Source organism: Marivita sp. S0852, from assembly GCF_046591575.1.
Classification (GTDB): Bacteria; Pseudomonadota; Alphaproteobacteria; order Rhodobacterales; family Rhodobacteraceae; genus Marivita.
Window position 1 is genome coordinate 1 of sequence record NZ_JBIQWA010000010.1, and the last position, 115343, is coordinate 115343.

Sequence of the window (115343 nt, forward strand, 5' to 3'; positions counted from 1 at the left end):
GCTTACCATCCGCCCGGCGCGGCAACCTTGCCAGAAACTCGCTTGTAGCTCCCATCGAGAAACTCCCTTCAAACCAAAGAAAGCTCTGAATCGCAGATCACGCGCTATGCCGTAAGTGTGCGGCGGAAACACCGGTTACTGTTCAAGATCATCAGGACCTAAAATATCCCTTTGCCCACCTTCAGGACAATCTTGCTGTTTGCGCAGCAATCTTCACAAGAGGCACCTTTGAGGTTGGCCCCTGTTTTCTACCGAGCCTCGCCCTCGATGTTTTTGCAAACGATGTCCGCAGAGTTTACCTCTCAGCCACCCTTCAATCAAAAACCGACTTTATTCGTGCATTTGGGCGCCTCCCAGGAGCGACTGTGGAACCTGCGAATGACGCGGGGAACGGCGAACGGCTCATATTGTCGGGCGAGAAGATTTCGGGTGGGTTCGACAAGGAGTTTGTCAAAAAGGTATCGGACGATGAAAAAATTGTCATAGCCGTCCCAGACTATCATTCAGCGGAAACCTGGAAGGAAATTTCGGAGGCACCAGATAAAGACAACTTTTCCGAGGCTCTGTCTGACTTCCGTGAGCAAGACAATGGTGCTTTTGTACTGGTATCCCGCGTAGACGGCATCGACCTGCCACATGACACCTGCCGCTTCATGCTCATTGAGGATATCCCATCGTCAAGCTCATTGATTGAGCGGTATCAGTGGGAATACCTGCGCATGAGCAAGGTCCAATCCGTCAGAGCTGCAAACCGCGTTGCGCAACTCTTTGGACGTATAAATCGTGGAAGAAATGACTACGGCGTGTTCTTGCTTGGAGGGCGTGAGATTAATATCTGGATGAAGAAAGACCGAAACGTCGCTCTTCTTCCACCGCTACTTCAAAAGCAGATTCTGGTCGGGCGCACGGTGCAGGATGGGCTGGATATCGACACCCCCGATAAGGCTCGTGAGGCTATGTCACGTGTTCTAAACCGCGATCCAGGTTGGATCGAGTACTATGAGCGTGAAGTGAAGCTTGGTCAGTTAGACGAGGACGAAGTTCGTAAGTCTCAAGAGGCTGAAGAGTACATGATTGATGCAGCCAAGATTGAGGCAAAATTCGCGGCCGCTCTCTGGAATGGTGATTATGCACGCGCTCGGCAATTCCTTGCGAGCAGTGTTGATCAGACCGCGAAGAATGACACGCCCCTTGGCGGGTGGCACGGTGTCTGGCTGGGTGGAGCTTATGATCTTGAGGGTGATACCGCCAGTGCAGATGCGGCGTACCGACTCGCTCGAACGCGCATCGGTCCCGCTATAACCATTCCCACTACCGCACCACTGGCGGCGAATGACGCTGGGCCGGAGCTCAACGCGTTTGGTGAATCTTTACGCTTATACCTCGGGCACACGAATGCAGCGAAAGTTGATGCTGAAATCACGAAGCTTCGGGAGGGACTTGATCTGATTTTAGGGGGGTCAACGAACCAGTCTGAAGCAAGCGTCCGTCTTCTGGGCGAAGTGCTTGGCTTCAACTCAGTTCGGCCCGACAACGATTTCCAGACCGGTCCGGACGTTCTTTGGGTTGACGAGGCGAATAAGCAAATTCTCGGGTTCGAGCTCAAGACTGACAAGGACGACCCTGCGACATATTTCAAAAAGGATGTCTCACAAGGCCATGACCATATTAGCTGGATGAAGACTACGTATCCAGACAGCGACTATCTGGGTCTTGTATTTGTTGGGCCAGATGGGATCGTAGATCCCCAGGCCAATCCTGTTGAATCTATGGGTTTATGTATCACCGATAATTTGTACGCTATGCGCGACCAACTCCTGGCGTTAATCGACGATCTATTGGGGCTCACGCCGTTGGAGCGAATCCCTGCCATTCAAGCTGAATCGGCAGACGCTCGGTGGAGTTTGGTTCAATTGCGGGATGCGATCTGGTCGAAGGCTATGACCGAAATGCCAAAAAATTAAATTCTTAGCTTTTTTGCGCACCCTTGCGGGCCGGGCTCTCGTGAACCGAGCCTGTAGTCTCGCCCAGTCGGCTTCGATCCCTTGCGCGTAAAGTGATGCCAGCCTTTGGGCTGGCTTTTTTGTTTCTGATTTAGGGGTCTGCGACCCCTTCCTCCGTCAAGACCAAGCCTTCGCTGTAGCTGCGGCGCAGCCAGCGGTGTCCCCATCCTTCCGCGCTTTGCTTGTGCAGGACGGGTGATCCCCCTCCGCCGTCTGCGGTCCTGACGGTCTCCCCCCGCTCATTGGCGCGGGCCTAGTCCGGTTGCATGCGCAACCGACTAAGCAAAAAGGAGAAAAGACCAATGAAAACGGATATCTATCAGCGCGTCACAGACAAAATCATCACAGACCTTGAGAACGGCGTTCTTGCCTGGATCAAGCCATGGTCAGCCGACAATATGGAAGGCCGGATCGTGAAGCCGCTACGCCATAACGGCGAAGCCTATAGCGGGATCAATATTCTCATGCTGTGGGGCGCGGCGTTCGAGCAGGGCTTTGTTTCACCGACATGGATGACGTTCAAGCAAGCCAAACAGCTTGGCGCGAATGTCAGAAAGGGCGAGCGCGGCAATGCTGTCGTTTATGCCAACACGATCACCCGCACCGAAGAGCAGGAAGACGGCAGCGAAGCGATCCGCGAAATCCCTTTTATGAAGGCCTACACGGTTTTTAATGTGGAGCAGATCGAGGGACTGCCCAAAAGCTACTACGAAAAACCAGAAGCTGTGATCGACCCCGAAAAGCGGATCGCACATGCTGAAACCTTCTTTGCGAAAACAGGGGCAGAGCTTCGTCACGGCGGAAACCGCGCTTTTTACAGCGGCGGACGGGACTTTGTGCAAATGCCGTTTTTTGAGAGCTTCAAAAGCCCCGAAAGCTACTATGCGACGCTAGCGCACGAGATCACACACTGGACGAATCATGCTTCGCGCCTTGATCGCGATTTTGGCCGCAAGCAATGGGGCGATGAAGGCTATGCAAGGGAAGAACTGGTCGCCGAGCTTGGTGCAGCGTTTCTTTGTGCTGATCTTGGATTGACGCCTGAACCGTCAGCCGATCATGCAGCCTATATTCAAAGCTGGCTGCGCGTTCTGAAGAACGATAAACGGGCGATTTTCAGCGCCGCTGCCTACGCCCAGAAAGCGGCCGATTACATCCACGGCCTGCAAGCAGACCTTGAAGTTGCCGCATAATCGGCGGCTTCCTATGTTTTTGACCAAGCCAAGCGAACGAGGAGACGGCGACATGGACATCTTATATTTCAGCTTCGGCGTTCACCTCGTGCGGCTGTTCGTTGATGACGAGAGCCTGCCGGAGCGGTGCGAAGCCTTCAATTTCCAAGCGAATCGCTTCACTTTGCGCGAGGACCTGGAGCTTGGTGTTTTCCACTCGCATGATGCCATCTCGCTCAGCAAAGATGACTTTGACGAGCGGCTTCAAGCAAAACGCGCTGCATATCAAAACGAAAAACAAATGCGGATTTTGGCTGGCTCGTGAGCCAGCCGAAAGAGCTTAGAGCGTCGGTCCCCGGCGCTTGAGCTCGTTTTCGATGCTTGCCATCGCAGCCAAGGCGTCACGCTGGTCTTGCGTATCACGTTCCGCGCCCGTGAAGGCGATAAACGCTTCTTTACGCAGGCCATAGAGATTTGCGGTGCTGAGCTTTGCCGCTTCGGATTGTGTGATCGGTTTCATGTGAACCTCCTTTTTCTATCGGAGACCCCGAACCATTCAGGGCCTTTCGGCCCTCGCACTCATCATCATCGGCCAATGAAGGCTTGATGGGTCGGCGGTTTGGAAGAAAGAGGGAACGGTCACAAACCCGACAATCCGAAGCTGCATCTGCACAACATCTCACTCGGCTGCAAAGTTTTATCGCCCCATGCGCCGCTGAGGTGTATGCGGCGACTTCGGGTCGTGATCAGAATTGTTGGAACGCGCGATTGTCTGGCTTTGCTCGTGATGATCCATCTCGGCATAACGGGCGACATCCTTACGAAGGCGCATAAGCTCATCTCGCGCGGCTTGGCGCTGCACTTCGATCTCGCGCTGTAATGTTTGGCGATCCTCGATCTGGCGTAGGGTCAGCGCATCTTTCTCCGCACGATCACGCTGCACGCCCGCAAGGGCTTCCGCTTCATTCTGCGCTCTAATCTTGCCATAGCGCCCTGTCAGGCGATGCCATACGCCTTTGATCCCTTTGGGAAGACGGGCAGCCCTCGCTTGCGTTTCAGCTTGCCAGCGCGCTTTTTGCGTATCGGCCAAAGCTTCGCGCTCGGCGCGCTGTTTGCCAACAAGTTCCGCTTTCTTGAAGTCGAGCGCGGCCACCTGCTTCCTGGCTTCCCGCTCAGCATCTTTGATGAAGACTTCGAGCTTATTCGTCATGCGCGCGGCGAGTTCCTCGCGCACATCATCGACAGATTTGAGATCGGACGGATCGCCAAGTTTGGCAGCCACGTCTTTGGTCTTCACGCCTGCATAGCGAGAGACGGCACAGACTTCACCCCGATAATCGACAGCGACAAAACCGCGCCGATCCCCCTTGGCAAGCTGGAAGCCTCGCTCGCCAAGTGCCTGGGCAAAGGCTTCGCGATTATCCGAGGCTTCCCATGCCTTTTGAAAGACTGCTTTTAGCTCTTTCGGATCGAGCCCGGCACGGCGAGCCTGTTGCCATTCCGCACGGGTGAAAGCGAGCGGGTCGCGCAGCCGTTTATCTTCAAGCCCGCGCGGCAGTTCCCAGCCATTTTCGATGAACAGATCACGCGACACATCGCGTAGCTTCGTTTTGAAGTGCGAGAGATTGATCGCCCGCATTTGCTCAGAGTCGATTCGCGACCACACTGCATGGGCATGGCGGCGACCATCCTTTTCATGAAAGACAATCGCGCGCGGCTGACCCGTTAGGCCGAGCGCTTGCTCGACCTTTTCAATCGCGATGTCGAAAGCATCTGTTCCGACTTGCTCAGTCTGCGGCGGGTTGAGGCTGATCGAAAACATATAGTTCTCGCAGCGCGTGCCTTGCGCGACAGCGTGCGCTTCCAAAAACGCGCCCGAGAGATCATCGGCGACGAAACCCCTAAGATCATGCAGTTCGACATGATCATTGTCGGCCATCGTCATGAGATAGCGGGCAAGCTGCGGTGCGTTTCCGCGTTCTTTGGCTTTGAGGATCATGGCCCGCCCTCTGGCGTGAGCCCAAGTGCTTTGAGCAAATCCGCCCTGATCTGCGCTATACCTTCACATGCTTCGACAAGTTCCGCTTCGGTTTCAGGCGTCACAGGCAATGAGCCCGTGTTCACAGCTTTGGCGAGCTGGTTGAGATTGGAAGATAGGCGCGAATTGCCGAGCGCGCCCATGACGCGCCCGAGGGCTTCTTTGTCCTCGACAGGTCGTTTGCCAGAGGCCTTGCGCGGTGAAGCCTCTTCACCGAATAAGCACTCGCGAATATAGGCTGAAAGCGATAAATCGCCCGCCTCAGCTTCGAGACGTGCGCGTTCTTCATGCGTCAATCGCAGCGAAAAAGGCGGCGGATATTTCTTTTCCGCGACAACCTCTTCGGCAGCTATCTTATTGAAATCAAATCTTGAAGTCCGGTCCATCGTCGCACCTCAGAGCATCTTGCTCTAATGATGCGAGATGGCGCTCCCATTCCTCTAAAGTCTCGAAAACCGTGTTCGAACGATTATCGAGCAGGTGCGCCATTTCTCAAAAGTCCTGGCACGGTTGCCACTGCGCCGCAGGCTTCTGCATGACAGTTTTGGCAGCAAAAGGCGACGTAGGGTCATCAGCCTTTCAACTAAATTTTCGAAGACGGCATGAACATTTACGTTGACTCATCGCACCGCAAATCCGTTCCTATACAAAAATTAAACGCGGCCGCTTTGGGCGGTTGAGGGAAGGAACACTGCATGGTTTTCAGAAACCTCGCTTTGGCGAGTACACTACTGACGAGCGTCACCGGATTTGCCGCCGCCGGTGAGTTACGGTTTGACGATGTTTATATCATCGGGGATTCGCTAAGTGACGCGGGCACATATTCGCAAACGGTGCAAATCGGGGGCATGGGGGCGTTGCCGGCGATCAACTACAAGTTTCTGACAAATGCACCCGATGGCACGGCGCTGACCTATGGAGAGGTTCTGGGACAGAAGCTTGGGCTGACGCTTGGGCCGAACCTCTATTCCGGCGTTCCGCTGGCCGGTGTGCCGGAACAGGCGCTGGGCGGGACAATTTACGCAGAGGGCGGATCGCGGATCACCGATCCCAACGGCATCGGTTTTAACACGGGGCAGGGGATCACCACGCGATCTTTGGCCGAACAGGTGGACCGGATGCTGGCGGACCGCCCGACGCTGGGCGAAAATGATCTTGTCATTCTTTGGGGCGGCGCAAATGACGTGTTCTCGCAGGCCGGTGCTGTTTCGGCGGGGCTGGTTTCGCCGCAGGCCGCATCGGCGAACATGGTGCAGGCCGCAACCGAGCTTGTTGATCTTGTCGATCGCGTAAAAGGGGCCGGGGCAGAGTCGGTGATTGTGGTGACAATCCCCGATATCGGAACCACGCCCTTTGGCCTTGCCTCCGGGCCTGCGGGGGCAGGGTTGCAAACCGCGCTTACCGACAGCTTTAACAACACCTTGCTGGCCTCCATCGGAGACAGGGCGGTCATTGTCGATTCGCAAAAGCTCTTGGGCCGCATTCAGGCTGATCCGGTCAAATACGGGTTCACTGCGCCCAATGCTGCGATTGTCCCGGCCTGCCCGGACAGTGCGCTGGGGTGTTTGCAGGGCGTCAATGCCAGTGCGGATAGTGAACAGCGCGTGTTTGCCGACGGGGTCCATCCAACCACAGCCGGGCATGAATTGTTCGGCCAGGCGGCCTTTGCCGGGCTCCAGGCCGCGACCCAGACCGGGGCCATCCCACTGGCCACCATGACGGCGTTGCGGCAGCACGGATTGTCGATTGAAAACCGCATGAACCCAACCGTGATGCGCACAACCGATGAAAACGGTGCGGCGCGGGTGCGCGATGTTGGGGATGTTGATGTCTATGCCAGCCTTGATTTCGGGGCATTCGAAGCAGATGCACAGCAGGTCACACCGGGCATTGACGGGTCAACGCGGGTTCTGAAAGCCGGGGCCGATATCGTTCTATCTCCAACCGCCACGATCGGTGCGGGCCTTAGCCTGGATTACGGAGAGGTTGATTTTGACAATGACGCCGGGGGCTTTGACAGCGATGTGATCGTCGGGGTTGTGTTCGGCCAGGCCGCCATCACGTCGAATGTCTATGTCAACGCGGCGTTCGGCGGTGGGCGTATCCATGTGGATGAGATCACCCGCAGTTTTGCTTTGGGCCCCGCGACAGAGCGGTACACCGCTGACACCAAAGGGGATTATCGGTTTGCCCGGATCGGCGGCGGTGGGCTGTTCACGCTGAACGATCAGGTGCGTCTGAACCCGTTTGCGCATTATACGTGGGAACGTGTGTCTTTGGACGGGTTCACCGAATCCGATGGCGCGGCAAGCCTGTCGTTTGGCAAGACCGAGCTTGAGTCCAGCCGGATCACGGCAGGGCTGTCTGCGCATTTCACTCCGGCAGATATGGATGGCTGGGTGTTCAACCTGCGTGGCTCGATCGAGCATGATTTCAATGACGATCCTCTGAAGGTCTCTCTTGGTCCGAATCCCGATACATTGGGCACAGTGACCGCGCCGCGCCCTGATCAGACCTGGGGCTATATTTCGGGATCTGTGCTCAAGGACTTTGGAAACGGCAGGTTTCTGAGCGTGACCGGGGCAAGCTCTGTCGGTCTTGACGGATCGCGTGGTCTGATTGGGTCAGTCAGCTATAAAATGACGTTTTAGGGCAAATCGGGTCACTCCGAAATCGGGCGCATCACGTAACGTATTGGACCCTATGAAATCAGGCCGTGTTATGTGGTGCGGATGCTCCGAATTCTGTTCTTGTCCCTGGATGCGGAAATTGTGATGTCAAAACAAAAAGGGCCGCCGGTTTGGCAGCCCTTTTTCGTTCAGTGCGTAAAGTTGGAGCCTACCGCCCCCAAGACCGGACCGGTCCACAATCCATATGGACAAAGTTTGATCCGCTGTAGCGTCCAACGCCGCCTGCCTTGCAGGCCGCTGCTGCGCGGGCCATCTGATTGACCGAGCGGGAATTCAGCCGCAGATCAGCCGCTTGCGCTTTGAGGTGCAGCGAATTTTTCGCCACACCTGATCCCCGGCGCCGCAACATGGCATTGGTTTTCGGGCTGCGATACCCACTAAGAAGCATGTACGGTTCTGTCGCATCCATCAGATTATGGGCCGCCGCCATGATGTCTACGGTGCGCAGATCAACGGATTTGACATCGTTAGTGCGCCAGTCGCGCATGAAATGGTTCACCTCGCGCACGGCGTCCTTGATATATTTACCTTCGATCCAGTAGATCATGTCGATCCGTTCACCGGTCCGACCCGACTGCATTCTGATCCGTCGGATATCGCCCCCGCCGCGCAGAAAGCCTGCTGCGTTCGAATATGTGGGTGCCGCGGACACCAGGGTTGCTGCAAATGCAGTCAAGATTCCGCGACGCGTCATGCCGCCAGATGCGATGTCAGTCATTGAGAAATGCCTGTCCCGTTTTCACTTTGTCAAGATGTTCACGCCGTTCCGCGAACCTGCCGAATACCTGATATTGGCGTGACTATGACACAACACGAATCTCAAAAAAACCTAAACTTCCCCGAAAATTTATGATTCAAGTTTTTTCGGCAAAAACCTGCTTAAATGGCCAAGGTGTGTTAAAGTTACTCTATAGGCGTTTTTGCCGATGCAGCATTGCCGCAAAGTGATGGCAAAAATGCAGGAAAACCATTTTGTGAATAGACAGCGCATCCGCAGATCAAGACGATAGGAAACAAAGACGCTGCTAAGGCGTTGATATAGTGTGATTACAGGAGAGTTTTTGATGATCTATCGGACGGTTTTACGCAGCGCGGCAGTTGTTGCACTTGTGGCGGCCACGCAGATCGCACCGCAGCCCGCCCAGGCCGTCCAGATAACGGCCTTTCAACAGGCTGTCGCCGAAAACGTGTCTCGGGATGATCAAATCGCCGCGTTTTACCGTGAACGCGGGTTCTCGCCGATATGGACCGGGCCGACTCAGGCGGATTTTGATCGTCGCACTGCGCTTTTGGATGCGCTGAGCCGGGCAAGCCATCACGGCCTTCCTTCAGATCGTTACAATGTTCAAACAATTCTCGCCCAAATGGCGGCGGCCCGGGCGGGATATGACCGTGGCGCGCTGGAGGTGTCGCTGACAGAACTGTATCTGGCCTATGCGCGGGATCTACAGACTGGGGTCATCGACACTCCGAAACGCATTCACCGTGAAATCGTGCGCACAATCCCGTTGCGCGACACGTCTTATTACCTGAATGGGATCGTGTCAGACGCGCCGCAGGCCTTTCTTGCATCGCTGGCTCCGCAATCGCATGAATATGCCCGCTTGATGAAAGCGAAAATGCGGCTTGAACATAAAATTGCGCATGGCGGTTGGGGCCAAACGGTGCCAAGCCAAAAACTGGAACCGGGAAACACGGGTGACGGGGTCGTTGCATTGCGCGACCGGTTGATTGCCATGGGCTATCTGGAACGCACCGTGACGGCCCGCTACGACGCGGCGATCACCGCCGCGGTGCGCGACTTTCAGGAAATGCATGGTCTGACGGCAGATGGTGTGGCCGGTGCCAGCACGCTGCAGGAAATCAACAAGACCCCACAAGAGCGGTTGAAATCCGTCATCGTCGCGATGGAGCGTGAGCGGTGGATCAACCGGCCCGACGGTCTGGGGGATCGGCACATTCTGGTCAATCTGACGGATTTCAAAGCGCGCATCTTTGACCAGGGCAAACTCACATTTGAGACGCGCTCTGTGATCGGCCACCAAGAACTGGATCGCCAGACCCCTGAATTTTCCGACGAGATGGATCACATGGTGATCAATCCAAGCTGGTTTGTCCCACGCTCGATCATCGTGCGGGAATACCTGCCCAAGTTGCGCGCCAACCCGCGCGCCGTGTCCCATCTTGAGATTACCGACAGCCGCGGTCGGGTGGTCAGCCGCAACCGCAGTTTTGCAGGCTACACCAACCGCAGTTTCCCGTTTTCAATGCGCCAGCGGCCCGGTCCCCGGAACGCTTTGGGGACGGTGAAATTCATGTTCCCGAACAAATACAATATTTACCTGCATGACACGCCGTCAAAATCCCTGTTCGACCGCGAGGTCCGCACATTTAGCCATGGGTGCGTCCGTCTGAGCGATCCTCATGATTTCGCCTATGCGCTTTTGGCGCGGCAAACCGACGATCCGCAGGGCTTTTTCAAAAGCCGCCTGCGCACTGGTAAAGAGACGCGTGTCAATCTGGATCAACCTGTTCCGGTGCATCTGATCTACCGAACCGCGTTCACTACGCCCAAGGGGCAGGTGCAGTATCGTCGCGATATTTATGATCGCGATGCAGGTATCTGGAACGCCCTGACCGCAGCAGGGGTGGAGATCGGCGGTATTCAAAGCTAAACCTGCGGCCAACCAGGCCGGAGGCGTTGATGCCCTTTACCATTGCAGAGATCGCGCACGCCCTTGGCATTCGTGCCGAAGGCGATGTCAATTTGCGGATTCACGCGGTTGCAGAGCCGGCACAGGCCGCTGACACGGACCTGGCGCTGGCGATGAAACCTGAATTTGCCGAACAGCTGGATCAGGGAACTGCCCGCGCCGCAATGCTGTGGGACACGGCTGATTGGCAGGCGCTTGGTCTGTCTGCCGCCCTTTTGGCCCCACGGCCGCGCTATGCGATGTCTGGTCTTTCGGCCATGATGGATGACGGGGCGCGCTATCCGACCGGCATCCACGGAACGGCCATTGTTGATCCTTCGGCGGTGATCCAGAACAATGTAACCATCGGTCCGTTCACCGTGATCAGCGCCGGGGCCGTGATCGGGCAGGGATCAACACTTGGCGCACATGTCTTTGTCGGCGACGGCGCGCAGATCGGGGCAAATGCCCTTGTCCATCCGGGCGTGCGCATTGGCCACGATGTCCGTATCGGCACCAATTTTATTGCGCATTTTAACGCCACTGTTGGCGCGGACGGGTTTTCCTTTGTCACCCCAGAGCCGTCGAGCATCGAAAATGTGCGCGACACACTGGGCGACCGGGGCGATGCCGCCGCCCAAAGCTATGCGCGGATACATTCGCTGGGCGGTGTCACCATCGGCGATAATGTCGAGCTTGGGTCCAACACTTGTGTTGATCGCGGCACCGTGCGGGACACCCGGATCGGTTCGGGCTGCAAGTTCGACAATCTTGCGCAGGTGGGTCACAATGTGGTCATCGGCACGGATTGCCTGATCTGTGCGCAAGTGGGCATCGCCGGTTCAAGCCGTATCGGCAACAATGTGGTTCTGGGTGGCCAGACCGGTGTCAGCGACAACCTGTTCATCGGCGACAATGTCATTACCGGCGGGGCCACCAAGGTGCTGTCCAATGTCCCGGCGGGGCGGGTGATGCTGGGATATCCGGCGATGAAAATGGATGCGCAGCTTGATCTTTACAAACAGCTGCGCCGCCTGCCGCGTCTGATTGCCGATGTGGCGGCACTCAAAAAATCCGTTTCAAAAACCGACGGGAGCCACTAAGTCACGCCGCAAGGAACTCGGAAATCGGGATGTGTGAAATGAGCGTGCAAGAGCGGGTCATCCGCATCATCGCAGAACAGGCCATGATAGAGCCGTCCGATGTGGCCACAACGGACACAATGGACGATTTGGGCATCGACAGCATGGGGCTTGTTGAATGTATCTTCGCGCTTGAGGAAGAGTTTGACATCGATGTGCCGTATAATGCCAACGAACCCCAGAAAAGCACCTTTGACATCACGTCGGTCGCCACCGTGGTGACAGGTGTCGAACACCTCATCGCGGAGCAAAAGGGCTGACGCATGAAGCGCGTGGTCATCACCGGGGCCGGATCGGTCAACGCGCTGGGCCTCAACGTGCCAGACACATTGGAAGCGATGCGCGAAGGCCGTTGCGGCATCGGGCCGCTGGCCTTTCGGGATGTAGAACGATTGGCCATCCAGATCGGGGCGCAGGTTCACGACTTTCACGGCGAGACTTTTTTCAACCGTCAGCAGCTGTCCCTGTATGACCGATTTACCCAGTTCACCCTGATCGCCGCACGCGAAGCGTTGGCGCAGGCCGGGCTTGAGTTCTCGGGCGATCTGGCCGCGCGGTCCGGGGTGGTGTTGGGCAATTCGGGTGGCGGCATGACCACGCTCGATGAAAATTACCGCAGCGTTTACGAGGACGGCAAAAACCGGGTGCATCCGTTTGTCGTGCCCAAACTGATGAACAACGCCGCCGCCAGCCATGTGTCGATGGAGTTCAACCTCAAGGGTCCAAGTTTCACCGTCTCGACCGCCTGCGCGTCGTCGAACCACGCGATGAGCCAGGCGTTTCAGATGGTCCATGGCGGGCTGGCCCCGGTGATGATCACCGGCGGATCGGAATCCATGCTGTGCTTTGGCGGCGTCAAGGCATGGGAAGGGCTGCGCGTCATGTCCAAGGACGCCTGCCGCCCGTTCAGCGCCAATCGCAACGGCATGGTGCAGGGCGAAGGGGCGGGAGTGTTTGTGTTCGAGGATTTCGATCACGCCCGCGCGCGCGGTGCTGATATTCTGGCCGAAGTCGTTGGCTTTGCCATGACCTCGGACGCGTCAGACATCGTGATGCCTTCGAAAAACGGTGCGGCACGGGCCATCGCAGGTGCCTTGTCAGACGCCAAACTCAACCCCGAAGACGTCGGCTATATCAACGCCCATGGCACCGGAACGGCCGCCAATGACAAGACCGAATGCGCCGCTGTCGCGGATGTGTTTGGCGCGCATGCCGACACGCTGATGATGTCCTCGACGAAATCCATGCACGGCCATTGTATCGGCGGCACCGGGGCGATCGAGCTTTTGGCCTGCATCATGGCGCTCCGCGATGGGGTGATCGCACCGACCATCGGTTATGAAGATCCCGACCCGGAATGCGCGCTTGATGTGGTGCCCAACGTGGCGCGCGAGGCGTCGGTCGACGTGGCGCTGTCAAACGCCTTTGCCTTCGGTGGCCTGAACGCGGTTCTGGCGCTGCGCCGGATATAGGGTTTCCCCTGCGCGCAGATCTGCTGAGTGCAGATCATGCGCGGATGCCGCATTTTGCAGCTTGGCTTTATATTTGGGCATCTGCCGGGTATCGTGGTCAGCCATATGGGGCGCGTATCGACATCCAGCCAATAAAACGGGGGCCAGCAGTATGACGACACTCCTTATTCTTGGGGCCACAGCAGGTATCGGAAAGCTTGCCTGCGAGGAGGCCCTATCGCGTGGCCACACCGTGCGCGCCTTCGGTCGCAGTGCGGAGACACTTCCCGCGCAGCCACAGCTTGAGCCTTGGGTTGGCGATGCTTTGAACGCTGAAGATGTGGCCGGGGCATTGGAAGGTGTTGATGCGGTGATCTATGCCTTGGGCATCAAGGAAAGCCCCGCGATGCTTTGGCAACAGGTCACCCTGTTTTCCGAGACAACCCGCATCCTGATTGATCAAATGCAGGAAAAAGGCGTCACGCGCTTGGTCGCCGTCACCGGGTTTGGCGCAGGGCGCAGCAAGGCCGCGCTGAGCAAGATCGAACAACTGGGACATCGCGCCATTCTGGGCAAACCATATGCCGACAAAGATCGTCAGGAGGACATGATCCTGAACAGCAATCTGGATTGGACAATCGTGCGTCCGGTTATTTTGACAAACAATCCAAAAACCGAAAAGTATCACGTTCTTAGGGACATAGGCCAGTGGCGGAACGGGCTGATCTCGCGGGCGGATGTCGCGCATTATCTGATCGACGCTGCGACATCGGACACAGATATCGGCCACGATGTGGTTCTGGCACGATAGATTTGATGAACACACCTTATCTGATCCACACAAGTTCGCTTGTGCTGACAAAAACCGCGGACGGGCTGATTGACCCCAAACTTGTGCTGGCGTGGTTGTTAAATGCAATCGGTGCGCCGGGATATATCATCGGTCTGTTGGTGCCGGTGCGCGAATCCGGCTCATTGCTTCCGCAACTGCTGTTGGCGCAGCGCATTGAAGCGCGCAGTCAGCGAAAATGGTTCTGGGTTTTCGGATCTGCCCTTCAGGGGATCGCCGCCATCAGCATCGCCGCTGCAGCCTATTTTCTAAGCGGAGCCTTGGCGGGATGGCTGGTTTTGCTTTGTCTGGCTGTGCTGGCCGTCGCGCGGGCGGCCTGTTCGGCCAGTTTCAAGGACATTCTTGCCAGAACGGTCGAAAAAGGAAATCGCGGCAAGGTGTCCGGGACAGCAAGCACATTTGCCGCCATCGTCGTGTTCGCATTTGCGCTTTTGCTGAGCTTTGGCATTTGGCCACGCGAACCGGGGGCGATTTCATTGGCGGTTTTTCTTGCGGGCATATTGTGGATCGTGGCCGCTGCGCTGTTTGCGCGACTGGCTGAACCCGATGCAAAGACCCACGAGGACAAGGACCAATCCTTGACCGATCTGGTCGATCCGCTTTGGGATGATAAAGAGCTTCAGATCTACATTGCGACGCGCGGTTTGCTCATATCGACAGCACTGGCACCGCCATTTCTTGTCATGCTTGGTAACCTTAGCGGTGCTCAGCTTGGCAATCTGGGTTTTCTGATCATCGCCTCGTCGCTGGCGTCGATTGTGTCCTCCTATATCTGGGGCGCGCTGTCTGACCGGTCGAGCCGCAAGACACTGGTCTTCGCAAGCGCGGCGGCTGCGCTGACCTATTTTATAGCCGCCGGTGGCGGGGTGTTGGGGTGGGTGTCCGACAGCTCTCTTTTGATCCCGGTTCTGATCTTTATGGCGCAGATTGCTTACGAGGGCGCGCGCGCCGGTCGCAAGACCCACCTGACGGATATGGATGCCGAAGGCCGCACTGCGGTCTATACCGCGCTGTCCAATACGGTGATCGGTGTCATGCTGGCCGCCGGAGGCGTGCTTGGGTTTCTCGCCGATGCCTTCGGGGCCAGCTTTGTGCTGGGGCTGTTGGGCCTGTTCAGCGGCTTTGCCATGATCACCGCGTTGCAATTGTCCGAAGTCCAACAAGAGTGAAAGCGCCTTGGCCCTCTTTGCCGTTTGCAACGGATCGTGCCTGACCCATCAACGCACGCATGATTTCCGCCGCGTTAACCCGGTTAGCGCCATATCCCTTCCCACGATGCGCATCGAGCGGGAAGGGTCACTCCCATGCCGCGATACGACAGGACGACACTTCTCTGAACCGCCCGCAACGGCGATCCATGAGAGACCGGTCTTAAAGGCCCATTGGGCACAGGAACCCCGGATCGGGGATGAAAAGAGAAGGGTCACGCCTAAGAGGCGGCGCCGCTTTCCTGATACTGAAATCTGCCCCGGAACACTTCGGGACTTACATGAAATAACACCGCGCTTCTTTCACAAGCGTGGCACCCCCCCCCCCGTATGGCAGCCATTGCACTTTTGGCCGCTGCGTGGCCATGTGCGACCATGGAGTTTGCACCACGTATCACCCGCCTTCCCGTGGCCTTTGATCCCGAACAGGGACAGGACGCCGTGTCTTTCACACCTTGGGCCACAACCGATATTGCGAAATTGATTGTCGGAAGCGCGGGGTGTAGCCCGTATCTCAAATCACTGATCGAAAAAGAAAACGACTGGCTGCAGGGCGCGCTGGATGCGCCGGAACGGGCGCTGTTGGATGTCTTTGACATGGTGCGCGACACCGCTCCGGATGTGTTGCCGTCAAAGCTGCGACAGGCCAAGCGGCGTGTGGCGCTGCTGACCGGGCTTGCGGATGTCGCGGGGGTGTGGCCGCTTGAAACCGTCACGCAAGCGCTGACCGATTTTGCCGACCTCTCGGTCCATCTGGCGCTGCGCGCCACGGTCGGGGCCGAAATCAGACGCGGCAAACTGCCAGGGCAAACGGCAGAGGACGCAGAAATCGCAGGCGGCATGGTGGCTCTCGCCATGGGCAAGATGGGCGCGGGCGAGTTGAATTACAGCTCTGATGTTGATCTGATTTGTCTGTTTGACGAAACCCGCTTTGATCCGGGCGAATATCACGACGCCCGCGCGAGTTTTGTCCGCGCCACACGCAAAATGTGCGCCATGCTCAGCGATTTGACAGGCGAAGGTTATGTGTTCCGCACCGATCTGCGCTTGCGTCCCGATCCGTCTGTGACCCCGGTCTGTATCGCCATGGAAACCGCAGAGCGCTATTACGAAAGTGTCGGCCGGACCTGGGAACGCGCGGCCTATATCAAGGCGCGGCCCGCGGCCGGGGATCTGGCAGCAGGGGAGGCGTTCTTGAAAACGCTGACGCCGTTCGTCTGGCGCAAACATCTGGACTTTGCCGCCATTCAGGATGCCCATGACATGGTCGAACGAATCCGCGAACACAAAGGGTTCGGCGGCTCCATCACGCTGTCCGGTCACAACATGAAGCTGGGGCGCGGTGGCATTCGCGAGATCGAGTTTTTCACCCAGACCCGCCAGATCATTGCCGGTGGCCGCGATCCGGATCTGCGGCTGCGCGCAACGGTGCCGGGTTTGGCGGTACTGGCCGAAAAAGGGTGGATACCGCCCGACGTCGCGGAAAAGCTGACCGATCATTACCGCGCTCACCGGGAAGTCGAACACCGGGTGCAAATGATCCGCGATGCGCAGACCCATGACCTGCCGCAATCCGATGCCGGGTTTGACCGGCTTGCCGCCTTTATGGGAACCGACCGCGCGAGTTTGCAAGCACAGCTGCGCACCCGTCTGGACGAGGTCCACACCCTGACCGAAGGCTTTTTTGGCGGGGACCGGGACACTCCGCAAACCCAGGCCATTCCCGAAGAGCTGGCCAAGTCGGAAATTGTCAGCCGGTGGCGCACCTATCCGGCGCTGCGCTCGGCGCGGGGCAGTGGGATTTTCCAACGCCTGCGCCCGGTGATCCTGAGCGGTCTTGCCAAAACATCCGATCCGCAAAACGCGTTGTTGGCCTTTGACGGGTTTCTCAGTGGCCTGCCCGCCGGTGTGCAGCTGTTTTCGTTGTTTGATGCCAATCCGCATCTGATTGATCTGCTGATCGACATTGTCGGCGTCTCGCCGGATCTGGCGAAATACCTGTCGCGCAATGCATCGGTGTTCGACGCGGTGATCGGAGGCGATTTCTTTTCGGACTGGCCCGGCCAAGAGACGCTGTGTGACATGCTGAGCGATGTATTGTCGCGCGAGCCCGATTATGAAAACAAGCTCAACACCGCACGGCGCTGGGGCAAGGAATGGCATTTCCGGATTGGTGTCCATCTGCTACGGGGGCTGATCAATGCAGAAGAGGCCGGCACGCAATATGCCGATCTGGCGGATGCCACCCTGATCGCTTTGTCACCCGTCGTTCATCAGGAATTCGCCCGCAAACACGGGCCCGCTCCGGGGCGCGGGGCGGTGGTTGTGGGCATGGGAAGCCTTGGGTCGCGCAGGTTGCACGCGCGGTCCGATCTTGATCTGATCGCCATCTATGATCCGGGCGATGCGGATATGTCGGACGGGCGCAGGCCGCTGGCCCCGCGGCCGTATTATGCGCGTTTGACCCAGGCGCTGATCACCGCAATGACCGTTCCCATGGCTGAGGGGCGCGTCTACGAGGTGGACATGCGCCTGCGCCCCTCGGGAAATCAGGGGCCGGTGGCCACCAGCCTGACCTCGTTCCGCAATTACCAGATGACGGATGCATGGATCTGGGAACATCTGGCCCTGACCCGGGGGCGTGTCGTCGCCGGGCCCGAGCCTCTGGCGCAGGATGTGCGTCAGGTTCAATCCGATGTCATGGCCATGCCGCGCGATCGCGACGTGGTCCTCAAAGAAGTTGCCATCATGCGCAATCGCATCGCCGCCGCCAAAGGCGAGGGCGGCCCGTGGGATGCCAAGCTGGGGCAGGGCCGTTTGCAGGATATCGAGCTGTTTGCCCAAGCCGCGGCCCTGCTTGCCGGGCAACCGCTTGGCGCTGTGTCCGATGCGCTCTCAGCAGGTGCGAAATGCGGCCTCGTCAGCGCCGACGCGGCGGCGGCCCTGACCGACACCTATCGTTTATGCTGGTCTTTGCAGATCGGATCTCGTCTGATCTCCGAGGCGACGGTGGCTCCGGATCGCGACGATTCTGCTGGAACCGGCTTTCTGTGCCGGATCACCAAGACAGCCAATCTGTCGGAACTGCGCAAGACGCTGGACACACAAACGCGCCGTGCGGCGGACATTATCAACGCCGCCCTGCCGAGTGTCGAAGAGGAGGCCTGAGCCATGAAAAAAGGCGATGCAACCGACCCCAAAGGGTTGATAGCCGACGCGTTCAAGATTGACGGGATCACCTACGAGGAATGCCGCTCGATCTTTCTGGATTGGGCTTTGGCTGTCCCGATTGACACCGACAGCAAAGCGCTGATCACAGAGCTGCTTGCGCGGCACACCGACACCGGCCATCCGATGCATCAGGTTCTGGGCGAAGGTCTGGCTGTCAGCAAACCGCCAAAGCGGCGTGGGGGATGGAAAGCCCGACGCAGCTAGGCGGGCACCCAATTTTGCAAAAAAGCTGAATGCGGCCGCACAAAAGGCCGGGCACGAACAAGGCCACCCAAAGGTGGCCCAGATCACAAAGAACCGTCAGTCGGTTTAGCCGTTCGACGCCGCCGGGGCAGGTGATGCGGCGGCCACGGGTTTGGTCTTGCCGCCATTCAGTGGATCATCCTGACGCTGGACCGACCCTTCGAAATGCGCGCCGGATTCGATGGCGATTGTCTTGTGGATGATGTCGCCCTCGACGCGTGCGGTGGCGGTCAGGCGCACTTTCAAGCCACGCACACGGCCAACGACACGACCATTCACCACAACATCATCGGCAATCACCTCGCCTTTGACGGTGGCTGTCTCGCCCACGGTCAACAGGTGCGCGCGGATGTCGCCTTCGACGGTGCCTTCGACATTGATGTCGCCGGTTGTCTTGAGATTGCCAGTGATGTGCAGGTCACTCGACAGAACAGAGGCGGCAGGCTTTGCTTTGGGGGCAGAGGCCTTGAATTCGCTAGGAGCCGGGCGGGACGATTCAGGCATCGCAGGTTTCGGCGCGCTGGCGTCGTCGGCCTTGGGACCGGGCTCGTTGATTTTGCTTTTAGAAAACATCGTTTGCAGCCTTGATATAGATCATGGGGTTAACGGGCTTGCCGCCGACACGAACTTCATAGTGCAGGTGCGTACCGGTTGAGCGTCCAGTATTCCCCATAGCAGAGATGCGATCCCCGCGCGAGACCCGTTGGCCCTTCTTCACATAGATTTTCGAGTTATGCGCATAGCGCGTTTCGATGCCAAATTCATGCTGTATCTTGACGAGCCTACCATATCCTGACTGCCAGCCCGCAAAGGTCACAACACCGTCCGCCGTTGCATAGATCGGCGTGCCGTGCGCGGCGGCGAAATCGGTTCCGGCATGCAGGCGACCCCAGCGATATCCAAAGCCGGATGTGAAGCGAAACGAATCTTTCAGCGGCATCGCAAACGGCGCTTTTTCAGCCGCGATGCGATACAGGTTCAACCGGTCCATCTGGTTCAGGATGCGGTTGGCGCGCAGCACATCTTCGGACGGGTCTTCGCCACGAGTGGAAAAGCTCAGCGGTGTCAGCGGGCCGCCTTGTCCGGAATAACCACGGCGCACCTGGTTCAGAATATTGTCAGGGTCCATCCCCGCCGCTTCAAACATCTTGTCCAAAGGCTTGACCGACACGGTCATGGCATCTTCAAGCTGGCGGAAAATGGTGTCGTTCTTTTCCGCCATCAATTTGATTTCCGTGGCCATTTCGTCGGCCCGGATCAGCGCGTCCTGTGCGTCTGCGACCACCTGGTCGCGCTCTTTCGCGGTGCGGCTTAGGGCGTTGGACAGGAAATCCAACGTGGTGGTATCCACCGCCCCCGCAGAAGCAAGCTGTGTGCCGCCGTTGTCGATTTCGTTGCGCAAGGCGACCAGTTCGGTGCGCACCTCTTCGCGGGCGCGGATTGCATCGCGCAGTTTGAGCTGCACCGCCTCAAGGCCGGTTTCCATTTCAAGGCTGCGCGTCTCGGCGTCGAGCAATTTTGACTGCATCACCGACACCTGTTGCAGCGCAGAGTTGAACCGCTCTTGTGCCGCGACCGCCTCTGCGGCGCGGGTGTCGCGTTCTTCGGACAGGATGTTCAGCCGCAGCTGATAGGTTTCCAGATCCCGCCGCGCCTGTTCACGGAAATTGCCTGACCCGATGGAGTCCATCAGCAAAATCGCTGTTGCAATAATGCTCCACGCCAAAACCAAAGATGCGCCGCCGAATGCCAGGGCCTGGGTGCCGGATTTCAATCGGATAAAGCGTGTGTCGGTGTCAGATCGAAGGAAAAGGCGCCGTTCCGGAAAAAACCGTTCAAGTATGCCATGCAGTTTGATCGCGAGTCGCGTGCGCACCTGTATGCTCCCTCATCCGTCCCTTTTGCGCGCTGCTCTGCCCCGACCCAAGCGCGCATCGGTTACGGCTCTAGCGACACATTCAGAAATTGGCAACATTTTTGGACCAATGATTCCAAACAGCGGGCGATGCGTTGCCGAATTGGCAAGATTTCGCCTATCTGTCTGAGGGTTAGGCATGGTGCTGACGGTTGACGTATCGTCAAATGCAGGAAAAAGCGTCAGCCAGTTTCGGTTAATGGCCAGTAAAAATCTGGCGGCAACCCGGCTTCGGCGCGTTTCTCCTCGTTGAAGGGCGGCTTCAGCGGGCCTTTGAAATAAGTGCGCACCAGGCTGTGAAATGCGTCTTTCGGGTCCATCTCGTGGCGGCCGCACAGAAAGTGAAACCACTTGGACCCATAGGCCACATGGCCGACCTCTTCGCTGTAGATGGTTTCAAGCGCGGCAACAGCACTGGTGGCGTTTGCCTTGCGGAAAATGTCGATCATGCCGGGTGTCACGTCCAGCCCGCGCGCCTCAAGAACCATCGGCACAACGGCAAGACGGCCCATGAAATCATCAACCGTGTCTTCGGCGGCCCGCCACATGCCGGCATGGGCCGGCAACGCGCCGTAATGGCTATCCAATTCTTCAAGACAGTCGCACATCAGGTTGAAATGTTTGGATTCTTCATCAGCCGCCTTGACCCAGTCATCGTAAAACCCGATCGGCATTTTAACATGGGCAAAGCGCGGAATGATGTCCCAATGCAGGTCCACCGCGTTCAATTCGATATGCGCCACCGCGTGCAGCAAGGCGATCCGGCCTTGCGGGCTGCCCGGTTTGCGCTTTGGCACGTCACGCGGGTTCAGCAATTCGGGCGCATCGGGCCGCGAGGGCCGCAAAGGTGCGTCGGCGCGGCCGATCTCGATGGGCGCACCGGCCTGACGCGCGGCGAACCAGTCTTTGGCATATGCGCGCGATTTGGCTGTTTTCGCGCGCCCGTCCGCGGTGGTCAGAACATCCACCGCCATATCACAAAGCGTTGTCATGCCCCCGTCCTGTCAGGAGATGCGCCCCTTGCCAAGCCGCTTTCTTTGCGGGTGCGGTAAAAACCGGGACAGCGACCAAACTGCCTAGAGCGACCTGGCGGCCTCCAGCACCTCTTCGGCGTGACCGGGCACTTTGACCTTGCGCCAGGCTTTGGCGATCTGCCCGTCGCTGTTGATCAAAAAGGTGGACCTCTCGATCCCCATGAATGTCTTGCCGTACATGGATTTTTCTTTCCACACGCCGAAATCCTCGGAAGCTGTGCCGTGTTCGTCTGACAACAAAGGCACGGTCAGCGATTTCTTGGCCATGAATTTTTCATGACTGGCCAGACTGTCTTTCGAGATGCCAAACACCTTGACGCCCAGTTCGGCAAACTGGTCTTGCAGCGCTGTAAACGCCTCGTTTTCCTTGGTGCATCCGGATGTGTCGTCGCGCGGATAGAAGAACAGAACAACCGGCGCGCCGCGCAGGTCTTGCAATGTGATTTCGTCCTGATCCGCGCCTTGCACGGGCAGGGTAAAGTTTGGGGCCAATTCCAATGTGTCGCTCATGACGTAATCCTTTTAGAAGGGGGTTAGCGGGATGGCAAATGTGATGTCATCCAGAAGGATAAGTCAGAGGGATGTCGCTTCCAGTGGCAGAACCGGAAACGCACATAAAAAATCTTGACACACCGCGACGGCGGCGGCGTGGACGGTGGGTGCTGACCATAACGCTGGCGCTGATCCTGAGCGTTTTTGGCACCGGATGGGCGCTTGTCGGCAAAAGCCTGTCTGCTCCGGACTGGGTGCGTGACACGGTTGAGCTGCGCCTGACCGAAGCGTTGCCGGGGTTCCGGGTGTTGTTCGGGGATGTGCAGCTGCGGTTCGAAGCGGACGGGCGCACGCGCCTTGAGCTGCTCGATGTCGATGTGCAAACAGCCGACGGAGTGCCTGTTGCAGTGTTGTCTGACGTGGAAATCGGACTGGCGCTGCGCGATCTGGTGCGTCGCAACATCGTTTTGCGCGAACTGAGCATCAGCGGCGCGTTTGTGACCATCACACGCAATCCCGCAGGAGAGCTGGGTCTGGCGCTGGGAGATGTGTTTGCGCTGGACGGCAATACGCCCGACGTGCCGACTGTTGTCGCCGGGATTGACCGGCTGCTGTCGGACCCGCGCCTGTCCCGCCTGCAAAGTGTCGAGGCCAACGCGCTGACGCTGCGGTTTGAAGATGCGCGCGCGCGGCGCGGCTGGACGGTGGACGGTGGCCGCTTGCGCGTCACACGCAGCAACCGCGTTTTGCGCCTGTCCGGCGATTTTGCGCTGCTTGGCGGCGGGGCCACTGCCACGCGTTTGCAGGTCGATGCGTCGTCTACCATCGGCGACACCTCGGTCCGGTTTGGTGTGTCTCTTGATGATATGCCATCGCAGGACATCGCCACGCAGGGGCCCGCGCTGGCCTGGCTGGGGGCGTTGAAAGCGCCGATTTCGGGGGCGCTGCGGGCGACCATGCGGTCGGACGGATCGCTTGGGGCGATGAATGCCACCCTACAGATTGATGCAGGTGTCGTGCAGCCCGGCACCGACACGCCCCCCATTCCATTTGACGCGGCGCGCAGCTATTTCACTTTTGATCCGGACCGCGCGCAGATCGTTTTTACCGAACTGTCTTTCGACAGCGCGCTGGGCCGAGCCGTGGCCGAGGGGCGCGCGACGTTGCGGGGATTGCGCAATGGCATCCCGTCCGAGATGCTGGGACAGGTGCGTTTTACCACGCTGGAGGCGGCACCTGACACGGTGTTGGAACAGCCAATTGCGCTGGACCGCGCCGAGGTGGATTTTCGGCTGCGGCTTGATCCGTTCGAGGTTGATCTGGGCCGGGTCTGGATTGATGACAGCCAGGTCCCGGTGCGGCTGTCAGGAAAGGTATCGGCCAGTGATGCGGCCTGGGCCTATGCGCTGGATGGAACGGTGGGCAAACTGACGCCGGACAGTTTGTTGCGCATCTGGCCGCTGTCGTTGGCCCCCAGAACCCGCAAATGGGTGGTGGACAACATTCAGGGCGGCGAAATCCAGCAGGGGCAATTTGCGCTGCGCTCGCAAGAGGGCGCGCGACCGATCGTGTATCTGAATGCCGATTTCAGCGACGCAAAGGTGCGTTACACCCGCACGCTTCCGGTGGTCGAAAACGGCGCGGGCACATTGACACTGGATCGCAACCGCTTTGCGGTCCGCGCTCAGGAGGGCCAGATCACGCCCCCGCAGGGTGGTCCGATTGATGTCGCAGGCAGCAGTTTCGTGATCCCCAACACCCGCCAGCGCCCCGCCGATGGTCAGGTGCGCGTCGCCGGGGAGGGCCGGATCGAAGCCCTGTTGTCCTATCTCGACAGCCCGCGAGTTGAAATCATGCAAAAGGCCGGACGGCCGGTGGACATCCTGTCCGGGCGGGTCCGGTTCGATGGCACGTTGAACCTGCCCTTGCGCAGGGGCCTGAGACTGCCGGACATGTCGCTGTCCTTTGCCGGGCGCGCCTCTGCGGTGGCCAGTGATGTGATCGTTCCAAATCGGACGCTTACGGCGCGGGCGCTTGACGTGTCGGTCAGCAATGATGCGCTTGTGGTTTCGGGCACCGCCGAGGTGTCGGGGGTGCCATTTGACGGGACATGGACGCTTCCGATGCCGCAGCCCGGCCAACCGGTGACGGGCAGTGTGCTGGAGGGGCAGGTCACATTGTCCGACAGCGCCGCGCGGGCTTTTGGGGTTGCCTTGCCAGACGGGGCTGTCACCGGGCGCGGGCCGGGTCAATTGCGGGTCGATCTGCGGCGTGGCCAACCGCCGGAATTTGAACTGACCTCTGGGCTCAATGGGCTTGGCCTGTCGCTGGTCCCGATAGGCTGGACCTTGCCGCGGGCCGCCTCCGGGGCGCTGCGGGTGGCCGGGCGTCTGGGGCAGCCGGTGCAGGTTGACGCGCTCAGCCTTGATGCGCCCGGCCTTGAGGCGCGTGGATCGGTGCGGCTGACCGACACTGGAACGTTGGCGGCGATTGAATTGGACCGTGTGCAGGTCGGGGGGTGGCTGGATGCGCCGGTCACGCTGACGGGGCGCGGGCCGGGGGTGCCGCCTGCGGTGCGCATCACCGGCGGGCGCATTGACCTGCGCTCCGCCCCGTTCGGACGCGGGCGGGGGCGCGGCGGCGCGGCTGGGGTGGTGCCTCTGTCTCTGAGCCTCGATCAGTTGCAGGTGTCCAACAGCATCCGCCTGACCGGGTTTCGCGGCGAGTTGCAATCCGCCAACGGCCTGTCCGGCGATTTCACCGCCACTGTGAATGACGGCCCTCCGATCATCGGCGAAGCGGTCCCACAAGGCGGACGCACCGCCTTTCGCATCCGATCCGACAATGCCGGACGGGTGTTTCGCCAAGCCGGTATTCTCAAGACTGTCGCCGGGGGTGATCTGTCGCTTGCGCTGGTTCCGGTTTCCGGCCAGCCGGGCAGTTATGACGGCGCGCTGGATGTGACCAACACCCGCCTGCGCGACGCGCCGGGCATTGCGTCGCTGTTGGACGCGATCAGCATTGTTGGTCTGCTGGACCAGCTGGAAGGTCCGGGCATCCTGTTTACCGAAGTCGAGGCGCGGTTCCGCTTGACACCGGATCAGCTTGTCCTGACCCGATCCAGCGCGACGGGGCCGTCGATGGGGATTTCCATGGATGGGCGCTATGATCTGTCCTCCAGCACGCTGGACCTGCAAGGCGTGCTGTCGCCGATCTTTTTCCTGAACGGGTTGGGCAGTATCTTTACCCGCAAGGGCGAGGGGTTGATCGGGTTCAATTTCACCCTGACCGGTCCGGCCGATAACCCGCAGGTCGGGGTGAATCCGCTATCTGCCCTGACACCCGGCATGTTCCGCGAGATTTTCCGCAGACCGCCCCCGGCACCGGGCGAATAGCGCGCTGCCGGTGAACAAAACCAGTGACTGCTTTTGTTGCGCCCCCGATTTCGGTATGGGCTGCCGCGAAGAGGGGCAACGGATATGGACATATGAAACTCAGCGATTTTGACTTTGACCTGCCGGAAGACCTGATCGCCACGCGGCCTGCCTCGCCCCGGTCATCGGCGCGGTTGCTGCATGCCGAAGCCGGCGGGATTGTCGACCGGATCGTCACGGCGCTGCCGGACATTCTGCGCCCGACAGACCGTCTGGTTCTGAACGACACCAAAGTCATTCCGGCGCGGTTGTTCGGGACCCGTAAGCGGCAGGGTGCGGATGGGCTGTCCGAGGCCAAAATCGAAGTGACGCTGCTTGAACCAAACCCCGCCGGAACCTGGGGCGCTTTGGTCAAGCCGTTGAAAAAGGTGAAAGACGGCGAAACCATCGGATTTTCCGATGAGCTGTCAGCGATTTTGGTCGGGCGTGTCGATGGGCAGGCTGAGCTGCGGTTCAATCTGACCGGTGACGACTTTGACGCGGCTCTGGCGCGCGCCGGGGCGATGCCGCTGCCACCCTATATCGCCGCCAAGCGACCGGCCGATGAAAAGGACAAACACGACTACCAGACCATCTGGGCGCGCAACGCCGGAGCGGTGGCAGCCCCGACCGCGTCGCTGCATTTCGACGAGGCGCTGGTGGCCGCGTTGACCGCGCGAGGGGTTGGCACGAGCTTTGTCACGCTGCATGTCGGCGCGGGCACCTTTCTTCCGGTCAAGGTGGAAGACGTCACCACCCACAAGATGCATGCGGAATGGGGGCGGGTATCGGAACAGGCCGCACAGGAGATTTCGGACACCAAAGCCGCCGGGGGCCGCATCATACCCGTGGGCACCACCGCGCTGCGCCTGATCGAAAGCGCGACCAGGGGCGGACAGATCGCGGCATGGGAAGGCGATACCGACATCTTTATTTATCCGGGGTTCAAATTTCAGGTCACGGACGGGTTGATGACCAATTTCCATCTGCCGAAATCCACCTTGATGATGCTGGTGTCGGCACTTATGGGGCAAGAGCGCGTCAAAGAAATCTACGCGCATGCCATCAAGGCCCGATACCGGTTCTTTTCGTATGGCGACAGTTCGTTGCTCATTCCGTGAGCACGCTTTGGTACTCATTCCGTGAGCACGCTTTGGTACTCATTCCCTGAGCACGCCTTGGTGCTCATTCCCGGAGCAGGATGCGGCACGACACCTGACGAGGACAAATAAAGTCGCGCATGAGACGGTCCAAGTCGTTTTGCGCACTTGCAGACACCCACAGCTGTGCCAAGTGGCGCGCAGGACCAGCAGGAAAGGCATGGGCAAATGTTGAGCGTGATCAAATCGTCGTGGCCGCTGCTTTTGGGCATGCTGCTTTTGATGCTGGGCAATGGCTTGCAAGGCTCGCTTTTGGGGGTGCGCGGATCGACGCTTGGCTTTTCCGCGTTCCAGATGTCGATCGTGATGTCGGCCTATTTTGCGGGCTTTCTGTTTGCGTCCCGCGTCACACCGGCGATGATCCGCCGGGTCGGGCATGTGCGGGTCTTTGCGGCGCTGGGGTCGCTGGTGTCGGCGGCGCTGTTGTTGTTTCCGACGATCCAGGACCCGATTGTCTGGGTGCTGGGCCGGATGATCATCGGATTTTGCTTTTGCGGCGTCTATGTCACCGCGGAAAGCTGGCTCAACAATTCCTCGACCAATGAAAACCGTGGGCAGGCGCTGTCGGCCTATATGATGGTGCAGATGACCGGCATCATCATCGCGCAGGGCTTGCTGGTTGTGCCGGACCCGTCCGGATATCTGTTGTTTGTGATCCCGTCGGTGCTGGTGTCCATCTCTTTTGCGCCGATCTTGCTGTCGATCTCTCCGACGCCGGCATTTGAAAGCACCAAACCCATGAGCCTGCGTGAATTGTTCACCGTCTCGCCTTTGGGCTTTGTTGGCATGTTCATGATGGGCAGCGTCTTTGCCGCCCAGTTCGGCATGGCGGCGGTGTATGCCACCGAGGCCGGCTTGAGCATCACACAGGTTCCGTTTTTCACAGCGGCCTTCTATGTCGGGGCCTTATTGTTCCAGTACCCGATTGGCTGGATCTCGGACCGCACCGACCGGCGTGTGCTGATTGCGCTGTCGGCGGCGATTGCCGGTGCCGGTTCCATCGGCGGGATGCTGTTCGGTGGCAATTTCTATGTGCTTCTGGCGTCGGCTTTCCTGATCGGCGGGCTGTCCAACCCGCTGTATTCGTTGCTGATTGCCTATACGAACGACTTTCTTGAATACGAAGACATGGCGTCGGCGTCGGCGGGGTTGTTGTTTGTGAACGGCGTGGGCGCAATCACCGGTCCTTTGTTGATTGGCTATGCGATTCAGGTCGTTGGCCCGCCGGGGTTCTTTCTGTTTCTCGCCTTTATTCTGCTGATGATGGCAGGCTATGCGGTCTATCGTATGACACAGCGTCCATCGCCGTCGGTCGAAGACACCAGCGCGTATCAGTCGATGATGCCGACAGTGTCGCCCGTGACGGTCGAGATCGCATCGGAATGGGCGATTGAAACCGCCGAGGCCGAAGCCGAAGCCGAAGCACAGGCCGCAGAAGAGGCGGATCAATCAGAGCAGAGGTCATACGGAACCTGATTGTCGCAACCGGACAACGGTCTTCAGATGTGTCACGGCTGACATGAAAAGTGACTGTCTGCTCTATCTATTCTTGGCTACCGTTCCTAAGTGATTGGAAGGCCAACTGCAAAAGCGGGAGTAGATCATGGTCACGCCGGACGAGGTATTGAGTTTTTGGCTGGATGAGACCGGCCCGGATGGATGGTACAAGGCGTCAGATGATCTGGATCAGACGATCCGCGATCGCTTTGAACCAGCGTGGGACGCGGCCATGCAAGGCCACCATGCGACATGGTTGGCCGGGGCCAAACGATCTTTGGCCTATATCATTTTGCTGGACCAGTTTCCCCGCAACATGTTCCGAGGCTCTGGCAAAGCGTTTGCGTCGGACCGTTTTCCCCTGGCGGCCGCAAAGCAGGCCATTGCCAAGAACTGGGATCTGAAAATCGAGGAGCCGGCCCGCCAGTTCTTTTATCTGCCGCTGATGCATTCGGAAAACCTGTGTGATCAGGATCGGTGCGTGCGGTTGCTGCTGGAGCGGATGCCGCAAGAGGGGGACAGCAATCTGTTGCATGCCCGTGCGCATCGCGAGGTGATCCGCAAATTCGGGCGCTTTCCCTATCGCAACGACGCCTTGTCGCGCCATTCCACACCAACAGAACGCGCCTATCTGGAGAGCGGCGGATATGGCACCACCGTCGAGGAGCTGAAACAGGCGGGCTAGACGCTTGGGTTTGATTTGCGCGCGCGCGGTATGATCCCGTGCTGACGGGCTTGGATGCCGGGCCATTGGCTGTGGCGGTGTGATGGCCGATGTGATGGCTGGTGCATCGGCCGTTGAAGGGCCGCAACGAACGGCCCGTATCGTGCCGTTGCCAGGGTCTATTTCGACGCTGCGTAGATTTTGTCAATGTTGTTGCCCAGGGCCGCGTTAAACTCGGCATCCGACATCTGATGTGTCAGACCTTCGGCCAAAGCGCGCGAGAAGCTGGCGATCATGTTTTTGTTGCGCATGAGCCGTGCGCAGGCGTCATCGGTGCTGTAGCCCCCCGACAGTGCCACAACGCGCAAGACGTTCTTGTGATCGGCAAGGTCAAGGTACAGGCCATCCTCGGACGGGATGGTCAGTTTGAGCATCACTTTAAGATCGTCGTCCAACCCATTAATATGGTTCAGAAGTTCCTCATGCAGAATATCCTCTGCCTCGGCTTTGGTCGGGCTGTTGATGTCCACCTCTGGTTCGATGATCGGAACAAGCCCCGCGGCGCATACGGTCTTGGCGACTTCGAATTGTTGCGCAACAACTGCCTTGATGCCGGTCGCGTCGGCTTCGTGAATGACGGACCGTTCCTTGGTGCCGAACACGCCCATGGATTTGGCGTCGGCCAAAAGCGCCTCAAGCCCCGGCATCGGCTTCATAATCTGCACACCATTGGCTTTGTCCTCAAGCCCCTTGTCGATCTTGAGGAACGGCACAACGCCGCGCTGCTCCCATAGATAGGTGGGTACGGCTTTGCCGTCGACCGTGTCGCGCATCGTGCGTTCAAACAGGATCGCGCCCAGCACCTTGTCCGAGGTGAAATCAGGGGCCGTCATGATGCGGCAGCGCATCTGGTGGATCAGGCTGAACATGTCTTCGTCGGTGCTGTAGGCGTCTTCGGAAATACCGTAGAGTTTCAGCGCCTTGGGGGTGGACCCGCCGCTTTGATCAAGCGCTGCGATAAAGCCTGCGCCGGTTGCGATGCGCTGTGCCATGGCGGTGTCTGTCATGTGAGATCCCCAGGTTTGATCATGTGTGTTGCGCGTGTCCTAGAACAGTGAGACACAAAAAGATAGTGGGATGTCAGTCGGTTAGCGCTAACGCGGAACGGCGTGCAGCCAGATGCCGTCTTTTGCGCGCACCGTCAGATGCGCAACCGGCTGCGGGGGTTTTTCCGGGATCGGGCTGAGCGAGATCCTGCGCAGCAGCATCGACAGCAAAAGCGGACCTTCGGCCATCGCAAACCCGGCACCGGGGCAGACACGCGGTCCGGTGCTGAACGGCATATAGGCGTCGCGAACCGACTGGCGGTTTTCCGGCCTCTGCCAACGCGCCGGATCAAAAGCGTCAGGGCTGTCCCACAACCGCGTGTGCCGGTGCAGATGCCACGGGCTCAGAGCCAGTTGCGCGGCTTTCGGGATGGCGCGTTTGCGAAACGTCTCGGGCCGGGTGGTTTCGCGCACCATCATCGGCACAGGCGGATAAAGCCGCAGCGTTTCGCGAAACACGTCACGGCTGAGGGTCAGGCTTTTGACCTGTGACGCGTGGGTCAGATCGACGGCTTCGGTGGCAATGGCGGTTTGCCATGTCGGATCAGCGGCGCACAGATACAGCGCCCAGGCCAGCGCACTGGCGCTGGTTTCATGACCGGCCAGAAAGAAGATCGCGACCTGATCGACCATGTCGTCCACGCTAAAGGTTTCGCCGGTCTGCGGGTCGGGTGTGGTCATGATGCGGGTGGCCAGATCGTCTGGCGCGGTGCCTTTGGTGATGGCCTGCATTCGCCGGGTGGTCAGGTCGGTGATCAGGCTGCGGATACGGCGGGCTGCGGCTTTGGTTTCGGATCGGTGAAAGCGTGGCACCCATTGCGGCAGGGGCACAAAGGCGGCAAGGTTGAGGATGGGTTGCGCGCGCTGATAGCGGCGGAATTCGTGGAACACTTCGGCGGCGATCTTATCGTCAATGGGGATGGAAAAGAGCGTGCGGAAGATCACGTCAGCGGCGGCGCGGCTGGTGATCTCCTCGATCTCGATCTGTTGGCCGGTGCCGATCATATCCAGCACGCGCGCCACCATCGCGCCACCTGCGTCCCACATGGCGGGCAGGCTGTGGGACAGGCGACCGCGTTCGAAGGCTGGGTCGATGATGCGGCGCTGCTTTTCCCATGTCGCGCCATTGGTCAGGAACACCGAGTTGCCGAGCAGCGGGCGCAGCCCTTCACCGATGCGGTTGGATTTGGGGAAATCCCGGGGCCGTTCGGTCAGGATCGTGCGCAGCAGGGCGGGGTCATTGGCCAGATAGGACCGGAAGAATGGCGTGCGGAATTCAGCCATCCACGCGTGATACAGGCGTTCGGGTTGGGCCGACAGGATATCGCGCCGGAACAGGCGCATATAGCGCCAGAGCGACACCCGGTCAGGGCGCGGCGTGGGCTTGGGTGGGATCACGGCCGGGTTGAGGTGTATTTGGACACCGGCACGTCGATCCGGCTTTTGGAGGGCGGGCGGGTCGCGTAGCGGGTGCCAAGCGTCAGTGGGCCTGCGGTGATCTGAAAGTAATCATAATCAAGCGGGTTCTGAAACGCGCAGAGATACTGGAAATGCAGTCGGAAATACTTGCGTCGCAGCTTTTGCCACTGTGCCTCGCCCATGCTGCGTGAAAACTGTGCGGAAAAGACCAGCGGCCATTGTTTGTCGCGGGTGGCAACGCCGGATGTGCTGACCGGGTCGCACAGCGCAAAGGAACACCCATCGCCAGGGGCGGTGACGTCGATCCAGACGATCTCATCGCGTTCCGACAGGAATTGAAGGTCAGCGCGCAATTGGTGCGCATCCGGCAGAAAAGATACCATAGGGATCACCTGCCCAAGGCTGAGGAGAGACAGTGCGGTCGGCGGCTCTTTGAGGTCGCGCAGGATATCGGCCAGAATGGATACGGCCAGATGTGCGCCGGACGAATGGCCGACCACCAGCACCTCGTCATAATCCTGCTGCAAGGCCGAAGCGATGGTTGCGCGAAAGGCGTCCAACCTGTCTTGCAACTGGGGTGGTGTTGCGCCTTTGTGGCTGGCCGAGAAGGCAAAATCGTTCATCAGATAATACGCGTAAATCCTGCGGTCCTGGGCCTTGAACCAGCGCAGGATCACCACGACACTTGCAAAGAACGGCCCCCAATAGAGCAGTGCCATCCCCCAGCGCAGGACGGCACCGTCCCCGATTAGTCCAAGCGCAAGGGCGCGGAACCCGGCACTCAGTGCCCAGCCCAGCAGATGTGCGGCAAGCAGGGCGACACTCAATTGCAAGATCAAAACGCCAATCGGATACAGCGCGGCGGCCAACGGGCCTTTGGGCAGAACCGCAAGACGCCGCAGCGTGCCCGACGCGATATAGATCCAGCTTGTGCGAAGCAGCTGCCAATAGGTTCCGGGAATGGTGGTCGACATCGTGGATTGGACGATATCGGACCAGACCAGCACTTCGAAATCGGCGTGAACGCGCGTGTCGTCAATCAGCCCCGAGGCCTGCCAGCCGTAGCTGTCCTCTTGCGCATCCGGTGGATTTCCCGAAACACGCAGCCCGTAGCCCGAGATTTCGGCCTGTTGCGCGCCTTCCTTGCGATACAATTCGCGGTATCGGCGCGGCGGGAAAGGGTCATAGCCGGGAATATAGAACACCTTGCGGCGGCGCACTTGGGGGGACGAGGCAGGCATGGGCGAACCGCTATGTTGTTTGCGACAGTTTAGCAATCGCACGAAAATGCGCCATATGTTTGGTGAAGGGCCGGAACCCACGCGCGTGTCCCGGGTTTACATCGAAACCGGAAAGGGAATTCATGATCGACATTATCAACATCATCACCGCTGTGCTGACCATCGCGCTGGGCGGGTTCGGTTTATTGGTACCGCGTTACACGGCCGAGGTGCTGGATCTCAAAACCGGCGACACCACCATGGGTCTGTCCGAATTGCGGGCCTCGGCGGGGGGGATGTTTGTTGCTGTCGGCGGCTGGTGTCTTTGGTCGGGCGAGCCATGGGCATATTTCATGATGGGCATGGTGTATCTGGGTGCTGGCATCGGGCGCGCGGTTGCGCTGGTGATGGACGCGCCACCTTTTCCGAAAGCGCATCTGTATTTCGTTTTCGAAGCGGTGTTTGCGATCTGGCTGATCTGGGCCAATGCGCACGCGCTGGGCTAGGAGAGGTCCAGGTCGATTGTCGCTTGGGCGCACGCGGCAGGCGCATCTTTTGGTGGTAATTCTGTGACGTTTTTCGGGCATTGACGTGGCGGAATTTGTTTCCGGCGCGTTCTATGATATCCACACCCTGTGACCGCGCGGCAAGATGCGGGATGTGTGAGGTCAGGTTGTGGGCAATTATTCCATCTGGGTGCTGGGAGAGTCGGCAGTATCGCTGACCGGCGGTGTCACGCTTGATGGTATCACCCAAGGCGATGGCAGCCACCTTGTCGGCGAATTCATGACCTTCACCAGCCGTGACTTCGAGGAAGTTCAGGTGCGGGACAATGGGCCTGACACAACCTTTGACGACAATGACAGCAGTCAAAGGCTGAACGGCGCGCAGACGTTGTTCGGCACGAGTTACAGAAATGGAACCCGGATCGAGGCCGAGTACGAATTTGTCCTGCGCGACGATGCAACCGGGATCGAATACCGTGCGCTTGCCGTCAATTTCAACAATTCAAGCCCCTCTTATGCCACCAATGAAGCGGTTGCATTTGTAGATACCGTACCGCCGTTTAACACGTCTTTGCGTGTTATCAGCGCGCGGGAAGGGCCGGGCGGCAATGGCACGCCTTCGGTGGAGGCAAGCGACATTGTCCCGGTGTGTTTCTGTCGTGGGTCGCGGATCGAAACGCGGCACGGATTGCGGCCAGTCGAGGCGTTGCGCGCTGGGGATGCTGTGCGCCGACAAGACGGGACATTTGCGACACTGCGCCAGGTTTTTCACACCGGGCTGTGCGCCGATGCGCTGGCGCGGAATGCCAAGCTGCGGCCTGTGCGGATCATGGCGGGTGCGCTGGCCAACGGCTTGCCATTGCGTGATTTGCTGGTGTCACGGCAGCACCGGATGCTGATCTCGTCGAAAATTGCCGAACGGATGTTTGGCCATCGCGATGTTCTGGTCCCGGCGATCAAGCTGACCGCGTTGCCGGGGATATTCGAGGACGTTCCGGTCCGCGCAGTGGATTATTACCATTTGCTGTTCGATGCGCATGAAGTGATCCTTGCCGAAGGCGCACCAACCGAAAGCCTGTTCACCGGACCCGAGGCGCTCAAAGCGGTCAGCGCAGAGGCGCGGCGTGAAATCCTCAGCCTTTTTCCGGGTTTGCGCGACACCGACACAGGGCCAGAGCCGGCACGTTATATTCCGCCGGGGCGGTTGCAAAAGCAACTGATCCACCGCCACGCGAAAAACCACAAACCGCTCTTGATGTCGCCCTCGGGCCGCGCAGGCTGAACGGGGCGATGCGGTCCTTGAGGTCAGAGCTTGGAAAAGACGTACAATCGAGTCTTGAAATATGGATCAGGACACACGATATAGGTCATGTCTTCGCAAGAAGACTATGGACATAAACGCGCGTTCAATAAGCGGCTCGGACCCGGGGGCGGTACCCGGCGGCTCCACCAAACACCCTGTCATTTGCAGGATCATGGGGCCGAAATAGGATCGACGAACGTCTAAACACGTTAGCTTTGTCCCGGTGAGATACCACCGTTATCGGTTCGCATAGTATAGTTGCAAATGACAACAATGCTCCGGTCGCAATGGCTGCGTAAGCAGTCGGAGTTACCGAAAATTAAGCCCTGACGCCTAGCAGCATCAGGCGGGGTTCGCAGGCACCTGGCAACAGAAGCCTGCATTTTCGTTTTCAGTGTTTGCTTATTGATCCGCGTCCAACTTGCGTCGGTCGCCTGGGCCGGGATTGCATTCCTGATCGGTGCCGGGGATGTAGAACTTGCCGTCGGGCGACGGGTCTGTTCCGCCATCGCAGCCGGGCAGGCCGTCCTGGCCGTCTGTGCCATGCTGACCGCCCGTGCCGCCCTTGCCCCCGCTGGCATTGTTGCAGTTGCCGTTTACGACGCAGGGCACAAGCGGGTCGTCGGTGCTGGCCAAGACCGGTGTGTGCGGTCCAAAAGCCGTCAGCAACAGGATCGCGTAAAGCCGTTTCATCTGTCGTGTCCTCGGATGGGTGTTGGTCGGACCGGGACACGACAACAGGGCAGAACGGGTGGCAAACGGGTTTTGGCGCGACACGGGGTCTAGGCAAAAGCCTGCCGGATCGCGTTATGGCTTGGGCAACAATTGTCCTGCGGACTGGATGACAGCGACACCAGCCCGCCGGTCCGGCCCTTAGCGTGAGGGAAAATGCGGCCTGTCGGGATTGTCGTATTCCGCAAGGTAATCAAGGATCGCGTCGCGGTCTTCCGGTTCCAGTTCGACCATGCCCATTTCCTCGACCATCTAGACAAGCACCTACGAGTTGCTGAACGGCGATGTGTACAAGTTCGAATCCGATGGGGGCGACAATTACGATCATCGCCTCTTCTCACCAGACCTGACACCGTCGGCTGCGGTTGATCCCGGTGATGTGGCACAGGGGCCGGGGTCCAACTACGACTATCTCTGATCGGGTGATCCGCCCATGTTGCATCGCGTTTGAGGCGGTGCCATATGTGCCCCGTTTCGGCGCGCTTGACCAAGGCGAGAGAACGGGCCTTACTGCGTTGATGTTCTGGCGCGTAATTCTTGCATGTCTTTGGCTGGCCCAACCGGTGCAGGCGTGCCGAACGGCGTTGATCCTTGCGATGGATGTGTCCAACTCGGTTGATCCGGGGGAGTTCAGGGTGCAGGTGGATGGGCTGGCGGCGGCGCTGCGCGATCCGGAAATTGCCGAGATCCTGGTGCGTGATCGGGTGGCGCTGAGCGTCATTCAGTGGTCCGGCGTGGATGCGCAGGATGTGAGCCTTGACTGGACGCAAATGCTAAGCCGCAGCCATGTGCAGCTGTTTGCGAATGCGGTCCAACGCCTTCCGCGCGCCTTTGTCATGTCAAACACCGCCCCGGCAGACGCGTTGAGCGTGGCGTTGCGTCACTTTGAAACCGGGCCGGACTGTGCCCGGCGGGTGATTGATATGTCAGGCGACGGCACGCCCAATGCGGGTGGCGAAATCGGGAGGGTCCGACGCTCTGCCGAACGGGCGGGGGTGACTGTGAACGGGCTGGCCATCGAAAGCTTGGGGCGTGCGATCACCAATTTTTACACGCGCAACGTGATCACCTCTGACGGGTTTGTCGAAACCGCCCGCGGGCATCGCGACTTTGCCCGCGCGATCCGGACCAAAATCCTGCGCGAAATCAGCGCGGCGCTGGGATAACGGTTTTTCGCCAATTGGCAACATTTTGGGGGTGCCGTGGTCTTTTGTTTTCCGATTTATGCAATATGATCAGAACTGACTCGGGGGTTATGGCATGACGACTGGCATCAACTACGGAAATCTGATGCATCAGGCGATGCGGGGACTGATCCGCAATGTGCTTGAGGAAGTTCATCAAAACGGACTGCCCGGAGAGCATCATTTTTTCATAACCTTTGACACCGGCCATCCGGATGTGGAAATCGCCGATTGGTTGTCAGACCGGTATCCTGGCGAGATGACCGTGGTGATGCAGCATTGGTATGACAATCTGGATGTCGGGGAAGACGGCTTTGCCGTGACTTTGAATTTTGGCGACGCGCCAGAGCGGCTTTATATCCCGTATGATGCGATCCTGACCTTTGTTGACCCCTCGGTCGAATTCGGGCTGCGCTTTGAAAGTGCGGACGAGCCGTCCCACGAGGACACCGCACTGGTGCCCGCGCCGCGACCGGTGTCAGAGGTGGTAGAGACAACGATCCCGCCAGTGGTCAAAAAGAGCGACACATCGGATGCGGACGCTCCCAAAAAAGACACCCCCAAGAAAGACGCGGACGTGGTCAGTCTGGACACATTTCGCAAGTAAGACCTGCGCCAGTTTGACAATTGCCTCTGTCTTGTGATGCCGTTAAACGGCATGCAACCGTATACCGCAGGAGGCCCGCATGGCGCAGACCCGTACAGAATCCGACAGCTTTGGCCCTTTGGAGGTCCCCGCAGACAAGTATTGGGGCGCGCAGACGCAGCGGTCGATCATGAACTTCCCCATTGGCTGGGAAAAGCAACCGGTGGCGATTGTCCGGGCTTTGGGCGTGATCAAGAAAGCCTGTGCGATGGCGAACAAAGCGTCAGGCGATCTGGACGCGCGACTGGCCGATGCGATCATTCAGGCGGCGGGCGAGGTGATCGAGGGCAAGTTCGACGACAACTTCCCGCTGGTCGTGTGGCAAACCGGGTCGGGCACGCAGTCGAACATGAATTCGAACGAGGTGATTGCGAACCGGGCGATTGAGATTCTGGGGGGCGAGATCGGATCGAAAGACCCGGTTCACCCGAACGATCACTGCAACATGGGGCAGTCGTCAAACGATACCTTCCCCACCGCGATGCATATCGCGACGGCGATGATGGTGCGGGATGTGCTGATGCCGGGGCTGGAAAAGCTGGCGGCGGGGCTTGAGCAGAAATCCGATGAGTTCAAGGACATTATCAAAATTGGCCGAACACACACGCAGGACGCCACGCCTTTGACCTTGGGGCAGGAGTTCTCGGGTTACGCGCATCAAATCCGTATGGGGCTCGCGCGCGTTGAGGCGTGTTTGCCGGGGATTTACGAGCTGGCGCAGGGTGGCACCGCTGTGGGCACCGGGCTGAACACCAAGCAGGGCTGGGGCGAGACGGTAGCGGCCAACATGGCCGAGATCACGGGATTGCCGTTTGTCACCGCGCCCAACAAGTTCGAGGCGCTGGCGGCGCATGATGCGATGGTGTTCATGTCGGGCGCTTTGGCGACGGTCGCCGGGTCGTGCTACAAGATTGCCAATGACATCCGGTTCCTTGGCTCCGGTCCGCGCTCGGGCCTTGGGGAGTTGATCCTGCCCGAAAATGAGCCGGGATCGTCGATCATGCCGGGCAAGGTGAACCCGACACAGGCCGAGGCGCTGACGCAGGTGGCGGCGCATGTGATGGGGAACGATGCAGCGATCAAATTCGCGGGTTCGCAGGGTCATTTTGAGTTGAACGTCTACAACCCGATGATGAGTTATAACCTGCTGCAATCCATCCAGCTTTTGGGCGACGCGGCGGACAGCTTTACCGAGCGGATGCTGCTGGGGATCGAGGCGAACGCGCCGCGCATCGACAAGCTGATGAAAGAGTCGCTGATGCTGGTCACAGCGCTTGCGCCGACGATTGGCTATGACAACGCGACAACGGTGGCGAAGACGGCGCATAAGAACGGCACGACGCTGAAGGAAGAAGCGATTGCGCTGGGCTTTGTCGACGCCGAGACCTTCGACCGCGTGGTGCGGCCGGAGCAGATGATCGGGCCGAAGGGGTAAGCTGTTTCGAAACAGTTTGGGACGCGATTTCGAAATCGCGTGACAAGGCCCTTCGAAGGGCCTTGTTTGCGTCGGCGCAGGCAGTATCCTTTGGCTATGAACACCGTCACCAATCTCAACCAGTTTCGCAAAGCCAAGGCGCGCAGGGACAAGCGCGCCAAGGCGGATGAGAACGCGGTGAAGTTTGGACGGACCAAGGCGCAGAAAGACGTTGAGGCGGCGCGTGCGGCCAAAGCCAAGCGGGATCTCGACGGCAAATCCAGATCATGAGCGGACGGCCGGTCAAACGGTCGCTTACCTTGAGGGGGCATCGCACCAGCGTGTCGCTGGAAGATGTGTTCTGGCAGGCGTTCCGCGATATTGCGACGGATCAGGGCAAGCCGATCAATGCGCTGGCGGCCGAAATTGACGAACGCCGGGGGATGGATGTGGGTCTTGCTTCGGCGATCCGGGTGTTTGTGCTGGAGCATTACCAGCGTCGTGTCACGCCCGCCGATTGATTGCCACTGTGCCCATGATCAGATCCGTAAGACCCTGACCGCGTTCGGTCAGAAACATCATCGCAATCGAAATCAGCTGGAGCGGGAAAACCGACATTGATACCGTATAGCCCAGCGTGTGAACAAAGGCCTGCGAGAAATCGAAATGTTCGCCGCGTCGGTCTCGGAATTCGATGGCCATGACGCGCATGCCCCAAGTGGCGGACCCGCCGGTGATTGTGGCCACGCGGTAGACAAAGCCGGTCAGGAAGAACAGAAAGGGCAGAAAGAAGAGGCCGATAAACGCAGTCATGATGACAACCGGCACCACCAGAACCAGGATCAGCGCCGCGTCGATCGCCCACGCGAGGCCACGTTTGATCGTGACCGAGTCGTAAAACTCGGGCTGGACCATCGGGTCGGGCAGGTTGGGGGCAGGATGGGTCGCGTACATGGGTGACGGCTCTTTCAGGGATATCGGTGTATAAAGTGGCCCCGATCCGGGACCACAAGGGGATAGGCCAAAGTTTAGGCGTCTTCGCTTTCGCGTGTGTCCTTGGCGGCCTTGGCGCGTTCGTCCATGAACTGGTCGAATTCGGACTTGTCCTTGGCTTCGCGCAGCCGTTCGAGGAAGGCCTCAAAATTCTCCTGCTCTTCTTCGAGGCGGCGCAGCGTTTCGTTTTTATACGCGTCGAAGGCCGTGTTGCCCGAAGACCGCATTGCGGTGAACTTGGATGCCATGCGGCGGGTGTTGCAGGATGTGTTGAACATGCGTTTGCTCCAGATCATATAGGCGAGAAGGGCCAGCCCGACGGGCCAGAAGAAGATCAGGCCAAGAACCATGGCGGCGATCCACGCGCCTTTGCCTTTGGCGTCCAGCCAGCGTTCGGCGCGGGAAAACCAACCCATGCGGGCCGGAAGAGAAGCGGGGGCTGCAATGGTGGTCATGTGTAACTCCGTTGGTTTGCGTGATGTGAATGCTTTTCACATTAAACAAATCGGGATTTACGAGCGATTTTACAAGAAAAAATGTGAATGTTTTTTACATTTACTTTTATTTTGATATTTTATCAGGGGCTTATGCGTATAGTTTTCTATCAAATTGATGCTGATTTGCGGCAAAACAGGGCGTGAAAAGCCCGTTGTGCCCCGTATTGTCGCCCCTGTTTGCCGGTAAGGGCCGTCCTGTCCCGACACAAAAGCGACAATTGCCCATTGTGTCATGGGGGGCTCTCGCCTTATGTTGGTGAAAGCGCAAATCGCGATGCGATGTCTGCGCCAAGAGTTTCGCTGTTCTGTGTGTCGGCAAAGTGCCCTGATCGCAGAATACGCTGATGCGGCCGAAAGGCCTTCTACATAAGCCTGATTGTTCTCGAACACCAGGTTCGCAACGGATGCAGCCGGTTCGCGGTATGCGTCGGAGAAGAAACGCGATGACACGCGCGCAGGACATGAGGCTAGAGCAACGGGGCATTTCACCCCGGCCAGCCGCTGCGCCCATACTCGCCATGACAAGACACCGCTTATCCCGCCTTGATCCTCCGGATTGCAGGCGGCGAAGGTCGTGCAAACGGACTTTATGCCTAAGAAAATGCTTATCGATGCCACCCACGCGGAAGAAACCCGCGTTGTGGTGGTTGATGGAAACAAGGTCGAGGAATTCGATTTTGAATCCGAAAACAAGCGCCAGCTTGCTGGCAACATCTATCTCGCAAAAGTAACACGGGTCGAGCCGTCGCTTCAGGCGGCGTTTGTTGATTACGGTGGCAACCGCCACGGGTTTCTTGCGTTTTCGGAAATTCATCCGGATTATTATCAGATCCCGGTCGCGGATCGCGAAGCGCTTTTGGAAGAAGAGCGCGCCTATGCCGAATCTCAGGCCAAACGGGATGATGAGGAAGACGCCTCCAAGCCGCGCCGTGGGCGGGGTCGGGGACGGTCCAAGGCGGCCAAGGCCGATAGCGAGGATGCCGTCGCAACCAAAGAGGTTTCGGAAGAGATCTCTGGGATGGAAACCATTGATCTGACCGATGATGCGCGTGACACCGAAGGGTTGTCACCGATGGAGACCGTGGCCGAAACGCCGGTTGAAGAGCCAGAAGATACATCGGCTGCTGACGCAAGCGATCAGTCGTCGGATAACACAGACGACGCGCAGACGGATCTGTCCGACAGCGACGAAACTGGCGGCGATGAGACTCACAGTGACGAAACTGACGGGGACGATGACGACGACGATTCAAAGGCACAGCCTGCGGATCGTGACGAGACCATCGAATCTGTTGCAGATGATGACACACAGGACGAAATCCGCCCGCGCCGCAAGCCACGCCCCAAGCGGTATAAAATCCAGGAAGTGATCAAGGTGCGCCAGATCCTTCTGGTGCAGGTCGTCAAGGAAGAGCGGGGCAACAAGGGTGCGGCGCTGACCACCTATCTGTCGCTGGCCGGACGCTACTGCGTGCTGATGCCCAACACCGCGCGGGGCGGTGGCATTTCCCGCAAGATCACCAACGCGCCGGACCGCAAGAAACTCAAAGAGATCGCCAACGAGATTGACGTGCCGCAGGGTGCGGGGCTGATCATTCGGACGGCGGGGGCCAAGCGCACCAAGACCGAGATCAAGCGCGACTACGAGTATCTGCAGCGGCTGTGGGAGCAGATCCGCGAATTGACGCTCAAGTCGATCGCGCCAGCCAAGATTTACGAGGAAGGCGACCTGATCAAACGGTCGATCCGTGATCTGTACAACCGCGAGATTGACGAAGTGCTGGTCGAGGGTGAGCGCGGCTATCGCATCGCCAAGGACTTCATGAAAATGATCATGCCGTCCCACGCGAAAAACGTGAAGCATTACGTCGATCCGATGCCCTTGTTCGCGCGGCATCAGGTCGAAAGCTACCTGTCGGGTATGTTCAACCCGACGGTGCAGTTGAAGTCTGGCGGCTACATCGTGATCGGCGTGACCGAGGCGTTGGTGGCCATCGACGTGAACTCGGGTCGGGCGACGAAAGAGGGCTCTATTGAAGAGACCGCTTTGAAGACCAACCTTGAAGCCGCCGAAGAGGTGGCGCGCCAGTTGCGCTTGCGGGACCTTGCGGGCCTCATTGTGATTGATTTCATCGACATGGACGAGCGTAAGAACAACGCTGCCGTTGAAAAGCGCATCAAGGACAAGCTCAAGAATGATCGTGCGCGCATCCAGGTGGGGCGCATTTCCGGCTTTGGCCTGATGGAGATGAGCCGCCAGCGTCTGCGCCCCGGCATGATCGAGGCGACGACGCAGCCATGCCCAAGCTGTCATGGCACGGGTCTGATCCGGTCGGATGACAATATGGCGCTGCAGGTGCTGCGCCAGATCGAGGAAGAGGGCGTGCGCCGCCGTTCACGCGAGGTGTTGATCACCTGCCCGGTGTCGATTGCCAATTACCTGATGAACCAAAAGCGCGAACATGTGGCCCAGATCGAGGCGCGCTATGGTCTGTCTGTGCGCATTGAGGGCGATGTGCATATGGTCAGCCCTGATTTTTCCATGGAGAAGTTCAAGACCGCCACTCGCGCCGTGCCCGAAGCCGGGGCACCGGTGGTGTCGGTGGATACCTCGATCATGGATCAGATCGACGAGGATGCAGCATCCGAGGATGACGATCAGACCGATGCGGTCTCTGAAACCTCTGATGAGGAGGATGACAAGCCCAAGAAGCGCCGCCGCAGGTCGCGCCGTGGCGGGCGGAACCGGAATCGCAATCGGGATCGTCAGGACGATGAGGAGAATGGCTCCGATAGCGGCGATGATGGGGACCAGTCCGACGATAAAACGCCCGACGACGCCGATACAGACGCGCCGGTGCCAGCGGCTGCCGATACTGAGGCCCGGGTAGAGGAGGCGACACCTCCCGCAGCGGAAGCCCAAGCCGAGGAGGCCCCGGTCAAGCCCAAGCGCACCCGGACCCGGACCCGCAAACCCAAAGTGGATGCGGAAGCTGCCGAAGACACCGCCGCGCAGGCAGAGCCAGCAGAGGCTGCCCCTGTCGAGGCCGGTGAAGAGGCTCCCGCGCCCAAAAAGACGCGGACGCGAAAGGCCCCAGCGCGTAAGAAGGCTGCGGCTGGTGACGAGGCGCCTGCTGTGGCAGATGCAGAGGACGCGCCCAAGAAACCGACACGGTCGCGCACACGCAAGAAAGCCGTGCCCGCCGCCGAGGCGGAGGCCGAGGTTGCATCAGACACGGCAGAGAAAAAGCCGGTCAAGCGCACCCGCACCCGTAAAGCCGCCAAACCCGAGGCGGACACGCCTGCCGCGGCTGCGGTGGCTGTCGAAGATGCGCCAACTGCGGTCAAGGATGCGCCAGCGTCCGAGACGGCAAACGCGGTGCCGGTTCCAGAGGCGGCAGAGGTGGCGGTTGCCACACCTGTGGCGGCCGAGCCGGACGCGGCACCGAAAGACACGGCGGCAAAAGAGACAGCGCCCGCTGAGGCGAGTGAACAATCGGATGACGAGCCCAAAAAGAAACGCCGGGGGTGGTGGTCTCTGGGTCGCTGATCCGACATTCCAACCAACAACAGAACGCCCCGTGATCATCGCGGGGCGTTTTACGTTCCGGCTTTCTGAATGACCCACACCATATCGGCACCGTCTTGCTGACTGCTGACAAGCGTGTGCCCGGCCTCATTGCAGAAATGCGGCACGTCCACGATGGCGGCGGGATCATCGGTGCGAATCTGCAGAACATCACCTGCGGACAACGCCATCAGACGTTTGCGCGCTTTGAGGACGGGCAGGGGACATAACAGTCCAGTGGCATCAAGCTCTTGTGTCATATGCACCGATTTAGGCGGCGCGCCGTCGTCTGTCCACCGGGGCAGCACAATCATGTGACTGTCCGTCGCGTGACAGGATCGGCGGGTTGGCATATGTCGTGAGTATGTTGGAATTTCAAATCATCGACGCCGCTTTGTTTCCGGCCATGAGCATTGCCCTTCTGGCGGGGGCGTTGTCGTTCCTGAGCCCTTGTGTTCTGCCCATCGTGCCGCCGTATCTGGCCTATATGTCGGGCGTGAGCGTCAGCGATATGGAGCAGGGCGGATCAGGGCGCAGGCAGGCCGTTATTGCGGCACTGTTTTTTGTGCTGGGACTGTCGACGATTTTTATCCTGCTGGGATTCACCGCCTCGGCCTTTGGGGCGTTTTTTCTGAATTATCAGACCCAACTGGCGCAGGCCTCGGGTGTGGTGGTGATCATTTTCGGCCTGCATTTTCTGGGTGTGTTCCGGATTCCGTTTCTGGATCAGGAAAAGCGGCTTGAGACCGGCGAACAGGGCGGGTCGGCCTTTGGGGCCTATGTGCTGGGGCTGGCCTTTGCCTTTGGCTGGACACCGTGCATTGGCCCGCAGCTTGGGGCGATCCTGTCGCTGGCCGCGTCCGAGGCGTCGGTCACGCGTGGCACGGTGCTTTTGGCGGTCTATGCGGCGGGTCTGGGCATTCCGTTTCTGCTGGCGGCAATGTTCATGACGCGGGCATTGGGGCTGATGAACCGGATCAAAAAGCATATGCGCAAGATTGAACTGGCGATGGGCGGTTTGCTGGTTGTTGTGGGCCTCGCGCTGGTTACGGGTGCGTTCACCAGCTTTGCGTTCTGGTTGCTTGAGACATTCCCGGGACTGGCGCTGCTGGGGTAGCGGCCTGATTTTTCAATTGTCAGAAGCCGGATTGGCTGACATTGATCGGGGTGGGACAGGTTCAGAAAGACATCCAGATGCAAGGCACGTTTCGCACCATCGGCTGGCTGACATTCTTTGCGGCAATCCTTGGGGCCTGGGTGTTTTTATACATGATGGCGGTCGGCATGGATCTCGACATCCTTGGCCGCCCCGGTCCGATGGGCGAAACGATGCGTGCGATGGACCCGCGCATGGACATGTATATGCCCATGGCAGAATTCGGGCCGCTGTTTGCGATGTGGGCGATCATGATGGCGGCGATGATGTTGCCTACCATGGTGCCGACCTTGCGCGCCTATGAAGACTTGATGGTCAGTGCCAATGGCACACGGATCGGCTGGTGGGGGGTGCTGCTGGGCTACGGCGTGGTCTGGGTGGCGTTCGCGGCCCTGATCACAGCGGTGCAGCTGGCACTGCTGTTCGGAAGTGTCGTGGATATGCTGGGCATCGCGCGCAGCGTTGTCGTGCAGGGCGGGCTGCTGATTGCGGTTGGCGCGTTTCAGTTCACCAAGGTCAAAGAGGTCTGCCACGGCGTTTGCCACAGTCCGATGAGCTATTTCCTCACACGCTGGAAAACCGGGTTTGACGGCGGGCTGCGTATGGGGCTGGGGCTGGGCGCGTTTTGCGTCGGCTGCTGCTGGGGCTTTATGGCGCTGGGCTTTGTCGGCGGGGTGATGAACCTGGCCTGGATGGGGTTGGCGACGCTGTTCATGGTGGTCGAGAAACTGCCTCAGATCGGGCATTATACAACAAAACCAATGGGCGTTGCCCTGATCATTGCGGGTCTTGCGGTGATTGGCTGGCCCATGATGACGGGAGGATAAGATGGCGGTCAAAAAACGCCCCGATGCAGACCGGTTGCCGGTCAGCCAGAGAATCGACCAGAGGATGGACAGCCCCAAACGGCGGCGCATGACGCCGACAGAATGGGCGATCAAGGGGGAATTGTTCCTGAACTGTTCGTGCACCGTGTTCTGCCCCTGTGTGGTCAGCCTTGGCGCACATCCCCCGACCGAGGGGCATTGCTACGCCTGGATGGCGATTGCCATCGACGAGGGGCATTACGAGGGCGAAGACCTGTCGGGGCTGAACGTGGGCCTGATGGTCGACATTCCGGGCCGCATGGCCGAGGGCGGCTGGAAGGTGGCCGCGTATGTCGACGAGCGCGCCAGTGGCAAAGCCTATAACGGGTTGTTGCAGATCTTCAGCGGTGCTGCTGGTGGGACAACGGGTTTGTTTACCATGCTGGTGAGCGATATCGTGGGGGCCGAGCGCGAGAAAGTCGAGATTGTGCGCGACGGCAAGAAGCGGGGGCTGTATATCGGGCGCAAGATCCAGGGCGAGATCGAGATGATCGATGGCGCATCGCCCGATCATCCGGTGATGATCACCAATTCGAAATACTGGATGGGGCCCGACATCATTGCTGCGCGCGGCGTGAAATCGAAAGTGCGCGATTATGGCCGCATCTGGGATTTTGGGGGCAAATCCGCCGAGATCTGCCCGATTGATTGGTCAGGCCCCAGATAACATGCGCGTTTTCCGCGAATACTGCCTGACCTTCGCGCGGTATAATGCCGGGCAGAACACGCAATTGCGCGCGGGCTTTGCGGCGGAGCCGGAGGCAAAATTGCGTCAGGCGCGCAGAGGGTTTTTCGGGTCGGTATTCAAGACCGCGAACCATTTGCTTTGGGGTGATATGCTGCGGATGTCGCGTTTTGACGGTGGACGCGCAGGCCCCCGAGATGGATCGTTCGGGGACGGGTTATGGTTGTGACGCGCGTGAGTGACGTACCGGTGTGGTCCGTGTGTGCTTAGACAGGGCGCGGACCGGGGTGGTTTGAACATTGACCCGAATGTGACACGATCTGAGATGGCGGGAGCGAGAGGCCAGCCTCTCGCGCTCTCCGAGGTATTTTTGGCAAGAGGAAGGAGCGAGGCGTGTTCAAGGCATTGGTTGTTCGCAAGGACGAAGACAGTGGCAAGACCTCGGCGGCGGTTGAGGAGATCGGATTGGACGATCTGCCCGACGGGGAGGTGACCGTGGCAGTCGAGCATTCGACGGTGAATTACAAAGACGGGTTGTGCATCGGGCCGGGAGGCGGATTGGTGCGCAAATATCCGCACGTGCCGGGCATTGATTTTGCCGGCACAGTCGAGGCGTCGGAGGATGACCGCTATGCCCCCGGTGACAAGGTTGTGCTGACCGGCTGGCGCGTCGGTGAGGCGCATTGGGGGGGCTACAGTCAGACGGCGCGGGTCAAGGCCGATTGGCTGGTGCCCCTGCCAGAGGGGCTTGATACACGGGCTGCGATGGCGGTGGGCACGGCGGGCTTTACCGCGATGCTGGCGGTGATGGCGCTTGAGGATCATGGCATCAAGGACGGGCCGGTTCTGGTGACCGGGGCAGCCGGGGGTGTCGGGTCTGTGGCGACGGCGATTTTGGCCAATCTGGGGCATGAGGTCGCTGCTGTGACCGGACGCCCGGAACAGGCGGAGTATCTGACATCGCTCGGGGCCACCCGGATCGTGCCGCGGGACGAGATCAACGAGACGGTCAAACGTCCGCTGGAGGGGGAAACCTGGGCCGGGTGTGTGGATGCGGTCGGGGGTGCGATGCTGGCTCGGGTGTTGGGGCAGATGAAATACGGCGCATCGGTGGCGGCGGTTGGTCTGGCGGGCGGGGCCAATTTGCCGGCTTCGGTCATTCCGTTTTTGTTGCGGGGGGTGAACCTTTTGGGCATCGACAGCGTCATGCAGCCCTATGACAACCGGGTGCGTGCATGGCAGCGGATTGCCCGGGATCTGCCGATGGACAAGCTGGAGGCGATGGTGACACCCGCCACGCTGGAGGATCTGCCCCGGCTGGGGGCAGAGATCCTCAAGGGACAGGTCAAGGGTCGTGTGGTGGTGGATCTGCGCGGGTAGCTGGTTTTGGGAAATGGTCTGAAAACGACATCGCCCTCTGAAAACACCTGACATTTCTTTAGGTAAATGTCGATTTTGCGAAGTTGGATGTGTCGCAAACGGCACATGATGCGCCGCCCCGGCTTGTGTCGGGGCGGCGCTTCTGTTTAGTGTGATGGCACTAGCCAGACAGATGCAGGGCTCCGGTGACATGGGGGCTTGTCGATAGCGCGGGACACACCCGTGTGCGGTGGTGCGGATGACATAATCCGGCATCGTCGCGGGCATCACGGCGTAAAAGGAGGGACAGAGTGTTCACACGTATCATGGTGCCGGTCGATCTGGCACATTTGGAACCGTTGGACCGGGCGCTGCGCTGCGCGGCGGATCTGGCCAAGCATTACGGGGCTGTCATCGTCTATGTCGGTGTTGGTGCGGCCACACCGGGATCGGTTGCGCATAATCCGCAAGAGTTTGCGCAGAAGATGTCGGAGTTTGCCGAAGCGCAGGCAGAGGTGCATGGCGTGTCGACCGAAGGCGTGGCGATGACCAGCCCCGATCCGACCACAGACCTTGACCCCACATTGCTCAAGGCTGTTGATCAGGTTGGCGCGGATCTAGTGGTGATGGCCAGCCATATTCCCAATCTGACGGATTATTTCTGGCCCTCCAACGGAGGTACGATTGCGGCAAAGGCCAAGATTTCTGTGATGGTCGTGCGGTAAGGCACGGCTGTCCGGGCACAACAGGATTTCAGACAAGAGGAGGCCGTTTATGGCCGATACATCAGTAAACGAAGGATTGCCCGAACCCGAAGGGGTGTCAGAGGTGATCGAGACCGATTACGAGATCGGTCAGGACAATTATGAAGGCAAGATCGGGCCGTTCCGCGTGGACATTCACAATCCGGTTTTTGTGGTCTCGGCGGTGATGATCGTGGTCTTTGTGGCCATTGCGCTGATCTTTCCCGAGGGCGCGCGCGACTCGTTTCTGGCGATGCGTAACTATATCAAAAGCCAGTTTGACTGGTTCTTTTTGATGTCGGCCAATCTGTTTGTGATCTTTGCACTGGTTTTGATCGTGACGCCCTGGGGGTCGGTCCGGTTGGGCGGCACCGAGGCGACGCCGGATTATTCATACCCGGCGTGGTTTGCGATGCTGTTTGCAGCCGGCATGGGCATTGGCCTGATGTTTTTTGGCGTGCTTGAGCCGGTTTATTACTTTGGCACACCTTGGGGCGATCAGCCTTTGGGGGGTGAGCTTGGCATTGTGGACGGTGTGGTCATGGATGCCGCGCAGGTTGAAGCGGCGCGTCAGATGGCGATGGCCGCGACGATCTTTCACTGGGGTCTGCATCCGTGGGCCATTTATGCGATCGTGGCTTTGGCGCTGGCTTTGTTCAGCTATAACAAGGGCCTGCCGCTGACGCTTCGGTCGGCGTTCTATCCGCTTTTGGGTGAGCGCGTCTGGGGCTTCTGGGGCAATGCGATCGACACAATTGCCGCCTTTGCCACGCTGTTTGGCCTTGCCACATCGCTGGGCTTTGGGGCTACACAGGTGGCGTCGGGTCTGACAGAGGTATTCGGGTCGGGCAGCGCAGAGGATGGCACGCGCAATTTCCTGGGCTTCTTGTGGGGCAATGCGGATGGCAGCAATGACAGTTCCATGTTGCTGGTGCTGATCATCGCCTTCATCACGGCGATTGCGCTTGTGTCGGTGATGCGTGGTCTTGATGGCGGGGTGAAGGTTCTGTCCGAGATCAACATGGGATTGGCCGGTTTGTTGCTGGCCTTTGTGTTCCTTGCTGGGCCAACGCTGGCGATCCTGGGCGACTTTGTCGGGGGCCTGGGCAGCTATGCCCGCGAGATTGTGCCGCTGTCGAACCCGTTTGGGCGCGAAGACACTGGTTTCTTGCATGGCTGGACCACGTTCTACTGGGCCTGGTGGATCAGCTGGTCGCCTTTTGTTGGCATGTTCATCGCCCGTGTCAGCCGGGGCCGCACGGTGCGCGAGTTCGTGACCTGCGTGTTGCTGATCCCGTCGTTGGTCTGCGTGTTCTGGATGGCGACCTTCGGTGGTACGGCGATCAGTCAGGTGGTTGCTGGCGCAACTGACAGTGGCGTGTTCCAGAACGTCATCGCATCCTACAAGCCCGAGATTTCGCTTTTTGCGATGCTGGGTGAATTGCCGCTGGCGTCGATCACTTCGGTTCTTGCGGTGGTGCTGGTCATCATCTTCTTTGTCACCTCGTCGGATTCCGGCAGCCTTGTGATCGACACGATCACGGCAGGCGGCAAGGTGGATGCGCCTGTGTCGCAGCGGATCTTCTGGTGCATCTTTGAAGGTGCCGTGGCGGCTGTGTTGCTGCTGGGGGCTGCTGGCACGGCGGGTCTGGACAGTTTGCAGGCGATGGTGATTTCCACGGGGCTGTTCTTTACGGCGGTGCTGTTGGTCATGTGCTATGCGATTTTGCGCGGGCTGATGTCTGAACGCAGCGCGTAACGCCAGGTTCATCTGTTGCAAAGCCCCGGGCCATTGGTCCGGGGCTTTTTTGTTGCGGTGCTTGACCTTGCTGGCGCGTGCGGGTTTGGTCGCGGCCAAAGTGAAAGGGGCAACCATGCTAGACATTGATTTCGTGCGCGCGCAGTTTCCGGCTTTTTCCGAGCCGTCTTTGCAGGGGCAGGCATTTTTCGAAAATGCCGGTGGGTCGTTTACCTGTGCGCCCGTCATCGACCGGCTGACACGGTTCTACCGCGAGCGGAAGGTTCAGCCCTATGGGCCTTATGAGGCGTCGCGACTGGCGGGCGCAGAGATGGACGAGGCCCGCACGCGGATGGCGGCGCTGTTGGGGGTGGACACGGACGAGGTGAGTTTCGGGCCATCAACCACACAGAACACCTATGTGCTGGCGCAGGCGTTCCGGCAGTTCATGCGCCCCGGCGAGGCGATTATTGTGACCAATCAGGATCACGAGGCCAACACCGGGCCATGGCGGCGTTTGGCGGATGACGGCTTTGAGGTGCGCGAATGGTGCGTTGATCCCGAGACCGGGCATCTGGACCCGGCGGATCTAGAAAACCTGTTGGACGAAAATGTGCGATTGGTCTGTTTTCCGCATTGTTCCAATGTCGTGGGGGAAATCAACCCGGTGCTGGACATCACCGCCCTGTGCCATGCGGCGGGTGCCTTCGTCTGTGTCGACGGGGTGAGTTATGCACCGCATGGATTTGCGAATGTGGGTCAGATGGGGCCGGATATCTATCTGTTCTCAAGCTATAAAACCTATGGTCCGCATCAGGGCATCATGGTGATCCGGCGGGCGTTGGGGAATTTGTTGCCCAATCAGGGGCATTATTTCAACGCAGGAAGCTTGTATAAACGGTTCACGCCTGCGGGTCCGGATCATGCGCAGGTCGCGGCCTGTGCCGGGATGGCCGATTATATGGACGCGCTGGGGGCGCATCACGGGGTTGAGGCCGGGGGCGTGCATGATCTGATGCGGGATCACGAGGTAAGTGTCTTGCAGCCGCTTCTGGATGCGGTGAAGGATCGCAATTCCGTGCGCCTGATCGGGCCGTCCGACGCAGCGGTCCGCGCGCCGACGGTGGCGCTGGCGTTGACCCGTCCGGCTGCAGAGGTGGCGGCTGAGATGGCACAGCGCGGCATCATGTGCGGCGGCGGTGATTTCTATGCTGTCCGCGCGCTTGAGGCGATGGGCGTCGATATGGACAAGGGTGTGCTGCGGTTGAGTTTTGTGCATTACACGTCCGAAGATGAGATCACGAAGCTGTTGGAGGCTTTGGACGCGGTGCTTTAGGGGGCTCTGCCCCCGCGCCTTTGGCGCTCCCCCGAGATATTTTTGAAACAGAGACGCCATCGGGGTGTTTGACCTTTGCCAGTATCCCGTTAGGTCGCGGTCAAACATAGGAATGGGGACGGGCAGCATGGCTGAGACAACACTGGTGTGGATACGGCGGGATTTGCGCATGAGCGATCACGCCGCTCTGGACGCGGCGGTGGCGCGCGGAGGACCTGTGATCCCGGTTTTTCTGCGGGATGATACGGTTGACGATCTGGGGGTCGCTCCGAAATGGCGGCTGGGGCTTGGGTTGGAACATTATGCCAAGGCGCTGGAGGATAAAGGCAGTCGTCTGATCTTGCGGGCGGGTGATGCGCGGGTGGTGATCCCGGCGCTGGTTGAGGAAACCGGGGCCACCGCAGTCTATTGGCAACGCGCCTATGACCCGGCGTCTGTCGCGCGCGATACAGATGTGAAAGCGGCGTTGAAAGAGGCCGGGGTTGAGGCGCAGAGCTTTGCCGGGCATGTGATGTTTGAGCCTTGGACCGTGGAAACCAAGCAGGGCGGGTTTTACAAGGTCTATACGCCGTTCTGGAAATCGGTGCGCGGCAATGATGTGCCCGAAGCTTTGGCGGCCCCTGCATCCATCCCTGCGCCTGCGAACTGGCCGGACAGCGACAGCTCGTCGGATTGGGCGCTTGGGGCGGCGATGGATCGGGGGGCCGATGTGGTGCGGCCCTTTGTTCAATTGGGAGAGGTGGCGGCCCAGGCGCGGCTGGGGGCGTTTGTTGCATCGAAGGTTGCGGATTATGACACGACCCGCGATTTGCCTGCGGTCGATGGGACGTCCTGTCTTTCGGAAAACCTGGCCTTGGGAGAGATCAGCCCGGCGCAGTGTTGGCATGCGGGCCAGCGTGCGATGGAGGAGGGCAAGGCCGGGGCGGAGACGTTCCTCAAGGAACTGGTCTGGCGCGAGTTTGCCTATCATCTGATGTGGCACACGCCGCGCATTCTGGACGACAACTGGCGCGAGGACTGGGCTGCGTTCCCGTGGAACGAGGATGAACGCAAAGCCGAGGTCAAGGCCTGGAAACAGGGGCGCACCGGGATCAGATTTGTCGATGCGGCCATGCGCGAGATGTATGTGACCGGACGCATGCACAACCGGGGGCGCATGATTGTTGCATCCTATCTGTGCAAACATCTGATGTGCCACTGGAAAATAGGGCTAAAATGGTTTGAAGACTGTTTGATCGACTGGGACCCTGCGTCAAATGCCATGGGCTGGCAGTGGTCAGCCGGGTCGGGCCCGGATGCGACGCCCTATTTCAGGGTGTTCAACCCGGTCACGCAGCTGGATAAATTCGACAAGGACCGTGCCTATGTGGGCCGCTGGATCGCCGAAGGCTATCAGACCCCGCATGAGGATGCGTTGGCCTATTTCGAGGCCATCCCCAGATCCTGGGGCATGTCTGCCGATGCGGATTACCCGGCACCTATCGTGTCAGCCGAGGATGGTCGTGCCCGGGCGTTGGAGGCCTATGAGACCCGGGATTTCTGATGGCGCATGTCGGGCCATTTCCAGAGGTGTCGGCGCAGCAAGATGTGTGATTTCCGCACCTTATCTGTGATCACCTCTTGCCTTCGGCGTCCTGACGCTAGGTTGCGTTAACACTTGCCTGAGCATGTTTGCTCTTGATAGGTGTCACGCCAACCAGACAGCGGAAGCTCTGCATGATCCTGACGACACTCGACGACCAATCCGATTTGCCGCGCTATTTTGCGCAAATGTTTGCGATGGCGCACAAGCTTCGGAAGGGGCGTGTGGATTTCATTTTACCCGATGGCCGCCATTTCCGGGCCGAAGGTGCCGAACCGGGGCCGGTGGCCGAGGTGCATGTTCACAATACGGATCTGTTCGCGCGGCTGATCCGTGATGGGGATCTGGGGTTCAGTGATGCCTATCTTGAAGGATGGTGGAGCACACCGGACCTGCAGGCCTTTATGGATTTCGTGCATGGTGACAATAACGAAGTCTATGACGGGTTTCCGGGGATGAACCTGGTGCGCTGGTACGAACAGCTGCGGTTCTGGTTGCAGTCCAATACCAAACGTCAGGCGAAAAAGAACATCAGCTACCATTACGATTTGGGCAATGAGTTTTACGCATTGTGGCTGGATGACACGATGACCTATTCCTCTGCGTTGTTCGAAACCGGACAGGAAAGCACCGAGAAGGCGCAGATCGCTAAATATGCCAGCATGGTGGACCAGATGGGGGCCCAGCCCGGTGATCATGTGCTGGAAATTGGCTGTGGATGGGGCGGTTTCGCGGAATACGCCGCCCGGGAACGCGGGCTTCAGGTGACGGGTCTGACCATCAGCCAGGAGCAATACAATTACGCCGTGGACCGGATTGCCAAGGCAGGCTTGTCGGATCGTGTGACGTTTAAGCTGCAGGATTACCGCGACGAAACCGGCCAATATGACGGCATTGCGTCGATTGAAATGTTCGAAGCGGTGGGGCAGAAATACTGGCCGACCTATTTCACCTCGGTCAAAAATTGCCTGAAACCGGGTAAGAACGCGACGCTTCAGATTATCACCGTCGAAGATGCGCGCTGGGAAATTTACAACCGGGGCGTTGATTTCATTCAGAAATATATCTTCCCGGGTGGAATGCTTCCCAGTCCTTCTGTGCTTAGGGCCGAGATCGAACGCGCCGGTTTAAGTGTTGCGCGCTCTGTCGAATTTGGCGAAAGCTATAGCCAGACCCTGCGTCGGTGGCATGAAACCTTTAACGAAAAATGGGATCAGGTGGCCAAGCTTGGGTTTGACGACCGGTTCCGGCGGATGTGGAATTTTTACCTGACCTCTTGCGCGTCGACATTTCATAGCGGAAACTGCGATGTAACGCAGATAACCATTACGAGACCCGCCTGACATGCCCACGGCCGCCAAAACGATCGCAGCGTTGTGTTTGGCGGCTTTGGGATATGTGTCGTCGGAATTGGTGAAAACGCTTCTTCCTGAAATCACGAATTTCGGCAATTTTTCGATCTTCAACGCAGCTTTGGGTGGTGTTGTGGGCTGGTTCGTCGTGGGCAGCCGCGCCGGACGTGGAACGCGGGATGCTGTTGGTAACGGCATAACGGGGGTTGCGGCGCTGATCTTTTGGGCGTTGTTCCTGCATGCCTGTTACGAAATGTTCCAATTGTCGATGAAGCGGCGTTACGATGGTCCGGTCGAGGCCTTTGCGGCGATCTTCGAGATTGGCATTGAATACGGCACAGTTCTGGTCAACCCGATGATGCTGGTTTTGTTTTTGATTGGGGCTTTGGTGACCGGGTATTTAACGGAATTTGTATCCCGGCGCTGGAAATAGCGCGTTTTGGCTGCGTTTTTTTTCTATGGAACGCTGTGTCATGCGCCATTGCTTGCCGCAGTTCTGGGGCTGCCCGAGGCGGACCTGAAACCGCGTTTGGCGGCGGCAACATTGCCGGATCACCGCGTGTCTTGGGTCAAGAACGAAGCGTATCCAATGATCGAACACTGCCCCGGAGAGCAGGCTGTTGGGGTTTTGTTGTCAGATGTCAGCCCGGATGAAGAAGCGCGGCTAAGCTATTATGAAGGCGCGTTTTCCTATCGTCTGGAAGACGTGAAGGTTGCGGCGTTCGGAACCTCCGTCAAAGCGGTCTGTTATTTCCCGGTCACATCTGGGCAGACACGTGGTGCGCCGTGGGTGTTGCAGGACTGGGCCACCGTCTGGGGCGACATGGCCGAGGGCTCGGCGCGCGATGTCATGGCACGGCGCGCGCGCTATGATGCTGACACCGTTGGCGCATTGTTTCCGTTCTTGATGGCGCGTCACTGGGCGCGAAAAATGGCGCGGCACACTCCGCCTGCGAACACCCTTCGGCACGCGCCCGGGCCAGACGACGTTACCATGCATGCGCGTTTGCCGGGCTATCGGGGATTTTTTGATCTGGCGGAGTTTCGGCTTGATCACAAGCGGTTTGATGGCAGCCGCAGTCCCGAGGTGGTGCGCGAAGCCTTTTTGGCCTTCGATGCCGCGCTGGTGTTGCCCTATGATCCGGTTCTGGATCAGGTGTTGTTGATCGAGCAGCTTCGCTATGGCCCGCTTTTGCGCGACGATCCGAACCCGTGGGTGTTCGAGCCGATCGCCGGTCTGGTTGATGCCGGTGAAGACCCCGCCGATACCGCTCGTCGCGAGGCGGTGGAAGAGGCGGGACTGGAACTGGGACCGCTAGAGCTGATGACACGGGTCTATGCATCGCCAGGCTACTCGACCGAGTTTTTCCATTGTTATCTGTCTGTTTGTGACTTGTCCGGTGTCACGTCATCGGTTGGCGGGCTGTTGTCCGAGCATGAGGATATTCGCAGTCATGTGCTGTCATTTGACGGGGCCATGGACCTGATCAAAACCGGTGAAATCAATGCTGGACCGTTGGTGATGATGCTGTACTGGCTTATGGCACATCGCGCCGGTTTGCGGGCGGATGCTTGAGTTTCGCGCCTGTGACCCCTACACCCAAGGGCAACCAAAGTGATGAGGGTACAATGCGTTTCGCAGGCGAACTGGCCGAGGCTGTCGGCAACACTCCGTTGATCAAACTTCGCAAGGCCAGCGCGCTGACCGGGTGTACCATTCTGGGCAAGGCCGAGTTTATGAATCCGGGCCAGTCGGTAAAGGATCGCGCCGCGCTTTACATGATCAAAGATGCGGTAGAGGCGGGGCAGCTGAAACCCGGAGGCACCATTGTCGAAGGGACCGCAGGCAACACCGGCATCGGGCTTGCCTTGGTTGGGGCGTCCATGGGGTTCAAGACAATTATCGTCATCCCAGAGACGCAAAGCCAGGAAAAGAAAGACATGTTGCGGCTTGCCGGGGCAGAGCTGGTGGAAGTGCCGGCTGTGCCGTACCGCAACCCGAACAATTACGTGCGGTATTCCGGGCGGCTTGCCGCAGAGATCGCCAGGACCGCCCCGAATGGCGCGATCTGGGCAAATCAGTTCGACAATGTTGCCAATCGGCGCGCGCATGTGGAAACCACGGCACCGGAAATTTGGGAACAGACCGACGGCAAGGTAGATGGATTTGTCTGCGCTGTGGGCTCAGGCGGAACGCTTGCCGGTGTGGCACAGGTTTTACAGCCCAAAGGCGTCAAGATCGGCATTGCCGATCCATTGGGCTCTGCGCTGTATTCGTTCTATACGACGGGCGAATTTGCAGCGACCGGTGGGTCCATCACCGAAGGGATCGGTCAGGGGCGCATCACGGCCAACCTCGAAGGGTTCACACCGGATTTCACCTATCAGATCCCGGACGACGAAGCCTTGCCCCTTGTCTTTGATCTTTTGGCGGATGAAGGGTTGTGCCTTGGCGGATCGTCCGGCGTGAATCTGGCGGGCGCGATACGGTTGGCCAAAGACCTTGGGCCGGGCCATACAATCGTGACCATTCTATGTGACTACGGCACGCGCTATCAGTCCAAGCTGTTCAATCCCGCCTTCCTGCGGGACAAAGACTTGCCTGTGCCAGACTGGCTCGAAGCGCAGGCCAGCGCAGTTCCGGACGTTTTTGAGGACGCATGAAACCACTCTTCGCAGCTTTCCGGGCAGCGATCGTAGTCTTGCTGTGTGCCACGTCGTTGGTTTTGGCACAGGAAGAGCCCATCGATTTCGAAATCTGGGAGCAGATTGCCGAGCGCGCCGAGACCGCCATTGATGCCGAATCCGTCTCAACTAGCGCGCTTGAAACCTTGCGCGCCTCGGTGTCGGATTACCGCGACCGGCTGCTGCAGCGGCAAAATGCAAGTGACCCGCGTCTGGCGACGCTGCAGTCGCAGTTGGATGCCCTGGGGCCGGCACCCGAAGACGGCAGCGAACCCGATCAGCTGGCGGACAGACGGGCGCAGCTCAATGCGCGAATTGCCGAACTGAAAGCCCCTTTGCGCCGCGCAGAAGAGGCGTATAGCCGCGCAGACGGGCTGATCAAGGAAATTGACGAAATCATCCGGGCGCGCCAGACCGACACCCTGCTGAGGCGAGGCGTTGCCCCGGTTGATCCGCGTTTATGGCAGGATGCGTTTGCCGAACTGTTAGACCCTTTTAATGCGGTGGCGTCCGAGATCTCGGACAATTTGCAGAGCCAAACGCGCCGCACGGTGTTTTTCGACAATCTCCCGGCATTTCTTCTGACGGTTGCTGTCGCTATATTGCTGGTCTTGCGCGCACCCAAATGGATCGACCTGCTGGGCGAATGGCTGCGCCACAAAACACGTCGCGGCACAGGAGTCTGGAGCACGTTGCTGTCGCTTGCACGGCTGGCACTGCCTGTCGCCGGGGTCACGTTGTTGGCCTATGCGGGCGATCTGAGCGGGCTGTTGGGGCCGCAGGGGACGCAATTGTCCTTTTTGCTGCCCTGGGTCGTTCTGGCCGTTCTGTTCACACGGTGGCTTGCGACGCAGACATTTTCCGACGATGACGATGTGCGGACCATTCTGTTGCCGAAATCCGACCGCAAAACGGCACGCTACTACTGCAACTTTCTGGCGATTTTTCTTGGCCTGAGCGTGTTCTTCGTCAGCCTTGCCTCTGTTGGGCAATTGTCCGAAGAAGCGCTGGCGGTCCTGAGTTTCCCGCTTCATCTGGTTTGCGGACTGATCCTGTTTCGGCTTGGCCAGATCCTGCGCAGGACAGGCCCAAGCAGCGACGCGGGCGACGGCGATGACGCCCCGCCCGAGGGGCTGACCTTTCCATCGCGACTGTCACGCCTTGTTGGGCAGGCGGCTATGCTGGTCGGGATCATCGGGCCGATCCTGTCGGCTGTCGGCTATCTGAACCTGGCCGAAGCGATCATCTACCCCACGATCCTGTCGATCGGATTGTTTGCCTTCCTGTTTATCGTCCAGCGGCTGATGCGGGATATGTTCCATCTTGTGACCGGACAGGCGCTGGATGAAAACCAAAGCCTGCTTCCAGTGCTGTTCGGTCTTGTGCTGTCGCTGATCGCGCTGCCCTTGCTTGCGCTGATCTGGGGCGCGCGTGTGACCGACCTGACGGAACTGTGGGCGCGGTTCCAGGCCGGGTTTACCTTTGGCGAGACACGCATTTCCCCAACCGATTTCCTGACCTTCGCGGCGGTCTTTGCGATAGGCTACGTGCTCACACGGCTGTTGCAGGGGGGCTTGCGGGGATCGGTCCTGCCAAAGACCCGGATTGATCAGGGCGGGCGCACGGCGATTGTGTCGGGCATCGGATATCTGGGTATTTTCCTGTCGGTGATCATCGCCGTCACTGCGGCCGGAATTGACTTGACCGCGCTTGCGTTTGTGGCCGGTGCGCTGTCGGTTGGTATCGGTTTCGGCCTGCAGAACATTGTCCAGAATTTCGTATCCGGCATTATCCTGTTGATCGAACGCCCCATATCCGAAGGCGACTGGATCGAGGTTAACGGCCAACACGGCACCGTGCGCGACATCTCGGTGCGTTCGACCCGGATTGAAACCTTTGACCGCACGGATGTGATCGTGCCCAATGCCGATCTGGTGTCGAATTCGGTCACCAATTACACAAGAGGCAACGTGCTGGGCCGGCTTGTTGTGGAGGTGGGCGTGGCATATGGCACCGATACCCGCCGGGTCGAAGACATCTTGTATAAAATCGCCCGCAACCACGAGATGGTTCTGATGAACCCAGCGCCGTTTGTGCATTTCAAGGGCTTTGGTGCGGATTCGCTGGATTTCGATGTGCGTATGATCCTGCCGGATGTCACGAAAATCCTTGCGGTGCGGACCGAGATCAACCACCAGATTGCTGAGACATTCGCAAAAGAAGGCATTGAAATTCCCTTTGCTCAGCGGGATGTCTGGTTGCGCAACCCAGAAACACTGGCAAGCGCGGACACCCCAAAAGCAGACGCCGCACCAAAGTCAGACCCCGAGGAGGCCCCGACGTGATGGACAGCCCTGACCCTACTGATCCGATCTATCGGTCCGACCCGTATGCCCGCGATGTGTCGGCCAAGGTGGTATCGCACACCGACGAAGGCGGCATCGTTCTGGACAAATCGAATTTCTATCCAACCGGCGGCGGACAGCCCGGCGACAGTGGCTGGATCGATTGGGACGGGCATTCGCTCGCCATTGCCACCACGGTCAAAGGCGACACCGGGGCCAGTGTTCTTGTCCCGGCCGAGCCCGCGCAGGTGCCTCCGATCGGGGCCCATGTGATGCAGCGGCTCGATTGGGAACGGCGTCACAAACACATGCGTGTGCACACCGCGCTTCACTTACTGTCGGTGGTGATTCCGTTGCCGGTGACAGGCGGGTCGATCGGGGCAGGGCGCGGACGGCTGGATTTCATGATGCCAGAGCCACCTGAAAACCGCGACGCATTGGAAGCGGAACTGAACCGTCTCATCGATCAGGATCTCGTGGTCAGCGAACGCTGGATCACTGATGACGACCTGGATGCAAACCCGTCTTTGGTCAAAACCATGTCGGTGCAACCGCCGCGCGGCAATGGTCGCATTCGGTTGGTTCAAATCGGCGAGGATGCGGCCCCGACTGATCTGCAACCCTGTGGCGGAACCCATGTTGCCCGCACCGGAGAAATTGGCCGTGTGCTGTTTGGAAAGATTGAAAACAAGGGCAAGCAGAATCGCCGCGTGAACATCGCTTTGGAAATCTGATGCTGCGGCTATTGTTGCTTGCAACAGGCCTGTTTGTGAGCGCGATTGGGGTGGTCTTGCTGATCAGACCGGACAGCTACATCGCGCTCTATGTGCTCAGCTATGATCCCGGCATGACCTTTGCCGCGCGCAGATTGGCACCCGCGATCATCGGCCTAGGTGGCGTCCTTTTGCTGGCCCGAACTCTGCCCAAGGGGCGGTTTCTGTCCGGCCTTTGCCTGATTTGCGGCTGTGCCTTTCTGGGTGTCGCGGCCACGGGTGTGCATGCCTGGCTCACCGACCTTGCAAAACCCGCCATCCTTGTTGCCGCCGGCATCGAAGGCACAATCGCCGCCGCCTTCCTCACCGCAGCCGCCCAGATGCGCACAGACTGACATCATATCGGATTTTCCTTTACAATCGCTCTTGCATCCCCCCGGTGCTTTCTCATAAACAGCCCTCGGACAGGTGGCCGAGTGGTCGAAGGCGCGCGCCTGGAAAGTGCGTAGGCGGGAGACCGTCTCGAGGGTTCGAATCCCTTCCTGTCCGCCATTATGCTGACTGCACGCGGTCAGTGAGTTCGAGAAATTTCAATGATATCAGCTTTGGACGCGCTCTAGGAAGCAAAGGCTGAACGGTGCGGTCGGAGCCATGGATTGTGGAGGCGGCTGATTTGTGTGTCGCGGCATGCAAGGCATTAATATTTCAGACATCACCAAGCCGACTGGAACGGAGTCTTGCTGAGCCCAGACAATCGAGTGTGGCAACGTCGTGAACGGGGCCAAGCGCGTGGCGCGGATGTCATTGGCTATGGCGTGATCCGCTTGGTCAGTGATTGCCTAGCGCGGAGTATGGCAATTGGGCGATAGATTGGCGGCGCACTGGCAGTAACTGGGGGCAAATGCGCTCTTTGAGCCGGATTGAAAACATGTAAGGAACCGCCTCTGGATTTTCCTGACAAAATCTGTCAGAAAAGAAAAAGAACTGAACGCCCCGCGGTCTTATCGATTCGACGCAGCCACCGGTTTCGACCTTGAAACCCGCCTGTGAAAGGATCGCAACATGTCAAAAGTGCCGTCAGGTTCGTGCAGTCATCGCCCCCTTCGTCCAAAGGACTTCCACGTCAGCGTGGTGGGTCTGGACCATACTGAGTTTCAGTTGCTCCAGATCGCGCGGTGGTTTTTCACCAGTTATTCAACACCGGGAACGGCCTGGGTGCGCGCTTTTGTCGAGGCAGAGGATTTTTTCGGGCGAAAAGACGGGCCGCGGTTTGCGTACAGCCTTCTTTGCGTGCTTCAGGTGATGCGTCGAACCAGAAAATCGACGTTCCAGTACAGCAATCCAGCGTGTCCCAATTGCGCTGTTATTCTGACAGAGGTGGAGCGCCGGTTGTTCCTATCGCTGTCAGAACTCAGGCAGGGGCGCATGGGGCGTGCGCAAACAGAGTTGATGATGCTGTGTGAAGGCAATGGGCTGGAGGACATCCTGATCGAATTGCAGGCTTTGGTTGATATTCTGCCGGCGCGCGACATGCGACATGTCCCTGGCAAAAGCCGGGAAGGTCTGGTGCGGTATGTCTGACATCTATCGAAATCTGATTGCTATTGATGATGTGGCGCAGCGGTACGGGTGCGGGCTGAAAGCCGGTCTGCGTGCGGCGATGGAAGCTGAAGTGCGGTTTCCCACCAAATCCGCAGGGTCGATCCCAAAGCTGCCCGGCGATGCAGAGCTTGGCGAAAATGTCACCCGGTTTGCGGCACCGGAAATCATTGCAGGAAAGGTCACAGGATGACGATCGACGATCTGAATGACCCGGTGGACCGGGCGTTGTTACCGATCCTGCGACACGCCGTTTACGCGTTCACCTGTCCTGAACGTTGCGCGTGGCGGTCGGCCTATATGATCGCTGCAGAACGCTGGGGCGAGCCGCGCGGACTGGCGCTGGCACATGCCACGATTGATCTTGTGTCCGCTGTGTTGAGCAAAGACATCACCCTTGAAATACAAGATCCGCTTGATGTGCAGCAGAGATCCGAGGTGACCGAACAGGAGCACCAGATTTTGCTAATGGTGCGCTTTATGCGGCAGCAGGACAAGGCAAACGCGCGCAACGTTATGATGCAATTGTGCGATGGGCACATTTACGCGGCGGTGGTACGCGCGGCTTTGGCACTGGCGTCCCGGCTGGATCATACGGGACCAAATCATACTGGGCCAAATTATACTGGACCTGATCAAATAAGGTCGGTGCGAAACGCGAATGCCCCGCGCCTCAGCGCGGTCAGCTAGGCAGAGCGGCGGCAAGGTTGGACGCGATCTTCAGATGCGCCGGGGCTCTTACTGCGCTGCAATCGACTGGATGGTCTTGAAGCCCTCGAACCGGGGGCTGCCCTCGTGCAGCTTGGCGGTGTCGCGCGCTCCGGCATGGGCGGCGCGGAACTGTTCGCTTTTCGTCCAGGCTTTGAACGCGTCTTCGCTGGCCCAGACTGTGTGCGAGGCATAGAGGATTTTCCCGTCTTCTTCCGGACCTTTGAGCATGTGGAATTCGACAAAACCCTCCATCTCATGCAAATGGCTTTCGCGCCCCAGCCACAGGGCCTCGAATTCAGCGGCGTTGGCGCGTGTGACGGTAAATCGGTTCATTGCGATAAACATTCGGAACTCCGTAGATTGGGTTATTCGGCAGCGGCGCGGGCCGCATGAGGCAAAAGAAAGGGCAGGTTGCCCGGCGGTGGACAGGATACACGCAGATCGCAGCGATACGCGCGGCTGAGTGTTGCATTGGTCATGACGCGTGCGGGATGGCCGACGGCAAGAATTGATCCGTCCGACATAAGCACGATTTTGTCGGCGAACATAGATGTCAGGTTTAAGTCATGCATCACGGCCACCACACCTCCGCCTGCATCGGCAAAATCGCGGGCGATTTTCATCACTTGTAACTGATGCGCAATGTCGAGACTTGCGACAGGTTCGTCAAGAAACAGCCATCGCGGGTCATCGTCGGGCTTGGCGTCGGGGATCTGTGCCAGAACGCGGGCCAGGTGGACGCGCTGCTGTTCGCCGCCTGACAATTCGTGATACGGGCGGTTGGTATAGCCTGCCAGATCGACCTTATCGAGTGCGGCAAGCGCGATGTGATCCTGATCGCCCGCTTCGCCGGTATGAAGCCCAATGCGCACGACCTCGATTACGGTGAACGGAAAAGCGAGTGTGGAGGATTGCGGCAGTACCCCGCGCAGGCGGGCGGCTTGCCATGGCTCAAGCCGTTTCAGGCTATGCCCGTTCAACGTGATACTGCCCTCATAGGCGACATCGCCGGTCGCCGCGCGCAGGGTTGTGGTCTTGCCCGAGCCATTGGGCCCGACGATACAGGTCACCGCACCGGGCAAGGCGCTCAGACTGACGTTTTTCAGCACATGTGCAGCGCCAAAATGCACGTTCAGATCGTTTATCAGCAACATCGTCTAAAACCCCATCGCGCTGCGGTTGCGCAGAAGTATCCAAAGAAACACCGGCGCGCCAAGGACAGCGGTGACAATGCCAATCGGCATCTCAGCCGGAGCAATGACGACCCGGGCAATCACATCCGCCAGCAACAAAAGCGACGCCCCGAGGAGCGCGGAATTGATCAGCAGGGCGCGGTGATCCGGGCCGGTCGCGATGCGCAGCACATGGGGCACGACGATGCCGATAAAACCGATCCCTCCTGAGACGGCCACGGCGGCCCCTGTTGCCATCGCGACAGAAAGAATGGCGCGGTTCTTCATGCGCTGAACGGGTATACCGATATGCGCGGCGGTCGCTTCGCCCAAAGCCAGACCGTTCAGCCCGCGTGCCAGCGCGCAGGCGGCCAACACCGACACGGCGATCAGCGGGCCGGCCACCATGATTTTGGTCCAGCTTGCCCCGGCAATGGACCCAAGTCCCCAAAAGGTCAGATCCCTGAGCTGTCGATCATCGGCGGCATAGACCAAAAGCCCGGACACTGCCCCCGCCAAAGCGCCAAGCGCGATCCCGGCCAGCAACATGGTTGCAACGGAAGTGACACCGCCGCGCGTGGCGACGCGGTAAAGCAGCATGGTCGATGCCCAACCCCCAAAGAAGGCCGCAAGCGGCACAAGGTACGGGCCAAGAACCGGTGCAAGCCCAAAGGGCAACAGCCCGCCAATCACGATGGCCGCCACAGCCCCAAGCCCTGCGCCAGCGCTCACGCCGATGATGCCCGGATCGGCAAGGGGATTGCGGAAAAGCCCCTGCATCACAGCACCCGATACCGCCAGCGCCGCACCAACCAGAATGCCCATGGCCAGTCTTGGCAGGCGAATGTCAAACAGAACCACCGACGCCATGGCTTCGGGCGCTTCACCGCGCAACAGCGCGCGGGCCATGTCCCAGGGGGTGATGCCGGTCGCGCCAACCGTAAGACTAAGAAGCGACACGACGATCAGGAACAACAACAGCACCACATGCATGCGCCGCGCAAAGCCAAGACGGTCCAATGGCGCGGCATGTGCGGTATCGGAAAGGGCGACCATGGATCAACTTTCCCGCAATGCGGCGGACAGTTTGCGCACCGCCTCAGCGGTTCTTGGGCCAAAGCCCAGCAACAGCAATCCGTTCATCTTGATCACCGCGCGGGCCTCTGCGGCGGGTGTTGTTGCAATGGCGGGCAGATCAAGAAGATCGTCGGTGGCCATGCCGAAATCGCCGTCTCGATCCATCATCAAGATTGCATCCGGCGCAGCCGCGATCACCGCCTCATCCGAAATCTGCTTGTAGCCTTCGAAATCGGTGATGGCATTTGTGCCACCTGCCATTTTGATGACGCCATCCGCTTCGGTTCCGGTTCCCGACGCCATGATGCGTCCGCCTTCGGTGCTTAGAATAAACATCACCCGCTTGCCGGAGCCGCCATTTGCCTGTGCCGCCGTTTCCGCAGCCGCAAGCGCCGCCGAGGTTTCAGAGATCAACGCATCCGCGCGGTCTTTTACATCCAAAGCGTCCCCGACGATGCGGATCTTGTTCAGAATTCCCTGTGCCGAAAAGTCATCGGGTACGACCACCATCTCAACCGACGCATCCCGAAGCACGTCAATGGCTTCGGGGGGGCCGGCACCGTCTTCCGCTATGATCAGCTTGGGGTTCACGGCAAGCACGCCTTCGGGCGACAGCGCACGGATGTATCCGACATCCGGCAGCGCCTCGGTTTCGGGTGGCCAGCTGGAGGTTGTGTCGCGCCCCACCAGGCGGTGTTGCTGATCCAGCGCGTAGATGATTTCCGTAACCGAACCGCCAATCGACAGCACATCGGCCTCTGGGGAGCTGGCGGTGGCGTGGTTCTGGATGCTGACGGACCATGCAAAGGCGGCCCCCAACATCGCAATGAACATGGACATATAGATTGTAAACCCGTCCGAACATGCCTGTCTGCTCATGCCGCCACCCCTGTCACACTGTCGAGCGTTTCCACGATCCGGCCCCAGGCCGGGCGACTGTCCCGGCCATCTTTGCCAAGACCGAAGACCTGAAGGATCAGCCCGCCGTCGGCATCAAACGCTTCGACCGAAATGGCCGGACCGCGCTGCGTGGGTTTGTCGACGGCCCACACTTCGGCAATCTTGTCGCGCCGCAAATGCAGATTAAAGCGCGGGTCCATGACATTTTGCCAGGGGCCCATCGGTTTCAGCGTTTCAATCGGGCCAGTGTGGATCTGGATGCAGCCGCGATTGCCCACGAAAAGCATGATCTCGATTCCGGAGGCCTGCACCTTGTGCAGCATCTGATCCACGGCCGTGGTCGCCAATTGTCGGACAAAGGGTGCGCCCGCGATGCGATATGCGCCAAGCCGGTTCATCTTGAGCTTGGAACACAGCCGCAGGAATTGATGTGTATCGGTTAACCGTGCCCATTCCTTGCGCAGAATATCCGTCTTGTCCGGTGCCGATTTTGCGGCCTCAACAGGTTTGCGCTGGCCAATCTCGGGCAGGGGGGCCTGATCGGGAATGGCCAATTCTCGGGCAATCGTGTCCCACGCGTTGAGGTCTGAGCCGTCGCGCAAAAACACCTTGTGGATCGCGTCACCGGCGGCGTCAAAAATCTGAATCGAGCGACGCGTGCCTGCGTCGGAGGGTTTTTCGACCATAAGCGCGTGGACCCAATGCGACGGAAAGATGCGCAGGTCGATGTCTTCGGTCAGGACCATGGCGGCATGTTGGCCGGGGTGATACGCATCATAAATTCCGACCTTTTCGTGAACCGCCGCGTCCACGCGGGTCAGGGCCATCACCTCGCCCAATTGCATCGCGGCGGGCATGGTTTTATCCGGATGCGCGTCGATGCGGGTCACGCCTTGGCCGACATGTGCGCAGGCCAGCTGAAATTCGGAAATGCCAAGTTTCGCGGCAAGATCCCGTTCACGCAATTTGGGCCATTCGGCCTGAGCGTTCTGAATATCCTCGATCGAAAGGGGGGTATGTTCAGCCATATGCCGAGCCTCATCACTGGATTGAGTTTGCTTGGCTAGACCACAGGTAACACAGGTGGACATGGCTGAATCAAATACGCGCAGCGCGTATCAATTATTCTTGACTGTTATTATCAGAAATAGTACCGCCTGCAAGCAAGAGTTACAGGCGTCTTCGAAAAATACGCCTATTCCGCCCCGCGAGCGTTTGGCCAGCAAGGTGAATTCTGCCAAATTCCAAAGGGGATCTCATGTCCAAAACACTGCTTCGCAGCACAACGGCGCTTGTGCTTGTCAGCCTGTTGCCTGTTCAGGCCGTCGCACAAGAGGAGGACGGCTTTCTTGGTACGCTCTTTCTGACGTTTGGCAAACGGGATTTGCAAGTCGGCACACCGGTGACATCCACCGTGGTCGACGACGCCGAAATCGCAGACCGTCAGGCCGGCACCATCGCGCAATTGATCGACACGGTGCCGGGTGTGTCGCTGGTGAACGGGTCCACGCCGCAAGGATCGGGCATCAATATCCGTGGCTGGGGCGCGAACACGACCTTTGGCAACGATCAAAAGATCGCGGTTGTTGTTGATGGCGCGCGCGTCGGTTCGGAAGAATTATACCGTATGGGCACGCAATTGTTCACCGATCCGCTGCTTTACCGCGAGGTCGAGGTGTTCCGTGGCACGATCGGCAGTTTTGAATACGGCTCCGGCATTGTCGGCGGCGTTGTTCGGCTGGAAACCAAAGACGCGTCCGACTTCACCAACGGCGAGGTCGGGTTTCGTTTTGCGCAGACACTGGAAGGCACGTCCAACGGCAATGGGGTGGCAAGCTCCAGTATTCTTGCGTGGCAGCCGACAGAACGGGCCGAGTTTCTGGCCAATTACACGATCCGTCGCGGCGATGATCTTGAAAACGGTGATGGAGACGAGATCGGCAACAGCTCCGTAGACATGCCGTCCTGGTTGGCCAAAGGAAAATTCACCTTTGGGCAGGACAATGACCAGTCGCTCACCTTGTCCGTCACGAGTTCGGTCAATGACGAATCCGATGTGCCGCAAAACGAATTTGCCAGCGTGTCCGACCTGTTTGGCCGCGTGGACCGGGTGCGCGATACGCAGCAGGCGTCCTTGCGCTATAACTGGAACCCTGCGGGAAATGACCTGATCGACCTGTCCGTCGACCTGACCTATTCAGAAGAGGATATCGAACAGGATTATATCGAAGGCTCGTCGCCATTTGAAAATGATCCCGGCTTTGGTGGGCAAATCCGCGCGCTTGCGAATGCGGATCACAACTATACAGAGACGGCTTTGAACGTCAAAAACCGGTCTTTGTTCACGACAGGCGCAATTGACCATAACCTTCTGGTCGGCACCGAAGTGCGCTTGCGCGAACGCGCCGAAAACGAGCTGAACAATGCCGCAAGCGCGTTTGGCGGCACGGACCGGCGCTTTGCGGTTTATGCGATCAACGAAATGACAACCGGTCCGTGGACGATCATGCCAGCGCTGCGCTACGAGCAGTCAAACATCGAAAGCGACACCTTCGGCGATTTCGACAATGACGCCTGGATGGGGGGCCTGGCGCTGGCCTATGAATTGAACAACGGTGTGTCGATCTTTGGCAGCTACGCATATACCGAAGGTTTGCCACCGATTGATGACGTCAGCAGCCTTGTGCGTGCCAACCTGAATGAAAAGTCTGAAACCTATGAAATCGGCGTTGGCTATGGTGGGGACGGGGTGTTCGCTGCGGGTGATAATTTCTCGATCCGGGCGAACCTGTATCACACCACCACCTGGGACATCACGTCCTACACGGTTCCGGGGTCGGTGATCGACAATCTGGACAACGTCGAAACCAACGGGCTTGAGCTTGAGGCATCATATGGTTTGGAAGACGGGTTTTACCTGGATCTGAACGCGAATATCGCGGATGGGCGCGAGGTCTATCCGGGTGGCGACGACGCAGTCTGGCGAAACACGCCTGCGGACACAGCCCGCCTGACCGTTGGCAAACGCTGGGGTGAACAGCTTGATTTAAGTTGGGAATTGCTGGTCGCGGGGGACGCCGAGGATAATACAGGCGAAACCTTTGATGGGTACAATGTCAGCAACATTCGCGCGACCTATGTCCCGCAATCCGGTGCATTCGCGGATTTCGAGGTGCGTGTCGGGGTCGAGAATGTGTTTGACACGAATTACCGCCCCTACCTGTCCAGCAAGGATCAACCAGGCCGGAACTTTAAGCTGACGCTGACCAAGGTTTTCTGATCCGCCTGTCATTTGCGGTGGTCTCAGGTCTGAATTCACTCATATCTGGGGCCAGCACTGTGCCGCCTCCCTGGCCCTCATCAGGGGGGCGGTGGATTATCCGCCCTGAACGACAAAGGTATAGGTGCGGCGTGCCCCCTGCGGTGGGCGCGGAAACGGCCCCGCGCGTCTGACAATCTGTAGTGCGGCGCGATCAAATCGGCTGTTGCCCGAGCTGCTGGCGATTGAAACTGACGCCACATCGCCACTTGCCGTGATGGAAAACTGGACGCGTGCGGTGCCGCGTCCATTTGGGCGGCGCACCCGTGACAGCTTGCTCCAGACTTGGCCTGGATAGTTGCTGGCTGCGGCATTGCCTTCGGACTGTGCTGTGCCTTGCGCGGTGCCCTGGCGTGCGGCTGTTGCGGTGCGCGTGCCGGTGCTGGACCCCTTGGTGGCGTTGCGGTTGGCGTTCCCGCGGGACGTGGTCTGTTGTTTCGGCTTTGGGGCCGCTTTCGGGGTATGCGCCGTTTCAAACGCCTTGGTCCGTCGCTGCGGGCGTTTCGACGCCAGCGGCGCTGCGGTGATCTCTTCTTCTGCCGTCAGCGTTTCGATCTGGTGCGGTGTGTCAGGGGCTGACGGTTGCGGTGCCGCTTCGGGAGACGTTGGTTGCAGGGCGGTCGATTGCGTCAGCATGGCGGTGGCACGCAAGGCTGCAATCGCTTCGACCTGCGGCTTTGGCAGAAGGGCAGCACCCGTTTGTTGCGCGGGCTGGGGTGGCGCGGGTTGCGGTGCCATTGGCGCTGGGCGCGCATGTGTCGTTTGTTGATGCTCGACGCGGTCGGTCTTTGTGGGGCTGGTCTGGGACACCGGCGTCGGTTCAGCTGGGTCCGTGGCGTCTTGCGTGATGGTGGCCGCGCTGAGCGTACCCACGGCCATATCTGCAAACCCGGTTCCGATCTTGACCTCCGCGCTGCCGCGTTGTGCTTCGACGCGGATGTCTTCCGGGGCAGAGACAGCCAAAACAAACGCCCCATGAGCAGCCAAGGCTGTGCTGGCGGCAAGGATTTTCCAGACCGGTGAACGAGGGATCATTCAAGCGCCCTTTCGGTTACAATATGCACTGACTCCGCCCCTGCGATGCGCAGGCTGCGGGCCACGCGGATCAGTTCGGCGGCATCCAGATTCTGGTCGGGAACAATGCGGGCCACGCCATCGGTGGCGTTGCTCCAATACGCCTCTGGATCAGCAATGCTTTGGCCGCGATAACTCAGCCGTCCGTCCCGATGCACAACCAGCGCATCAGGCGGTGCGCGCCCGTCCAAATCGGCTGTGCGCACAAGGGTCAGATCGCCTTCAATCGGCTGCGTCAGCGTGCCTGCGACCATGAAGAACACCAGCATCAGAAACACGATGTTGATCAGCGCGATGGTTGGCTCTCGTTTGCTGCTGGGGCGGATGCGTTTCATGAGCTTTCCAATATGGTCACACTGACGCCCGACACATCGCGGAGTTTGACCAGAACATCTGTCAGCCGCTGCGCTGTGACACCCGGTTGCAGTGCGATCAGCAAAGGCGTTGTGTCCTCTGTCTTGTCCCTCCGGAGTTCAGAAAGCCGCGTGGCAAGGTCTGGCAAAAGAACGGGCGTCCCATTCAGCCGCACCGCATCCGGGCCAAGCTGCGCAAAGATCGGCGCGTTGTCGGCCACAGCGGTACCGCCGCTGCCCGAGGTCAGGTCCACCTCGGCAAAGCGCGTGAAGGTGGAGGTCAGCATAAAGAACAGCAAAAGCAGGAAGATCACGTCAATCAACGAGGTCATCGAAAGCCGCTTACGCCGGGACAAATGTCGCATCCAAGACCTCGTCTGTTTGCGTCTGTGAATGGCTGGTTGGGCCGCTGATCGTCGCAATCGCGCGTCCGGCAAAGACGCGCTCCGCATCCATACGCGCCTCGAACCAGGTCAGCACCGCAGCGGTTGGCATGGCCACGATCAACCCCGCCGCCGTCGTCAGCAATGCAACCCAGATCCCTCCGGCCAGAATGGACGGGTCCACTTGCGCCCCGGCCTCCTGCAATGCCTGAAAGGCAGAAATCATGCCCAGAACTGTGCCGAAAAGACCCAGAAGAGGGGCCAGTTGTGCCACCGTGTCCAAAAGTTTGAAGCCGCGCTCCAGCCGAAGAAACAACGTCTCTGCCTCTGCTTCCATACGGGCCGTGTCCGCGCGGTGATGCAGACCCAACGCCACGACCGGCTTAAGGTAGCTCGTCGACTGACCCAACGACGCGTGCGCATCCGAGATGCGCCCCGCGTCCCAGCTCTCAATTGCCGCGCGCAGCGCCGCGTGCCGTCCGACACCGGCTGCCCGGAATTGCCAGATTTTGTAAAGAATGACCGCCATCGTCAGCACCGAGACCGCCATCAGGATCAGGACAACCGGACCGCCAAGCGCGGCCATCCGGCCAATCGCATCTATCGTTGCGTCGATCATCCCGACACCTCTGTCGCGATGCGACTGGTTAGGCTAAGCTGCCCCGCGCACATCGCAGGTGTGACGCCGGTGCCGGTGCATTGCGATGCGCCGTTGAAGATGATCCGGGACAGACCATCGCAGTCCAGATTTGGCACGACGAACTGGCGCACCCGGGGGCGGGCGGAGGGCAAGGTGCCAAAATCAAAAAGTGTGAGCCGGTCCACCTGTCCTTCGCCGTTGAACAGGACCGCTTCGAATACCACGGTTTCGATGTCTGTTGCATGGCCATTCTGCACAAGAAAGCTCAGGACACAGGCGTCATTCTGTGCTTGCGCGGCGTTCAGCTCTATCGTCAGTTTCCCGGCGGCGTCTTCATCCGCCACACTGTGCGCGGCAACGGACGCAAACAGTAAGAAGGCTGTCGCAAATGATTTTGGGTTTCGCATGATATCTCCGCTGACTTTCATCAACGTGCTGTCTGGCTGAGATCACTTGCGACCGGCTGGATGACACGACTTGTCTGTACCTTTTCATATAGAAAAATCCTGACAAAAACACCCTGATATTTACTTTTGCCCGAAACGCCGCTGAAATTGCGATAAGCTGCGGCAAACCCCTTGGACTGACGTCCTCACCAGGATCGGCGGCACATCGCGATTGGCCGGTGGAATCTTCGGACTTTCGTGAATTTGCATGCGCCCGAGATTGGGGCAGTTGTCAATCCAAAGACTCTGGCTATGATCGCGCGCTAATAAAATGGGAGGAATGATATGTTTAAGCAAACTCTAGTGGCCGCAGCGTGTCTGTCGGTATTTGGCGGTGCGGTGCTGGCGCAAGAGAAGATGCGGATTTCGCTTCAGCTTCCGCTGACCAGCCATCTTGGTGAAAATCTTGTGCTGTTCGAGAAGGAAGTCGAAGAACGCACCGGCGGCGCGATTGATGTCGAGATCTACGACAGCGCCACACTTTACAAAGATAGTGAAGTGCCTGCGGCGGTTGGGGCTGGCTCGATCGAGGCCGGTGTGGCCTCTCTGACGCGCTATGTCGGTGATGCGCCGGCGGTCGATGTGTTTTACATGCCGTTCCTCTTTAACACCGAAGACAAGGTGCGCGCGGCGGTTGCCGAAGGCGCGCCTGTCCGCACAGCGCTAGAGGCCGAGATCGCCAAGACGGGCGGTCAGGTTCTTTACTGGCAGGCCTATGGCGGTGCGATTCTGCTATCTCAGGACGACCCGATCCGTACCCCTGCCGACCTTGAAGGCAAGAAAGTGCGGGTCTTCGGCAAAACGCTGGGCGACTTTGTGTCGGCCGCAGGTGGCGCTCCGACGCTGATCTCGGGGTCCGAGCAATACCTTGCCTATCAGCGGGGGACAGTGGACGTTGGCATGACAGGGGTGTCCGGTGTGAAATCGCGTAAGCTGTGGGAGGTCATGGACACCATCACCCGCACCAATCACGCCAATATCGAATTTGTCGTCGTGGTCAACACGGACTGGTGGGATGGTCTGGATGCGGAAACGCAGGGCCATATCCGGGACGCGGCCAATGTGGCGCAGGATGATGTACGCGACCGCATGAGCCAGATCGAAGCCGACGCCTATGCCGCCGCCGAAGAAAACGGAATGACAATCGTCGATCTGACCGAAGAAGAGCTCACCGCGTGGCAAGCCGTCGCACAGCCTGTCTATGACAGCTATATCGAGGCCACAGGCGAGACGGGCGAGGCGATCCTTGAATCGCTTGGCGTGCAGTCCGGCTCGTAAATTCTGACGTAACTCTTTGGAAGCGGGCGGCCATTTTGGCCGTCCGTTTGATGTGCTCATGTCCCTGATAAGCCGTATTTCCTGGCTGGCCTGCATGATTGGTGCAGTGCTGATGGCCGCGACCGGTGCGATGCTGACCTACGAGGTCATCGCGCGGTATTTTTTCGTCAAACCGACCATATGGGCGGCCGAACTCAGTCAGCTTTGCCTGATATGGGGGTGCTTGCTTGCGATGGCGCATTTGCTGACGCTGCGGCGTCACATCACGGTGAATGCCGTAACATCGCTGCTGCCCGAGGCTGGGCAACGCGTCTGCGCGTATCTGTCCCTGATCGTAGTGATCGTGTTTTCGGCCATTGTTGCCTTCTGGGGCTTTGATATTTTCCTCAACAGTTTCGAACGGGGCCGCACAACCGGGTCGATCCTGAACTTGCCGATCTGGATTTCAGAGGCATCCGTGCCCATCGGTTTCGGGCTTCTTGCGCTGCAAGGCGTGGTCGAGCTGGCGCGTCTGAAAGACGCCGACAGCGCCAGCTTGGGAGCGACCCACGAATGACGATTATCCTGATTCTTGTCACGCTTTTTGTTGTCCTGTTGCTGGGCGTTCCGGTGGCGTTTGCGCTGGGTGGAATGGGGCTTGGCATGCTTATGTTGGGCGGGTTTTCCCCGCTGATGGCACCGCAATCTATCCTGTCCACGCTGAACGGGTTTATCCTTTTGGCGGTTCCGCTGTTTTTGCTGATGTCGAACCTGCTGCTGAAAGGCGGGGTCGGGCGTGATCTGTTTGCCGCCGTTCAGGCCTGGGTGGGCCATTGGCCTGGCGGACTTGCCGTGGCGACCATCATCAGCTGTGCACTGTTTGCCGCGATCTCGGGCTCGTCTGTGGCAACCGCAGCCACCATCGGTACCGTGGCCATTCCCGAGATGATCAATCGCGGATATGAGAAACGTTTTGTCTATGGTTTGCTCGCGGCAGGTGGAACGCTGGGCATTCTGATCCCGCCATCGATTCCGATGATCGTCTATGGCTTTGTCACCGAACAATCGGTGATTGCCCTGTTCCTTGCCGGGATCGGGCCGGGCCTGTTGCTTGTTACGCTGTTTATCGTTTTTGCCATGCTGCATGCCAAACTTTCCGGCAATTTCGAAAACGTGCCCAAGGCCACCCGACAAGAGCGTATCGACGCGTCAAAACGTGCGCTGCCGTCGGTGGCGCTCGCGGCGTTGGTGATTGTCGGTCTTTACTCCGGCGCGTTCACACCGACCGAGGCGGCGGCGGTCGGCTCTGCCGCGGCACTGTTCATCGTGGCGTTCTGGCTTCGCACCCTGACATGGGCCACACTTTGGGAGGCGGTGCGCGAATCTGCCATCACCACCGCCGCGATCCTGCTGATCGTCGCCGGGGCCAAGGTGTTCGGTAAGGCCATCGCCCTTTACCGTATCCCGCAGGACATTTCGGCGTTTCTTGCGCAAACGATCGATGGGCCGATCATGTTTATCATCGTGGTGTCTTTGGTTCTGCTCCTGATGGGGCTGGTGTTCGAGGCGTTGTCGATGATCCTGATCATGACACCGGTGCTGTTGCCGGCCGCGTTGGGGCTTGGTTTTGATCCGATCTGGTTCGGGATCTACATGGTGATCATGGTCGAATGCGCGCTGATCACGCCGCCGGTTGGGTTGAACCTCTACGTGATCCAATCCGTCGCCCGCACATCGCTGGCCAATGTGGCGCGGGGGGTCTGGCCGTTTCTTGCCTTGATGATTGTCACGGTCGGCATCCTGTACGCCTTTCCTGATCTTGCCCTTTATATCCCGTTCAAATGGTGACGTTATGAACCACGCCAAAACACTGCGCGACCTGCTGGCGCAAGACACCTGCCACATCATGCCTTGCTGTTTTGACGCGCTGTCGGCCAAACTGATTCAGCAGGAAGGCTATGACCTGACGTTCATGTCCGGCTTTGCCGCCTCTGCCAGTCGGATCGGCGCGCCGGATCTTGGATTGATGAGCTATGCCGAGGTTGTGGATCAGGCCCGCAACATCGCCGACGCAATCTCTATCCCGCTGATCGCGGATGGCGACACCGGGTATGGGAACGCGATGAACGTGCGGCGGACGGTGGCCGGGTTTGCAAAGGCTGGGTGCGCGTCAGTGATGATCGAGGATCAGCTTGCACCCAAACGCTGCGGCCACACGCCCGGCAAAGCGGTGGTGTCGCGGGATGAAGCCTTCGACCGCATCCGCGCAGCGGTGGATGAGCGCGAGGCCCTGCGCGCTCGGGGTGGCGATATCCTGATCCTTGCCCGCACCGATGCGCGCCATGACCACGGGCTTGGCGAAGCGATTGACCGCGCGGCGATGTTTGCCGAACTGGGCGCGGACATCCTGTTTGTCGAAGCGCCAAAAACCGAAGCCGAAATGCGAGACGTCTGCGCCAATCTGCCGGGGCCCAAAATGGCCAATATCGTCGAAGGCGGGGCCACACCGGATTTACCCAATGCCGCTTTGCACGACATCGGCTATTCCCTCGCCGCCTATCCATTGTCGCTGATGGCGTCGGCCATGCAGGCGATGGTCACGACATTGCGCGCAATGCGCGATGATGCGCGTCCCAACCAGATGGATTTCACCGACCTGCGCGCGCGCATTGGATTTAACGACTATTACGAAACGTCAGACCAATACGCCTCGTCCAAGCGCGATTGATCTGTGACCCGCTTACTGGCAGCCTCCGGCCGCCCATTGGCGCAGGTTTCGTTTTAGCGCCCCGTCGAAAGGATGCGCTTTTTCAAGCGATTTCTGGCCGCTCAAAGTCAGGTAATTGTTGGACTGCTCGCACAGACGTTCCCGGTTCCATTCGTGGCAGCTTGCGCAGGTGGCGTTTGCCCACAAAGCCTCTGGCAAATCTGGGATGGGCGGAAATTGCGGTGACAAATCGAACAGATCTGAAATCGCAAACCCGTCAATCGGAGAGCCGGGTGCCTGAAGGGGGCCATTGAAGGTCACGACGGTCGGAGCGGCCGCGCGTTCCTGAATGGCCGCGATTTCGACCTCTGGCGCGGGCTCTGTCACGCCGTCTCCGACTGGGTCGGTGCCGGTATTGGTGGCCAGCGCGGTGATTTCCTGTTTTGCGAATTCGGCAAAGGTTCCGTTCGGAAACGCGTCAAGATAGCCTTGGTATGCGGCAATGGTTGGATTGGCTTGTGCTGCCTCGAACATCTGCTGTTCCTGATCAGACGGGCCTGCGGTGACCGCAGCTGGGGCCTGCGGTTCGGGTGAGGTCAGTTCTTCCTCGATCACGGTGGCCAGCAATTCGCGGGCGTCGTTGACATGAACACTGTTGGGATAGCCGCGCAGGAACAGCATGATCTGAACCGGATCGCGCGTCGCCTGAACCGAATTCCACAGCTGCCGCGCGGCCAGTGCCTCTGGGTCTTCTGTTGGTGCGTCAACGAAGCGGAAATCACTGGTCAGCGAGGACGTGTCCCACGGCGTTTGCTGGCCAGCGGTCTTTTCCAGAACCGACACGCGCACCTGTTTAAACATTTGTTCAACCGCCAGACCCGGTTTGACCATTTCCTGCACCAAAGCCTGTGTGAACGGGCTGTTCTGGCCGGTGCCGTCCAAAGCCACGGCTCCGGGCGCGGTGGCATAGGACAGGAAGGTTCCGGTGGGGGCCTTCATTTCCGCAAGGCCCGGGTCGTTGAATTCCGGGATGTCGGCAAACGGGTTGTTGCGGCAGGCGTCGAGAATGACGAAATTCGTGCGATTGCGCGCCGAAGCCATCTGGCGCAACACAGACTGCGCCTCGACGCTTTCCAGATCAAGATCCGCAGCATCGCCCAGTGAAACATCGACCGGCAGCAAATAGTTGTTGCCAAAGCTTTGGACACCGTGACCGGCATAGTAAAACAGCCCGGTTGTGTCGGGGCCTTTTTCCCGCAGGCTGCGCCCAAACTGCGACAGCGCGCGGTTCATGTCGCTTTGTGTCGCGTCGATCAGAAGCGTCACCTCGAAGTCGATGCTTTGCAGCGTTTGCGCAATGAGTTCGGCATCGCGTACCGGATTGTCCAGCGGCGACACCGTGTCATAGTTCGAATTGCCGATCACCAGCGCGACCCGATCCTGGGCATGTGCCAATGTCACCGAAGCGATCCATAAGAGTGTAATGAAAAAGACGTTTGTTAAAAAAGAGTTGGTCTGCGTTTTGAACGTACCCGGCACTGAAGGCTCCTGCTTTGCTCTGACAACGGGCGTGGGCCTGTTGGTTCGCACACTAAAATATGTTTCTAGAATTAATATTTTTATCGCTTTTCGTAGGCAGTTATGCAAGTTTTCTGTTATTATCTTCTAATCTGAATTTTCGCGCGCTGAGGCGCTGTTTGATGTATTTTAACCCGAGAGGTGACAATGAAAACTGCAGTTATTCATCTTTTTCTCCTTTGTGCTTTTTTCCTGTTTTCCACACACACACCGGTATCCGCGCAAAGTGCTGACCCGTTCGAGTATGGCTGGAATTTGGATGCGGACGCGTCTGAATTGCGGTTTTTGTCGGTCAAAAAGTCAAAAATTGCTGAATCCAGCTCCTTTGCAACCTTGTCTGGCGTCATAACCGAGGACGGGCAGGCCCAGGTCCGGGTTTTGCTGGATTCCGTCGACACCAAAGTCGATCTGCGCAATGTGCGGATGCGGTTTTTGTTTTTTGAGACGTTTCAATATCCCGAGGCGATCATCACGGCCCAGCTTGATCCGGCGGTATTGACCGATCTTCACCTCACACGCCGCAAGGAAATGGATCTTGCCTACACCTTTACCCTGCGGGGCGTGACGCTGGAAAAGACAACCGATGTGGCCGTTACACTCATCGACAATGACAGGGTGGTTGTGTCGTCGATCACGCCTTTGGCCTTCACACTCGAAGAGCTGGATCTCGAAGAGGGCCGCATGAAGCTGCAGGAAGCCGCGAATGTCGACATCACGCCGGTGGGAGTGGTCAGTTTCAACTTTGTCTTCGACCGCGCGCAGCCGGGCACGCCTCCGGATCTGCCCGAAGCCCAGTTGTTGCCGGCCTCAGTTGCGTTGGAAACCCAGGGCGAGATGTCCGAAGAGGCATGTCGCGGACGCTTTGAAATTCTGTCCCGCACAGGCAATATCTTTTTCGCATCCGGCAGTGCCCGACTGGACGACAAAAGCCTTCCTTTGCTGGAAAACATTTATGATATCGTCAATCGCTGCCCCGGTTTCAGCCTCGAAATCGCCGGTCACACGGATTCCATCGGCAGCATTCAGCAAAATCAGACGATCAGCGAACGCCGCGCCGCCTCTGTACGCAGCTGGCTTAGCGATAAGGGAATTTCACAAGACCGCTTGCGCGCCGTCGGTTACGGAGAGACCCGTCCGATCGTTGACAATGACACCGCGGAAAACCGGGCGCGCAATCGCCGGATTGAATTTACCGCGTTGAATTGACCCCCGTATTGCAGATGAGAGGGTATCCCGGATCGGGGTGCCCTTTTTTAGCTGTCGAACGGGTCGTCCAGAACACCGATCAACGGCATCAGGAATTCGCCGGTGTTGGGGTTAAGCGCGCTGTCGTAAAAGCTGTCAATCGCGGCAACTGCGGTGTTGATACTGCTTTGAGAGCCGTCAAACAGCGCCATTGCTGATGACGCATTGCCCACATCGGACATCCCCTTGTGAACGGCGAAATAGGCCCCCAAATCGGTCTTGTTTTCAAGATAGGCCCGGTCTGCGAGTTGTTGATCGACAAAAGCCTGACCCTCTTCGGGTTTCAGGTCTGACTTGGCGCCGCGCAGCACGTCCAGAATAAACTGATCCCGTGTCACGCTGCCTGTATCCAGCGCATTGACCCAGAACTCAAAGCCGGTCTGATCCGGTGTGCGGCCAAGCACATTGTTGTAGACGGTTTCGGCAAACACGGCAGACGATGTGCCGTTCGGATAGGCTGCCTGTGTTTCGATTTGGCCGACGAATTCGGTTGCGATCTGTTCAAGCGGGATATTGTTGGCAAACGCCGTGCCCCAGAAATACAAACCAACCGCGTCTGGCGCGCGATTGAAATAGGCGATGTAAAGTTCGATAAAACTTTCGAAATCCGCCGCATTCAAACCAGCAGGTCCGCCGAAAATCTCAAGATTGAAGGGACCGCCATCATTGAAATTTGTGTCGAATTGCAGAAATTCGATATTGGCCAAGGTGTCGGTCCCGTTCTCTGCGCCACGGCGATCTGCAAGCGTTGTGGCATCGGGGCTCAGCGTCAGGGTGTAGGACGCTTGCGATCCGGAATACAGCGCCGTGTCGGTGCCGCCGCCCCCGTTCACAAGGTCATTGCCCCGGCCTCCCGACAATAGGTCGTTGCCGCTTTCTCCAATCAGGGTGTCATTTCCGCCCAGCCCGACAAGACTGTCGTTATCGGCCCCGCCATTGATGAATTCCGGGGTGTCGCCACCGCGCACGTAATCATCGCGTGCGCCGGTGAAAATACGGCTGGCATCAGGTGCGCCGCCATTTGGATTGATCCGCGCGGTTGCCCCCTCCAGACTGTCGACGATGATGATATTGGCGTCATCCATCGAATAGTTGGGCCATTGGGAAATCACCTCGGATACGGGAACCGGGCTTTGCGAGTAGTCGACACTGAACAATAGCAGCCCGGTCAAGGAATAGACCTGCATGGACTCAACGGTGCCGGACAGGCCATTGACCGTATTCGGGCTGTTCTTGTCGAACGTCCCCTTCAGTTCCACACTCAGGTTTTCACCTGTCACACCTTCGATGAACAAGGCGTTAGTGCCGGTGGCGATGACCAGTTCGCTGTTGCCGTTGTTCAAAGAAAAACGCCCAGGCTGTTCGGACAGGACATTGGCCCGCGTGTGAATATAGGCGGCCCCGTTCGGGATATCGTCACTGTCAGTCAGGTCTGTCAAAAGCCGTTGCGCGGACAGGGCGCGGTCCGACGCGGCGGTGTCCGTCTCGTCCGGGCGGTGTGATGAGACGCGCGACAGCGCATCGCCCAACAGGCTAAAGGGATCAGCCTCCGCATAGGACACCTGATATCCCAGATCCTGCATCGCCCCGATGGTCAGCGCACTGATCGGATTGTCAGGTCTGTTCGGATTGCCCGGCCCGGCCTCCGGTCTGCGCAGCTCGATCCGTGGTGTCATCAGTTCCTGGTTGAAGATGTCTTCACTCCAGTATTCGGCGGCCAGAGCACCGTCTTCGCCCGCTTCAAGCGCATTGACGCCGTTCAGGTCGTCAGACAGGTCTTGCAATTCGCGCAACGCGTTCACGCCGGTATAGGCTGCCACGCCATCTATATCGCGGACCAGCCCACGTTCTTCCCACAGTGATCCGAACCCAAGCGCGCGGCCGATCGGGTTCATCAGGAATTCATCCAGATTCAATAGCGTGCCCACCGCGTCGGAATTGACGACAATCCGCGAATAGGTTGGCAGCGCGCTCAGGTCATCGCGCTGATCCAGCACGCTTGATATCGCCAGGATTTCCTGCGTCACGCCTTCAAAAGACAGCTCGATATCCTGCACAGAGACTTCGATCAGAACGTCATCGACAAAGCCGTAACCCTCGACAAAGCCATAATCCAGATCGCCGGTGATGATCTCTTCCCAGCGCTCCGCGGCGTCTTCGAAGGCGCGGATATAGCTGTCCGGAACCTCGTCCGAGGTGAATTCAAACGTGATGTCAAACGCACCGTCATCCAAAGGACCAAGGTCGTTCAATTCAAGACGATATTGGCCTGTGGTGTCACTAAAGCCCCCCGCAGACAGATAGAATGTTCCGGAGGTGTCGGTCACAAATTGCAGCGCGCTGCTGGTTGCGTCGCCCCCGTCATCGTTGAGCGTGTTCTGGATCAAGACACCATTGCTGTCATAGACGCCGCGAAAGAACGGATCGGCCAAGGCGTTGGCCCCTTCTATGGGGACCAGTTCTATTTCATAAAGACGGTTTGCGGCCAGATTGACTTCGAACCAGTCTTCGTCCTGCACAAAATCAATTCGGCCATTTGCGGTGCCGCCCGGTGTGATCGACCCGGTTGTGTCGATATCGGCGGCAAAATCATCCCGCACGCCGATGCTGTCGATGGCAAGTGTATAAGTTCCGGTCCCGCCAAAGGCATCCTGAACACCGATGAAAAACTCGCCGTCGCTTTGCGGTGTGAAAAAGGATGTGCTGTCATCTCCGACAATCTGAGTGTTCAGCGTCTGCACCGATGAAATCGGAGACCCGCCCAGATCTGCGGAGGTGAAAACCCCGACCAAATCGGGATCGACCAATGTGCCATTGTTTGACTCGCGGCCAAGGATGTTGATCTCGTAGGTCGCGTTAGCCGAAAGCGATACACGAAAACCGTCAATGTCACCGACCGTTTCGATGTTGCCGGTCGCGCGGCCACCGACCGAGACATTGCCCAAACCCTCCGAAATGCCGGGCAGGAAATCGTCAACGAACCCGGCAGAGTCGACATTCAGCGTGTACCCCCCGATATTGAGATCGCGTGCTCCGGCCACTTCGATCTGATAGGTGCCGTCACTGTCGACAACAAACCCTTCGATCAGCGCATTGGTGCCCACGCCGCTGTTATTGTCGGCGCTGTTGGGCAGAGGTTGCCCGGCGGCGTTGAAAACGCCGATGATCTCCGGATTGCCAAGCGAGCCGCCATCGGTGTCGATACCTTCGAGGGAAATGTCATAGAAAACGCCTGCTTGCAGGTCGATATCGAACCGATCCCGGTCGCCTTCGGATTCAATGCTGCCGGTTGCCGGGCTGTTGACGACCGCGGTGCCAAACTCTTCTGCAAAGACGCCCGGCAAAAAATCATCCGCTTGGCCCAACGCGTCCAGTATCACGGTGTAGGCCCCCGTCCCAAAAGGGGTGTGGCTGCCGATTTCGACCTCGTAAAGCCCGCTGACGGTGACAGCGAATGGGCCGACAAGCGCGTTGCGACCGATGCCACCGTCATTATCGGTTGTGTCGGCAAGCAAGACATTCGCGCTGTTGAAAACACCGAAAATTTCCGGATCGGCCAGCGTTCCGCTGCTGCTGGACGCGGTGTCGGCCCGGATGGAATAAAGCTGCCCGGCCTCCAATTCGACAACAAACCGATCCCGGTCGCCTTGTCGTTCGATATTGCCGTTTTGCGGCAGGTCTGCTGTCAGGCTGCCCAATTCGGTTGCGGTGTCGCCGGGCAGAAAGTCATCCGACAGCGCGCCAAACGTGATCTCCTGTTCCGCTTCGGTCAGGGCACCGCGGCTGTCGACAACCGTAAAGCGGAGGATGACGGATTGGCCCGGCGTCGCGGTTGACGCGGTGATCGAAAGATCGCCGTTTGCCAGGATCTCGCCGCTGATCGGAGGGCCGTCGAAGGTGAACGGGACAACGGTAAATTCCTCACCGCTGCCATCGGCGAAGATTTCAAGCACGTTGGTGACGATTTCCGGTTCGACAAAGGTGTAATCCGTTATCGGAAGTGGGTCTCCCTCGGGCGCAGAGTTGATGGTGATCTCAGACGTGAAGTCAATCTCGCGGCGCTCTATGGCCCCCACAACCGAACCGCCCAGCACGTTTGTGATCAAATTGCCGTCCGAGCCGAACCCTGTCGGGACGATCCAGTCGATCGCGCCGGTTATTGAAACTGAAAACGTCTCGTCATCCTCCACGATGTCATCGTTCAGAATACGAATATTCAGGCTTTGCGGATCGCCAAATGTGTAGTCGACCTCAAAGTCCTCACCCTCGATGGCATTCTCGGTTATGACCGAAACCGTAATGTCCCGGGACGCAATCAATTCATCCGGTGACCCGGTGCCGGGGTAGGGGGCGGAAATCGACGTTGGTTCAAGCAGATCAATGCTGAACGTGATCTCATCACCTTCGTTCAGGGTCTCTTCTTCGACAATCGGCGGGTTGAGAGGGCCAAGGTCAAGATATTCGATCTGGTAAAACCCGGTTTCAAAACCGTCCGCAGATTGCACGCTGAAATAATGTGTGCCGGAATAGGACGCGGTATAAACCGCCTGCGCACTCGGCCCCTGTCCGCTGTTGTCGTCGCCTGAGCCGACCTGAAACAGCCCGCTATCGTCATATACGCCCACAAACTCGGGGTCGGCCAGGCTTCCGCCGCCAGCTACAATTTCGGGTCGAACGTCAATCCGGTATTGCGTGTCGGCAACCAGTGTGACCGCGAACCAGTCTTCGTCCTCTGAAAATTCAATTCGGCCGATGGATGCAACCCCATTCAGCAGGTTGCCATAGACTGCATTGGGGCCAATGAAATCGTCAAAATCGTCCATGTTGGGTCCAGTTTCTTTGTTGGTAACGGGCCATTTTGGCCGCGACTTTGGTTTTATAAGGGGCCGCTTTTGGCATCCTGTGCGTCAAAAACGGGGTCAGATTAAAAATGCGGCATCGCGAAAATCGCGCCGGGAATGTTCTAAAGACGGGTCGCTGACATATGTCCAAATTGTGGAGTGCGGATTGACGTTATGTCAAGAAATGTCTGGTCCCGCGCATCTGAAAACCGGGTGTTGAACGACAGGATCGCAAAAAAATGAATGATTAGTTTGCCGATTTTGCCTAAGGTATGGATCACCACCCCAGCATTTCTGGAGTACCAAGCAACATGTCATTTATAGGCCGCCCGTTTTTTCTTTCGTTGATTTTGACCTGGGCCATACCTGTCGCCGTCGTAGCCAGCCCTGAACGTGTGGCGATGGTGATCGGGATGGCAGAGTACGAAGCGATCACGCCGTTGACCAACACGCGCAACGATGCCGAGGATCTGGCCGAGACGCTTGAGGGCATCGGGTTTGACGTGACCTTGGGGATTGATCTGAACGAAGCAGAGCTTCGGGCGATGATGAAGGATTTTTCGTTCCGGTCTGAAACGGCGGACCTTGCGCTGATCTATTTCGCCGGTCACGGGATCGAGGTTCAGGGAGAGAATTTTCTCATCCCGGTCGATGCACGCCCAAGATCGAACCTGGATGTTCAACGACAGTCCGTGTCGCTGAAAGAGCTTCTGGACGTGGTCGAACGGGCGCGTGTCATGCGGATCGTCATTCTTGACAGCTGTCGCGACAATCCGCTGGGCGGGGCGATTGATACCGAACAGGTGTTGCAAACCGCGCAACAGACGACCGATCAACCAACGCGCGGGGTCGGCGGGTTGGCCCCGGCGAACCCGGATCGCGGCACGCTCGTGGCGTTTGCCGCCAAGGACGGGCAGGTGGCGCTGGATGGCACCCGTGGAAACAGCCCCTATGCGCGGGCGCTGATGCAGAAGATGGCCAAACCGGGGCTTGAGATCAGCCTGATGTTTCGACAGGTGCGCGATGCGGTGCTGCAGGAAACCGCCAATTTGCAGGAACCCTACACCTACGGGTCTTTGACGGGTCAGCCGTTTTACCTCAACCCTGACCAAGACGGGCAGCCGAATGTCTCGGGTGACGAGCCGTCAAAGACGTGGTCGAAACTGCGCCCCGATCAGGAATCGCAATTGATGGCGCTGGCGGATCTTGGCGACACACGGTCAATGATCGGTCTGGCCTATATCCGGCTGAACCCCGAAGATCAGCGCTTTGATCCGGCTCAGGCCGTCGCATTCCTGCAACGCGCGGCCGAGAAGGGGTCGCCCGAGGCCCAGATGGAGCTGGCCAAGCTTTATGAGCAAGGCATCGGGGTCGAGGTTGACGAAGCACGGGCGCTGGAATTGTACCGCGCCGCAGCAGAGCAGGATCTCGCGGATGCAATCAATGACCTTGGGTTTTTGCACTATCAAGGCGGTCTCGGCCTACGGCCCAATCCGACACGCGCGCTAGAGCTGTTCGAGCGCGCCGCTGACCTGCGCCACCCAGAGGCGCAATTCAACTTTGCCGCGTTGATTGACGATGGTTTGATTGCAGACAAAGGGCCGAAGGACGCCGCAGCCTATCTTTACGCAGCCCTGCGCAGTGGCAGTCAGGACGTGCTGAACCTGCTTCTGGAACGGCCTACGATGTTCGCCGAAGAAACCCGCCGCGAGCTTCAGGCTCAATTGCAGCAGTTCGATTTCTACGATGGCTCGATTGACGGCGATATCGGCCCCGGCACCAAACGGGGCATCCGCGCGGCCTACGGTCTGGAATAGCGAACGCCGCGCCTGACAGATCGGGTCTATGGGGCCCGCAGCGGTTCTAGCTGGACCGCAATAACACTTTGTTTGATCCAACAGCGGCAGCGATACGCTGGTAATGGATGGCCCGCGTCGCGTCCGAGCTGGCCGAGCGCAACAGCACCGTTTCCGCCTCTTGCAGGATGTTGCTGGCCTGTCGATTCACCTGTGCAACAGCATCGGACCGGATCGCGGCAATGGGCGGGGTGGACGCGGATGGGCCGCTTTCGTTGGACAGCCGCGCGCGCAGCGGGGGCTTTTGCCGGTCGATATTGCGGCGGGTCAGCTGATCCAGCTCTCTTGCCGCTTTAAGAATGACCTCTCTGGCCTCTGCATAATCCCCGTTGCCGGGGATCTCGTTGGCAAGTTCCCGATAGGTCGCCGCAAAACAGCCGATGCGGTACTCGTCATCCATAAATTCACAGATCGTCTCGTTTCGGTCCATTTGAAAGAGGATCATCGCCGTTGTGGCTTCGGTGGCTTGCACAGGGGGGCCGGATGGGACGGGCGAGGTGAACGAGCCGCCTTCACCGCCGTCCCGGCTTTGCCCGCCTCCGCCGATATCATCCCCGCCGACCTGTGCGATCTTGGGATAGATCAACTCAAGGACCGGGCGCGGCTGGACTGTGTCAGGCAGGCCAAGTTGCGATTGCGTCGATGCCAGCATCGGCGTGGACAAAAGGCTCAGCACAACGGGCGCTCCGATCAGGCGGATGGTGTTTTTTTTGAAATCCATAATTTTGGCGCTTTCTATCTGTATGTTTGATCACACACCAAAGCTTGGGGCATAGCCGTGCTTCGGAGTGTCTGAAATGACTTGGTCTTTACACTGTGATGCTATGGCGGGGCCGGGATCAAAGCAAGTTTGCTGTCTGAAGCGACCGGTTTGGCGCAGGTTGGGCCGCATCGCCGCAATGCCCTCTCGCTTTATTTTTCCGAGGTGGTCACAAAGAAATACACCCATTCGCCTTTGAAATCCGCATGGTCTGCGCGGGCGTCGCTTACCTTTTGTCTGAGCCAGTCAAGATAGGCCCCGGCCGGTTCGATCAGCGGTCGCACACCGTCATACAAGCGAACAGAAGACGCAAATGCGACGGCGATTTCCTGACCATAGGGTGGGCCGATCCGGATGAACACTCCCGGTTCACCAACGGCCAGCGGTCGCTCGGAACCGATGCGCAGCGCAGCCTTTGCCGCCGTGCGGGTCAGTGGTGTGAAATTATTTGGCACCAGATGAAGCACGTTTCCGTCCGCATCAAAATAATCGACATAGACATAGGCATCGTAATCCGCGCCCTGTAGATCAAGCACAAGCGGTTGCCCCGCGACATAGCGAAACTCGATGGCATGGGTGCCCTGTCCGATCAGCAGTGGATTGGTGATCTGATCGGTGGATTGCGGCAGACCGACACGCGCGATCCCGGACAAGGCCCCGCATTGCGGTCTGGGCAGGATCAGAAGCTCTTCACGGACCGGAATATCCGTTCCCATCTGGTCCTGCATTGCCGCCAACACCGTGCCGCGCAAGGCTGCGTCCGGCACATGCCCGGAAAGGACCAACGCGTTGGCCTCGGGATCAAATCTGGCCTGCACCCGCGAACAGGGAAGTGTGTTCAGAATGCCAGACAGGCCGTCGCGCAGTTCGGCGGCGGACCCGGTTGGATCGTCAGGCTGCATAAAGCTTTGAAAGGCGCGCAACGACACCGGATCAACGGGTCCGTCACCAGCGCCGGGAAAGGCAAGAGACGCCGTGGCGCGGGTTTGTGGCGGATCAAGCGACAGCAGGTTTTGTGCTGCGGCCTCATCGGGGTGGATCGTCGGGCTGTCCGGTTGCACCGCCGCGGTCACTGTGTCGGGGGCGGCAATGGCGGGCGCGGGGTCTTGTCGAAGGTCAAGCGTCTGCGCTGGTGGCCGGTCAATACTGACTGCCGCGACCGATATGGGCACTGCGCTGAGCGACGATGCGACCTCAGCTGACAGGCGGGCTGACGCAAGCGGCGGCGCTGATACATCCGAGGCCGTAGCCACCACAGACACCGGTGCGACCAAAGATGCCGCCTGTCGGGGCGCTTGCAAGTCCGGGCGTGCAGGCTGCATCGGGGCCGCCAGGGTTTGCGCTTTGGCCACATCCACCATGCGTTCGGTCACACGCGTGGATGGGGTGTCGATGCGCGTTGCGCGCGATGTCGGTATAACGCTTGGACTGGTTCGCGCACCCGAGGCTGGTCTGTCCGGCGCGGCCTCTTCGGTGGGCGGGGTTTCTTGTGCCCGGCTGCGCGGCACCTGATAGGTCGAAAGCTGCAGCTCGGTCTGTGGTGTCGGCTGGTCCGGCATGTCATCCGGGTGCAGCATCCACATCAACACCCCGGCCGCCACCAGATGCACCGCAACGGACGTCACGCTGGCCAGGCTCCATATGGCCGGTGTGGTCTTCATGGCACCGGGGCAGAGGGTTCAGGCGTGACCACAAGCACAACATCCCGTGCGCCCAAATCCTCGAACTGCGTCACCAATGGCAGCACATGCCGCAGTTCAGTGGCCCTGTGGGCATTGATCCGCACCAAAAGCTCCGGGTCTGACGCCAAAAGCTCTTGAACCCGTCGCGCGATGTCATCCCGGCCAAGGGTCGCGCCGTCTAGCGCCAGCTGCCCGGCCCGGGATACTGAAACCGTCACACCGCCTGATGGCATGTCCGCCCCGGTGCCCGCCATTGGTGGTGTGACCTCGAACGGAGCGGTTGCGTCCATCCGACCGATCAGCATGAAAAACACCAAAAGAAAGAACACCACGTCAATAAGCGCGATGATGGTTTCAGGCGGATGTTTTGCCGGAGCGCGGGTCAGTTTCATTCAAGCGCCTCCAACCGCACCACGCGCAGGTTCCGCGCGCCTGCGTGCGTGATGCTGTCCATTACCGAAATCAGCGCCTGCATATCGGCCGCCGCCGAAGGCAGAACAAGCACGGCCAGCATCGGGTCGGCGGACAGACGATCAGCGATCAAATGCGCCAAATCCGGCGTTGAATAGGGCTGCCCGCGAATGGTGGGCACGCCGTCTGATCCCAGTCGGATCATCATCGTCGCCCCCGCATTGCTCTCTGACGCATCCGTCGGTGGCGGTGTGTCGTCACCGGTTGCAATTGCGGGGATCATATCAAGGTTCAAATAGGTGGATGTCACCATGAAAAAGACCAGCAAAATCAACATCACGTCGATCATCGGCACAAGCGAGATCATCGCTTTGGCCGGTTTTGGCCGCGATAGCGTGACGGTGCGTGTGTCGGTCATTCACGGCTCCCGCTTTTGTGGCACGTCCAGTGCCAGCAAAAGCTGCGCGACGGCCCCCTCGATCAGTTGCGCGCCCCGTTCGGCGCGCGATGACAGAAGCGACGCGCCGACAGCTGCCGGAATGGCGACCAACAGCCCCGCTGCGGTTGTCAACAAGGCTTGCCAGATCCCGCCCGCCAGAACCGACGCGTTCGCGGCACCTTGGGCCAGTTCAAGTTCCTGAAAAGACTGGATCATGCCCAAAACGGTTCCCAGCAATCCAAGCAAGGGTGAAATCATGGCGATCAGTTCCAGAACCCGGATCTTGCTGGTCATCTGCGTCAACTCTTCATTGCCGCGACGCAGCAGTTCGGTCATCAGCGGCGCACCGGAATACCCTTTGGCCGTCGCCTCTATCGCATAGGCCAACACACGGTCCGCCGGGGCAGAGCCGGTTTTGGCTTTGGCTTCGGCCCCGGTCAAATCACCCGCTTCGACACGCGCCAATGCCGCATTGCGAAGGTCTGTTCCCGATGTGACCGGGCGCAATTGCAGCACTTTCATCACGATCAGGGCCAGCGACAAAAGCGAAAGGCCCAGCAGCAAACCTATGATCGGTCCACCGGTGCCCATGGTGTCCAGCATCGCACCCATGGCTATTTGACCAAGCCCGCGTCGGTTTTGCTGTCCAGCTCGATAAACTCGAAACAATCTGCCTCGGTTTCGTTCTGGGGTTTGCACACCGGCATGTCGTGCAGAACGATTTCCGAGATATCCCCACATGCCAGATCGGGGATCGCAAACAGTTTGAGCGTCGTGCGCTGTACGGGCAGGGGGGCCGCATCGATCGACAGCAAACGGTCGATCACGCCGTTTGCATCAAGCACGGCAAGGCTCATTTCAAAACCCTCAAAGCTTTTACCGGTCTGATTTCGGAATAGAAAATACGCCTGACAGCCGCCGGCATCCGCAGCTTCGAATTTGTTCAACTCAACGCCAAGCATGCCGGATGTCTCCGTCCCTTGGGATGCCCCTTGGGATGCCGAAAACATCAACGCTGCAGCACCAAAAGCGCATGAAAAGTGCTTCATAAAACCTCCCTGTTCTAACTCTGTCAGCCGCAGATCCTCCGGGTGCGGGGGCCGCTTTTGCGATGCTGACCGCGTCACAGCAAAAGACGGTTGAGAGGCAAAACTGCCATCGACACAGGCAGCGCGGTTCGGGATCTCAATGTGCTTTTCTGTAATGCCACCCAGCAAACGCCAGTTCGTCACATCGGTCAAGACTGTGTGTCCGGGCCGCCGGATTGACCGGATCGGTCTTGTAAAGATCAAGGTTTGTGTTGACCGGATTTGTGTGTGACGCTGACGGCCACGACGGTTGGCAGGCAAACGAAAGGCCCCGCGATGCAACATGAGTTGACCGATCCGGGTGCGATCAGTCTGCAATATGACGTCTTGCGGCACCGCTTCATTGCCGAAGTAAGCAAGATCGTGGTCGAGTTGGGCAAAGTCTCGGGTCGGAATGTCCCGTTGGTGCAGGCCACCTGTCTGAACATCGACACTCTGGTGCGCGAGTATCAGGTGTTTCTTGCGCAGATGACTGCGGTCCGTGTTCAGCACGAGGCACAATGTGCCGATCACTCAGAGGTCATCGCGGTGCGCCGCATCTGGGGAGAGGTGACAGCGCGGACCGGGCTGTTCAGAAACGAGCTGAACCGTTGGCCCGAGTATCGCGCGTTGGTGACGGATCAGCTGAAGCCCAAACGCCAGAAACTTTATACGCCGGATGACAAGCTGCCGAAAATCGCGCAGTCGCAGATCCTGGCAAGTGATGACATCTTTGATCGTCTGCACGCGGTGCTGAACCCGGCACCGCAATCGGACGCGGCCAAGGCGCATGCGTGTTTTGCCGATGTCGCGCTGCCCAACAGCGATTTTCATCGCCATTTGCATGCCGCTTACCGTCTGGTGTTGTCCCAGCGCCGGTCAGGGCCCATTCGGTTTCTGGACGTGGGATGCGGCGGGGGGCTCAAGGTGTTCTCGGCGTTGCGATATTTCGACGAAGCGCATGGGTTTGATTATGATCCTGCCTTTGTGGCCTTTGGCGAACGCCTGTTGGAAAAAGAGGGCGCGTCACAGGCCACTGTCTTTGAACAGGATGCGCTGACATTTGACCGCTACGATGCGTTCGATGTGATCTACTTTTACCGACCGATTTCAGACGATGACCTGTTGTTCGAAATGGAAAAACGCATCAATGCGCTGGCCCGGCCGGGCACGGTTTTGATCGCCCCGTATCGGGTGTTCGGATCGCGCCATGACATGATCGGATGCGGCCGGGTCGATGGCGGCTTGTATCTGTCGCAAACCAGCCAACGGCAGGCTGATGCGTGGCGGCGCAAAGCGGAACTGACGGGTACGTACATCGCCAGACGCGATGATTCCCTGCCCGGGACGATCTGGGCCCCTTTGCTTGACGCGTCGCGGCAAAATGGCTGCGATCTGGCGCAGTTTCATGCCAAGCAACAATACTGACTGACGCCCTGAACGGCAGTCAGCAGAACGCGCCGAAACACTGGTTTTTTGCTTATTCTGCCCCGGCTTTGCAGTGCGGAGCTGTGAAATTTTTCAGTTGGGCATTCTTTTTCTGGATTTTTGATAGAGACTTGATAGCATTACCTTGCGTTAGTTTTTTAATTTGCCGTTTCAAAATACCTTTTTAAGATCTGAAAGTGACGAAATTGTCAGACCTGTTTGTGACCCACGGAGATGATGCCCCGAGTGGGGAAAATCTCGAATATGATCCTGATTTCACTGCGATGGAACTCGCGGCTCAGGCCGAGGAAGAGCGTCAGGCCGGTGACGAGATTGTCGAGGGAAAAGACCCGGATTTCAAGGATCTGGCCAAAAAAGCGCGGGTTGTCCTTGGGCGCAGCCACGACATCCGCGCAGCGGTGCATCTGGCCAATAGTGAACTGCGCCTGACGGGCCTTGAAGGGTTTGCCGATGCGGTAAAATACATCCGGTTTTGTCTTGAAGACCACTGGGACACCTGCCACCCGCAGCTTGATGAAGACGATGACGATGATCCAACCATGCGGATCAACGCGGTCACCAACCTGGCGGAACGCTCGACCGTTTTGCGCGGTCTCAGGCGGTCCACGCCGTTGTCGGAAAGCCGGAGTTTCGGCGGTGTCACCCTGCGCGATATTGAAATCGCCAATGGCGAGGCCGAGGCCAAAGAAGATGAAGATCTGAAATCCAGTGCCGATATCGAAGCGGCGTTTATGGACACCGACACAGATCGGCTCAGGGCGCTACACGACGCGGCTAAGACCGCGTTTGACGATATCAACGCCCTTGACGCGGTCTTTATGGACAAAACACCGGGCTATGGACCGTCGCTTGAACCGTTGCAGAAAATGATGGGCACACTTGTGGATGTCCTGTCCAGGGCCAGCGGTGCCGATCTGGAGGCAGAGGCCAAGGATGCAGCGGATGAGGAGGCGAGTGTGGCAGGTCAGCAACCCGCAAAAGTCACCAGTGGCGCGCCCGGTCAAATCACTTCGCGCGCGGACGTGGCCGCGTCGCTGGACAAGATCATCGAATTTTACAACCGCAATGAACCCTCCAGTCCCATACCGGTGCTGCTCAAGCGGGCCAGACGATTGGTGGGTGCGGATTTTATGACCATTATTAACGATTTGGCACCGCTTGGTGTTGAAAACGTCCATCTTGTTGGAGGTGTCGTAGAGGATCAGGAAGAGGAATACGAATAGACACTGCGTTGGTACGCGGACAATCCAGACGGCCTTGAAACAAAAAACAAATTAGCCGAACGAAACGGGGAGACCACATGTCCAGTTCACAGAAATTCATTGCAAGAAACCGCGCGCCAAGGGTGCAAATCGAATATGATGTCGAATTGTATGGCGCGGAAAAGAAGGTTCAGTTGCCCTTTGTCATGGGCGTCATGTCCGATCTGGTGGGCAAATCCGAAGTCGAACAACCCGGTATTGCCGACCGGAAGTTTTTGGAAATCGACGTCGACAATTTTGACGATCGCATGAAGGCCATGAAGCCGCGCGTCGCGTTTTCGGTTCCAAACAAACTGACCGGCGAGGGCAATCTTTCGGTCGATGTGTCCTTTGAAAGCATGGATGATTTCTCGCCCGGGGCGATTGCCGAAAAAGTCGAGCCTTTGAAAAAGCTGCTCGATGCGCGCAACGAGCTGTCCAACCTGATGACATATATGGACGGCAAGCCCGGTGCCGAAAACCTGATCGCTGATGCAATGAACGATCCCGCATTGCTCAAGTCACTTGCGGCCCAGGCCGCGCCTTCTGATGACGGCGCTGCCGCCAAGGACGAGGAGTAAAGCATGGCCGAGGAAGCAACAGCAGTTGAAGGTGGTGCCGCAGCCACGCAAACGTCAGACTCCGATTTTGCCAGTTTGTTGGAAAAAGAGTTCAAGCCGCGCACGGATACCGCAAAGACAGCCGTTCAATCGGCGGTCGCGACGTTGGCCCAGCAGGCCTTGGAAAACGCGTCTCTGATTTCCGAGGATGTCCTGCTTTCGCTTGAGGCCATGGTGGCAGAGATCGACCGCAAGCTGAGCGATCAGGTCAACGAGATCATCCACCACAACGAGTATCAAGAGCTTGAGAGCGCCTGGCGGGGTTTGCATTTTCTGGTGAATAACACCGAAACCGATGAAATGCTCAAGATCCGCGTGCTGAGCATCTCCAAAAAAGAGCTGCACAAGACGGTACGCAAATTCAAAGGCACCGCCTGGGACCAGTCGCCGATCTTCAAAAAACTGTATGGCGAAGAATACGACCAGATCGGTGGCGAACCCTATGGCTGTCTGGTGGGGGATTACTACTTTGATCACACACCGCCGGATGTCGAGCTTTTGGGCGAAATGGCGAAAATCGGGGCGGCGGCGCATGCTCCGTTCATTTCCGCCGCAGCCCCATCGCTCATGCAATTCGAAAGCTGGGGCGAGCTGTCCAATCCCCGCGATTTGACCAAGATTTTCCAAACGCCGGAATATGCCGGTTGGCGCAGTCTGCGCGAAAGCGAAGACAGTAAATATATCGGTCTGGCGATGCCGAAATTCCTGGGCCGCAATGTCTATGGTGCCAAAACCAACCCGGTGGATGAATTTGCGTTTGAAGAAGATGTCGGCGACGGCGATTCATCAAACTTTGCCTGGGTCAATGCCGCCTATGGCATGGCGATGAATATCAACCGCTCGTTCAAGGAATACGGCTGGTGCAGTCGGATCAGGGGGGTTGAATCCGGCGGAACAATCGAAGGGTTGCCAACACATACATTCCCCACCGACGATGGCGGCGTCGATATGAAATGCCCCACCGAGGTGACAATCGGCGACCGGCGCGAAGCGGAATTGGCCAAAGCCGGTCTGATGCCCCTATTGCACCGCAAAAACACCGACGTGGCGTCGTTCATCGGGGCGCAGTCGTTGCAGAAACCGGCCGAATACGACGATCCGGATGCCACCGCAAACGCCAATCTGGCAGCCCGTCTGCCCTATCTTTTCGCCACCTGCCGCTTTGCGCATTACCTCAAATGCATGGTGCGCGATAAGGTCGGATCGTTCAAAGAGCGCGAGGATATGGAGCGTTGGCTGAACGAGTGGATTTTGCAATATGTCGACGGCAGCCCAGAGCGGTCGACAGAGCGGACAAAGGCGGAAAAACCGCTGGCCGCCGCCGAGGTGGTCGTAGAAGCCGACGAAGAAAACCCCGGATATTACCGGTCGCAGTTTTTCCTGCGTCCGCATTACCAGCTTGAAGGCCTGTCAGTATCACTGCGCCTTGTCTCCAAGCTGCCGTCTGAAAAGCAATAAAGCCCTGTCCAAGCCGCGCATTGTGGCTTGGACCTTCATTTTGACAGCGGGGACATCTCCGCACTTATAGAAAGGAAATTATCATGGCCGTTGACCAGTTTTTGAAGATCGGGGACATCAAAGGCGAAGCCAAGGACGACAAGAAAAAAGGCGAGATTGATGTTCTTGCCTGGTCGTGGGGCATGAGCCAGAGCGGCACGTTTCACCATGGCGGTGGCGGCGGTGCCGGAAAGGCCAATTTCTCGGACCTGTCGGTCACCACCTACATTGAAAACGGCACATCCGCATTGCTGCAGATGTGTGCAACCGGTGATCACGTCAAAGAAGCGACGCTGACGGTGCGCAAGGCGGGTAAAAAACCGATGGAGTATCTGACGATCAAGATGAAAAAGGTCATGGTGACCTCTGTGTCAACCGGCGGATCGAGTGGCGAAGACCGCCTGACGCAGAACATTTCGCTTAATTTTGCCGAGGTCGAAGTCATCTACAAAGAACAGAAAGACGATGGCAGCGCCGGGGCGGACAAGAAGTTTGCCTACGATATCGAAGCCAACAAAGACTTGAGCTAACGCTCAAAGCCCGCTGGCTTTTGAGCCAGCGGGTCAATGCCGGATGTTCGGAGAGTGCCGTTGACCAATACACCCCAGGATCTACTCAAAGCCGGAGACCTCAACGGAACGCTTGCAAGCCTTCAGGATGCCGTACGGGCCAAACCCGAAGATGCCAAACTGCGCATATTTCTGTTTCAGTTGCTTTGCGTCATGGGCGACTGGAAGCGCGCGATCACACAGCTCAAGCTGTGCGCGCAATTGGATGCTTCTGCCTTGCCGATGGCCCAGACCTACCGCGAAGCGATCATCTGCGAAGTGTTTCGCGAAAAGGTGTTCGCGGGTGAAAAAGACCCTCTGATCTTTGGCCAGCCCCAGGATTGGGTGGCCTTGCTGGCCGAAGCGTTGAAAGCCCAAGCCAGCGGAAACGCCGATCACGCGGCACAATTGCGGCAACAGGCCTTTGACCAGGCCCCCATGACGGGCGGTGTTCTGGACGGGCAGAGTTTTGACTGGATTGCTGATGCAGACATGCGTCTTGGTCCCATCCTTGAGATTGTCGTGAATGGGAAATATTTCTGGATGCCGTTTAACACGCTGTCCACGCTGCATCTCGACCCGCCGGAAGACCTGCGCGATACCGTCTGGACGGCGGCAACCCTGACCCTGGCCAATGGCGGTGAACTGGTCGGTCTGATCCCGACGCGCTATGCCGGTACTGCCGACCGGGGCACCGACGCGATGAAGCTGTCGCGCGCCACCGAATGGGAAGATCTGGGCGGCGATGTCTTTGCCGGGCTGGGTCAGCGGCTTTTGACCACAAACGAGGCCGACATCCCATTGATGGATGCGCGTATCTTCCAGTTTACCGCAACAGACGCGCTGGTTGATGTGGGGGAAACCGCGGATGGCTGACCGCACGCTCACTGAGCGTCTGCAGCCTTCCATTCTAGACAGATTGACAGACGAGGATCGCTCCCAAAAATCCGAGACAGGTGCGGAGCGTATGATTGATATCCGACGCTTGCGCGAGATCATTCAGCGCGATCTGGCATGGCTTTTGAACACTGGTAATTTGGAATCGGAAATCGACCCCGAAGCCTATCCCCACGCGCGGCGCTCTGTCCTGAATTATGGCGTGCCGGATGCGACCGGGGATTTTGCCAACAAACGCCGCGCCGAGGATGTGCGCGAGACAATCCAGAACGCGATCGAGCTGTTCGAGCCGCGCCTGATTGATGGCAGCGTCACCGTGATCAGCCGCACGGAAAACGAAGGTCGGGCGTCGGTGATCGTGTTTGATATCCTGGCCGATATGTGGGCCGAGCCGCTTCCGGCAGAGCTGTATCTTCGAAGCCAGTTCGACACGACCACCGGTCAGATTTCTCTTGAGCGCGGGTCCTGAACAAAATGGATACACGCCTTCTCAGACATTACGAAACGGAACTGGCCTTCCTCCGAGAGATGGGGGCCGAGTTTGCCAAATCCTATCCCAAGATCGCGTCGCGTCTGGGAATGGATGGTCTTGAAATTCTCGACCCGTATGTCGAACGCTTGCTAGAGGGCACGGCGTTTCTGACCGCGCGGGTGCAGCTTGAGCTTGAACAGCAATATCCGGCATTCACCAGCCATCTGCTGGATGTGGTATTTCCGCATTTTCTGGCGCCAACCCCGTCGATGACCATTGCCGAGCTGACCCCGGATTACGAAAATGCCGATCTGGCCGCCGGATACACACTGCCGCGCGATACGGTTTTGCGCTCGAAAAAGGTGCCGGGCGCGCAGAAAGCCTGTCAGTTCAGGACATCGCAAGATGTCGATCTGTGGCCGCTGACGATTTCAGAGGCCGACTATATCGACGGGCGCGGCGCATTGGTGGCGGCCGGTATCGCCGTGGACAGTGCCGCCCGCGCCGCCGTCAGATTGCGGCTGACGCGGTACGGGGATCTGCCGATCAGCGAATTGCCGGTTGACCGGCTGACGCTGTTTCTGGGCGGGCAGATCAGCACCGGCTGGACCCTGTTTGAAATGTTATGCTCGAAACCGGCGACGGTTGTCGCGCGGTCGGTCAATCGGCGCGATGATTGGGTTGTGCCGCTGAAAGCGCCGGTCACATCGCGGGGGCTGGACCCGGACGATGCCCTGTTGCCCCTGCCGCGCCCGTCTTTTGATGGCTACCGAATGTTGCAAGAATATTTCGCCATGCCCGAGCGGAATTTGTTTGTGGAACTATCGGGCCTGCAAGACGCAATCGCCAGGGCGGAGGGGGCCAGCGTCGATATCTATCTGTTGCTGCGGGAAAACAGGGCGTCAATCGCGCCCAATATCTCGCCGGATGCGTTCAAACTGTTCTGCGCGCCTGCCATTAACCTCTTTCCCAAACGCTGCGACCGCGTCCCGATCAGCCCGCGTGTCACCGAATACCACCTGGTTCCCGACCGCACCGCGCCCAAGGATTTCGAGGTGTTCTCGATTTCCAAAGTGACGGGGATGAGCCGCGAAGGCGTGGATGATATCGACCTGAAGGCGTTCTATTCGTCAGACGAACTGACCGCAGCGGGCGGTGGCGGCAGCGCGTATTACACCCACAAACGGCATCTGCGCCAACGCAGCGAGGCGGAAACCCTGCGCGGGGTGCGGACCAACTATCTGGGGTCTGAAAGTTATCTGTCGGTCGTCGACGCAAACGAGGCCCCGTATCCCGCCAGGCTAAGCCAATTGGCGGTCGAAGCGATGGTCACCAACCGGGATCTGCCGATGCTGTTGCCAAACGGCGTCGACAACGTCTTTCACCTGCCCGATGGCGGGCCGGTGGCCACGATCCGAACGCTGATCGGCCCCACCAAACCCCGCGCCTGCATCGCCCAGGGCGATGCCGCCTGGCGCGCGATCAGCCATCTGAGCCTGAATTACCTGTCGATCTCGGATGATACCGGGGCAGAGGGCGGCGGTGCAGCGGCGCTGCGCGAAATCATCGGGCTTTACACACCGATCGGTGACCGCGCGCTGGAACAGCAGATCGAAGGCATTGTTTCTGTCACCACCCGCCCCATTGTGCGGCGCATGCATGACGGGGTGCTGTCCACAGCCATTCGCGGTCAGGAAATCGCGCTGGAATTTGATGAAACCCTGTTCGAGGGCAGTTCGGTCTTTGCGCTTGCCACGGTGCTTGACCGCTTTTTTCAGAAATACGCCACGATAAACAGTTTCACCGAAACGGTGTTGCGCACCCAACAAAGAGGAGAGATCACAAGATGGTCACCAAGGATGGGGGCGAACCGCGTGATCTGACCCATCTGGAGGATCTGATCCGCGACCCCAAACCCTATCACATCTTCCACGCGATGCGCATTCTCGAAGCGCAGCTGGACGGGACACCGCGCTTTGGCGATGCGCGTCGCCCGCGTCAGGACAAGGTGCGTTTTGGACAAGAGCCGTATCTTGGCTTTCCGCCCACAACGATTTCCGCGCTCACGCCGCAAACCGCAGACCAGCCGCCAAAGCTTGTGAACCTGTTCTTTGGCTTTTTCGGCCCGCATGGCCCGTTGCCGCTGCATTTGACCGAATATGCCAGAAGCCGCCAGGTCCACCACAATGACCCGACATTTGTGGCCTTTGCCGATATGCTGACCCACCGCGTGATGAGCCTGATGTACCGCGCCTGGGTGCGGGGTCAGCCCACGGCCGCGTTTGACAGGGGTGACAAGTCCGAAACCGAAACCAAGATCGCCGCCTTGTCGGGCCATCACGGAGACCACCTCAGACAGCGCGATGCGATGCCGGATCTGGCCAAACGGCATTACGCCGGGCTTTTGTCGGGTGGTCCGAAGAACGCCGACGGACTGGTCGCTCTTTTGAACGGGTTTTTCGATGCCGATGTAGCGCTCGAAGAATTCGTCGGAGAGTGGCTGACGCTCGAACCCGATGATCGCTGGGTTTTGGGGGGGCTTGGTGGCCTTGGGAAAACCACATCCATTGGCGAACGGGTCTGGTCGAATGCGTCGAAATTTCGTCTGCGCATCGGACCGCTATCGCTTGAGGCGTACAAGAAATTTCTACCCGGAACGCCCGCGCTGAACCGATTGCGGGCGATTGTGAAAAACTATGTCGGGGATCAATTCGACTGGGATGTGAACCTTGTTGTGCGCGGACAAGAGGTGCCGCAGGCGCAGCTGGGACATAGCACCCAATTGGGATTGACCAGCTGGATCGGCTCTGAAGAGCATCCACCCGAAGTTGCCGACCTGTATCTTATTCCATTGCATCAAATACCGATAAACGCGGCGATTGCCGCCTGAAAAACAATTGTGTCGCACCTCTGCGAAGGAGACAAAAATGACCGAGATTAGCCGCGTAGCCCTGTTTGGGAAATTGAACAAAGTTGGCTATCAAGCCATCGAAGGGGCCACCGTATTCTGCAAGATGCGCGGCAATCCTTATGTCGAGATCATTCACTGGCTGGCGCAGTTGGTGCAGACCGACAATTCCGATATTCAAAAGATCATCCAGCACTACGATCTTGATCCCGCCAAGCTGTCTGCCGACATGACCCGCGCACTGGATGCGTTGCCGCGCGGGGCAAGTTCGATCTCGGACCTTAGCGCGCATCTGCAAGACGCGATGGAGCGCGCTTGGGTCTATGGATCGTTGCTCTTCAACTCCAATCAGGTGCGCACAGGGCATCTGATCCTCGGAATGTTGAAAACGCCGGAGTTGCGGTCGATCCTGATGAATATCTCGAAAGAGTTTTCGAAAGTCGGTGCGGATGACCTGTCGGACAATTTTGCCACTGTGGTGGATGGATCGATCGAAGACAGCCTGCGCCCGCAGGACGGATCGCAAACCGGTGGTGGTGCTGTGCCGGGCGAAGCGTCTGGCGCGATGGCACCGGGTGCGATGGGCAAGGAAGAAGCTCTGGCGCAGTATTGCACGGACCTGACTGAACAGGCCCGTAACGGAGAGATTGATCCGATTGTCGGTCGTGACGAGGAAATCCGCCAGATTGTCGATGTCCTGATGCGCCGTCGCCAAAACAATCCGATCCTCACCGGCGAAGCGGGTGTCGGCAAAACCGCTGTGGTCGAAGGCTTTGCCCTGCGGATCGCACGGGGCGATGTCCCACCCGCTTTGCGCGAGGCCCGTTTGCTGACGCTGGATGTCGGGCTGCTGCAGGCCGGTGCGTCGATGAAAGGCGAATTTGAAAACCGGCTGCGACAGGTGATTGACGAGGTGCAGGCCTCCACGGTGCCGATCATCATGTTCGTTGACGAAACCCACACCTTGGTCGGGGCAGGGGGCGCTGCCGGAACTGGCGATGCGGCCAACCTGCTCAAACCGGCTTTGGCGCGCGGCACCTTGCGCACAATCGGGGCCACCACCTGGGCCGAATACAAGAAACACATCGAAAAAGACCCCGCTTTGACCCGTCGCTTCCAGGTCGTGCAGGTTGACGAGCCCGATATCCCCAAAGCCATCATGATGATGCGCGGCATCGCGACGATGCTGGAAAGCCACCACAAGGTGCAGGTTCTGGACGAAGGGATCGAGGCGGCGGTATCGCTGTCGGCGCGGTACATCCCCGCGCGTCAGTTGCCTGACAAGTCGGTCAGCGTTCTTGATACAGCCTGCGCCCGCGTTGCGGTCAGCCAGCACGCGGTCCCTGCCGAAGTGGACGACAGCCGCAAGCGCATTGATGCGCTGACCACCGAGCTTGAGATCATCGGACGCGACGAAACCGCGGGCATGGAGGTGGGCACACGCCGCGATGCCATCACCGCGCTGAAAGAGGAAGAAGAGGCCCGTCTGGCCGATCTGGACAAACGCTGGGAAGCAGAGAAAGCCGTGGTCGCCAGCATCCTCGATCTGCGCGCCAAGCTGCGCGAGGGCGGTGCCCCTGTGGATGCACCGGATGCCGACGGGGCCGAGGCCGCCGAAGCCAGCCCCATGACCGCCGAAGAACGCGTAGACCTGCTGGAGCAGCTCAAGGCCAAAAACGCGGAACTGACCGAACTGCAGGGCGAGAACCCCCTGATCCTGCCCATCGTAGATGAACAAGCCGTGGCCAGCGTGGTTGGCGACTGGACCGGCATTCCCGTCGGACGGATGGTGAGTGACGAACTTGCCGTTGTGTTGAACCTCAAGGACCATCTGGCAAAACGTGTGATTGGTCAGGACCACGCGATGGAAATGATTGCAAAACGCATCCAGACCAGCCGCGCGGAACTCGACAATCCGAACAAGCCCATCGGTGTCTTCATGCTGGCCGGGACCAGCGGCGTTGGCAAAACCGAAACCGCGCTGGCGCTGGCCGAGGTGCTCTATGGTGGCGAACAGAATGTCATCACCATCAACATGTCCGAATATCAGGAATCCCATACCGTCAGCAGCCTGAAAGGCGCGCCTCCGGGGTATGTCGGTTATGGCGAAGGCGGCGTGTTGACCGAAGCCGTGCGGCGCAAACCCTATTCGGTGGTATTGCTGGACGAGGTCGAAAAGGCCCACCCGGATGTGCATGAACTCTTCTTCCAGGTGTTCGACAAGGGCGTGATGGAGGATGGCGAAGGGCGCCTGATCGACTTTAAGAACACGCTGATCCTGCTGACCTCGAACGCCGGATCGGACCTGATCATGGACATGTGCGCCGACCCCGATCTGATGCCCGAACCCGAAGGCATCGCCAAGGCGCTGCGTGATCCGCTGCTCAAGATTTTCCCGGCGGCATTGCTGGGGCGGCTGGTCACCATCCCGTATTATCCGCTTAGCCCCGATATGATCGGCAAGATCACCCGCTTGCAGCTGAACCGCATTCAGAAGCGCGTGACCGAAGCTCATGGCGTGCCGTTCGAATATTCGGATGCGGTGGTCGATACCATCGTGTCGCGGTGTCAGGAACTGGAATCCGGTGGCCGGATGATCGACGCGATTGTCACAAACACCATGCTGCCCGACATTTCCTCGGAATTCCTGCGCCGCATGATGGACGGAAACTTGGTCAGCAAGGTCGCAATTGATGCGGCAGACGGAGATTTCACCTACGCGTTCGATTGACCAACCCACCATGTCACCGACGGCCGGGACGATGATAGAATGTTGGTAAGAGAGACTATTCTGGGCTACGCTCGGATCATTGAAAAAGGCGATTTATATGCTGCAGAACATTGATCCCACGGGCTTTCCGCTTCGTTTGGAAGGCGAATGCAAAGACAAAAAGCTCCTGCCTCTTGTCGCGCGGGTCAAGGAGAGCATGAGCCAGATCCCGGTCATGGATGTCGATTTCTACTGCGAAAACGGCAAGCTGCCCCTGAGAGAAATTGTCGGCAAAACGATGCATCTGGTGGCGGACAGCGATGACCAGAGCAAGAAACGCTGGTTTCGCGGCACCTGCGTGTCCGCCGAATTCATCGGCGCGCTGGATGTCGGGGGCCATTACAAAGCCGAGGTCCGGCCCTGGCTTTGGTTCCTCACCCGGCGCACCGATTTGCGCATCTTTCAGGACATGACGGTCTTTGACATCATTCAGAAGGTGATCGGAGAATATGATTATTCCGGCAACATCACCAACAACCTGAATGCGAAATACGACCCCCGCGTGTATTGCGTGCAGTATCGGGAAACCGATTTTGATTTCATCAGCCGTCTGATGGAAGAAGAAGGCATTTATTATTACTTTGAACATGACGGCGACACCGAAAAGATGGTGTTTGCAGATGTGTATTCCGCCCATACCAAGGTGGATGCCCCGGCCCAGCTGCGCTTTAGCCCCTATACCCGCCGGTCAACGACCGAAGTGTTGGAACCGTTGGTGTTCGAATGGAACGCGCTGGAAAATATCCGCAGTGGCAAAGTCACGTTGGACGATTTTGATTTTGAAAACATCAAAGCCGATCTTCAGGTCGAAAGCGCCATCCCCGCCGGGGCTTATTCCAAAACCGCCGACAATCGCTACGATTATCCCGGCCATTACCGCACCGCCGGGTTGGGAGAGGCGTTTGCCCGGGTCCGGATGGAAGCCGAAGCGGTGCAGCATCATGTGATCACGGGACTATCAGACGCCGTAAACCTTGCCATTGGGCACACGGTCTCGGTGGAAAAGCTTGAGCGCACAAGCGAACCCAAAGACGTGATGCTGATCGAATGTCATCATGATTACGTGCAATTGGATGCTCTGAAAGAAGACGGGCTTTCCGACCTGCGGGACAGCCTCAAGACAGGCACCATCAAACCCGGCTATGACGAGCCTCATATCGTGCAGTTCAAGGCAATCGATTCCGAACAGCAATATCGCGCGCCGCAAACAACGCCCTGGCCCAATATCGGTGGCATCCACACCGCTTTTGTGACCGGTCCGGCAAAAGAAGAAATCCACACCGACAAATACGGGCGCATCAAGGTGCAGTTCCACTGGGATCTTGACGGCAAAAATGACGAAAAAACCACCTGCTGGGTGCGCACCATGATGCCCTGGACCGGCAAAAACTGGGGTGCCATCGCCGTGCCGCGCGTCGGCCAAGAAGTTGTTATTCAGTTCGAGGAAGGCGATCCCGACCGCCCTTTGTGTATCGGCATGCTGTATAATGACAAGATGATGCCGCCTTACAAACTGCCTGAAAACAAAACTCAATCCGGCGTGAAAACCAACAGCACCAAAGGTGGCGGCGGGTTCAACGAGCTGATGTTTGAGGACAAGAAAGACGACGAATTGGTCCGTTTCCAGTCAGAAAAGGACTATGAACAAATCGTCAAGAACAATGCCACCATCACGGTGGGTCTTGAAAAGAAGTCCTCTGGTGATCTGACCCAGACAATCCAGAACAATATGACCGAAACGATCAAAAAGGGCGACCACGACACCACCATCGAAACCGGCGATCACACCACCAAGGTGAGCCGGGGAAACATGGACGTCAAAGTGGATATGGGCAAAATCACGGTCGAGGCCGCGCGCTCTATCGAATTCACGGTAGGGAAGTCCAAAATCAAGATGGACCCGATGTCGATCAGTATCACAAGCCCGACAATCACTGTCAAAGCCGATATCAAAGCCGATTTGGCCAGCCCGCTCACCACTGTCAAAGGCGACGGCATGCTGGTGCTGAAGGGCGGCGTTGTGACGATTAACTAGGAGCCGGAAGATGGCAGGGCGTTTTAGTAATTTGAGTAAAGTCCCCGACGAGCCTGCGGCCAAGCTGCTGGCCCAGCAGAACATCCATTTGTCAGCCGACCTGTCCGCACCGGCCAGCGCGTCTGTCGAAGAGGTTCTTGATGAACTGGCAGCCAAGAACGCGGATATGGATTTGTTGAAATGCGTGGCCGTTATACTGCCGCCCCGCGAACGTGTCTGGTGGGCGTGTCTTGCCGCGCGCGATATCGTGGGCGAGGGGCCAGAAAACGAAACCCGCTCTCTCAGGGCGGCCGAGGCCTGGGTTTTTCGCCCAACCGATGAAACCCGCAACGAGGCCATCCACAGCATGGAATTCGCCCATATCGACGACGAAACCGTGAAATGCGCGATGGGGGTGATGTATAGCGATGGTACGCTGGGAACGGGCGACATGGCCCAATTGGAAGCCCCCGCCGGTGCCGGAGCGATTGCCGCATTCGCCATGAATATCGAGGCGTTGACCACCCGGCTGGATGAATACGACACCTATTTGCACGAACTGATTGACCGCGGGATCGATATCGCACGAGGCGGCAACGGAAAACCCAAGGCTCAGGGAAAGGATCTGTAATGGCAGGACTGCCGCAGGCTCGGGTGTTTGATTTGCACGGATGTATGTTGCCCACCATCCCGCCACCCCCGCCGCCCGGTGTACCGGCACCGATCCCCATCGCGCCGCCCTGTTGCGTGACGGTTCTGGTCAAATACCTGCCAGCCGCGCGTCTGGGCGATATGACGATGGCCGCGCCGCCGCATCCCATCATCAAGGGATCGGCGACCGTTTTGATCGGCAAGATGCCCGCCGCGCGGATTGGCGATACCTGCATGTGCGGCGGGCCGATCCTCAAGGGTGAACCAACTGTTCTGGTCGGAGGGTAGGCGTCGTTTATGGCTGTGACGTTGAAATTCCAGTCATCGGGCATGGTCCCCGGCGATGGCCGCCCTGTCCAGATGCAGGGGGGCAGTCTGACGGTGGGGCGTGGGCCGTCCAATGATCTTGTGTTGCCAGATCCGGACCGGGTGCTGTCCAAAAGCCATTTCGTGATCGAAGATCACAATGGCAAAATCGTGATTGTCGACTTTTCCACCAACGGCACGTTTCTGAATTATTCAAAGGTGCCACTGGGGCGGGTGCCCACCCCGTTGAACAACGGCGATGTTCTGTCTGCGGGCGGTTACGAGCTGGTGGTCGAGATCGGGCAGGATTTGCCGGATCTTGACGATCTGATCCCGCCAGCCCCGGCGCAGACCGGCGTTTCGCACGGCGATGCCGGGGCGGCCCCGGACCCGATGGCAATGCTGGATCAGCCCGGACCCGAGGGCGATTTTCTGGATGACCTTCTGGGCGCAGAGGCCGGTCCAACCGGGCCGGGCCAGCTGCAAACCAGCGACCCGATCGACGAATTGCTGCCGCCTTTGGGCGAAGAGGAAGACCCGTTCTTTCAAAAAGCCCCGGACGGCCGCGAGGGCGAGGGCGCGTCGCTGCCCATGCACAATCCGTCCGTCACCGACAGTTTCACGGCCTCCGGCAAAAGCGACCCCGGTCTGATCCCCGATGATTGGGATGACCTGTTGGCCCCGGATGAGCCGGACACAAGCACATCCGAAACACCTGCTGATCCCGGTGCCGACGACACGCCCGCAGCCCAACCGCCCGCGTCTGAGCCGGCCCCGACCGAGGCACCGTCAAAACCCGAACCGCCGTCGCAACCCGCGGTTTCGACAGCGCCAACGCAGGATGGGCTGCCTCAAGATCGCTCTGCCGCGCAGTCGTTTATCGCTGCGCTTGATGCAGATGACCTGCATATCGACGATGCCGATCTTGACAAAACAATGCGCCGAATGGGCCGGGTGATGCGCAAGATGATCGTCGGTCTGCGCGAAATTCTGATGACCCGCACGTCGATCAAATCCGAGTTTCGCATTGATCAGACCATGATCAGCGCCGGGGGCAACAACCCCCTGAAATTCTCACTGAGCGAGGATGATGCGGTTTTGGCCTTGGTGAAGCCGAAAGCCAAAGGATATCTCAGCCCTGAAACCGCCGTCGAACAGGCGCTTGATGATATCAAGGCGCATGAGATCGCGATGGTCACCGGAATGGAAGCGGCCATCAAAGGTGTGCTTGCCAAGCTTGATCCAGAGGTTCTGGCCGGACAGATTGAGACATCCAGCGCGATTGGCAGTATGTTTAAGGGTAAAAAGGCCCGGTACTGGGAAGTTTACGAAAAGATGTATGCCCAGATTTCCGATCAGGCCGAAAATGATTTTCATGAATTGTTCAGCCGCGAGTTCGCTCGCGCCTATAAAGAGCAGCTCGATAAACTAAAATAGCGCGTTTGCGCGCAATATAAAGACGGGGGATCTGCAAGTGTCCTGGGACAACAAAGTGCTTTGGACCGAGGGGCTGTTTTTACAGCCTCATCACTTCCAGCAATCTGACCGCTATAACGAAGCCCTGATCGCCGGATTGGCGCGGCGGCTGACGCCCTATGCCTGGGGGTTCAATGCGCTTGAGATCGACGACGAAGCGCTGAAAATCGGCAAATTCGCGGTCAAATCCTGTGCGGGACTGACCCATGACGGCACCGTCTTTCGGGTGCCCCAGACCGAGGATCATCCGCCGTCGCTTGAGGTGCCGGAGAACATCAAGGATTGCGTGGTCCTTCTGACCATCCCGCAACGGCGGCAGGGGGCCACCGAAGTGGATCTGACCGACACCGGCCATTCGGCCAGCCGCCTGCGCCCCGCCGAGATCGAAATCACCGATGTGATGGGCGCAACCCAGAAAGCCGTGACCATCGGGGTCGGCAAACTGCGATTGCAGTTTGCGCTCGAAGTCGATGACCTTGCGGACATGCTGGCCATCCCCATCGCCCGCATCATCGAGGTCCGGCCCGACAAGGAAATCGTTCTTGATCGCGCCTTCATTCCCAGCACCGTCGACATACGCGCCGCGCCCGCTTTGGCGGGTTTTGTAAGCGAACTGGAAGGCCTGTTATCGCACCGGATGCAAGCGTTGGCTGGCCGTCTGTCAGAAAGCGGACCGGCGCGTGGAACGGCGGATATCTCGGATTTCCTGCTGTTGATGACCGTCAATCGCGCGCTGCCAATGTTCCGCCATTTCGCCAGCATCGAAAACGTGCATCCCGAAACGGTCTACAAAGCCTGCGTCACCCTTGCCGGGGAACTGGCCACTTTCATGAGCGACACAAAGGAATCGCCTCAGCTTCCGCCTTATAAACACGATGATCAACCGGCGACATTTACGCCGGTTTTCAGGGTGTTGCGGCAGTATCTGAGTGCGGTGCTGGAACAGACAGCAGTGCTGATTGCGCTGGAAGAACGCAAATACGGAATAAGCGTTGGCCTGATTGCCGACCGCAAATTGCTGTCCACCGCCGGTTTTGTCCTGGCGGTCAAAGCCGACGTGCCCGCCGAAGACATTCGGCGGCATTTTTCGGGCCAGTCAAAGATCGGTCCGGTCGAAGAAATTCGTCAATTGGTGAACTCGGCTTTGCCGGGGATCACATTAAGACCTTTGCCTGTCGCGCCGCGTCAGGTCCCGTATCAGGCGGGAACAGTGTATTTTGAACTCGACGCCGACAGTCCGTATTGGGGCAAAATGACAACATCGGGCGGCATCGCCGTGCATGTGTCAGGCCAGTATCCGGGGCTTTCAATGGAGTTGTGGGCGATCAGAAATAGTTAAGGAAGGCTGCTGCGATGTCGGACGACGATCCGTTTGCTGAACCTGATGATACAGACCGCACGGTCATCAAGCCCAATCCGGGCGGGCGTCGCACGGCACCTGCAATATCGCCGCAACAACCGGTGGCCCTCCCGCCGCACAGTCCGGCCGCCCAACCTTCGACAGTGCCTGAACCGGGTCTGGATACGTTTGGCATTCCGGGGCCTCAGGGCGAAGCCGCAACGGCACCGCGCGCCCAGCAGACTGAACCCGAACTTGTCCTGACCGGAATGAACCGGCTCAACGCCTGTGCGGCACCGTTGTTTTCGCTGATCAGCCGGGTGCGCAACCGGGCGCAGCATATGGATGTGGACAAACTGCGCCAGTCGGTTGTCTCTGAGGTCCGGGCATTCGAAAACCGCGCGTTGCAGGCGGGCATCCCCGCGCAAACGGTCAAGGCGGCGCGTTATGCGCTGTGTGCCACGCTCGATGATGTTGTGCTCAACACCCCCTGGGGTGGGCAATCCGATTGGGGATTGCAGTCGATGGTGGGCACATTCCATCGCGAAACCGTGGGCGGGGATCGGTTTTACGATCTTCTGGCACGGCTTGAGAAAGACCCGGCCAACAATCTTGATCTGCTTGAGTTCATTTACATGTGCCTGTCGCTTGGCTTTGAGGGCCGGTTGCGGGTGGAACAGGGGGGGCCGGACAAACACCTGCGCATCCGCGCGGGGCTGGCCGCTTTGATCCGCGCCCAACGCGGCCAGATTGAACGGGACTTGTCGCCCAATTGGAAAGGTGTCGACAAACCTTACCGCGCGCTGTCGGCGTGGAAACCCGTCTGGATCGCTCTGGGCGTGACCGGATTGCTGCTGATCAGCGAATTCGGCGGCCTGAGCTATGTGCTGTCCAACCGGACCGAAAACCTGATCGGTCAATTGTCGATCATCGAGGCCGGCCCCGTTGCAGAGCTGGAGCGTCGCGCGCCGCCCCCGCCGCCGCCGCCGATCAACACGCAGGAGGTGCAGCTTGAAAAGGTTGTGGCCTTCCTCCAGCCCGAAATTGACGAAGGTCTGGTCAAGGTTTTTGGCAAAGGCAACACTTTGGTGATCCGGATCGCCGGGTCGGGGATGTTTGGCTCTGGATCAGACAGTCTCGTGGCATCGTTTGAAACACCGATCGCCCGTGTCGCCTCTGCGCTGAACACCGAACCCGGCAAGGTCATCGTTGTGGGTCACTCCGACAATGTGCCGATCCGGTCCTCGCGTTTCCCGTCGAACATGCACCTGTCGCTGGCGCGGGCCAAATCCGTTATGACGTCGATGGCACAGGCAATTGATGATGACACCCGTCTGAGCGCCGAAGGCCGCGCCGATGCAGAGCCGATTGCCGACAACGCAACACGCGAAGGCCGCGCCGCCAACCGTCGCATCGAAGTTGTTCTGGTGCGGGAGCAAGACGCATGACCTTTCTCCGTTTCTTTACGTCGATCTATTTTGGCCTGTTCTTCGCCGCTGCCGTTTTGTCTGCGCTGGTCTGGTATCTTGGCCCTCTGATCGGCAATGATGTCAGCCGCCCCTTTGAATCGGTCATGGTGCGGCTGTTGATGGTCGCCACATTTGCCTTGCTGTTCGGAGCGATTGCGCTGTCGATCTTTCTGATGCGCCGGACCCGCGAAACCGCAATGACCGAAGAAATCGCGCAAAGCGCCGACACAAGCGATGAACTTGTTTCAGGCGAAATCGGTGAATTGCGCGACAAGCTCAAGACCGCGATGTCCGAACTGCGCAAATCCAAGAACGGGCGCAAACATCTGAACGAGCTGCCGTGGTATATCATGATCGGCCCTCCGGGGGCTGGCAAAACCACCGCGATTGTCAATTCCGGCCTGCAATTCCCGCTGGCAGATGAAATGGGCAAAACCGCCATTGGCGGGGTGGGAGGCACCAGAAACTGTGACTGGTGGTTCACCAACAATGCCGTGCTAATTGACACCGCAGGCCGGTACACCACCCAGGAAAGCGATGCCGAGGTCGATAATGCCGCTTGGCTGGGCTTTCTGGGGTTGCTCAAAAAATTCCGCAAACGGCAACCGATCAACGGGGCCATCATCGCGATCAGCCTCAGCGACCTGGCCCTGCAGGACGAGATCACGCAAAAAGGCCATGCCGCTGCTGTGCGTGCCCGCCTGACCGAATTGCGCGAAAAGCTGGGGGTGCGGTTCCCGGTTTATGTCTTGTTCACCAAGGCCGATCTGATTGCGGGCTTCACCGAATTTCACGACAATCTGGGCAAGGAAGACCGCGAACAGGTCTGGGGCTTCACGCTTCCGATTGAAAATGCCAAGGGCGAAGCCTCCCCGATTGCCGGCTTTGACGAAGAATTCGCGGCCCTTCTGGAACGCCTGAACACCCATTCGCTTGAAAGGATGCAGGCGGAAACCGATCCGCAGCGGCGCACGCTGGTGGCCGGGTTCCCGTCGCAGGTGGCGTCTATTCGCGGGGTTGCCAAGGCGTTTCTGACCGAAGTGTTTCAGGAAAACCGTTTTCAACACCGCCAGATGCTGCGCGGGATTTATTTTACCTCCGGCACACAAGAAGGCACCCCGATTGACCGGCTCATGCTTAGTATGGCGCGGACCTTTGGCATTGGCCGTCAGGCGATCGGGTCAGGGCAGGGGGCCGGTCGGTCCTATTTCCTGACACGCCTGTTTGAAGGAGTGATCTTTCCCGAGGCCGGTCTTGTGTCCGACGATGACACGGTCGAGCGCCGCTACAAAATCACCAAATGGGCCGCAATCATCGCAACCCTCATGGTGGCCATCGGCGCAGGCAGCCTGTTTTTCCGGTCTTTTCAGGGCAACAGCGCGCTGATTGCCGAGGCAAATGACCATGTGTCCGCCTATAGCGCCGCTGCGGCGACGCTGCCGGGCAGCCCCATCGGGGATACCGATCTGGTGCCTGTTGTGCAGGCGCTGAACATCCTGCGCGATATGCCCGCCAACCCCACCGTGTTCGATCCGGCACCTGACAGCCGCCTGGGCTATGGCTTGTACCAGGGCGAGGTCATCGGCACGCAAGCCACACAAACCTACCGCCGAGCGCTGAACCAACGCATGTTGCCCCGGCTTCTTCTGCGTCTGGAAGAGCAGATCAGCGGCAATATGAACAATCCCGATCTGCTCTATGAGGCGCTCAAGATCTATCTGATGCTGGGCCTGCAAGGCCCGATGAACCAGGATCTGGTGGCGGAATGGATGCTGCTGGATTGGGAATTGTCCTATCCCGGCCCCACGCGCGCGGCGTTCCGCGAGGATCTGGAAATCCATCTGGATGCTTTGCTGAACCAGCCCATGCAAGAGATCGCGCTGAACGGTCCGCTGGTTGAACAGGTGCAGGCGCTGTTGTCTGAAATGCCCCTGGCGCAGCGAGTGTATAACGGGATCATCAACAGCCCCGCTGCGGTGTCCCTGCCCAAATGGCGTGTCACGGACGCGGCCGGTCCTGCCGTGGCCCGCGTGTTCGTGCGATCCTCGGGCAGTCCGTTGACCGATGGTGTCGATGGCATTTTTACCTATGACGGCTTTAACAATGTATTTCTGGGCGAGGCGCTTGGCGTTGCCGCCCGGATTCAGCGGGAAAGCTGGGTTCTGGGGCCGCGCGGCGAAGCAGAGCAAACCGAACAGGCCCTGGCCGCGCTCAGTCGCGATGTTCTTTACCTCTATTACAACGACTTTGTCGCGGCATATGACGGCATTCTGGCGGATATTGATATCATCCCGCTGGAATCCCTCAGCCACGCGGTCGAGGTCACCAATGTGCTGTCCGGGCCGACATCTCCGATTGTGAACCTGCTGAAAGCGATTTCCTCCGAGACCCGGCTGACCGGCAATGGCACCGGCGGAGGATCGGCGGCCCTGACCAACGATCTGGGCGACATCGCCAATCAGGACGTGGAACGCGCGGTCAGCACGCGCACCCGGCTTTTGATGGAAGCGCTGGCAAATTCCGCCACCGCATCGGGTGACGAGGCCACCAAACCCCCCGGTGCCTATGTCGAAGAGCGCTTTGCCTGGTTGCACCGCTTGACCGAGGCGTCAGAGCCGGGATTGCCCACCCAGCTGGACGACCTGATCGGCCTTTTGACCGAACTCTATCAGGAACTGAACAAAATGAGCTTCTCCGGCTCGTCATCCAGCAGCGAAGGCGGTGCTGCGATTCAGCGTTTCCAAGAGGCCGCAGCCCGTGCCGATGGCCCGCTTGAACGCTGGGCCACGCAGATTGCGTCCGGATCGTCGGGGATCACGTCCGACAACACCCGCTCGTCGATCAATGCGCGCTGGCAGGCCGGTATCCTGCCGTTTTGTCAGCAGGCCATTGGTGATCGCTACCCGTTCAACCGCCGCGCCCGCGCCGATGTCGCCATTGCCGATTTTCAGAAACTGTTTGGCCCGGCTGGACTGATCGACAGTTTCGTCAATGAAAACCTGCTGGAATTCATTGATACGCGCACGCGGCCGTGGTCGTGGAAACAGGTCAATGACGTGGATCTGGGCATCAGCCCGGCGGTGCTTCAGCAATTGCAATATGCCGCCGAAATCCGCGAAGCCTTTTTCGGCGGATCAAGCGTGCCCAGCATCCAGTTTCAACTCATGCCGCAAGCGCTTGATCCCAAGGCGCAATCGGTCCTGCTAGAGGCGCATGGCAAACAGGTGCCCTTTGCCCATCGCGGCGGCGCGCCGACCCCTGTCGCGATGGATTGGCCCGGTGGTGTGGGGCTTGCCCGGATCATGTTTGAACCGCCCGCGCGCAATGTGGAAAGCCTGCTGCAAAAGGACGGCCCCTGGGCCTGGTTCCGGCTGCTGGATGCCGCCGAGGTGCGCCGCACCAACGTGTCGGACCGCAAGCGTGTGATCTTCAATGTCGGCGGGCGTATCGCGATCTATCAATTGCAATCGGGGTCCGTTCTCAACCCGTTTGCCTTGCCCGCGCTGTCCAAATTCAGCTGCCCCAAGACATTTTAAGGCCGGTGCCGATGCCTGTGGATGGATACGGAGCTTTCGGGAAAATCCCCGCTGTCGGGGATTTCTTCCGCGTCAACGCGCCTCCGGGGTTTGTAGAGCCATGGGACGCCTGGCTGCAACGCTGTCTTTTGGCAGGGTCCGAGGCGCATGGTCCGGGCTGGGATGCGCTCTATATGTCGGTGCCGATCTGGCGCTTTTGCCTGTCTGCCGGACTGGCCGGGGCGCAGCCGGTGATCGGCGTTCTGATGCCCTCGGTGGACAGGGTGGGGCGGCGGTTCCCGCTGACGCTCATGACCCCGATTGGGGACGGCGCGTCAGTTGTGCGCGAACATCTTGTGCAGGGCGATGCGTTTCAAAGCATGGAAGACATCGCGCTGTCGGTGCTGGATGACGATGTCAGCAAAGACGCCCTGGCTGCTCAGCTTGCCGCGCTGGCCCTGCCGATCCCCGCAGCCCCCGATCTATGTCACGTCAACGGGCGCGCCGTCGTGCTGCGCCAGACCGCCGGTCCAGAGGCGCTGGCCCCGATCCTTGCGTCTGAATTGCTTGCTCCGGCCTTTCAACGCCCCTCTGTCTGGAGCGCCGTTATGGATGGCGACACCCGCCTGATGGTGTGTGACGGTTTACCGGACGGGCCGGACATGCAAGGCTTGTTCGATCTGGACGCCGATGTTTGGAAAGAAGGCTGCGTATGACTGTTTTCCCAAGGGTCCGTTACAACGCCCGCAGTCACGTTGGACTAAAGCGCAAGATCAACGAAGATTCTGTTCTTGCCCTTCCGGAACAAAGCATCTGGGTGGTCTCTGATGGGATGGGCGGCCATGCTGCCGGAGATTATGCAAGCCAGTTGATCACCGATATGATCGCGTCGATTGAACCGGATTTGCCGGCCGCAGACCGCATGCATGCCTTGCGCCAAACCATTCAGAACGCCCATCAGATGATCCGTCAAGAGGCCGAGACGCGCGGCGCGTCGGTGATCGGGGCGACGGTGGCCAGCCTCATGCTGGCCAATTCGCATTTTGTCGGGCTGTGGGCAGGCGACAGCCGCATTTACCGGCTGCGCGACGGTGTTATCCAGATGCTGACATCGGACCATTCCATCGTCGCGACATTGGTCGAATCCGGTCAGATGACCTGGGACGAGGCAGAGCACCACCCCCAATCCAACGCGATCACCCGCGCGGTTGGTGTGGGCGATGATCTGGAACTCGACAAGGTTCGCGGCGAGGTTCAGTCCGGGGACCGGTTTCTGCTGTGCTCGGATGGGCTGACCAAATATGCGACCTTCGGCATGTTGGAAAACGTGCTCAGAACCGAACCGCTGGAAACCATTGCCGACCGGCTGATCCAGATCGCACTGGACGGCGGCGGCGCGGACAACATCACCGTTGTGGTGGTCGATATCCCCTGACCGCACCGGCGGCACAGCTTGTCAGCGTGCCGATGTTTCCAGAATACGGCTGTCCAGCGAATAAATGCGCGATGCGACGTTGCGGTCTGCGGCAATCAACGCCTCTGAATAGCTCAGCGCGGATTCGCTTGTGGGCCGCATTTCGGTTAACAAGGGGTCGCTGGAATGGATGACCAGGATCTTGGTTTTGCCCAGCGTTGAATCGTCCACCCGGAACGCCAGCCCGCCATTGGTCTGCGCCTCGGCAATCGAATAGGCCACGCGGATCGAGATGTCTCCCTCGCGCCCGTCGCGCAAAGCATCGACCGAATTGTCCTGACGATTGATATTGGGCAACAGGTGAAACACGTTCCCCGATACGTCCAGCACCGATACCGACAAGTAACCGTCCGTCACATCCGCCGGGAGTTCAACGTCAATCACCGGGTTTTCACCCACCACAAACGCCCCTGTCGGGTTGGGCTGATTGCCCTGATCGCCTTGATAGAACGCCACATCAATGGCGCTTGACGGCGCGCTGGGCATTACGCTTTCGATCAGACACAGCGTCGGGTTCAGAATGGTGGTTGTGATCCGCACGCTGCGGTCGCCCACGGCACTGCTCAGCGCATCGAACAACGTGTCGCGGCTGGCGGGTGTGGCAAGATTGCCGCCGATGGCAACCGTACTGCCGGGGCCGTACCCGCCCAATGGCGCATCCACAAGCCCAAGTGGTCCGCAATCGGCAAAGGCCGCCAGGATCGCTTCGATCCGTTCCGGCGCGATGATGATCTCGTTCAGGGTGATCTCCGGCGCACCGCGCAACACGCCCAATGCGCCCGCATCAAACGCGGCCTGCACCTCGCGAAAAATGGGTTTGCTTGTGGTCTCACCCTCGATCTCGACCGCATTTCCGGACACTGCCACGCGCCACGCGTCCATGTCGTCAAGCAGATCGACAACCGCCAACACATCCTGTCCCCAGCCTTCGGCGATATCGCCCGATGCAAGGGTCAAATCCGTTGTGCCATTCTGACCCTGTATCTGCTGACGCAGGGCTTCGGCGATGTCGTCGCTTGGCACAAAGCCGACCGCACGCGGGACCGAGTTTTCGGCCTTCGCAATCGACAGGCGGTAGGGGTCTGCGACCGGCAATGCAGGGGCCGAACGGAACAGGCCCGCGGCAAACGCGCCGA

104 protein-coding genes, 1 tRNA gene and 1 other RNA gene (1 of these 106 running past the window's edge) are annotated in these 115343 nt (G+C 58.8%); 72 read left to right on the forward strand and 34 right to left on the reverse strand.

Annotation, left to right across the window (positions count from 1 at the left end; all coding sequences use genetic code 11):
• Positions 1–365: 365 nt before the first annotated feature.
• The 3 genes from ACG74X_RS17480 to ACG74X_RS17490 all read left to right on the forward strand — a co-directional run bounded on the left by ACG74X_RS17480 (position 366) and on the right by ACG74X_RS17490 (position 3500).
• Positions 366–1964, forward strand: a complete 1599-nt coding sequence (locus ACG74X_RS17480; protein WP_411236437.1) for a helicase C-terminal domain-containing protein — start codon at positions 366–368, stop codon at positions 1962–1964.
• Between the two features lie 341 nt (positions 1965–2305).
• Entirely contained in the window at positions 2306–3196 is an 891-nt protein-coding gene (locus ACG74X_RS17485) for an ArdC family protein (RefSeq protein ID WP_411236438.1), read from the forward strand.
• A gap of 52 nt (positions 3197–3248) precedes the next feature.
• On the forward strand, positions 3249–3500 hold the full coding sequence (locus tag ACG74X_RS17490) for a hypothetical protein (protein WP_411236439.1): 252 nt from the start codon (positions 3249–3251) through the stop codon (positions 3498–3500).
• Between the two features lie 15 nt (positions 3501–3515).
• Here ACG74X_RS17490 and ACG74X_RS17495 read toward each other — a convergent pair whose 3' ends face one another.
• The 3 genes from ACG74X_RS17495 to ACG74X_RS17505 all read right to left on the reverse strand — a co-directional run bounded on the left by ACG74X_RS17495 (position 3516) and on the right by ACG74X_RS17505 (position 5599).
• Positions 3516–3695 carry a hypothetical protein gene (locus ACG74X_RS17495; protein ID WP_411236440.1) on the reverse strand — a complete coding sequence of 60 codons (180 nt, stop codon included), beginning with the start codon at positions 3693–3695 and terminating at the stop codon, positions 3516–3518.
• A 177-nt stretch (positions 3696–3872) separates the two neighbouring features.
• Complete coding sequence (locus ACG74X_RS17500; protein ID WP_411236441.1) at positions 3873–5174, reverse strand: relaxase/mobilization nuclease domain-containing protein; 1302 nt, start codon at positions 5172–5174, stop codon at positions 3873–3875.
• Positions 5171–5599: a plasmid mobilization protein gene (locus ACG74X_RS17505; RefSeq protein WP_411236442.1), complete on the reverse strand. Its 429-nt coding sequence runs from the start codon at positions 5597–5599 to the stop codon at positions 5171–5173. Before ACG74X_RS17505 ends, ACG74X_RS17500 begins: the two co-directional genes overlap by 4 nt.
• Positions 5600–5929: 330 nt before the next feature.
• Between ACG74X_RS17505 and ACG74X_RS17510 the strand changes: the two genes are divergently transcribed.
• Positions 5930–7864 (forward strand): autotransporter domain-containing protein, encoded by a 1935-nt coding sequence (locus ACG74X_RS17510; RefSeq protein WP_411236443.1) that lies wholly within the window; start codon positions 5930–5932, stop codon positions 7862–7864.
• Positions 7865–8051: 187 nt separating this feature from the next.
• Here ACG74X_RS17510 and ACG74X_RS17515 read toward each other — a convergent pair whose 3' ends face one another.
• Positions 8052–8621, reverse strand: coding sequence for a YcbK family protein (locus ACG74X_RS17515; RefSeq protein ID WP_411236444.1), 570 nt, complete (start codon positions 8619–8621; stop codon positions 8052–8054).
• 346 nt (positions 8622–8967) lie between these two features.
• Between ACG74X_RS17515 and ACG74X_RS17520 the strand changes: the two genes are divergently transcribed.
• From ACG74X_RS17520 to ACG74X_RS17555, 8 genes are all read left to right on the forward strand, one after another.
• The gene (locus ACG74X_RS17520; RefSeq protein ID WP_411236445.1) at positions 8968–10578 is read left to right on the forward strand and encodes a L,D-transpeptidase family protein; all 1611 of its coding nucleotides are present in this window, start codon (positions 8968–8970) and stop codon (positions 10576–10578) included.
• 29 nt (positions 10579–10607) lie between these two features.
• Positions 10608–11699 carry a UDP-3-O-(3-hydroxymyristoyl)glucosamine N-acyltransferase gene (locus tag ACG74X_RS17525; RefSeq protein ID WP_411236447.1) on the forward strand — a complete coding sequence of 364 codons (1092 nt, stop codon included), beginning with the start codon at positions 10608–10610 and terminating at the stop codon, positions 11697–11699.
• Between the two features lie 38 nt (positions 11700–11737).
• The gene (locus ACG74X_RS17530; protein WP_411236448.1) at positions 11738–11998 is read left to right on the forward strand and encodes an acyl carrier protein; all 261 of its coding nucleotides are present in this window, start codon (positions 11738–11740) and stop codon (positions 11996–11998) included.
• 3 nt (positions 11999–12001) lie between these two features.
• Entirely contained in the window at positions 12002–13210 is a 1209-nt protein-coding gene (locus tag ACG74X_RS17535; protein ID WP_411236450.1) for a beta-ketoacyl-[acyl-carrier-protein] synthase family protein, read from the forward strand.
• Positions 13211–13361: 151 nt separating this feature from the next.
• Positions 13362–14000, forward strand: a complete 639-nt coding sequence (locus ACG74X_RS17540) for an NAD(P)-dependent oxidoreductase (RefSeq protein ID WP_411236452.1) — start codon at positions 13362–13364, stop codon at positions 13998–14000.
• A gap of 5 nt (positions 14001–14005) precedes the next feature.
• Positions 14006–15208, forward strand: coding sequence for an MFS transporter (locus ACG74X_RS17545; protein ID WP_411236453.1), 1203 nt, complete (start codon positions 14006–14008; stop codon positions 15206–15208).
• A 414-nt stretch (positions 15209–15622) separates the two neighbouring features.
• Positions 15623–18415 (forward strand): bifunctional [glutamine synthetase] adenylyltransferase/[glutamine synthetase]-adenylyl-L-tyrosine phosphorylase, encoded by a 2793-nt coding sequence (locus tag ACG74X_RS17550; RefSeq protein WP_411236581.1) that lies wholly within the window; start codon positions 15623–15625, stop codon positions 18413–18415.
• Between the two features lie 3 nt (positions 18416–18418).
• On the forward strand, positions 18419–18682 hold the full coding sequence (locus tag ACG74X_RS17555) for a hypothetical protein (RefSeq protein WP_411236455.1): 264 nt from the start codon (positions 18419–18421) through the stop codon (positions 18680–18682).
• A gap of 105 nt (positions 18683–18787) precedes the next feature.
• Here the strand turns inward: ACG74X_RS17555 and ACG74X_RS17560 are convergent, their stop codons facing one another.
• The 4 genes from ACG74X_RS17560 to ACG74X_RS17575 all read right to left on the reverse strand — a co-directional run bounded on the left by ACG74X_RS17560 (position 18788) and on the right by ACG74X_RS17575 (position 22180).
• Complete coding sequence (locus ACG74X_RS17560; RefSeq protein WP_411236457.1) at positions 18788–19294, reverse strand: bactofilin family protein; 507 nt, start codon at positions 19292–19294, stop codon at positions 18788–18790.
• Positions 19284–20597, reverse strand: coding sequence for a DUF5930 domain-containing protein (locus ACG74X_RS17565; protein WP_411236458.1), 1314 nt, complete (start codon positions 20595–20597; stop codon positions 19284–19286). Before ACG74X_RS17565 ends, ACG74X_RS17560 begins: the two co-directional genes overlap by 11 nt.
• Positions 20598–20818: 221 nt before the next feature.
• Positions 20819–21628 (reverse strand): ferritin-like domain-containing protein, encoded by an 810-nt coding sequence (locus tag ACG74X_RS17570; protein ID WP_411236459.1) that lies wholly within the window; start codon positions 21626–21628, stop codon positions 20819–20821.
• 84 nt (positions 21629–21712) lie between these two features.
• On the reverse strand, positions 21713–22180 hold the full coding sequence (locus ACG74X_RS17575) for a peroxiredoxin (RefSeq protein ID WP_411236461.1): 468 nt from the start codon (positions 22178–22180) through the stop codon (positions 21713–21715).
• 149 nt (positions 22181–22329) lie between these two features.
• On the opposite strand from ACG74X_RS17575, the gene ACG74X_RS17580 reads away from it, so the two are divergent.
• The 4 genes from ACG74X_RS17580 (at position 22330) to ACG74X_RS17595 (ending at position 28917) form a co-directional block, all read left to right on the forward strand.
• Positions 22330–25557 carry an AsmA-like C-terminal region-containing protein gene (locus tag ACG74X_RS17580; RefSeq protein ID WP_411236463.1) on the forward strand — a complete coding sequence of 1076 codons (3228 nt, stop codon included), beginning with the start codon at positions 22330–22332 and terminating at the stop codon, positions 25555–25557.
• Positions 25558–25649: 92 nt separating this feature from the next.
• On the forward strand, positions 25650–26696 hold the full coding sequence (queA, locus tag ACG74X_RS17585) for a tRNA preQ1(34) S-adenosylmethionine ribosyltransferase-isomerase QueA (RefSeq protein ID WP_411236465.1): 1047 nt from the start codon (positions 25650–25652) through the stop codon (positions 26694–26696).
• Positions 26697–26903: 207 nt separating this feature from the next.
• A complete protein-coding gene (locus ACG74X_RS17590; RefSeq protein ID WP_411236466.1) occupies positions 26904–28211 on the forward strand; it encodes an MFS transporter in 1308 nt (435 codons plus the stop codon).
• 127 nt (positions 28212–28338) lie between these two features.
• On the forward strand, positions 28339–28917 hold the full coding sequence (locus ACG74X_RS17595; protein WP_411236467.1) for a DUF924 family protein: 579 nt from the start codon (positions 28339–28341) through the stop codon (positions 28915–28917).
• 158 nt (positions 28918–29075) lie between these two features.
• Here the strand turns inward: ACG74X_RS17595 and ACG74X_RS17600 are convergent, their stop codons facing one another.
• The 3 genes from ACG74X_RS17600 to ACG74X_RS17610 all read right to left on the reverse strand — a co-directional run bounded on the left by ACG74X_RS17600 (position 29076) and on the right by ACG74X_RS17610 (position 32662).
• A complete protein-coding gene (locus ACG74X_RS17600; RefSeq protein ID WP_411236468.1) occupies positions 29076–29963 on the reverse strand; it encodes a fructose bisphosphate aldolase in 888 nt (295 codons plus the stop codon).
• Between the two features lie 87 nt (positions 29964–30050).
• Complete coding sequence (locus ACG74X_RS17605) at positions 30051–31400, reverse strand: cytochrome P450 (RefSeq protein WP_411236470.1); 1350 nt, start codon at positions 31398–31400, stop codon at positions 30051–30053.
• The gene (locus ACG74X_RS17610; protein ID WP_411236471.1) at positions 31397–32662 is read right to left on the reverse strand and encodes a hypothetical protein; all 1266 of its coding nucleotides are present in this window, start codon (positions 32660–32662) and stop codon (positions 31397–31399) included. Before ACG74X_RS17610 ends, ACG74X_RS17605 begins: the two co-directional genes overlap by 4 nt.
• A 122-nt stretch (positions 32663–32784) precedes the next feature.
• On the opposite strand from ACG74X_RS17610, the gene ACG74X_RS17615 reads away from it, so the two are divergent.
• The 3 genes from ACG74X_RS17615 to ssrA all read left to right on the forward strand — a co-directional run bounded on the left by ACG74X_RS17615 (position 32785) and on the right by ssrA (position 34834).
• Positions 32785–33147: a DUF4345 family protein gene (locus tag ACG74X_RS17615; protein ID WP_411236473.1), complete on the forward strand. Its 363-nt coding sequence runs from the start codon at positions 32785–32787 to the stop codon at positions 33145–33147.
• Between the two features lie 169 nt (positions 33148–33316).
• Positions 33317–34429, forward strand: a complete 1113-nt coding sequence (locus ACG74X_RS17620) for a Hint domain-containing protein (RefSeq protein ID WP_411236475.1) — start codon at positions 33317–33319, stop codon at positions 34427–34429.
• Between the two features lie 50 nt (positions 34430–34479).
• Positions 34480–34834: a transfer-messenger RNA gene (ssrA, locus tag ACG74X_RS17625) on the forward strand.
• Positions 34835–34852: 18 nt separating this feature from the next.
• On the opposite strand, the gene ACG74X_RS17630 is transcribed toward ssrA, so the two are convergent.
• Complete coding sequence (locus ACG74X_RS17630; protein WP_411236477.1) at positions 34853–35143, reverse strand: hypothetical protein; 291 nt, start codon at positions 35141–35143, stop codon at positions 34853–34855.
• A gap of 325 nt (positions 35144–35468) precedes the next feature.
• On the opposite strand from ACG74X_RS17630, the gene ACG74X_RS17635 reads away from it, so the two are divergent.
• The 6 genes from ACG74X_RS17635 to ACG74X_RS17660 all read left to right on the forward strand — a co-directional run bounded on the left by ACG74X_RS17635 (position 35469) and on the right by ACG74X_RS17660 (position 38947).
• Positions 35469–35600 (forward strand): hypothetical protein, encoded by a 132-nt coding sequence (locus ACG74X_RS17635; RefSeq protein WP_411236478.1) that lies wholly within the window; start codon positions 35469–35471, stop codon positions 35598–35600.
• 100 nt (positions 35601–35700) lie between these two features.
• The gene (locus ACG74X_RS17640; RefSeq protein WP_411236480.1) at positions 35701–36348 is read left to right on the forward strand and encodes a DUF1194 domain-containing protein; all 648 of its coding nucleotides are present in this window, start codon (positions 35701–35703) and stop codon (positions 36346–36348) included.
• 94 nt (positions 36349–36442) lie between these two features.
• Positions 36443–36973, forward strand: coding sequence for an SspB family protein (locus tag ACG74X_RS17645; protein ID WP_411236481.1), 531 nt, complete (start codon positions 36443–36445; stop codon positions 36971–36973).
• 79 nt (positions 36974–37052) lie between these two features.
• Positions 37053–38447, forward strand: coding sequence for a class II fumarate hydratase (gene fumC / locus ACG74X_RS17650; protein ID WP_411236483.1), 1395 nt, complete (start codon positions 37053–37055; stop codon positions 38445–38447).
• Positions 38448–38543: 96 nt separating this feature from the next.
• The gene (locus tag ACG74X_RS17655; RefSeq protein WP_411236484.1) at positions 38544–38717 is read left to right on the forward strand and encodes a DUF4169 family protein; all 174 of its coding nucleotides are present in this window, start codon (positions 38544–38546) and stop codon (positions 38715–38717) included.
• Positions 38714–38947, forward strand: coding sequence for a ribbon-helix-helix domain-containing protein (locus ACG74X_RS17660; RefSeq protein WP_411236485.1), 234 nt, complete (start codon positions 38714–38716; stop codon positions 38945–38947). The genes ACG74X_RS17655 and ACG74X_RS17660 overlap by 4 nt, the downstream gene beginning before the upstream one ends.
• Here ACG74X_RS17660 and ACG74X_RS17665 read toward each other — a convergent pair.
• A complete protein-coding gene (locus ACG74X_RS17665; protein ID WP_411236486.1) occupies positions 38931–39380 on the reverse strand; it encodes an RDD family protein in 450 nt (149 codons plus the stop codon). The genes ACG74X_RS17660 and ACG74X_RS17665 overlap by 17 nt on opposite strands.
• A gap of 74 nt (positions 39381–39454) precedes the next feature.
• Positions 39455–39874: a DUF2852 domain-containing protein gene (locus tag ACG74X_RS17670; RefSeq protein ID WP_411236487.1), complete on the reverse strand. Its 420-nt coding sequence runs from the start codon at positions 39872–39874 to the stop codon at positions 39455–39457.
• Positions 39875–40505: 631 nt separating this feature from the next.
• On the opposite strand from ACG74X_RS17670, the gene ACG74X_RS17675 reads away from it, so the two are divergent.
• A complete protein-coding gene (locus ACG74X_RS17675; protein ID WP_411236488.1) occupies positions 40506–43466 on the forward strand; it encodes an Rne/Rng family ribonuclease in 2961 nt (986 codons plus the stop codon).
• 50 nt (positions 43467–43516) lie between these two features.
• On the opposite strand, the gene ACG74X_RS17680 is transcribed toward ACG74X_RS17675, so the two are convergent.
• Entirely contained in the window at positions 43517–43744 is a 228-nt protein-coding gene (locus ACG74X_RS17680) for a sulfurtransferase TusA family protein (RefSeq protein ID WP_411236582.1), read from the reverse strand.
• A gap of 104 nt (positions 43745–43848) precedes the next feature.
• Between ACG74X_RS17680 and ACG74X_RS17685 the strand changes: the two genes are divergently transcribed.
• From ACG74X_RS17685 to ACG74X_RS17780, 20 genes are all read left to right on the forward strand, one after another.
• Positions 43849–44601 (forward strand): cytochrome c biogenesis CcdA family protein, encoded by a 753-nt coding sequence (locus ACG74X_RS17685; RefSeq protein WP_411236490.1) that lies wholly within the window; start codon positions 43849–43851, stop codon positions 44599–44601.
• Between the two features lie 77 nt (positions 44602–44678).
• The gene (locus ACG74X_RS17690; RefSeq protein ID WP_411236583.1) at positions 44679–45467 is read left to right on the forward strand and encodes a DUF2182 domain-containing protein; all 789 of its coding nucleotides are present in this window, start codon (positions 44679–44681) and stop codon (positions 45465–45467) included.
• Position 45468: 1 nt separating this feature from the next.
• A complete protein-coding gene (locus ACG74X_RS17695) occupies positions 45469–46173 on the forward strand; it encodes a DUF1326 domain-containing protein (protein WP_411236494.1) in 705 nt (234 codons plus the stop codon).
• Position 46174: 1 nt separating this feature from the next.
• Positions 46175–46420 (forward strand): DinB family protein, encoded by a 246-nt coding sequence (locus ACG74X_RS17700; protein ID WP_411236496.1) that lies wholly within the window; start codon positions 46175–46177, stop codon positions 46418–46420.
• Positions 46421–46584: 164 nt separating this feature from the next.
• Positions 46585–47571 (forward strand): acryloyl-CoA reductase, encoded by a 987-nt coding sequence (gene acuI, locus ACG74X_RS17705; RefSeq protein ID WP_411236498.1) that lies wholly within the window; start codon positions 46585–46587, stop codon positions 47569–47571.
• A gap of 290 nt (positions 47572–47861) precedes the next feature.
• A complete protein-coding gene (locus tag ACG74X_RS17710; protein ID WP_411236500.1) occupies positions 47862–48275 on the forward strand; it encodes a universal stress protein in 414 nt (137 codons plus the stop codon).
• Positions 48276–48324: 49 nt separating this feature from the next.
• A complete protein-coding gene (locus ACG74X_RS17715; RefSeq protein WP_411236502.1) occupies positions 48325–50052 on the forward strand; it encodes a BCCT family transporter in 1728 nt (575 codons plus the stop codon).
• 115 nt (positions 50053–50167) lie between these two features.
• Positions 50168–51367 carry an aminotransferase class V-fold PLP-dependent enzyme gene (locus ACG74X_RS17720; protein WP_411236504.1) on the forward strand — a complete coding sequence of 400 codons (1200 nt, stop codon included), beginning with the start codon at positions 50168–50170 and terminating at the stop codon, positions 51365–51367.
• A gap of 127 nt (positions 51368–51494) precedes the next feature.
• Positions 51495–52910, forward strand: coding sequence for a cryptochrome/photolyase family protein (locus ACG74X_RS17725; protein WP_411236506.1), 1416 nt, complete (start codon positions 51495–51497; stop codon positions 52908–52910).
• A gap of 173 nt (positions 52911–53083) precedes the next feature.
• Entirely contained in the window at positions 53084–54292 is a 1209-nt protein-coding gene (locus ACG74X_RS17730) for a class I SAM-dependent methyltransferase (protein WP_411236508.1), read from the forward strand.
• 1 nt (position 54293) lies between these two features.
• Positions 54294–54734 carry a TrgA family protein gene (locus ACG74X_RS17735; RefSeq protein WP_411236509.1) on the forward strand — a complete coding sequence of 147 codons (441 nt, stop codon included), beginning with the start codon at positions 54294–54296 and terminating at the stop codon, positions 54732–54734.
• A 6-nt stretch (positions 54735–54740) separates the two neighbouring features.
• Positions 54741–55877 (forward strand): NUDIX domain-containing protein, encoded by a 1137-nt coding sequence (locus tag ACG74X_RS17740; RefSeq protein WP_411236511.1) that lies wholly within the window; start codon positions 54741–54743, stop codon positions 55875–55877.
• A gap of 53 nt (positions 55878–55930) precedes the next feature.
• Positions 55931–56965 (forward strand): cysteine synthase A, encoded by a 1035-nt coding sequence (locus ACG74X_RS17745; protein ID WP_411236512.1) that lies wholly within the window; start codon positions 55931–55933, stop codon positions 56963–56965.
• Entirely contained in the window at positions 56962–59331 is a 2370-nt protein-coding gene (locus ACG74X_RS17750; protein ID WP_411236513.1) for a DUF3772 domain-containing protein, read from the forward strand. Before ACG74X_RS17745 ends, ACG74X_RS17750 begins: the two co-directional genes overlap by 4 nt.
• Positions 59331–60065 carry an alanyl-tRNA editing protein gene (locus ACG74X_RS17755; protein WP_411236584.1) on the forward strand — a complete coding sequence of 245 codons (735 nt, stop codon included), beginning with the start codon at positions 59331–59333 and terminating at the stop codon, positions 60063–60065. Before ACG74X_RS17750 ends, ACG74X_RS17755 begins: the two co-directional genes overlap by 1 nt.
• Positions 60065–60439 (forward strand): hypothetical protein, encoded by a 375-nt coding sequence (locus ACG74X_RS17760; protein WP_411236514.1) that lies wholly within the window; start codon positions 60065–60067, stop codon positions 60437–60439. Before ACG74X_RS17755 ends, ACG74X_RS17760 begins: the two co-directional genes overlap by 1 nt.
• Before the next feature lie 67 nt (positions 60440–60506).
• Positions 60507–60596: transfer RNA gene (locus ACG74X_RS17765), tRNA-Ser, on the forward strand.
• Positions 60597–61106: 510 nt separating this feature from the next.
• Positions 61107–61625 (forward strand): hypothetical protein, encoded by a 519-nt coding sequence (locus ACG74X_RS17770; RefSeq protein ID WP_411236515.1) that lies wholly within the window; start codon positions 61107–61109, stop codon positions 61623–61625.
• On the forward strand, positions 61618–61836 hold the full coding sequence (locus ACG74X_RS17775; RefSeq protein WP_411236516.1) for a hypothetical protein: 219 nt from the start codon (positions 61618–61620) through the stop codon (positions 61834–61836). Before ACG74X_RS17770 ends, ACG74X_RS17775 begins: the two co-directional genes overlap by 8 nt.
• Entirely contained in the window at positions 61833–62333 is a 501-nt protein-coding gene (locus ACG74X_RS17780) for a hypothetical protein (RefSeq protein WP_411236517.1), read from the forward strand. The genes ACG74X_RS17775 and ACG74X_RS17780 overlap by 4 nt, the downstream gene beginning before the upstream one ends.
• Positions 62334–62381: 48 nt before the next feature.
• Here the strand turns inward: ACG74X_RS17780 and ACG74X_RS17785 are convergent, their stop codons facing one another.
• The 5 genes from ACG74X_RS17785 to ACG74X_RS17805 are packed head-to-tail and all read right to left on the reverse strand — an operon-like array spanning position 62382 to position 66531.
• Positions 62382–62699, reverse strand: coding sequence for an antibiotic biosynthesis monooxygenase family protein (locus ACG74X_RS17785; protein WP_411236518.1), 318 nt, complete (start codon positions 62697–62699; stop codon positions 62382–62384).
• Between the two features lie 20 nt (positions 62700–62719).
• Positions 62720–63508: a heme ABC transporter ATP-binding protein gene (locus tag ACG74X_RS17790; RefSeq protein ID WP_411236519.1), complete on the reverse strand. Its 789-nt coding sequence runs from the start codon at positions 63506–63508 to the stop codon at positions 62720–62722.
• A 3-nt stretch (positions 63509–63511) separates the two neighbouring features.
• Positions 63512–64582 (reverse strand): FecCD family ABC transporter permease, encoded by a 1071-nt coding sequence (locus ACG74X_RS17795; RefSeq protein ID WP_411236520.1) that lies wholly within the window; start codon positions 64580–64582, stop codon positions 63512–63514.
• 3 nt (positions 64583–64585) lie between these two features.
• Positions 64586–65482, reverse strand: coding sequence for a hemin ABC transporter substrate-binding protein (locus ACG74X_RS17800; protein ID WP_411236521.1), 897 nt, complete (start codon positions 65480–65482; stop codon positions 64586–64588).
• Positions 65479–66531, reverse strand: coding sequence for a hemin-degrading factor (locus ACG74X_RS17805; RefSeq protein WP_411236523.1), 1053 nt, complete (start codon positions 66529–66531; stop codon positions 65479–65481). Before ACG74X_RS17805 ends, ACG74X_RS17800 begins: the two co-directional genes overlap by 4 nt.
• Before the next feature lie 230 nt (positions 66532–66761).
• Here ACG74X_RS17805 and ACG74X_RS17810 point away from each other — a divergent pair, with 230 nt between their 5' ends.
• A complete protein-coding gene (locus ACG74X_RS17810; RefSeq protein ID WP_411236524.1) occupies positions 66762–68783 on the forward strand; it encodes a TonB-dependent receptor domain-containing protein in 2022 nt (673 codons plus the stop codon).
• Positions 68784–68879: 96 nt separating this feature from the next.
• Here the strand turns inward: ACG74X_RS17810 and ACG74X_RS17815 are convergent, their stop codons facing one another.
• From ACG74X_RS17815 to ACG74X_RS17835, 5 genes are read right to left on the reverse strand one after another with little or no spacing between them, the layout of a single operon-like run.
• Complete coding sequence (locus tag ACG74X_RS17815; RefSeq protein ID WP_411236525.1) at positions 68880–69857, reverse strand: TonB family protein; 978 nt, start codon at positions 69855–69857, stop codon at positions 68880–68882.
• Positions 69854–70231: an ExbD/TolR family protein gene (locus ACG74X_RS17820; RefSeq protein ID WP_411236526.1), complete on the reverse strand. Its 378-nt coding sequence runs from the start codon at positions 70229–70231 to the stop codon at positions 69854–69856. The genes ACG74X_RS17815 and ACG74X_RS17820 overlap by 4 nt, the downstream gene beginning before the upstream one ends.
• Complete coding sequence (locus ACG74X_RS17825; protein ID WP_411236527.1) at positions 70228–70581, reverse strand: biopolymer transporter ExbD; 354 nt, start codon at positions 70579–70581, stop codon at positions 70228–70230. The genes ACG74X_RS17820 and ACG74X_RS17825 overlap by 4 nt, the downstream gene beginning before the upstream one ends.
• Positions 70582–70591: 10 nt before the next feature.
• Complete coding sequence (locus tag ACG74X_RS17830) at positions 70592–71251, reverse strand: MotA/TolQ/ExbB proton channel family protein (RefSeq protein WP_411236528.1); 660 nt, start codon at positions 71249–71251, stop codon at positions 70592–70594.
• Entirely contained in the window at positions 71248–71616 is a 369-nt protein-coding gene (locus ACG74X_RS17835) for a hypothetical protein (RefSeq protein WP_411236529.1), read from the reverse strand. Before ACG74X_RS17835 ends, ACG74X_RS17830 begins: the two co-directional genes overlap by 4 nt.
• A 387-nt stretch (positions 71617–72003) precedes the next feature.
• Here ACG74X_RS17835 and dctP point away from each other — a divergent pair, with 387 nt between their 5' ends.
• The 4 genes from dctP to ACG74X_RS17855 are packed head-to-tail and all read left to right on the forward strand — an operon-like array spanning position 72004 to position 75703.
• Positions 72004–72996 (forward strand): TRAP transporter substrate-binding protein DctP, encoded by a 993-nt coding sequence (gene dctP / locus ACG74X_RS17840; protein WP_411236530.1) that lies wholly within the window; start codon positions 72004–72006, stop codon positions 72994–72996.
• A gap of 58 nt (positions 72997–73054) precedes the next feature.
• A complete protein-coding gene (locus ACG74X_RS17845; protein ID WP_411236531.1) occupies positions 73055–73552 on the forward strand; it encodes a TRAP transporter small permease in 498 nt (165 codons plus the stop codon).
• Positions 73549–74823: a TRAP transporter large permease gene (locus tag ACG74X_RS17850; protein ID WP_411236532.1), complete on the forward strand. Its 1275-nt coding sequence runs from the start codon at positions 73549–73551 to the stop codon at positions 74821–74823. The genes ACG74X_RS17845 and ACG74X_RS17850 overlap by 4 nt, the downstream gene beginning before the upstream one ends.
• A gap of 4 nt (positions 74824–74827) precedes the next feature.
• Positions 74828–75703 carry an oxaloacetate decarboxylase gene (locus ACG74X_RS17855; protein ID WP_411236533.1) on the forward strand — a complete coding sequence of 292 codons (876 nt, stop codon included), beginning with the start codon at positions 74828–74830 and terminating at the stop codon, positions 75701–75703.
• A gap of 12 nt (positions 75704–75715) precedes the next feature.
• Here ACG74X_RS17855 and ACG74X_RS17860 read toward each other — a convergent pair whose 3' ends face one another.
• A complete protein-coding gene (locus ACG74X_RS17860) occupies positions 75716–77143 on the reverse strand; it encodes a caspase domain-containing protein (RefSeq protein WP_411236534.1) in 1428 nt (475 codons plus the stop codon).
• A gap of 264 nt (positions 77144–77407) precedes the next feature.
• Between ACG74X_RS17860 and ACG74X_RS17865 the strand changes: the two genes are divergently transcribed.
• Complete coding sequence (locus ACG74X_RS17865; protein WP_411236535.1) at positions 77408–78466, forward strand: OmpA family protein; 1059 nt, start codon at positions 77408–77410, stop codon at positions 78464–78466.
• Between the two features lie 47 nt (positions 78467–78513).
• Here ACG74X_RS17865 and ACG74X_RS17870 read toward each other — a convergent pair whose 3' ends face one another.
• On the reverse strand, positions 78514–83328 hold the full coding sequence (locus ACG74X_RS17870) for a DUF4214 domain-containing protein (RefSeq protein WP_411236536.1): 4815 nt from the start codon (positions 83326–83328) through the stop codon (positions 78514–78516).
• Positions 83329–83657: 329 nt separating this feature from the next.
• Between ACG74X_RS17870 and ACG74X_RS17875 the strand changes: the two genes are divergently transcribed.
• Positions 83658–85163 carry a caspase family protein gene (locus tag ACG74X_RS17875; protein WP_411236537.1) on the forward strand — a complete coding sequence of 502 codons (1506 nt, stop codon included), beginning with the start codon at positions 83658–83660 and terminating at the stop codon, positions 85161–85163.
• 46 nt (positions 85164–85209) lie between these two features.
• Here the strand turns inward: ACG74X_RS17875 and ACG74X_RS17880 are convergent, their stop codons facing one another.
• The 6 genes from ACG74X_RS17880 to ACG74X_RS17905 form a co-directional block, all read right to left on the reverse strand.
• Positions 85210–85923, reverse strand: coding sequence for a hypothetical protein (locus ACG74X_RS17880; protein WP_411236538.1), 714 nt, complete (start codon positions 85921–85923; stop codon positions 85210–85212).
• A gap of 191 nt (positions 85924–86114) precedes the next feature.
• On the reverse strand, positions 86115–87623 hold the full coding sequence (locus ACG74X_RS17885) for a DUF4384 domain-containing protein (RefSeq protein ID WP_411236539.1): 1509 nt from the start codon (positions 87621–87623) through the stop codon (positions 86115–86117).
• A complete protein-coding gene (locus ACG74X_RS17890; protein WP_411236541.1) occupies positions 87620–88036 on the reverse strand; it encodes an ExbD/TolR family protein in 417 nt (138 codons plus the stop codon). The genes ACG74X_RS17885 and ACG74X_RS17890 overlap by 4 nt, the downstream gene beginning before the upstream one ends.
• A complete protein-coding gene (locus ACG74X_RS17895; RefSeq protein ID WP_411236543.1) occupies positions 88033–88473 on the reverse strand; it encodes an ExbD/TolR family protein in 441 nt (146 codons plus the stop codon). The genes ACG74X_RS17890 and ACG74X_RS17895 overlap by 4 nt, the downstream gene beginning before the upstream one ends.
• Complete coding sequence (locus ACG74X_RS17900) at positions 88474–89106, reverse strand: MotA/TolQ/ExbB proton channel family protein (protein WP_411236544.1); 633 nt, start codon at positions 89104–89106, stop codon at positions 88474–88476.
• Between the two features lie 2 nt (positions 89107–89108).
• Positions 89109–89543, reverse strand: coding sequence for a hypothetical protein (locus ACG74X_RS17905; protein ID WP_411236545.1), 435 nt, complete (start codon positions 89541–89543; stop codon positions 89109–89111).
• A gap of 315 nt (positions 89544–89858) precedes the next feature.
• On the opposite strand from ACG74X_RS17905, the gene ACG74X_RS17910 reads away from it, so the two are divergent.
• From ACG74X_RS17910 to ACG74X_RS18000, 19 genes are all read left to right on the forward strand, one after another.
• The gene (locus ACG74X_RS17910) at positions 89859–90989 is read left to right on the forward strand and encodes a methyltransferase domain-containing protein (RefSeq protein ID WP_411236546.1); all 1131 of its coding nucleotides are present in this window, start codon (positions 89859–89861) and stop codon (positions 90987–90989) included.
• A 197-nt stretch (positions 90990–91186) separates the two neighbouring features.
• Entirely contained in the window at positions 91187–92233 is a 1047-nt protein-coding gene (gene tssA, locus ACG74X_RS17915) for a type VI secretion system protein TssA (protein WP_411236547.1), read from the forward strand.
• A gap of 77 nt (positions 92234–92310) precedes the next feature.
• Positions 92311–92832 (forward strand): type VI secretion system contractile sheath small subunit, encoded by a 522-nt coding sequence (gene tssB, locus ACG74X_RS17920; RefSeq protein WP_411236548.1) that lies wholly within the window; start codon positions 92311–92313, stop codon positions 92830–92832.
• Between the two features lie 3 nt (positions 92833–92835).
• Entirely contained in the window at positions 92836–94329 is a 1494-nt protein-coding gene (gene tssC / locus ACG74X_RS17925; protein ID WP_411236549.1) for a type VI secretion system contractile sheath large subunit, read from the forward strand.
• Between the two features lie 83 nt (positions 94330–94412).
• Positions 94413–94898, forward strand: a complete 486-nt coding sequence (locus ACG74X_RS17930; protein ID WP_411236550.1) for an Hcp family type VI secretion system effector — start codon at positions 94413–94415, stop codon at positions 94896–94898.
• A 60-nt stretch (positions 94899–94958) separates the two neighbouring features.
• Positions 94959–95792 (forward strand): type VI secretion system accessory protein TagJ, encoded by an 834-nt coding sequence (locus tag ACG74X_RS17935; protein WP_411236551.1) that lies wholly within the window; start codon positions 94959–94961, stop codon positions 95790–95792.
• Positions 95785–96282 (forward strand): type VI secretion system baseplate subunit TssE, encoded by a 498-nt coding sequence (gene tssE / locus ACG74X_RS17940; RefSeq protein ID WP_411236552.1) that lies wholly within the window; start codon positions 95785–95787, stop codon positions 96280–96282. The genes ACG74X_RS17935 and tssE overlap by 8 nt, the downstream gene beginning before the upstream one ends.
• Positions 96283–96287: 5 nt before the next feature.
• Positions 96288–98168, forward strand: a complete 1881-nt coding sequence (tssF, locus tag ACG74X_RS17945) for a type VI secretion system baseplate subunit TssF (RefSeq protein WP_411236553.1) — start codon at positions 96288–96290, stop codon at positions 98166–98168.
• Positions 98132–99175, forward strand: a complete 1044-nt coding sequence (tssG, locus tag ACG74X_RS17950) for a type VI secretion system baseplate subunit TssG (RefSeq protein WP_411236554.1) — start codon at positions 98132–98134, stop codon at positions 99173–99175. The genes tssF and tssG overlap by 37 nt, the downstream gene beginning before the upstream one ends.
• 37 nt (positions 99176–99212) lie before the next feature.
• Positions 99213–101924 carry a type VI secretion system ATPase TssH gene (gene tssH / locus ACG74X_RS17955; protein ID WP_411236555.1) on the forward strand — a complete coding sequence of 904 codons (2712 nt, stop codon included), beginning with the start codon at positions 99213–99215 and terminating at the stop codon, positions 101922–101924.
• Between the two features lie 97 nt (positions 101925–102021).
• Positions 102022–103998: a type VI secretion system Vgr family protein gene (locus ACG74X_RS17960; protein WP_411236556.1), complete on the forward strand. Its 1977-nt coding sequence runs from the start codon at positions 102022–102024 to the stop codon at positions 103996–103998.
• Positions 103999–104008: 10 nt separating this feature from the next.
• On the forward strand, positions 104009–104608 hold the full coding sequence (locus tag ACG74X_RS17965; RefSeq protein ID WP_411236557.1) for a DUF6931 family protein: 600 nt from the start codon (positions 104009–104011) through the stop codon (positions 104606–104608).
• A complete protein-coding gene (locus tag ACG74X_RS17970; protein WP_411236558.1) occupies positions 104608–104916 on the forward strand; it encodes a PAAR domain-containing protein in 309 nt (102 codons plus the stop codon). The genes ACG74X_RS17965 and ACG74X_RS17970 overlap by 1 nt, the downstream gene beginning before the upstream one ends.
• A 9-nt stretch (positions 104917–104925) precedes the next feature.
• Positions 104926–106371 (forward strand): type VI secretion system-associated FHA domain protein TagH, encoded by a 1446-nt coding sequence (gene tagH, locus ACG74X_RS17975; protein ID WP_411236559.1) that lies wholly within the window; start codon positions 104926–104928, stop codon positions 106369–106371.
• A gap of 37 nt (positions 106372–106408) precedes the next feature.
• On the forward strand, positions 106409–107749 hold the full coding sequence (gene tssK / locus ACG74X_RS17980; protein ID WP_411236561.1) for a type VI secretion system baseplate subunit TssK: 1341 nt from the start codon (positions 106409–106411) through the stop codon (positions 107747–107749).
• 14 nt (positions 107750–107763) lie between these two features.
• Positions 107764–109197, forward strand: a complete 1434-nt coding sequence (gene tssL / locus ACG74X_RS17985; protein ID WP_411236562.1) for a type VI secretion system protein TssL, long form — start codon at positions 107764–107766, stop codon at positions 109195–109197.
• Complete coding sequence (gene tssM / locus ACG74X_RS17990; protein ID WP_411236563.1) at positions 109194–112754, forward strand: type VI secretion system membrane subunit TssM; 3561 nt, start codon at positions 109194–109196, stop codon at positions 112752–112754. Before tssL ends, tssM begins: the two co-directional genes overlap by 4 nt.
• A gap of 11 nt (positions 112755–112765) precedes the next feature.
• Positions 112766–113449 carry a type VI secretion system-associated protein TagF gene (gene tagF, locus ACG74X_RS17995; RefSeq protein ID WP_411236564.1) on the forward strand — a complete coding sequence of 228 codons (684 nt, stop codon included), beginning with the start codon at positions 112766–112768 and terminating at the stop codon, positions 113447–113449.
• A complete protein-coding gene (locus ACG74X_RS18000) occupies positions 113446–114168 on the forward strand; it encodes a PP2C family protein-serine/threonine phosphatase (RefSeq protein ID WP_411236565.1) in 723 nt (240 codons plus the stop codon). Before tagF ends, ACG74X_RS18000 begins: the two co-directional genes overlap by 4 nt.
• A gap of 21 nt (positions 114169–114189) precedes the next feature.
• Here the strand turns inward: ACG74X_RS18000 and ACG74X_RS18005 are convergent, their stop codons facing one another.
• On the reverse strand, positions 114190–115343 hold the 3' portion of the coding sequence (locus ACG74X_RS18005; protein ID WP_411236567.1) for a protein kinase domain-containing protein. It continues 1066 nt past the right edge of the window; only the last 1154 of its 2220 coding nucleotides appear in the window; its start codon lies off the right edge, out of view; the stop codon is at positions 114190–114192.

Excerpts from the sequence above, each read along its gene's own strand:
- ACG74X_RS17485 (WP_411236438.1), top strand. The coding sequence starts at position 2,306 with ATGAAAACGGATATCTATCAGCGCGTCACAGACAAAATCATCACAGAC.
- ACG74X_RS17490 (WP_411236439.1), top strand. The coding sequence starts at position 3,249 with ATGGACATCTTATATTTCAGCTTCGGCGTTCACCTCGTGCGGCTGTTC.
- ACG74X_RS17495 (WP_411236440.1), bottom strand. The coding sequence starts at position 3,695 with ATGAAACCGATCACACAATCCGAAGCGGCAAAGCTCAGCACCGCAAAT.
- ACG74X_RS17500 (WP_411236441.1), bottom strand. The coding sequence starts at position 5,174 with ATGATCCTCAAAGCCAAAGAACGCGGAAACGCACCGCAGCTTGCCCGC.
- ACG74X_RS17505 (WP_411236442.1), bottom strand. The coding sequence starts at position 5,599 with ATGGACCGGACTTCAAGATTTGATTTCAATAAGATAGCTGCCGAAGAG.
- ACG74X_RS17515 (WP_411236444.1), bottom strand. The coding sequence starts at position 8,621 with ATGACTGACATCGCATCTGGCGGCATGACGCGTCGCGGAATCTTGACT.
- ACG74X_RS17520 (WP_411236445.1), top strand. The coding sequence starts at position 8,968 with ATGATCTATCGGACGGTTTTACGCAGCGCGGCAGTTGTTGCACTTGTG.
- ACG74X_RS17525 (WP_411236447.1), top strand. The coding sequence starts at position 10,608 with ATGCCCTTTACCATTGCAGAGATCGCGCACGCCCTTGGCATTCGTGCC.
- ACG74X_RS17530 (WP_411236448.1), top strand. The coding sequence starts at position 11,738 with ATGAGCGTGCAAGAGCGGGTCATCCGCATCATCGCAGAACAGGCCATG.
- ACG74X_RS17535 (WP_411236450.1), top strand. The coding sequence starts at position 12,002 with ATGAAGCGCGTGGTCATCACCGGGGCCGGATCGGTCAACGCGCTGGGC.
- ACG74X_RS17540 (WP_411236452.1), top strand. The coding sequence starts at position 13,362 with ATGACGACACTCCTTATTCTTGGGGCCACAGCAGGTATCGGAAAGCTT.
- ACG74X_RS17545 (WP_411236453.1), top strand. The coding sequence starts at position 14,006 with ATGAACACACCTTATCTGATCCACACAAGTTCGCTTGTGCTGACAAAA.
- ACG74X_RS17550 (WP_411236581.1), top strand. The coding sequence starts at position 15,623 with ATGGAGTTTGCACCACGTATCACCCGCCTTCCCGTGGCCTTTGATCCC.
- ACG74X_RS17555 (WP_411236455.1), top strand. The coding sequence starts at position 18,419 with ATGAAAAAAGGCGATGCAACCGACCCCAAAGGGTTGATAGCCGACGCG.
- ACG74X_RS17560 (WP_411236457.1), bottom strand. The coding sequence starts at position 19,294 with ATGTTTTCTAAAAGCAAAATCAACGAGCCCGGTCCCAAGGCCGACGAC.
- ACG74X_RS17570 (WP_411236459.1), bottom strand. The coding sequence starts at position 21,628 with ATGACAACGCTTTGTGATATGGCGGTGGATGTTCTGACCACCGCGGAC.
- ACG74X_RS17575 (WP_411236461.1), bottom strand. The coding sequence starts at position 22,180 with ATGAGCGACACATTGGAATTGGCCCCAAACTTTACCCTGCCCGTGCAA.
- queA (WP_411236465.1), top strand. The coding sequence starts at position 25,650 with ATGAAACTCAGCGATTTTGACTTTGACCTGCCGGAAGACCTGATCGCC.
- ACG74X_RS17590 (WP_411236466.1), top strand. The coding sequence starts at position 26,904 with ATGTTGAGCGTGATCAAATCGTCGTGGCCGCTGCTTTTGGGCATGCTG.
- ACG74X_RS17595 (WP_411236467.1), top strand. The coding sequence starts at position 28,339 with ATGGTCACGCCGGACGAGGTATTGAGTTTTTGGCTGGATGAGACCGGC.
- ACG74X_RS17600 (WP_411236468.1), bottom strand. The coding sequence starts at position 29,963 with ATGACAGACACCGCCATGGCACAGCGCATCGCAACCGGCGCAGGCTTT.
- ACG74X_RS17610 (WP_411236471.1), bottom strand. The coding sequence starts at position 32,662 with ATGCCTGCCTCGTCCCCCCAAGTGCGCCGCCGCAAGGTGTTCTATATT.
- ACG74X_RS17615 (WP_411236473.1), top strand. The coding sequence starts at position 32,785 with ATGATCGACATTATCAACATCATCACCGCTGTGCTGACCATCGCGCTG.
- ACG74X_RS17630 (WP_411236477.1), bottom strand. The coding sequence starts at position 35,143 with ATGAAACGGCTTTACGCGATCCTGTTGCTGACGGCTTTTGGACCGCAC.
- ACG74X_RS17640 (WP_411236480.1), top strand. The coding sequence starts at position 35,701 with ATGTTCTGGCGCGTAATTCTTGCATGTCTTTGGCTGGCCCAACCGGTG.
- ACG74X_RS17645 (WP_411236481.1), top strand. The coding sequence starts at position 36,443 with ATGACGACTGGCATCAACTACGGAAATCTGATGCATCAGGCGATGCGG.
- fumC (WP_411236483.1), top strand. The coding sequence starts at position 37,053 with ATGGCGCAGACCCGTACAGAATCCGACAGCTTTGGCCCTTTGGAGGTC.
- ACG74X_RS17655 (WP_411236484.1), top strand. The coding sequence starts at position 38,544 with ATGAACACCGTCACCAATCTCAACCAGTTTCGCAAAGCCAAGGCGCGC.
- ACG74X_RS17660 (WP_411236485.1), top strand. The coding sequence starts at position 38,714 with ATGAGCGGACGGCCGGTCAAACGGTCGCTTACCTTGAGGGGGCATCGC.
- ACG74X_RS17665 (WP_411236486.1), bottom strand. The coding sequence starts at position 39,380 with ATGTACGCGACCCATCCTGCCCCCAACCTGCCCGACCCGATGGTCCAG.
- ACG74X_RS17670 (WP_411236487.1), bottom strand. The coding sequence starts at position 39,874 with ATGACCACCATTGCAGCCCCCGCTTCTCTTCCGGCCCGCATGGGTTGG.
- ACG74X_RS17675 (WP_411236488.1), top strand. The coding sequence starts at position 40,506 with ATGCCTAAGAAAATGCTTATCGATGCCACCCACGCGGAAGAAACCCGC.
- ACG74X_RS17680 (WP_411236582.1), bottom strand. The coding sequence starts at position 43,744 with ATGACACAAGAGCTTGATGCCACTGGACTGTTATGTCCCCTGCCCGTC.
- ACG74X_RS17685 (WP_411236490.1), top strand. The coding sequence starts at position 43,849 with ATGTTGGAATTTCAAATCATCGACGCCGCTTTGTTTCCGGCCATGAGC.
- ACG74X_RS17690 (WP_411236583.1), top strand. The coding sequence starts at position 44,679 with ATGCAAGGCACGTTTCGCACCATCGGCTGGCTGACATTCTTTGCGGCA.
- ACG74X_RS17695 (WP_411236494.1), top strand. The coding sequence starts at position 45,469 with ATGGCGGTCAAAAAACGCCCCGATGCAGACCGGTTGCCGGTCAGCCAG.
- ACG74X_RS17700 (WP_411236496.1), top strand. The coding sequence starts at position 46,175 with ATGCGCGTTTTCCGCGAATACTGCCTGACCTTCGCGCGGTATAATGCC.
- ACG74X_RS17715 (WP_411236502.1), top strand. The coding sequence starts at position 48,325 with ATGGCCGATACATCAGTAAACGAAGGATTGCCCGAACCCGAAGGGGTG.
- ACG74X_RS17720 (WP_411236504.1), top strand. The coding sequence starts at position 50,168 with ATGCTAGACATTGATTTCGTGCGCGCGCAGTTTCCGGCTTTTTCCGAG.
- ACG74X_RS17725 (WP_411236506.1), top strand. The coding sequence starts at position 51,495 with ATGGCTGAGACAACACTGGTGTGGATACGGCGGGATTTGCGCATGAGC.
- ACG74X_RS17730 (WP_411236508.1), top strand. The coding sequence starts at position 53,084 with ATGATCCTGACGACACTCGACGACCAATCCGATTTGCCGCGCTATTTT.
- ACG74X_RS17735 (WP_411236509.1), top strand. The coding sequence starts at position 54,294 with ATGCCCACGGCCGCCAAAACGATCGCAGCGTTGTGTTTGGCGGCTTTG.
- ACG74X_RS17745 (WP_411236512.1), top strand. The coding sequence starts at position 55,931 with ATGCGTTTCGCAGGCGAACTGGCCGAGGCTGTCGGCAACACTCCGTTG.
- ACG74X_RS17750 (WP_411236513.1), top strand. The coding sequence starts at position 56,962 with ATGAAACCACTCTTCGCAGCTTTCCGGGCAGCGATCGTAGTCTTGCTG.
- ACG74X_RS17755 (WP_411236584.1), top strand. The coding sequence starts at position 59,331 with ATGGACAGCCCTGACCCTACTGATCCGATCTATCGGTCCGACCCGTAT.
- ACG74X_RS17760 (WP_411236514.1), top strand. The coding sequence starts at position 60,065 with ATGCTGCGGCTATTGTTGCTTGCAACAGGCCTGTTTGTGAGCGCGATT.
- ACG74X_RS17770 (WP_411236515.1), top strand. The coding sequence starts at position 61,107 with ATGTCAAAAGTGCCGTCAGGTTCGTGCAGTCATCGCCCCCTTCGTCCA.
- ACG74X_RS17775 (WP_411236516.1), top strand. The coding sequence starts at position 61,618 with ATGTCTGACATCTATCGAAATCTGATTGCTATTGATGATGTGGCGCAG.
- ACG74X_RS17780 (WP_411236517.1), top strand. The coding sequence starts at position 61,833 with ATGACGATCGACGATCTGAATGACCCGGTGGACCGGGCGTTGTTACCG.
- ACG74X_RS17785 (WP_411236518.1), bottom strand. The coding sequence starts at position 62,699 with ATGTTTATCGCAATGAACCGATTTACCGTCACACGCGCCAACGCCGCT.
- ACG74X_RS17790 (WP_411236519.1), bottom strand. The coding sequence starts at position 63,508 with ATGTTGCTGATAAACGATCTGAACGTGCATTTTGGCGCTGCACATGTG.
- ACG74X_RS17795 (WP_411236520.1), bottom strand. The coding sequence starts at position 64,582 with ATGGTCGCCCTTTCCGATACCGCACATGCCGCGCCATTGGACCGTCTT.
- ACG74X_RS17800 (WP_411236521.1), bottom strand. The coding sequence starts at position 65,482 with ATGAGCAGACAGGCATGTTCGGACGGGTTTACAATCTATATGTCCATG.
- ACG74X_RS17805 (WP_411236523.1), bottom strand. The coding sequence starts at position 66,531 with ATGGCTGAACATACCCCCCTTTCGATCGAGGATATTCAGAACGCTCAG.
- ACG74X_RS17810 (WP_411236524.1), top strand. The coding sequence starts at position 66,762 with ATGTCCAAAACACTGCTTCGCAGCACAACGGCGCTTGTGCTTGTCAGC.
- ACG74X_RS17815 (WP_411236525.1), bottom strand. The coding sequence starts at position 69,857 with ATGATCCCTCGTTCACCGGTCTGGAAAATCCTTGCCGCCAGCACAGCC.
- ACG74X_RS17820 (WP_411236526.1), bottom strand. The coding sequence starts at position 70,231 with ATGAAACGCATCCGCCCCAGCAGCAAACGAGAGCCAACCATCGCGCTG.
- ACG74X_RS17825 (WP_411236527.1), bottom strand. The coding sequence starts at position 70,581 with ATGACCTCGTTGATTGACGTGATCTTCCTGCTTTTGCTGTTCTTTATG.
- ACG74X_RS17830 (WP_411236528.1), bottom strand. The coding sequence starts at position 71,251 with ATGATCGACGCAACGATAGATGCGATTGGCCGGATGGCCGCGCTTGGC.
- dctP (WP_411236530.1), top strand. The coding sequence starts at position 72,004 with ATGTTTAAGCAAACTCTAGTGGCCGCAGCGTGTCTGTCGGTATTTGGC.
- ACG74X_RS17845 (WP_411236531.1), top strand. The coding sequence starts at position 73,055 with ATGTCCCTGATAAGCCGTATTTCCTGGCTGGCCTGCATGATTGGTGCA.
- ACG74X_RS17850 (WP_411236532.1), top strand. The coding sequence starts at position 73,549 with ATGACGATTATCCTGATTCTTGTCACGCTTTTTGTTGTCCTGTTGCTG.
- ACG74X_RS17855 (WP_411236533.1), top strand. The coding sequence starts at position 74,828 with ATGAACCACGCCAAAACACTGCGCGACCTGCTGGCGCAAGACACCTGC.
- ACG74X_RS17865 (WP_411236535.1), top strand. The coding sequence starts at position 77,408 with ATGAAAACTGCAGTTATTCATCTTTTTCTCCTTTGTGCTTTTTTCCTG.
- ACG74X_RS17870 (WP_411236536.1), bottom strand. The coding sequence starts at position 83,328 with ATGGACGATTTTGACGATTTCATTGGCCCCAATGCAGTCTATGGCAAC.
- ACG74X_RS17875 (WP_411236537.1), top strand. The coding sequence starts at position 83,658 with ATGTCATTTATAGGCCGCCCGTTTTTTCTTTCGTTGATTTTGACCTGG.
- ACG74X_RS17880 (WP_411236538.1), bottom strand. The coding sequence starts at position 85,923 with ATGGATTTCAAAAAAAACACCATCCGCCTGATCGGAGCGCCCGTTGTG.
- ACG74X_RS17885 (WP_411236539.1), bottom strand. The coding sequence starts at position 87,623 with ATGAAGACCACACCGGCCATATGGAGCCTGGCCAGCGTGACGTCCGTT.
- ACG74X_RS17890 (WP_411236541.1), bottom strand. The coding sequence starts at position 88,036 with ATGAAACTGACCCGCGCTCCGGCAAAACATCCGCCTGAAACCATCATC.
- ACG74X_RS17895 (WP_411236543.1), bottom strand. The coding sequence starts at position 88,473 with ATGACCGACACACGCACCGTCACGCTATCGCGGCCAAAACCGGCCAAA.
- ACG74X_RS17900 (WP_411236544.1), bottom strand. The coding sequence starts at position 89,106 with ATGGGTGCGATGCTGGACACCATGGGCACCGGTGGACCGATCATAGGT.
- ACG74X_RS17905 (WP_411236545.1), bottom strand. The coding sequence starts at position 89,543 with ATGAAGCACTTTTCATGCGCTTTTGGTGCTGCAGCGTTGATGTTTTCG.
- ACG74X_RS17910 (WP_411236546.1), top strand. The coding sequence starts at position 89,859 with ATGCAACATGAGTTGACCGATCCGGGTGCGATCAGTCTGCAATATGAC.
- tssB (WP_411236548.1), top strand. The coding sequence starts at position 92,311 with ATGTCCAGTTCACAGAAATTCATTGCAAGAAACCGCGCGCCAAGGGTG.
- tssC (WP_411236549.1), top strand. The coding sequence starts at position 92,836 with ATGGCCGAGGAAGCAACAGCAGTTGAAGGTGGTGCCGCAGCCACGCAA.
- ACG74X_RS17930 (WP_411236550.1), top strand. The coding sequence starts at position 94,413 with ATGGCCGTTGACCAGTTTTTGAAGATCGGGGACATCAAAGGCGAAGCC.
- tssE (WP_411236552.1), top strand. The coding sequence starts at position 95,785 with ATGGCTGACCGCACGCTCACTGAGCGTCTGCAGCCTTCCATTCTAGAC.
- tssF (WP_411236553.1), top strand. The coding sequence starts at position 96,288 with ATGGATACACGCCTTCTCAGACATTACGAAACGGAACTGGCCTTCCTC.
- tssG (WP_411236554.1), top strand. The coding sequence starts at position 98,132 with ATGGTCACCAAGGATGGGGGCGAACCGCGTGATCTGACCCATCTGGAG.
- tssH (WP_411236555.1), top strand. The coding sequence starts at position 99,213 with ATGACCGAGATTAGCCGCGTAGCCCTGTTTGGGAAATTGAACAAAGTT.
- ACG74X_RS17960 (WP_411236556.1), top strand. The coding sequence starts at position 102,022 with ATGCTGCAGAACATTGATCCCACGGGCTTTCCGCTTCGTTTGGAAGGC.
- ACG74X_RS17965 (WP_411236557.1), top strand. The coding sequence starts at position 104,009 with ATGGCAGGGCGTTTTAGTAATTTGAGTAAAGTCCCCGACGAGCCTGCG.
- ACG74X_RS17970 (WP_411236558.1), top strand. The coding sequence starts at position 104,608 with ATGGCAGGACTGCCGCAGGCTCGGGTGTTTGATTTGCACGGATGTATG.
- tagH (WP_411236559.1), top strand. The coding sequence starts at position 104,926 with ATGGCTGTGACGTTGAAATTCCAGTCATCGGGCATGGTCCCCGGCGAT.
- tssL (WP_411236562.1), top strand. The coding sequence starts at position 107,764 with ATGTCGGACGACGATCCGTTTGCTGAACCTGATGATACAGACCGCACG.
- tssM (WP_411236563.1), top strand. The coding sequence starts at position 109,194 with ATGACCTTTCTCCGTTTCTTTACGTCGATCTATTTTGGCCTGTTCTTC.
- tagF (WP_411236564.1), top strand. The coding sequence starts at position 112,766 with ATGCCTGTGGATGGATACGGAGCTTTCGGGAAAATCCCCGCTGTCGGG.
- ACG74X_RS18000 (WP_411236565.1), top strand. The coding sequence starts at position 113,446 with ATGACTGTTTTCCCAAGGGTCCGTTACAACGCCCGCAGTCACGTTGGA.